Below are 115,343 nucleotides of genomic sequence, written 5' to 3'. Positions count from 1 at the left end.
CGCATTACATCAACAACATGTGCTACTGGGTAGCCTTCTGGGTACACACCGCCAAGACCGGATGTGACCAGTAAATCGCCCTCTTCAATATCAAGGCTAATTGGAATATGATCCAAATTAATCCTGTCAATTGAACCATTGCCTGAGGCAATAACACGAATGTCATTTCGTATCACCTGAACTGGAATTGCGCTCTGGCTATCGGTAAGAAGAAGCACTCGACTATTATGCGCAGACACAAAAGTCACTTGGCCAACAATGCCTTTCTCATTCGCAACGGGTTGCCCCACGTAGACACCATCTATCTTACCTTTATCAATCACGACTTGCTGACGATAAGGCGACGTATCTACCGCCATAACCTCAGTAACAACCTTACGTTCACCACGTACAAATGAAGAACCTAATAACTTACGTAAACGCTGATTTTCTTCACGATACTGATCAAGCAATAACATATCGTTTTTAAGACGCAGAATTTCACGTTTAAGCTTGTAGTTGCTTTCCATAAAGTCTTTGCGGATATTAAACCGCTCGTAAGCATCATCAAACATAATGCGAGGGACATCTGCCAAGTATTGAATTGGCGCCACCATACTATTAAGTAGATAACGCACTTGGGAAAATGCACCTAAACGACTGTCAGCCAGCATAAGGCTGGCTGACATAATGACCGCAAAAAACAACCGTAACTGAAGTGAAGGTCCTCTGCCAAAAATAGGCTTCATTGAATATGAGTTCCTTATATACTCAAAAAGGCCCCAAGTTGAATCAGGCCAATTTGATTATTCTTCACTGAAAAGATCGCCACCATGCATATCAATCATTTCTAAAGCTTTACCGCCACCGCGTGCAACACAGGTCAATGGATCTTCTGCAATCACGACTGGGATACCTGTTTCCTCAGTCAGAAGGCGATCAAGGTCTTTTAATAAAGCACCGCCACCGGTTAGCACCATCCCGTTTTCTGAAATGTCTGACGCAAGTTCAGGTGGACACTGCTCAAGTGCTACCATCACTGCAGAGACAATTCCTGTCAAAGGTTCTTGCAATGCTTCGAGGATTTCATTGGAGTTTAAACTAAAGCTTCGTGGTACACCTTCTGCTAAATTACGACCACGAACTTCAATTTCTTCTACTTCGTCACCTGGGTACGCAGAACCGATCTCATGCTTGATCTTCTCCGCCGTCGCCTCACCAATTAAGCTGCCATAGTTACGACGAACATAATTAATGATGGCTTCATCGAAGCGGTCACCACCAATACGCACAGATGATGAGTAAACCACACCATTTAACGAAATAACCGCTACTTCTGTGGTACCACCACCGATATCTACCACCATTGAACCTGTAGGTTCTGAAACACGCAGGCCTGCACCAATTGCTGCCGCCATAGGTTCATCAATGAGATAAACTTCACGAGCGCCCGCACCAAGTGCAGATTCACGAATAGCGCGGCGTTCAACTTGGGTAGAACCACACGGCACGCAAACAAGAACTCGCGGGCTAGGTTTTAATACACTATTGTCATGCACTTGTTTGATAAAATGCTGCAGCATTTTTTCTGTGACATAAAAGTCAGCTATCACGCCATCTTTCATTGGACGAATCGCCGAAATATTCCCCGGAGTACGACCTAACATTTGTTTCGCTCCGTGTCCCACAGCAGCAACACTTTTACCTGCTCTGTTACGGTCTTGACGGATAGCGACGACTGAAGGCTCATCAAGAACAATACCTTGCCCTTTGACGTAAATAAGTGTGTTGGCAGTACCTAAATCGATAGATAAATCATTAGAAAATATGCCACGAAGTTTTTTGAACATACTCTTCGCTCGTCCTGAAAGAATTAGAAGATAGAAAATTGCTCTAAATGTACCAATGCCTAGCGGTATCAGCAAGGCATTGAGCTATAAACATGGGATGAAACGTGTAATTTCTAACAGATTCCTAACCAAAGTCGAAAAATCAAGCAATGAATGAGGCTTGTTTATCGCTTGCGATGATTTTTTGTTCACGGTAAAACCTTAGTTTTGTTCATTCCACCAAATCACTCGATCGCTACCTCGGTAAATACCAAACTGAACCTGCCCAGAAACCGAATTATCATCATCATCGAGACTGCCGTCATTATTCGCATCTTCTCTTAGCCAGGGCACTCCCCTGATCTTCATATTAAAAGATGAGGTAATCGTCCCCGTATTTCCAGAGCCTGGCGCACTATATTCTAACCAAGACTCACCGTTGCTAGCTGTGGCAGATGTTAGGGAAGCATTGACCTCAGGTGGCGTCTGGCTACCACTGGTGACAACTGTGTAATCACTTGAACTAAAAGAAAAGTCGGTAATGAGACCAAAGTTTGTACAAGAATCGACTGTATTAGTGACAAACTGGTTGCTGTTGTAATATTGCAATTCAAGCCTTTGTCTCAGCGCAGCAAGCTCAGAGCCGTAGGTATCATTGAGCAATAAGCGCCCCCAACGTAACTGCATTGCATTATCACTACTAAAGCTAATACCTAAGCAATCACTAGTGGAGTTCGAATCGTCTGTTTTATAACAAACATTATCTGGATCGGTGATATCGCTTGCACCCAGAGTAAGCTGAAGATTTGCTGCAAAAGAATTTATAGGACTCACACCTTTGGTGTATGTGATCTGTTCATTATTTAGTTGCACTACTGTTGCGTTGTTAGGGTCTGTAAATCTGTCGACATTTGCTACACCTTGTTCAAAGCTAATCGATTCACTGGTATTACTGTCACTGTACGCACGCGCAGGCCAATTACTGTTATAACGCCAAAAGTCGCCAAATTCATAATTCTTAACCGCTGTACCATCCGTTGCTTTTGGGTTTAACGCTAAACGGGGAGCAACGAGATAGTCAAAAGGCTGGCCAATATAGCTAAAGCTGTTACAAGTCGCTTGCAGCGTAGGTGATTGAAAAACAGAGGCTGCAAAGTAAGCGGGGATAAAACGCAGATACACACTCTTAGCTGGTGTAATGGTTTTCGCGCTACTGCCATTGAATATTGCTGGAGGAGTGATGGTAAAATCAAACACTCCAACTTCTGATAAAGACTGGGAAACAATGTTAGTGCTGCCAGCTACAGCAGAATGGTCATAGCTTACTGTGCTTATAGTGCCTTCTTGAGAATTTTCAGTATCAGGAGATACCAACTTGTGAGCAACATCGATGCCGCTATGCGTATAGTTAGGAGTTGGCTGATTGGTTTGACCTAGCGCTGTGACTTCAAGGTTAAAGCTCGCACCCGCTTTGGTAAACCAATCACAGAACGCATCGATGCTGGTACACTCCTCTTCAATTCCAGCAGAATTCTTTGCCACTACAGCAAGAGAAGCAGGAAAACTCACAAAATTACTAGCCCCAGTTAATTCCAAACCACTTTCATCCCCCGTACCAGTAAATTTAGCATTCAGCTGCATCTGCCCTGCATCGTCATAATTAAGATTAAACTTTGTTTGGCCATTGCTATCAAAGGCCAAGTTAAAATTATCCGCTCCTGACTCACTTGTATTAAGTGGAACATATGTTCCAGTTGGATCAACAGACACTTTAGGATCACCGATGATATCAGCAGCTGTGGGGCTCAAATACTGACTCCAGAGGGTCACACTCTTAGTCACATTGCCAAAACCCACATCACATTTGGTATTGCTATCACCTTGCTTAACTGCGCTTATGGTTACCTCTACAACTTCAGCGGCGTATTTATCAGGTACATCAATGTCAAAACCGCTGTCAGAAAAGACTAGATCACAATTTGATGCGCTCCAGCCTCCGCTGCCTATTTGGCATAGATTAGTGGAAAATGGTCGAGCGGGCGGATTAGACCCCATAACATCCAAGGTTATTGTTCCCGGTTGATATTTTCTAATGTAAAAAGTCCCCGAACCACCAGTAAAGCTTTGCAAGTTGCCGCCTTCCCAACCGCCACCGCCAGAGACACTCGACGGATCTAGAGAAACCGTAACGGTATCGGTAAATAGCTCACTACAAGTGGCATTTTTGCAGGCCCGTATAGTTACTTCAGACTTGTTGCAGGTAATGCCTTGCCCTGTGTGGGTAATTCTAAAATGATCGATTTGCTCATCGATTGGACGTGAGCGAAGTGCACACACTTCAAAATTATCGATTTCATGGTTATTGGTACTACCACCCGTCGAACCTGTTACAGATAGTAAAAAGTCAGCAGGTACTGCTGCCTGATTATACTGGCTATCTAACACATTGACTGGACCAACAATAGACTGCCAATTACCATTGCCTATTTTACGCGAAATCTCTACTTGTGATTGATTACTGACTTGCGAATCAACAACAATACGATAACGATGAACTGAACCCGAATTATTATTATCAACGGTAGGAGATAGACAGCTCCCCCCAGTATTAGTCTGACCATTATTACATGCGCCCGCTAAATATCGATAACCTGTTTCATCTAACCCTGAGCCGCGGATTGCAACAGACTGTCGCCTTCTTCCAGGAGCAAAACCCTGGCCTCCCTCTCTAGAAAAGTTACCATATTCATCAATACCAACCCCAAGCCAACCGCCAGCAAAACCCGGTTCATTCGGCTTGAAACCATAACCAAGAGGCCCCCCAAAAGCTCCTGCTCTTGGGGTCACTAGAGCATCGGACAGCACAATCCCTATACCATCAGCTCCATTACCGCCATAAGCAAAATGGTCAAACTCAATTTCAACTAAATTGTCTGCGGCAGGAAATAGGCGCTGATAAGTAGAAGACGTTGCCTGATTTCTTACAGCCTGGGTAAACCTCAGTCTATTGCTTATAATTTGTGGTTGAAAAGAGCCTTTACTGGTTGAGGTCACCCATAAATCAGACAATGACCCCGCATTGAAATCATCACTAAAGCATTGTGGTGATGGATTAGATCCACCATCACACATATCCAATAGGTCAGCATTGGTAATCGCATCAGGGTCTATAATGACATCACTATTACCCCCGATTGTCAGCGCCCCCCCAGCGCCAATCGCTCCTGTTATATCAGCATTACCAGCAACATTGACTGAACCTGCAACATAAATGATCCCATTGACGTTATTTTGCCCAGTGATAGAGAGGCTACCTGCAACATAAATAAATAAATCTTCTGGGTTCCCATTAGGGTTGAGATCAGCATTTATTAACTGTAGGCTGTCAAAATAGAGACGAGTCGTTACCCCATTGGTCGTCAGTTCCGATCTATTAGCAAAACGGCCTTGATAATAGCTATAGTCGCCAGGCATGAAATTGGCCTGTATAGTATTTGCCCCCTCATAACAGATGGTGTTTCCTCGGCTAACAAAGCAGTCCAAGCTTGAGTTGGTACCAGCAATCACATCTGGCGGGGGAACAATACCATTAGGACTCTGATTTCCCGATGGAGGGTCGGTAAAAATATCAGTACACAAGGGTGCTGCATACGCAAAGGCAGAACACAGCAAACTCAGTAAAAAGCAGCCAATAGAAGATAACCATTTCATTGCTTAAGCCCGACTTGTATTACTCTTTGTAATTGCCAATCACCCACATTGCAGGTCCCTGTGGATGTAATCTGGAAAATATTGCGGCTGTCATCAAGCTGGCCAACATTGACACAACTAACGTTCGCTGAGCATTGAAAAAAACCATTGCCTTGTAGGGTTATCGTTTGGACAGAAAGAGACTGGCAACTGCCGTTAGATGGGGTTTGATAGAAACGGCTAAGCTCGATTTGAGCAGCAGAGCGAGCCGCCAGTTCCGCTCTTGTTCCGATTACAGAGGCGATAAATTGATCGCTACTACGCTCTTGGTTTCGGTTAGCCACTGCGGCGACAAAGCCAACCACAACCACAATAATAAATATCACCAGCAGCAGACCACTGCCGGTTTGTTTATGGCGTGTTGTAGATAAGCGCATCATGATCAAACCTTACCTGCTCTCCGTTATCCTCAAATATCAGCTCCATTTTCACTAAACCATTGCGTTGCAACTGTGGCTGTTCAACGATAAAGTTCACATCGCTGAGATTACCCGCCACTCGAACTCCAGTATTTAGGGAAGCTGGCGCCAACGAGGCTCTGTTTAAAGAATAGCCGGAATAGCGCAATAACTCATTACCCACAAGACAAAATGCCACGGGCTCTCGATAGAAATAAAGGCGATCAGCGGGACTAAGTGTCACAAATCCGCTTGATTGCGTCAAAGTCACATCCATCATACTTGTCATTGCTCCACTCACAGCAAAATCAACCGCTGTCTGAACTTGGGCTGTTTGGCCTATAGCGGTTACATCGGATCTAAGCTCAGCGGCACTAGTTGGGTAAACAACCACTCTCTCATTGGCCGGAATACTCTTCTCGATTGGCAAAACTCGAATCGCAGAAGACGCGGTAGATGGTGAGGGAAGATCGAGATAAATAGCACTGTTGGTAATGGGTAAGATTTCAATGCAATCACTGCTAACAATCACACTATTAGGTACTGCTTCACGGATTTCCCTGCGTAACCTTTCGGTAACAAAACGGCCTTGTTGAATCAATGTCTCACGAGTGGCAGAGTCAGAATAAAGCACTAAAGACTGGCGAATCACCTCACCGATAAACAAACCAACAATACCGAGTAACGTAATTGAAATCACCATTTCAATCAAAGTAAACCCATGCATCCTGCCTACTCGCATTAATAGTTCCCTCTAATGGCTGCAAATGGGTAATCATTACCCTGACGGTCAGTAACCACCACTTCAATGCGTTTATAGTGAGTTGAAGTGGCAGATACCGTACCTTGCATCACGCCGCCATTAAAAGCTTCATAAAAAACGTCTATCGCTATGTTGTAGCCTTGGTAACCATTACTGAGGGTATTGCCCAGCACATCACGTGCACTTCCATTAAAGCCATTAAAGTCATCCACATCGTTGTAAAATGTATTATCGCTTTCTCCAGACTCAGCGCCTAAACTGCCCACGGAAGTACAAGAATTACTCTGTCCCGATGGCAGCACGCATTCTGGCAAGCCTCCATTTGGGCCCGAGTTTTGATCAAAGTTTCTGCCCAGCACTTCATCCATCACCGCGCGTCCAAGCTCAGCCGCTTTCACGGCCGCTATTTGATCAGCGCTTTGTTTTCCCCTTGGAAAAAGCGCAGTAGAAACCCCGCCAACGGCTATCGCCAAAATGGTGATGACAATGATCATTTCAATCAGAGTAAAGCCAAACATCTTAGCAATTTGATGTTTTGGCATAGATACCCCCTTGTGAATTAATACAGATATAGCGCTGTGTACCTGATTGCCCTACAAGCGTGACCGTGCATTCCGCTGTTGCACACTGCTGCGGACGACCCAAGCCATCGAAATCAATAAAGTCAACATTACCATCAGCATCAAGACTTAGCTGCACATTGGACTGTTGAGCATTTACATAGCTACTATCGCTGGTATCGCTTGGTAAACTGACACTACAAGACCCAACTGACGCTGTAGGAGAAATTTGCATCACTTGGTTATTGCTTACCATCCAGCGGCCACAAAAGCCATTACGATTCATAGATCTAAGCTGGGTTAAACGTAAAGAAGAAAGTACTTCTTGCTCTAGAAGCTGGGCATCAAAACCACTTTTACCAAAAAAGCGACTGGAGGCATATAAAGAGACAATCCCAAGCAGGATAACAATGGTGATAAGCTCAACGAGTGTAAAGCCTTGGTCTTGCTTGATAGGCATATAAACCTTGAGTGGGTTATTTTTCGCTTTAATTATAGGTGCTAAATATCAAAACTGGCGTCGACTCAATCCCACTTATACGGAAAATTCTCTGGAAGCAGAAAAGATAACTAAGGCCAGCGTCGCTGGCCTCACTCAAGATTGGTTAACAACCACCATTAACCACGACTGACGTAGCGGCAGCTCCAGAGGTTGCCTGGGTATAAGTCACAGCGCAAGTTGCTGATGGGGAGCCTGAAAAACCATAAGAAATAGAGGTGTCAGCTACACTAGCAGCCACAGCCCAATCAGTGGTTAACCCCGTAACTGCAGCGCCAATGCCTGCAGTATTAGCAGTAGGATAGCCAAAAATAGTACTAACCGTTGTACTCCCAGCACTAACATTCGTTGCAGCTGAGGCAGTATCTAGTCCATCTATAGCCGCTTTTCCGTAGACAATACCAGCTGCACCATCCATTGCGCCTTTTAACCCTTGTAAAGATGCCTCACGAGCATCCCCTTGGAGGCTAAGAAAGCGAGGCGCTGCGGTTACTGCCAATATCCCTAAAATCACAATTACCACCACTAATTCAATCAGGGTAAATCCAGCTTGTCTTTTTTTCATCTTATATCTCTCTTATTACTTGGGCCCTTTATTGAAGCGTGACAATAACGCGACCCGTTTTAATCTCATACACAAACTGATTATCAACGCCGCCGACTTTTTGGATATAAGTACAGCGTTCATTACGCTCAGCCTGTGCCGAATATTTAATATTATCGTTACCACTAGCAGTGTCTGCGATCTCCACACCTGGAGAGTTCTGCAACAAGTTCTCCATCAGATCAACACAGATCTGATTAGTCAGGGTCGCCGGGAAGCTAGTATCATCGGTTTTAACTGCCCATGGATAGCCATCACGAAACCCTGTATCCGTATCACTGCTATTTTTTGCCCGCGTGAGCCAAAACTCAACGCCATCATAATTAACACTGTTGTAAATCTCTGTATTAACCGTAACTGAAGGGCGGGATTCAGCCTCCCACTGCGCACGCGCAGACAAGACTCCAGTGGCATAGCCTCCCGCCACTCCCTCTACACTGGCTTTTTTAGCACTGTCTGTCACATCTAAAAAGCGCGGCAAGGCTGCCACTGCTAATAAACCAACAATTACAATCACCACTACCAGCTCAACTAAAGAGAAACCCGACTGCTTACTTAGCATAATTATCAACTCGCCATCTAGCGGCGCGCATTATACTTAACGCACCAATTATAACCAAAACAAATATTACGTTTTTTACTCTAGTCACTGTCAGTATCAACGCTAAACTTACCTTCTACTAACTGAACCTGAATTTGCTTGCCTTGAGCAAAAATATAGTTACAGCGATAATTATCTAACTCAGAATGCTCAACCACACGTACTGGACTTTCATCGAGTACCCTTTGCTCTGGATAAAGTAACGCAAACCAAAACTGGCAGCTCGAAATACTTTTATCACCTATTGGCAGCGCCCAGCCACTGGATGAAAATAGGATTTTTTTCCTATCTACCTCCAGCCGTTCTGGCTGCCCCTTTAACACCCACTGCTGTTTATAAAAACCAGCCCTTTCAATTATTCTCTTACTCGCGAGCAAAAATGCCGTTTCATTCATATCTGCTTGCAGCTTTTCTACCACGCTAAGCAAACTCAAAAGTAAAATACTGATCGTAACCAGCCAAATGACCAGTCGAGACCTGTCCGGAACCATAGCAATATTAGCCCTGAACAGCATCTAACATTCCCCACATAGGGAGGAATATTCCCAAAGCAAGAATCAACACCATACCAGCCACTACTACTAATAATATAGGCTCTATTCGCGCTGTTAGCGTTTTAAGATCATAATCAACTTCTCGATCATAAAAGTCTGCTGCCTCTAATAATAGTTCATCAATCCGCCCTGTTTCTTCTCCCACAGATAGCATCTGCAATACTAACGGCGTGAAAACTTGGCTATTACTTGCAGTTGATGAAATAGTACCACCAGCCTCAATCGACGATTTCATCTCCAGCAAACGGTTTTCTAGAAATTTGTTTTCCAAAGCTTCCGCCGAAAGCGCTAATGATTGGTTAAGCGGAACACCTGCTTTAAGCATTAACGCGAAAGTGCGAGAAAAGCGAGACAGCTGGGCTCGATTGACCAAATCACCAATGATTGGCATGCGCAGACGAAATTTATCCCATTTCTCCTGACCATTAGGCGTGCGTTGCCAAGTTTTAAAGCCAAATAGGGCTCCAAGCATCACACCTAAAATCAAGGCCCAGTAATTAACAAAAAAGTCAGATGTGGTAATGATAATTCTTGTTGGTAGAGGTAAATCAACGCCAAAACGGGAAAACATGCTCGCAAACTGAGGAATCACTTTCACATTAAGAACAAATAGCGCAACGAGAATAAAACTGATCACAAAAGTTGGGTAACGCATTGCGGTTTTAATCCGCTTGCGAGTTTCCACTTCCAGCTCATAATAATTTGCCAGTTGCAGCAAAGCTTGATCCAAACGACCTGTGTTTTCACCTACGTGGATTAAGGAAACAAATAGAGGACTAAAAACCTTAGGATGCATTTGCATCGAAGCTGACAAACCACGACCATTGGTCAGTTCATGAGCAACCTCTTCTAAAGCCTCTTTAAGCTGTTTGTTGGCACTGTTTTGCGTGAGACCTTTCATCGAACGAAGGAGTGGGACTCCAGCTTTAGTTAGGCTGTATAGTTGGCGACAAAAAATCACCAAAACTTCAAGTGGGATAGAAGGTGTTAATAAAGCTTTAAGATCAAAGTTTAAGCTACTACCGCCACCACCCAAAGTAATAGCAGTCGGGATCACACCTTTGTTAATCAAAGACTCAGCCGCAGCTTCTTCACTGGTGGCATCGACCTGCCCTGCAACCGCAGAGCCATCTAGATTTCTTCCCTCATAACGAAACACTGGCATCACTTAACCTACAAATAAATTGCATCAACAGAGCCTGATGCATCACCTTCACCAAGCGTCATCACTTCGTCCAAACTGACTACACCTTGCAGGGCAAGTTCCATAGCCGATGCCAGCAAAGGCTTGTAGCTTTCAGCTTGGCGAGCGACAGAGGCAAAGCCTACCGCATCTCCTGCTCTTAACATGTCCATCATATCGTGCTCAAGCTCCAACATTTCAAATACACCGATCCTGCCCTGATAGCCAGTAAGATTACAGTTTTGGCAACCTCTACCTTTGACAAACGAGGATTGTTCTTGGTTTGGAAAACGCTGTGCAAGCCATTGCTTTTTAGCTTCCTCTAACTTGGCATCAGTTTTACAATCTGGGCAGACTTTACGCACTAATCGCTGAGCAACTACAGCACGCACAGCGCTGGCAACAAGATACCCCGGCGCTCCCATATCCATCATACGCAAAGCGCTATCTACGGCATCATTGGTATGCAGCGTACTCAATACTAAGTGACCTGTTAACGCAGCCCGCAAACCAATTTCAACCGTTTCTTGATCACGCATCTCCCCCACTAAGATAATGTCGGGATCTTGGCGAAGAAAACTGCGTAGAATAGTGGCAAAATCGAGATTTATTTTAGGGTTAACCTGAACCTGATTTACACGAGATAAACGATATTCAACAGGATCTTCAACGGTAATAATTTTTTTACCTGGCTGATTGAGCTCCGTTAATGCACCATATAAAGTCGTGGTTTTTCCTGAGCCAGTTGGCCCAGTAACCAGTATCATGCCGTGTGGCCGCTTTAACTGCCGCCTTAAACGGACCAATATATGCTCAGGAAGACCTGATTCCTCAAGTTTTCGTACCCCGGCAGATTGGTTTAGCAAACGCATTACCACAGATTCACCATGTTGGACTGGCATGGTCGACATACGAATATCAACCGATTGGCCTTTAGCACGAATATTGAAACGCCCATCTTGAGGTAAACGCTTTTCTGAGATATCCAGATTAGCCATGAGTTTGAGCCTCAACACCAAGGCTGGTGCAACATTAACTTCATTCAGTAGCGTTTCATGCAAAACGCCATCAATACGTTGACGTAGGCGTAATACATCAGCATCAGGCTCGATATGGATATCCGATGCCGCAACTTGAATCGCATCTTCAAACAAGGAGTTAATCAACTTAACGACCGTGACTTCATCACTGTCTTCGTCCTCAATATTGAAATCAAATGAGTCAGTAACCTGGTGCTCTGCCTGTAACTGCTCGGCGAATGACGCTATTTCTTTTGTTCGACGATAATAGCGATCAAAGCCGTCCACTAACTGTTGCTCTGGAGTAATGACAAACTCAATCGTGTATTGTGCCAATTGATCAAGTAATGCTTCTTGCGAAGACAAGTCCGCAGGATCGCTCATCGCAACCCTCAATGTATTTTCCTGACGGCCAATCACCATAGCGCGTAATCGGCGCGCATGAACTTCAGGCAAAATCTGCACCGCATCCACATCAACATGTGCTCTGGCTAAATCAATCAGTGGTACATCTAGCTGCTGAGAAAGGAAACTCAGCATCTGATGCTCACTCAAAAAACCAAGCTCAATCAGTGTTGAACCTAGCTTTCTACCTGAGCTCTTTTGGACCGCTAGTGCCTCTTCTACTTGGGATTCACTAATAATCCCTTCTTCCACCAGCAAGTCACCGAGACGTTTTCTGAGTTTAATTTGCATCTGGTTGTTCCTCTAAGTGGCGGATCAAGGCCAAACGATCGCGAATAAACTGTTGAGACTGACTGGACAAACCAAGTTTGTTTAATGCTTGCTGATATGCCTGCTCTGCGCTCGGTAAATCCAATGCTCGCTCTTGTTGTATACCCAAACCAAGCCACCAACGGCCTGAGTCTGGCTCCAAAGAAACCAAACTCTGATAGCTATTAAGCGCAATATCATCATGGTGAGATTTCTGAGCCAGTGCAGCTCGTAATGAGATGTAATCGACAGACGCCTGCTCAGGGACATAAACTAAGGCTGTCAATGCTGCATCATTTTGCTTTTCTTTGATCAGTAACTTAGCGAGCGACAGCCTAAGTACAGCCGACTCTTTATCGATTTGAATGCCTTTACTCAATATCTCAACTGCCTTTCTGACGTCACCTTTGCCATAATACAAAGCCGATAATTTCTTGCGCACTTCAATGTTATTTGGCACATAACGAAGGGCAAGTTGGTATTCATCCAGAGCTTGGTCAAGGTTATTGTTATCAAGCGCTTTACTCGCTCTGTGTTGAGCTTTTTCTGCTAACTGCATTGGTGACAGTTCAACTTGATGAATGATCATCTCACCTACCGATGCCTTGCTAAACGATGTGTGCCTAGCCTTTGGCTGTGCAGCACTCTTACTCACCAACAGTACCGAAGGGACTTTTGAGCTTGGACCTTCAGTTTTTATTACCCGCTGGTTTTTAGCGGCAGGTATCTTAGCTCTTAGCTGGGAAGTATAAATAACTTCTGTACTTACTGAAGATTTTGCTGTCGGGGATAAGGGCGCAGCAGACGATTGTGCTTTAATGATGGGAATTTTTGGGGTGACTTCCAATGGAGCCTGAGTCGATAACGTCCATCCACCAACAGCAAGGCTTAGGGTAAAACTACCAACAATCCAAGGTAACACTTTCAGCTGTTTAATCGGTTGTATTTGCGCTTTTAATACTAGCTCGGGTTGTTGCTTCGAGTTCTGTTTCGATAGCTTTGAAAGCGCATTATTAATCGTACTCATGATATACCCCACCCCCATATAAGTGGTTTTTTAAACCTTGGTTTACAACTATCATAAGTATCGTGAATGGCACTAAATACATGCTGATTATTTACCATCACACTCCCCTGACTGCATGCTAGTACTAAACACTTGTGGCATATTTGATTAATTAACCTCGGTATACCGCGACTCGCTTTCCAGATAGCTTTCTTATTAGCTAGAGTAAAGAAATCTATCTCAGCATTAGATTTTTGAAGCCTATTATCAATATAAGCAACTGCTTCAGAAAGTGTTAATCCTCTCAACTGAGCACTAAAGGTAACCCTCTGTCTCAACTGACGTAGGTGATGCTGCTCTAGACGCTTATCCAATTCGGGTTGACCAAACAGTACTATTTGTAACAGTTTACTGTGCTCAGTTTCCAAATTACCAAATAAACGCAGTACCTCCAGCGCCTCGTCGCTGAGAGCCTGAGCTTCATCAACAAATACCACGACCTGCGAACCAGCTCGGGCCAGTTGTATAAGTTTAGTATGAATATCACCAACCAAAGTTGTTGAGTCAGAAACTGTCACATCGAGCTCAGTGGCAATCGCTCTACGTAACCCATCACCATTGAGAGCAGAGTTAGGTAAGTAAACCAACTGAAATTCTTCATCCAGTTGATTGACTAGAATTCGACACACCATAGTTTTACCTGTGCCGACTTCCCCCGTCACTTTGATTAAGCCCTCTCCCATTTGTATTGCAGAGTAGACCGTTTGGATAGCCTCATAATGAGGCTCCAAACCCAAAAATAATTCAGTATTAGGTGTCAGATGAAAAGGAAATTGCGTTAAACCAAAATACTCAAGATACATAAGCTACTACTGCTCATCAGGGAACCACTCTTCCAACAAATCTCTGGAACGTTCAAGTTCTTTTTGCCAAGTGTTAACGCCAACTATGGTTGGCTTGAGCAAAATTACAAGTTCCGTTTTTTCAGTATACTGAGTCGTGTTACGGAACAAGTAACCAAGACCTGGTATATCGCCGAGAAACGGAACCTTTGAAGTTTGATCAATCGTGTTTGATTTCATCAAGCCACCAATTATAACCACATCACCATCACGAGCTCTTATTACAGAATCAGACTCACGAATAGAGCTTGTCGCGACAGGTAAAGTTACCTTATCAGTACCATTGGTAATATCTTTGGTCTCTTCTTTAACGTCAATCACAGCAGGGTGTACATGCAATAAAACACTGCCATCATTGTCTATTTGCGGCGTAACATCTAAGGAAATACCAGAGAAAAATGGAGTAAGTTCTATGTCTGTCGACGTATTTGAGGCTGTCGTTCCGCTACTAGTATTACTGGAAAAATCTGTCACATAGTAACTGTCGTTTCCTACTTTAATTACTGCTTTTTGGTTATTCGATGCCGTCACTCTCGGACTAGATAGAACATTAAGATCACCTTGTGTGGACATAAAACTAATCACAGCATCAAAGCTACCACTGGATATCACTAGGTTACCAGGCCCTCCAAGCAAAGCGCCAATAGAGTCTAAACCCGGCAAGGCAGGCACAGGGGTCGTTGGACTTCCTTGACCTAAAGTGTAATTAGTTCCACTAGACGTAAAGGCCTTTGACCAATCAATCCCCTGCTGATAACCATCTCTTAAAGTAACTTCCAAAATTTTAGCTTCCAAAATCACCTGCCGGTGCAGTCTTTGCTGAGACATACCAATAAAATTTTGTACCTCGCGAATTTGATCAGGGAAAGCTCGAATTGTGATGATCCCTGCTTGGGGAGTTATCACAACACTTTGACCTTCACCCGAACCAATAAGCTGGCTGACTGCTTGTTCTAACTGTGGCCAAAAGTCACTTTCACTGGTGGTTTCAATTTCCGTTCCCCCTTTAGATGAAGTGTTAGAAGAAGAGCTAGTGGTAGATGAATCCGAGCTACTAGAAGAAGAACTCGAAGAATCACTATTGGTGATAGTCCCAGTAGTTATAACTGTATTGGAACGCCCGCTACGCTTAAATTGTAAGTAATCAACCGGTATTGTGACCGTTCTAAGCCCCGCTGGATATATCTGGATAACCTTACCGCTTTTCTCAACTTGGTAGCCATATAGATCGCGAATAACAGACAAGACTTCATCTAAAGATACATCTAACAAGTTTACCGTTATACTGCCAGACACATCAGGGTGCAAAGCCATACTGTACTCTGTTCCCTTGACTAAGCTTGTGAAAAAAGCTTTCGCGTCAACCTCATTAGCATGAACTCGAAAGCGTTTCACAGTTTTCGATTCTGTTAAACCTGCATGTTCAAGTTCCGGCATTAAATCAGCTTCAACAGAAGGCGGCAGCTGCTGTAAACCGTGACCACCACTTTCATTGATCGCTTCGTTGAGCGTATCTTTTATTTCAACCGGCTCGCGATGCCCCATTGAACAACCAGTTAATGACGCAACAACAACTGCTATAACGAGCTTACGCATATAATCCAAATTACCTTAATGTTTAATATCCAGAGTAAAAAGTTCGAGTTTCCATTGCTTACTCCCTCGTGAAAGTGTAACCATTTGAGGCTCTATGCGGCTGACTTTAAAGCCATTGACCAATTCGCCGACAAGAACAACATTGCCACTCAATACCGCTTGGCATTGATCATTGCTAAGACAAACAATACTTTGTAATTTAGGTAGTGGCTGCTGCACCTTCTTATTACTGAATTCAGTTGTCTCAGGCTTTTGCCAACCCAATGGCGCTGTTGGGTCTTGAGAGGTATTTCCCAAAGATGAATAGACCAAAAATACAGCACACAATACTCTAACCACCAATAAACTCCTGCCTTGTTCCCAAGGTATATACTTCAAGAATCACTCGTGCATTTGGATAGTTCTCTACTTTGTAGCTAAAGCTTCTCCAGTAGTAATGAACTGGCATAGATTCCAACGTTTTCAGATAGCTCAGAATTGAAAAATAACTACCTGTTAGTTCTATCTTCACAGGGTGCACGTAATACTCTGTTTGAGCTTGGTTGTCTACTTCTCCCACAATCGGCTGAGCCTTTAGCGACTCTAATAGAACCAATTTAAGGCCTTGGGTTTCTGCTAAAACACCTTCTAGCAACTCCGCCATCAAACTTGGTGAAATAAAACTCTCTATCATCAGAGCCAACTTTTCAGACAACCGCTGACTCTCAGTAAGTAATTTCTTATACTCTATGTTTAAATTTTCATTAGGATCTTTTTTTAGCTTAGCAGTAACTACCAATATATCTGCTTCTAAGCTTTGAAGATTTTGTGAGGTTAAGCCTACTTGCCGCGTGAGTTCCTGATTCGATTTAACTACAGGCTCGATAAGCCATGCCAACATAGTGAGAGCAATCACGACCAAACCACATATGGCTAAGAGAAGCTTTTCTCTTTGGTTCAGTGTGCTAAATCTATTATCTAGTTGATTCCATATTCGATTCATCACTTATTCTCCCGTTGAGTGATAAGCTCGAAAGTAACTATATCTTGATCATTGCGTCCGATACGCAATTGCTCAAAGGTGCGCCCCACAAGGTTAATATCAGATTGAAACTGGCTAACCCAGTTAGGAATGGCTTTAGGTTCACGTGCCAAACCTTGTAAATCCATAGTGTTCGCATCAATAAAAATGCTGTTAAGAGATATATCCTGCCGGCCTAACTTTGCCAATGCTTTCATCACACCGGAATATCCCATCTGCTGAGATTTATCAAACTCAGCCACGGCTTTTAATGAAGCACGCGTACCTTGAATATCAGCTTTAAGCCTTTCGACGGCAGCTATTTTTGCCGCTGATGGCTTATGCTTTACGAGGCGCTTGTTGAACTCTGCTAGCTTTTGCTCTGCTTGTTGCTGCTGTTTAGCATAGTGTTGCAGTTCATTGTTTAATTGGGTATGTTGAAAATAGAGGTAACCAAACATTGTGAGCAAGAAACCACCTACTGCCGCCCAACCTATTGCAATATTTGCTAGCGTTAAATGCTCTGTTTTCGGTTTAATCGAGTCTGGGTAGAGGTTAATCGCATTTGCACTCAAGTGAGACACAAATTTTATCAGCACCTCTCCTGAATCACATTGCTCCTCTGTTAAGCTTGCCACGCTGACATTAAGGCGCTCGTTTAATGCTTCAACTAACTCTTGCAGCTCTTCTTCATCACAACAAACTTTCATCTTGTGCAGAGAGCTGCCTCTCAATTGTGACGATAGATAATCAATCGAACGTTGCAGCTCAAGAGCAATACCATCAAGCTGTAGGATACTTGTGGCAACACCAGTTAATGGTGACGCAATACCTCGCATGGTTCGTTGAAAAGCACAATGATGCTCAACAAATGCACTAACTCGAAAACTACGTTGCTTGCTGCGCTGCAATAGCAAAAAGCTGCCAAGCTCTGCCGCTGAAACACCCCAAACCTCATCTTCAACCAGCACACGGCCAAGCTGGACATCCAATGTTAAAAGCATTTGCTGTAACTCAATAATGAGGCTCTTTACCACCACATAGACTTGGAGTTTATTTCCACCAGGCAGTTCTGCAGAATCAGCAATAATATCAGTCACTTTTTCACTGATGAGGTCTTTGAGCAGAAAAGGCAAAGCACCACTCAATTCTGTTGGTGGTATATTTGGCTTTTCAATTTGATATGTCTGATAGAGCTTTGAATTAAGGACGACATCAAGTGTCAGATGGGAAAGCTCGATATCATCAAGGCAACGGCGCAGAGTGCCTTGCCATGAGCCATCCTCAACTGATACTTTAGAGGGAATATCAACACCAGTTAACTGAGAAAAATACAGTTCACTAGGTTGGATCACAACCGTCAGGGTATTACGAGCCTGATTGTTGCGTTTAAACTTTCCGATCAAAGACTGAATGTTCATTTACCACTAACTTTTCGCCATCGGTTACGACGTCCAATACGAACTTGACTGGCCGTCATTGCTTTTTTATCTGGTTCTGATTTTGGTAACAACTGCTGCTCAGGTTGAAAATATCGACCTTGAACACCTTGTACCCCCAAATGTATCATGGTTTTGAATTCTTGCTTGTTATCCACCCCAACCGCAATAACTTGTGTTTTTAATCCTTCACTCGCTCCCAATAAGCTTCGAACAAAAAGTTGGTTTTCATCACGCTGATCGATTTGCTTTACTAAGCTTCTATGTAACTTTAGAAAATCAACAGGAAGATCTTTCAAATAGTGAGTACTCACAATGGCTCTCCCAGCCTGTCCAACAGCTATTCGACAACCTAATCCAGCAAGCATTTTTATCACTGGCCTCATATAATCTAAATGCTTAACAAGTCTTGCCTCAGCAAATTCAAACACTAACTGCTTTCTTTGTCCTGATGTTAATTGTAGTAGTTCATACTGAAACCATTTCAGATAACTTCTATCAGCAAATGGAACTACATGAATATTAACAGCGTAACACATTCCCACTGGTGATACTTTTAGGAATTTAATCAACGCAGAAAATACCGCACGATCTAATACCGCTTCATACCCAACAGACTCAATAGCCGAGTTAAATCGCGAAGCTTTAATAAGTCCCTTATCAGGTTCATTTAATCTGACAAAAATTTCATTATGATCAAGTGATCTTTCTTTATGAGAATCAAAGGTATAACAAGGCTGGTAATAAATAACCAATTTATCGGTGTGAATAGTCAGATCAAATAAAGTTCGCCAGCGAACATTACCGCGCTCCTCATCATGGTATTGGTGCTTCTTAAACTTGTTCCATGTATTGACTCTCTGTAACTGGGCACTTTTTAGCGCAGTTTCCGCCTCACCCAGTATGCGCTCCTGAATTTCTCCTTCCCGATACATAGTAATGCCAATATGTATCCAGTTATCTTTTTCTAGTGGAGCAGGAGTTTGCAGTTTAGTTAACTGATTAAGGCTACTTAAGGCTATTTTTGATACATCTGCACCGCTCAAATGAGGAGCAAAAATAGCAAAATCAGACCCATAATACCGTGAAAGAATTACGTCAGGATAACGTTGAATAATATTATTTAGGCTTTCACCCACGCTAATGACAAAATCATCTGCCGCTTGCTTACCTGACTCTTCCCTTAATTGCTCCCAATCGTCAATACGCAACAACAATACACCGCCATGAGATCCTTGTTCAGACAAGGCTGCTTCTAATTTACTGTCAAACAACACACGATTAGCAGTACCTGTGAGCTGATCCAAAAAAGTTTGCGTTCGGATAAACGTATCAAAACGGCTTCGCTCTTGACGAGCATCCTGTAACTCCTCAATTAAGCTGTCTAAAGCCTCACTTGCGGTATATGGCCACTCTTTAATATCCCCTTTTGCATACGCTTCCACTCGGCCTGCTAGAATCATTCTGCCTCGCTCTTCAAGCAGCTCCGACCCCTCTAACTGTTCTTTTAACCATTTCACACCACGCATGAGACAAAATACGATCAGAATTACAGCCAAAGTTATAGACCACAAAGCTTCAAGAGAATACCCATAGCCGATGTATGGAGGAACAGCTCGAAAATGGAGACGATAATCGGGGTTGCGCTTCAATTGATATACAGCATCATAAAGTAAAGCTTGCTCAATAGTTGACGAGGTATCTTTATAGCGGTAAATAATACCGTTAGCAGATAAAAGCTCCATTTCAATAATATTCGAGGCTCGTAGCATTTTAGGCATCCAGCGCTGTAGAGAGTCAGCTGCCTCTGGATCTTCCATTTCCTTATCTAAAACCTCAACAATACCTTGTAATGAATGCTCGAGATACTCTTGCCCCAAACGCTTAAATGAGAGGGTTCCACCTAGAAATAGGATAAACATCGCACTAATGACAATTAGCGTAACAAAAGCAACCAGACGAGTGCTTAGCTTTAAGGTAGGTGTATACCTCATAGGTAATGAATTCCTTTTCATGGAAGTAAAATATCCAAGACTCTAATCATCAATTAAACACAAATAACAGATGGAGTTACTCGCTGGCAAGTTTATTGTTTTAACTATATAAAAAGGCCGCGAAATTCGCGGCTTTTTTCAAGACTCAATGAGTTAGAATGGGATGTCGTCATCAAAATCCATTGGCGGCTCATTATATTGAGGCTGACTTGGATTTTGTTGTTGGGGCTGTGAATAGTTCTGTTGTGCTTGAGGTGGCTGATTTTGCTGCATAGCCGGCTGCTGAGGTTGCCCCCAACTTCCTTGCTGCTGAGGCTGACCCATCGCTTGAGCAGGTGCACCGCCTTGAGCACGACCACCCAGCATTTGCATTACACCATTAAAACCTTGTACAACCACTTCCGTTGAATAACGGTCTTGGCCACTCTGATCTTGCCACTTACGAGTCTGCAATTGCCCTTCAATATAGACTTGAGAGCCTTTACGCAAATACTCACCAGCAACTTCAGCTAATTTACCAAACAAAGATACTCGATGCCATTCTGTTTTTTCACGCTGTTCGCCTGTGGATTTATCGCGCCAACTCTCAGATGTTGCAATCGTAATGTTCGCAACAGCGCCACCACTTGGCATATAACGCACTTCTGGGTCAGAACCCAGATTACCGACTAAAATAACTTTGTTGACTCCACGGCTCGCCATGATTCGCTCCGTCTAAATTCATTCATTAACACAATAGCCCACAAGGATAACACGCTTTAGTCCGTGAACAAATTGCAATCCTCACAATGACTCCCTTCAGTCACTGCCTACACACTATTTTAGAGTAAATACCTGTCATTACGTGACTGATAGATCTAAAACTTACTTATTTGTATGAAACTAAACGCAATATTATAACTAGAGTTGGAACTCTAAGTCTTTCTCCTTCACTCTGCTCATATGTCTCAATTACACATAACATCAAGCCTTATGACAAAAAATATTTACGCTCGGACTATTTATTTTCTAACTGAGAAAAAAAAGCAAAACGACCCTATTATCGAACGCATTCAAAAAAAGATATGCATTGACATTCCCCGCATCGAGCCTAGTGACCTAATGTATGCGATGCAGTTACACAAACATAAAATACTTATGATAGATCATCAGTATTATCAATCACTCCACAACCAAATCCGCGATCTACCTTTGTCGAACAAGATATTTGAAACCATTTTATTTAATGTCGAAAAACGATTAACAACCGAAGAGTTGCTGTGTTTTGGCAATATAAAAGCATTGTTTTATCGCCACGAGTCCATAGAATCGATCGCTCGAGGGTGCGAAGAAGTTATCAATAGTGAAAATTGGCTACCCCGCAAAGTTACCGCACAACTTATTCACTACTATCGCCATGTAGTATTGAGCCAAACATCTCCCGCTACTGTTGATCTGACCTCTCGTGAGATTCAAATTCTAAGGTGCCTAAAAACAGGCGCTTCAAATATGCAAATTGCGGATGATCTGTTTATCAGCGAATTTACGGTTAAATCTCATCTATATCAAATATTTAAAAAGCTATCAGTCAAAAATAGGGTGCAGGCAATTGCTTGGGCAAATCAGCATATGCTGTCCTAATTGTGAGCGAACAAGTAAAAATACGCTCATTACAATTTATCCATTGAGTGAAAAAAATGTTAAAGTTGCGCCAACAATATAATTTATTCATTGATACAGGTATGAACATGATAAAAAAATGCCTCTTTCCTGCGGCTGGCTATGGTACTCGCTTTCTTCCAGCGACTAAGTCAATGCCAAAAGAAATGATGCCAATCGTTAACAAACCCTTAATTGAATATGGAGTTGAAGAGGCAATTCAAGCGGGTATGAATGGTATGTGTATAATTACAGGCCGCGGTAAACACTCAATCATGGATCATTTTGATAAAAATTATGAGTTAGAGCATCAAATTAGTGGCACCAATAAAGAAGATCTCCTAATCGATATTCGCGATATTATAGATAAAGCTAATTTTACTTACATTCGCCAATGTGAGATGAAAGGCTTAGGCCACGCTATATTGACTGGACGTGAATTAGTCGGTGATGAGCCTTTTGCCGTTGTTTTAGCTGATGACTTGTGTGTTAACGAACAAGAAGGCGTATTGGCGCAGATGGTGGCACTATTTAAACAGTTTCGCTGCTCAATTGTCGCGGTCCAAGAAGTTCCCGCTGATGAAACGCACAAATATGGGGTCATCTCTGGAGAAATGATTAAAGACAATATTTATCGTGTGGACGATATGGTTGAAAAACCAGAGCCGGGAACTGCGCCAAGCAACTTAGCGATTATAGGTCGTTATATCCTGACACCTGACATTTTCGAACTGATCGAAAATACACAGCCAGGTAAAGGTGGAGAGATCCAAATCACGGACGCTTTATTAAAACAGGCTCAAGCAGGTTGTGTACTCGCATACAAATTCAAAGGTAAGCGTTTTGACTGTGGCAGTGTTGAAGGTTTCATAGAAGCGACCAATTACTGTTTTGAAAACCTATATCTCAAAGACACAAAAAAGTCTGAGCTCGGTAAACAGTCGACAACAAAAGACGCCTAAGCATAATAACGGTTGTTTGAATTTTTGCGGTTAATTTTTATTTCAGATAAAGTACTTAAATCAATCAGGGAGGTTTCTACCTAGTCATTCTAAGCAAAATACCTCTCAACACTGATGTAATAACCAGCTGTAAAAATTGGCTCAACCGTCCAACAGCCCCTAATTGTCTAAACGCTGGAGTTTCCAATCCATACAGAGATTTTTACTGTTTTTTTATACAGTGCTTCTATGCAGTTCCTTAACTCTATGTAATACTTAGCCCACTTATTTTTACATTGAGCGACAGTAATGGATAAGATCGACATTCGCGGCGCACGCACCCATAATTTAAAAAATGTTAACCTGACAATTCCACGTGACAAGCTTATCGTTATTACTGGCTTATCTGGCTCCGGCAAATCATCACTTGCATTTGATACCCTTTATGCCGAAGGTCAGCGTCGTTATGTAGAGTCTCTTTCAGCCTACGCACGCCAATTTCTATCATTAATGGAAAAACCAGACGTCGATCATATTGAAGGTTTATCTCCAGCTATTTCTATTGAGCAAAAATCAACCTCTCATAACCCTCGCTCGACAGTAGGTACAATTACAGAAGTATACGACTACCTTCGTTTGCTTTATGCACGCGTGGGTGAGCCTCGCTGCCCAGAACATCAGGCGCCATTGAGTGCTCAAACCATTTCACAAATGGTCGACAAGGTTCTCGAACTCCCTGAAGGTTCAAAGATGATGCTGCTCGCTCCCATCATTAAAGAGCGCAAAGGCGAACATGTTAAAACACTTGAAAATTTAGCCGCGCAAGGGTTTATTCGCGCTAGAATAGATGGTGAAACCTGCGACTTATCGGATCCCCCCACGTTAGAGCTCCATAAGAAACATACCATTGACGTTGTCGTGGATCGTTTCAAAGTACGCAACGATGTACAACAAAGACTCGCTGAATCGTTTGAGACGGCTCTCGAATTATCAGGAGGCATTGTAGTTGTATCGCCTATGGACGGCGATGAAAAAGAAATCATTTTCTCCGCTAATTTTGCATGTCCACACTGTGGGTATAGCATGCAAGAACTCGAACCCAGATTATTCTCATTTAATAACCCAGCTGGCGCTTGCCATACATGTGACGGGTTAGGTGTCCAACAATACTTTGATCCTCAAAGAGTCATAATCGATGACAATTTAAGCCTCGCAGAAGGTGCAATACGTGGCTGGGATCAGAAAAACTATTATTACTTTCAGATGCTCTCTTCATTATCTGAGCATTTCAAGTTTGACCTGAAAGTCCCCTTTAAGTCTCTATCAAATAAAATTCGAGATGTGATTCTCAAAGGTTCTGGACGTATAGAAATAGAGTTTAAATACGTCAATGACAGGGGAGATATACGAGTTAAGCGCCATCCGTTTGAAGGTATACTCAATAATCTAGAGCGCAGATACCGTGATACTGAATCTAATTCTGTCCGAGAAGATCTTGCCAAATATATTTCAACACGCACCTGTAATAGTTGTAACGGCAGTCGGCTAAGGCTTGAAGCTCGCAATGTTTTCATTGGAGATACTACTTTACCTGAGATTGTCGAACTCAGCATTGCCGATACCCTCAACTTCTTTGAATCACTACAACTGGAAGGTCAACGCGCACAAATTGCTGATAAAGTGATGAAAGAGATCAATGATCGCCTGCAATTTTTAGTTAATGTCGGCCTCAACTACCTTAACCTATCTCGTAGTGCTGAAACCCTCTCTGGTGGTGAAGCTCAACGTATTAGGCTTGCTAGTCAAATTGGTGCAGGCTTAGTTGGTGTCATGTATGTTCTTGATGAGCCTTCAATTGGGCTTCATCAGCGTGATAACGAACGTCTATTAAAAACATTAACGCACCTTCGCGATTTAGGTAATACAGTATTAGTCGTAGAGCACGATGAAGATGCTATAAAAATGGCAGATCATGTCATTGATATAGGCCCAGGCGCAGGTATTCATGGCGGAGAAGTCGTTGCACAAGGTTCGGTAGAAGACATTATAGCAACGCCAAGGTCTCTAACAGGGCAATACCTAAGTGGTAAAAAAGAAATCACTATACCAATCCATCGTACACCCAAAGATAAAAATAAAGTGGCTAAACTTATTGGTGCAACGGGCAATAACCTAAAAAATGTCACACTAGAAATTCCAGTCGGTTTATTTAGCTGTATTACTGGTGTCTCAGGGTCTGGTAAATCAACTCTTATTAATGATACTTTCTATCAAATTGCTCATACCCAACTTAATGGGGCAACAACCGCCACACCAGCACCGTACCAAAAAATCATTGGTCTAGAACATTTTGATAAGGTTATCGATATTGATCAGAGCCCAATTGGCCGCACTCCACGCTCAAACCCAGCGACTTATACCGGTATTTTTACTCCAATTAGAGAATTATTTGCAGGCACGCAAGAGTCTCGTTCTCGGGGCTATAAACCAGGGCGATTTAGTTTTAACGTTCGCGGAGGCCGATGTGAAGCTTGCCAAGGCGACGGAGTTATAAAGGTTGAAATGCATTTTCTTCCCGATGTGTACGTCCCTTGTGATGTTTGTAAAGGTAAACGCTATAATCGAGAGACATTAGAGGTTCATTATAAAGGCAAGTCGATTGATCAAGTATTAGGAATGACAGTAGAAGATGCGCGTACGTTTTTTGACCCTGTCCCTGTCATCGCCAGAAAGCTGCAAACTCTCATCGATGTAGGGCTCTCTTATATTCGTCTTGGCCAAGCTGCAACAACTTTATCAGGTGGAGAAGCTCAACGAGTAAAACTAGCTAGGGAGCTTTCCAAACGAGACACGGGGAAAACACTGTATATATTGGATGAACCCACAACAGGGTTGCATTTTCATGATATCCAACAATTAATGGTCGTTCTCCATCGCTTAAGAGATCATGGAAATACAGTGGTCGTTATCGAGCATAACCTTGATGTAATCAAGACTTCCGATTGGGTTATCGATTTAGGGCCAGAAGGCGGACAAGGAGGTGGAGAAATTATTGCTCAGGGTACACCAGAAGAGGTATCACAAATAACTGGCTCGCACACAGCAAGATTTCTCAAGCCTATGTTAAAATAAGCAAAAATAGTAAGAACAGCAGGCCAACTATGGTCTGCTACCTTTTAAGGACACAACAACTAATGGCAAGCATTCATCTAACTGGAACAAGCTTAGAACCCCAGAAACCTAAGTTGCCACTGACTAAACCCTTTCTTGCCTCTATTGCTGCTATTCTTCTAATCGGTATGCACGTTTTTACGCCTAACCCAGGAGGCTCAGGGCTAGCACTCTCTTTTAATAGTACAACGTGGATAGCTGTATTTATCTCTATAGCTATCGGTTTTTATCAGATAGGCACCCAAGGGTTCATTAGGTATAACAAGCTCACCGTCGGCCTATTTCTTTGTTGCGTACTATTAACCTTACCCATAATCTACCCCAAGTCAGACTTTTCCCTTTCTCAGGAACGACTCATCGGACTTTGGTCTGGCTTAACGCTGTTCTTTATTCTCCAGCAATTTTGCTTTAGTAATAAGCAGAAGCAGCGCTTACTATGGTTTATCACTATTGCGGTCTTCATTCAGGCCATATTTGGCTGGTTGCAATACCTTGTTCTCGAACCTAATAATTGGTTCGGCTATAATACTATTGAAAACCGTCCCTATGGCATTTTTCAGCAGCCTAATGTAATGGCTAGTTTTCTTGCTACGGGCCTTACTCTATCAGGGTATTTACTCACTAAACATCCGAAGAAATATCATAGTCAATTAAGTGAAGTTATACTTCTTTATTTAATGCCCGTAATTACTGTTCCATTACTGTTATTTCTTGCTTCTCGAACTGGCTGGTTGAGCGCTTTTCTTTCCGTACTCTTCCTATTACCGTATTTATATCGATTTGCAACATCCAAACGATTTTGGGGCTGGGTTATATCAATTTCAATGGGGTTGATTATTGGTAGCAGTGTCATTTTTACAACGGGTGGAAGTGCTATTGTAAATGAGAAGGCACGATTGAGCGATAAGGCTAGATCACTCTTCTTACCACAAGCTATGGATATGTTGATTGAAAAGCCATTTACAGGCTATGGTTATGGTCGATTTGAACCAGAATACATTACTTATACCGCACGCCAACATCAGCTCAATCCAAACTATAAACCAGGTATGGCATCATTAGATCATCCTCATAACGAATTACTTTATTGGGGCGTTGAAGGCGGACTATTACCCGTTTTGGCGATAATAATTGCTGCCCTAATCGTGTTGCTTAGGATCTATAATGCCAAGCAAGGTACCCGGCTTGCTATGCTTGCTTTATTTGTTCCATTAATCTTACATAGCCAGTTAGAGTACCCCTTCTATCATTCCGCAATCCATTGGATAACATTTGTCATTTTGCTGTTTTGGGTTGACCAAAGAGCTCGTTCATACCGCACGACAAATATTACACTAATTACCTCAACGTTACTTAGAGTGATGAGTTTGGTGGTCCCAACCCTAGTTAGTTTTTATATGCTAACCGGCCTACATACCAACTATATACTGACTAAATTCGAGACCTCAGCAACAAAAGATCCACAACTCCTTGAACAAGTGACTAATCCAATAATATGGAAAGATAGATACGACTGGGATATTTATAGCACTTACCTCAATATTGGTCTGAACTTACAAGAAGCTAAGTATATTCAACCTTATATAGATTGGTCGTTGAAAATCATTAGAGAAAAACCAAGACCCGCTTTTTACAATAACTTGATTATTGCCTATCAAGGCTTGGGTGACACCGAGCGAGCAGAGCAAATACGTACTGAGGCACAATATTTATTCCCCGCCCGTGATTTCACAAGCGTACAATATATTGCACCAACCATTGATGCGCTCAAGCCAGACATAAACCAGTTATCAAAATAAATCCGGCGGCAATATATGCCGCCTCAAATCATCAGCTGGAGTTATGACGTTATTGCCTCTTCTAAGGCTCTTAAACACAAGGCGACATTCTCATTCCTCGCACCATAACCCATAATTCCGATCCGCCAAGCTTTACCTGCCAACGTACCTAAGCCCGCTCCTATTTCCAAATTATAATAATTCAACAAATGGCTTCGTATCTTAGCCTCATCAATGCCTTGTGGAATAAAAATAGCATTAAGCTGGGGTAAACGTACATCTGCATTTACTACAAATTCAAAGCCCAACTTATCGAGACCTAGTTTGAGTTTATTATGCATCTCTTTGTGGCGTTGCCATGCATTTTCGAGCCCTTCATTTTGCAGCATAATCAAAGACTCGTGCAAAGCATAGAGGCTATTGACTGGTGCTGTGTGATGATAGCTGCGCTTACCATCCCCACTCCAATAATCTAAGACTAAACTTTGGTCGAGAAACCAGCTTTGTACTGGTGTTCGGCGGGCGTGAATTTTTTCGATTGCAAGGGGTGAAAAAGTAACAGGGGATAATCCTGGAACGCAAGACAAGCACTTCTGACTACCGGAATAAACTGCATCTAATTGCCATTCATCAACTTTGAGAGGTATTCCCGCAAGTGAAGTAACAGCATCAACAATAGTCAAAGCGCCATGTACCTTTGCTAATTTTCCAAGAGCCTCGGCATCACTCTGCGCACCTGTCGATGTTTCAGCATGCACAAAGGCCAGTATCTTAGTATCAGGATGCTCTATCAGCGCTTGCTCTACTTTATCTAAAGAAACAGCATCACCCCAATTATCATCAATAACAACAGCAATACCGCCGACACGTACAACATTTTCGCGCATCCGCTCACCAAACACACCATTACGACACACTATGACTTTATCGCCTGGCTCAATTAAATTTACAAAGCATGCTTCCATCCCTGCACTTCCAGGGGCTGATATTGCAATTGTAAAGTCATTTTGGGTTTGGAACGCGTATTTAAGGAGCTGCTTAACTTCGTCCATCATTTGGATAAAAAGCGGGTCCAGATGACCAATCGTTGGGCGACTCAGGGCTTGTAATACTTGAGGAGAAATATCAGAGGGGCCAGGGCCCATGAGTATACGTCGGGGTGGGGTAAAGCTTTGAATCGTCATCATTCGCTCCTTAAAAGCTGTACACTTCACAAAGTTTAACTCTCACCATAAAACATATTAACCAGTACGGCAATTTCCCTAATATTCAAAACATAAGCTCTCATCACAACTTCCGTTTTTAGCTGGCGAAAGTTTCCATTGACAAACCAGTCATAAACACGTTCAATGCATGAGTGCGGTATGTTTTGTCATCGCATTTATGCATTTTGCAGAAGAGGAGCACTACCCAGGTAGGTGTATTGTGGAGCCACAACTCCAATACATAACACTGAGGGGGAGTAGTGCCGAGGTAGATCAATAGTGTGGTTTTGATCTGTCGGTTGACTTGGGTTGAGTCCCATCAACTGTCACCAGCCCAGTCTGGTGAAGAGCTTCTGAGGTAGCCCTTATTCCATAAGCCCCTCTACTCGCTCATTCTCTTCTTCAAGCAAGGATTATTATTCACTTTCAGGAAGTTTGGGAGAAATACCGTGAGCAATTTTAATGTTGCTAAATTTGGTGGTACTAGTGTCGCTAATTTTGAATCCATGAGCCGCTGTGCAGACATAATAGAACAAAGGCCACAGACTAAACTTGTTGTCATTAGTGCGTGCTCCGGAGTCACCAACTTGTTAGTTGAGTTAGCAAATGGAGTGTCTGATAACGAGCAACGCAACACTATCCTAACCAAACTCGCCACTATTCATGATGGCGTACTTAGTCAGCTCAATAACGCAACAAAAACTGCCAGTGATATTTATGAGATCCTTGATACAGTAACCAGTTTAGCAGAAGCTGCTTCTATTCAACCAAGCAAAAAACTGACTGATCACCTGGTTGCTTGTGGTGAACTAATGTCTACCCATTTGCTGACCAAACTCATGCAAGAGCGCGGAATCAATGCCAAACGATTTGATATACGTAATGCGCTACGCACAGATAGCGCCTTTGGTAAAGCCGAACCAAACCTCGATATTATTCGCAGCCAAGCTCAGTTATCTTTAGTTCCGTTGTGCCAAGAAAATATTGTTATTACTCAGGGTTTTATAGGTGCCGATAAGCAAGGCAATACGACTACATTGGGACGTGGAGGAAGCGATTATAGTGCAGCATTAATTGCAGAAGCGGTCGAAGCTCTAGGATTGGAAATCTGGACAGACGTACCTGGCATTTACACAACCGATCCACGTATTGCCCCTAAGGCCTCCCCTATAGCAGAGATAAGCTTTAGTGAAGCGTCAGAAATGGCAAACTTTGGTGCTAAAATACTCCACCCTTCGACTCTTGTTCCTGCACTTCGCCATGAGATCCCCGTATTTGTCGGCTCATCAAAACAGCCAGAACAAGGGGGGACATGGATTCGCCATCAAGTAGAAGAATCACCTTTATTCAGAGCCTTAGCCCTACGCTGCAATCAAACTATGGTTACTCTGCGTAGCGCTCGTATGTTCCATGCCTACGGTTTTCTGGCCAAAGTGTTTGAGATTCTGGCAAAACATAAAATCTCCGTTGACTTAATTACAACATCGGAAATCAGCATCAGCCTCACTCTTGACCAAACTGACACAGCAGGAGGTTCGCCCCAACTACCTCAAGAGGTTCGCGCCGAGCTTGAAGATTTATGTAGCGTTGAAGTAGAGCAGAATTTATGCCTAGTGGCTCTGATCGGTAATAATATGAGTGAGAGTAAAGGTTACGCAAAACAAGTTTTTGGTACCCTTGAGGAGTTTAATCTAAGAATGATCTGCTACGGAGCAAGTCCTCACAATCTATGTTTTTTGCTCAATGAAGCTGACTCTAAGTTAGCCATTCAAAAGCTACATAACCAATTATTCGAGCAATAATAGTCGAGATACTACCTTAAGGGTTGAATCACACATCAACCCTTAAATACAAAACAATCATTGATTAAAGGAGCTAACAAAACACGTCAGAAAATGACCATTCTTCCTAGTTATCAATGTATTTATCTTTATTCTCCTGCAACCTTCATAGTTTCTAGCAATATAGAACCCGTCTGAATTTGTGAACGAGTCTCCACATCACTACCAACCGCGATTATCTGATCAAGCATTTCTTTTAAGTTACCAGCAATAGTCACTTCAGATACTGGATACTGAATTTGTCCATTCTCAACCCAAAAACCAGCGGCTCCACGAGAATAATCACCTGTTACTATATTAACGCCTTGTCCCATAACTTCAGTAACCAGAAATCCCGTTCCTAATTCTTTAAGCATCTGCTCAAAATCTTGGCCTGTCGATTTCACAAACCAGTTATGGATGCCTCCAGCATGACCTGTCGGCGTCATATCAAGCTTGCGAGCTGCATAACTTGTCACAAGGTAAGTCGCTAATACACCATCAACGATAATGTCACGATCTTGGGTAATAACGCCTTCACTATCGAATGGACTTGATGCTAGCCCTCGCAAAACATGCGGTTTTTCGGAAATGTTAAACCATTTGGGCAATACCTGTTGGTTTAGTTTATCGAGTAAAAAAGACGATTTACGATACAAATTACCGCCACTTATAGCCATAACCAAATGCCCAATAAGCCCAGTGGCAACATCAGCAGCAAACATTATCGGATACTGACCTGTTTTGAGTTTTTGAGCGTCAAGACGGCTCACTGTTTTTTCTGCCGCCTTCAAACCAACAGATTCTGGCGTCCAAAGGTCTTCTTTGCGACGCGCAACAGTGTAGCTATAGTCACGCTCCATCACTCCATTTTGTCCTTCACCAATAACACAACAACTGGTGCTATGACGGCTTGAAGCATAGCTGGCTAACAATCCATGACTGTTACCATAAACTTTTAAGCCATAATGACTGTCATAACTAGCACCATCACTCTGTTTGATTCTATTGCTATACGACAACGCTTGCTGCTCAGCGGCAATCGCAATTTTTGCCGCCTCGTCTGGGTCCGGGGTATCAGGATGAAACAAATCAAGATTGGGCACATCTTTAACCATCAGCTCTTTTGGTGCTGGGCCTGCACATGGATCTTCTGAAGTATAATTGGCAATATCAAGCGCAGCTAAAACCGTCTGTTGAATCGCCGTTTCGCTCAAATCGGACGTAGATGCACTACCTTTACGTTGGCCACGATACACTGTGATCCCAAGCGCACCATCACTATTGAACTCAACATTCTCTACCTCGCACATCCGTGTAGAAACACTCAGTCCAGTGCTCTTGGTTATCGCTACTTCAGCACCATCAGATTTTTCCGCAGCCATTTCTAGTGCTTTCGCTACCGCGGCTTCGAGCTCAACACTTTGCTGAGCAATTTGCTGTTTTACGTCCATATTTTCTTCATACTTAAGGTATATTGCACCTAGGATAACAAGAATTTCGCTTTCTCCCCATGATTCTTGTTAAAATAGAGAAATAGATAGTTAAATTAAGGCAGAATAATGGCACGTAAGAACCAAAAAGCGCCATGGGAAGAAGACGAAGAAATCATTTGGGTTAGTAAATCTGAACTGAAACGTGATATGGAAGAGTTGCAAAAGTTGGGTGAAGAACTTATTAACCTCAAACCTTCTGTATTAGAGAAGTTTCCACTGAGTGATGAACTAGCTGAAGCAATTAAAGATGCTCAGCGATTTAAAAACGAAGCACGTAGACGTCAACTTCAATACATTGGTAAACTGATGCGTTTTGAAGATCCGGAACCTTTGCAAGCGGCTCTAGATAAAGTACGTAACAAACACTCTCAAGCAACTGCTGCTTTGCACAAACTAGAGCAACTTCGTGACCGAATTATCGCAGAAGGCGACGATGCGATTGCTGAGGCAATTGAACTCTACCCACAGGCAGACCGCCAACATTTACGCCAACTAGCTCGTCAAGCAGTCAAAGAAAAGAAAGCGGGTAAGCCAGCTAAAGCTTACCGAGAAATATTTCAGGTCTTAAAGTCTCTCTCTGATGAAGAGTTTTAAAGCTGGTCTATATTAAATACACGCTTCAAATACGTGTGTGGTTTCTATAACGTCACACACGTATTTATAAAAGTCACACTGAGGACAACATAAAGTTGTTTCATCCAATAGAACAGTAGTGACATTCAAATTTTCAAATACCATACCATCAACCCAACAAATTTTTAAGCTTGCCCTGCTTTAACAAACGCACTCACTACTGGGTCTTTATGATGAGGAGTTAAATCATCAATACTCCCTTCAGCCCATACTTTGCCTTGGTCAATGAAAGCAAAATGGGAACCAATGGCCCTTGCATCACTGATATGGTGCGTCACCATCACAAGTGTAATATTGCGCTCAATCGCAAGCTTTTGCACCAAATCGAGCATTTCTTCACGTAGTACAGGATCAAGCGCAGAAAAAGGTTCATCAAGTAACCATATTAAATGAGATTGGACAAAACATCTTGCTAGAGCAACACGCTGACGCTGACCACCTGATAATTGTTCAGGTAGGCGATCCAAGTATTCAAAAATGCCTACTTGCTGGGCTACTTGCTCAACCTGACTACGTTGCTTTAAATTGAGTTTTAAACCAGGGTGCAAACCCAGCCCTATGTTTTCTCTTACACTAAGGTGAGCAAACAGATTATGCTCCTGAAACAAAATAGCAAAGGGCCGCTGGTAAGGCTCAAGCCCGACAACATCCCTCTCATTGGCTAGGATATTGCCACTTTTGGGGTTTATAAATCCAGCAGCAAGTGCCAGCAAGGTTGATTTCCCCGCCCCACTAGGGCCCATAATAGCAACGCGGCTACCTTGTTCTATATGTAAATCAAACTGAAATATATCCTGATAATAATCGTAACAAACGGCATTAAACGTTAGCATAGCTCACCTTTGGGTTGGCTTTAAATAAGATTTCAATCAGAGCAAAGCAACCTAAACTCAACATCAGCAAAGTTACTGATACCACTGCCGCTGCATCAATTTGATAGCTCCCCAAAAGCTGGAACAAATAAAGCGGTAGAGTCCGAAAATCTTGACTACCAAATAAAGCAATCGCGCTAAGATCACCAACCGAAAACATAACGCTTATCGCAAAGGCATGTGCCATGGGTTTACGTAGCGCACGCCACTCAATCAATCGAAAACGCTGCCAACCTCTGATCCCTAAACTGGCACATAAATATTGATATTGTTGCTCAATATGCAACATGGGTTGTGAAAGGGTTTTAATCACATAAGGTAGCCCCATGAGAGCATTAACAATAACAACAACAATTAAGCTCAAACCGAAAGCATCGGTAAAACTTCGAAGTAATAAAAATAGCCCCGTGGCAATAACTAAACTCGGTGTGACAAGAATAATCGTACCGATGAGCTCTATTTGGTCGGCACTATGAACTTTAGAGTTAAGCCTTAAGCGGCGACTCGTTAGCAAGATTGCAATACCGGCTAAAAGAGCTAATCCACTCGCCATTATTGCAACCTTGCACGACGTCCACAACGCTATCCAGAACACTTGATCACTGAGTACATTCAAAGTTTGGGAATTTAATCCACTCCATACCACCATAAGCAATGGAGGAATGACCAGTAAGAGACTAAACACTATCCAAAAACTATCCCAAAAGCGGGACCCTACTGACCTTGAATAAGAGCGAAAATAGGTCACTTGTGTTCCTGATGTCACTGGCATAGTTTTAGCAAAACGATGAACAGCCAGAGCAATCAAACCACACAACAGCATTTGCCATAGCGCTAATATAGCTCCAGCTTGCAAATCAAAGTCAAATTTTATTGCCTGATAAATAGCCAATTCAATAGTCGTGGATTTGGGCCCTCCACCAAGAGCCATGACAGTGGCAAAACTGGTGAAACACAACATAAAAACTAACCCAAACACATGAGGTAACTGCTGGCGAAGCCTAGGCCACTCTACCCATTTAAATTTATTCCAGTGCGTAATACCAAGGTGGTCACAAAGTTTATGTTGTTCACTAGGAATAGACTCTAACGCCAGTAGCAGTAATCGACTGGCATAAGGAAGGTTAAAAAAGACATGGGCAAGTAAAATACCATTCAGGCCATAAATAGAAAATGGCAACTTAAAACCAAACCATTCAAGCAACATCGATATGAGACCACTGTTACCATAGATAGACAGCAACCCAAATACCCCAACCAACACAGGTAAAACTAGCGTAGACGAAAATAGCTTGAGTACCCATTGTTTACCTGGAAATACATTCCTAGATAATGCATGAGCGACTGGAATAGCCAACCCTACGCTTAATAGCGTCGATAATAATGCCTGATAAAAACTGAACTTGGTCACATATAAATAATAGGGATCCGACCACACCTGTGACAGGTCCAATGATGGAGCAACAGATAACAATGCGCCAATTGAAGAAACAACAAAGGTCGCAATAAGCATCGCGACCCACAGTCCTGATTTAGGGATTTTACGCAAAGCGTCTCCTTAGAAAGTTAAAGCGCTTTGCCACTCACGAATCCATACTTTGCGATTTTTAGCAACATCTTCTTCATTAAAACTCAATGCTGTAGTCGGCACTGTTAATGTTTCAAAACCCTTTGGTAAAGCCACATCCATCACCGGATACATCCAATTCCCCGCTGGCATGAGTAACTGAAATTCATCACTTAAAATAAATGTCATGAATTCATCTGCAAGTTTGGTGTTATTAGAGGCTTTCACTTTAGCGGCAACTTCTACTTGGGTATAATGACCTTCACTAAAATCTGCTGCAGCATACTTATCATCATTTTCCACAATTAAGTGATAGGCAGGAGACGTGGTATACGACAGTACCATGTCTGCTTCACCGTCGAGAAACATTGAATAAGCCTCAGACCAGCCTTTGGTGACAGTAACCGTTTTTTGAGCTAGTTTTTTCCATGCTGGAGTGACCGCATCGCCATAAACAGATTTCATCCACAGCATCAAACCTTGACCAGGAGTTGATGTTCGAGGATCTTGATAAATGACTTTCAAATCATCCTGCGATTCAACGAGCTCTTTAAGACTTTGGGGAGGTTTTAAAAGTTTGTTTTTGTTATAAACAAACGCAAAGTAGCCAAAATCATAGGGTAAAAATACTTTATCATTCCATTTGTTAGGCAAATTGACATTTTTCGTGTCAACCTCATGCTCTGTCAACAACCCTGTTTTCTTAGCCTCAGGCATCAAGTTTTGATCAAGCCCAAGAACAATATCTGCTTTGGTATTCGTGCCTTCTAAACGTAAGCGATTAAGAATAGACACCCCATCATCTAAAGCGACAAATTTGAGATCACAATTGCACTTCGCTTCAAATGCTCGTTCCACTTTTGGGCCAGGGCCCCACTCAGCAGCAAAAGAATCATAAGTGTAAACGGTTAACGTATTATCTGCCGAGACCGCAGAAAAAGAGGTAAATAGCGCTAAAGTAATAGAGCTATGAAGGTTTTTCACTGCTCGCTCTCCTTAATTGAGCGGCACAGGCTTGAGAAAACATTAATTAGCAAATGTTTATACTCAATTCCTACGCCAGTATTATCTGGTTCAGGTATACGAGTTCTAGGTATTACCTAATCTCAGCCTCATCATTATTAATGATGAATAGCTCCCCGTTGAGTGTTGGCCGAATTGTAATTCCAATCTTGTCAATTATCTAGGATCATATCCCCAGCGCGGCACAATTTTTTGCTCAATCCCCAAATGATCAAGGATCCTAGCAACCATAAAGTTAACCAGATCGTCTATAGAAGTCGGTTGATGATAAAACCCTGGAGCAGCTGGCATGATAGTCACTCCCATTTGGGAAAGCTTTAACATGTTTTCAAGGTGTAACGTCGAGAAAGGGGTTTCTCGCACAACCAATAATAGTTGGCCGCGCTCTTTTATTACCACATCAGCTGCTCGTTCAATTAGGTTATCAGAAATACCATGGGCAATTGCCGCAAGGCTACCGGAAGAACAAGGGCATACTACCATCTGTTTTGGTGCAGCTGAGCCTGAAGCTACAGGGGAAAACCAGTCATCTTTTCCATACACATGTAACTGCTCAGGGTCACAGCCGAGATGCTCCACCAGCATCTGTTGAGCAGCTTGAGGATTGCCAGATAACTTCATACCATGCTCAGTCGCAAGCACAACTCTCGCTGCGGAAGAAATCAACAAGTGCACCTGATAGTCTGCTGCAAGCAAACATTCTAGTAACCTCAGTCCATAGGGCGCTCCCGAAGCTCCAGTAAAAGCTAATGTAATCGCTTTATTATTTTTTTTACTCATACTACTACATTCAGTTATTCGGTAAGTTTCGCTAACAGCTTTTCTTGTATACCTTCAAATCCGCCATTACTCATTACCAAGATTTGATCGCCAGGCATAATATGCTCTACCACCATCTCTGCTAAAGCATCAACACTATTCGAAGTATAAGCTGGCTGCTTGCACTGCTGGGCGATATCAGCAACAGACCAATCAATATTATCTGGCTGATAGAGAAAAACAGCATCGGCTTGATGAAGAGAGGCTGCTAACATATCATTATGTATACCTCTTTTCATCGTAGCACTGCGCGGCTCAAGTACAGCAAAGATACGCTGACTCCCAACCTTGTTACGTAATCCATCGAGAGTGAGTTCAATTGCTGTTGGATGATGAGCAAAATCATCATAAACACTGATTTGATTAACTTCACCCTTCAGTTCCAATCTACGCCGAGTATTAATGAATTTTGCCAGTGCCTGACAAGCCAATTCAGGAACGACACCAACATGTCGAGCAGCAGCAATCGCCATAAGAGCATTATCAACATTATGATCACCCACGAGATCCCAATTAACGATTCCCGACTCGGTACCTTTGAAGAACACTTTAAATTGCGAACCATCAGCAACCAGCTTTTCAGCTCGCCAATCACCCTGCAGTCCTGTGAGCTCTGTTTCGCTCCAGCAGCCCCGCTCAAGTACATCATTAATATCTGTATTTTTAGGCACAAGAATACGCCCATCACTAGGAACCGTTCTAACTAAATGATGAAATTGGCGCTTAATCGCTTCAAGATCGTCGAAGATGTCAGCATGATCGAATTCAAGGTTATTAATAACTAAAGTTCGAGGGTGATAGTGGACAAACTTTGACCGCTTATCAAAAAAAGCACTATCGTACTCATCTGCCTCAACGACAAAAAACATACTTTCGCCCAATCGAGCAGAAACGCCAAAATTACCCAGCACACCTCCAACTAAAAAACCGGGTTGATAACCACAGTCTTCAATGATCCATGCAAGCATACTCGAAGTAGTAGTTTTACCATGAGTACCCGACACGGCAAGCACCCAGCGATCATGAAGGAGAAATTCCTGTAACCACTGAGGCCCTGATGTATAACGCATATTGGTATTAAGCACATGCTCTACACAAGGATTACCGCGACTCATTGCATTACCAATCACAACAAGATCAGGTTTGGGGTCGAGCTGAGAAGGAGAGAACCCCTCAATGATGTCAATACCTTGAGATTCCAGTAGGGTGCTCATCGGAGGGTAAATATTGGCATCACTACCAGTGACTTTATGACCTAACTGACGAGCCAAAACAGCTGCTCCACCCATAAATGTGCCACAAATCCCCAAGATATGGATATGCATATACAACCTTCTCCGCAGGTTAAAATTGACTAGATATTATGGTGATTATACGCATAAATGCGAGCGTCTTTAGTTAGGTTTTGGTTGAAAGGCACAAATAGGCGCAACTAACGCATCGTTGGTACAAAATACAAGGGTCAATCTTGCTCTGGTTATTAGGTATAAATACAAAAATTTCAAACTCTAGTTAAAATTTTTACTACGTAACAAATAAAACGAGATCTTCGTCAGTTAGTTCATTACCAATAATAAGAAATAGCTTTTAGAATAGGGCTTGGCTAAATAGTGTTCCGTCAGAGAACACCAATGCCAAAACCCTACTATTGAAGCGACTTAAAGGAAAAAACATGTCTGGAATGCGCACCCTTGGTGAGTTCATTGTTGAGAAACAAGCAGACTTCCCTCACGCTAGCGGTGATTTATCATCCCTACTTTCATCTATCCGACTCGCGGCTAAGATTGTGAACCGTGAAATCAATGCCGCAGGGCTTGGTGATATTACCGGAGCCGTTGGGAGTGAAAACATCCAAGGTGAAGACCAGCAAAAACTCGATGTTTACGCCAATGACAAGTTCAAAGCGGCATTAGAAGCCCGAGATCAAGTGTGTGGTGTAGCAAGTGAAGAAGAAGATGAAGCCGTAGCTTTCAGTAAGGAACTTAACAAAAATGCTAAGTATGTAGTGCTAATGGACCCACTCGACGGCTCTTCAAACATTGATGTAAATGTATCAGTGGGTACTATTTTCTCTATCTATCGCCGTGTCTCACCCATTGGTACTCCTCCGACCCAAGAGGATTTCCTTCAACCTGGAAACAAACAGGTGGCAGCAGGTTACGTCATTTATGGTTCATCAACCATGCTGGTATACACAACGGGCAAAGGCGTAAATGGTTTTACTTACGATCCATCACTGGGAACCTTCTGCCTCTCCCACGAAAATATGATGATCCCTGACGACGGCACTATCTACTCGATCAACGAAGGTAACTACATTCGTTTCCCTATGGGTGTCAAAAAGTACATTAAGTACTGTCAAGAAAACGCTCCTAGTGAACATCGCCCCTATACCTCACGTTATATTGGCTCTTTAGTAGCCGATTTCCACCGTAACCTCCTAAAGGGCGGCATCTACCTTTATCCAAGTACTCAAAGTCACCCGAATGGAAAATTGCGCTTACTCTACGAATGCAACCCAATGGCTTATATCATTGAGCAAGCGGGGGGGGTCGCATCAGATGGGAAAACCCGCGTTATGGATATAAAACCTACAGAACTACACCAACGTGTGCCTTTCTTCGTCGGCTCAAAAAACATGGTCAAAAAAGTAGAAGATTTTCTACAGAACTACCAGGAAGATTAAAGTAAAAGGTGCCATGAGGCACCTTTTTAACATTTTTTCGAACCAAATATCGACTTACTCAGTTTACAAAAAACCGAGTTTAGCAGTAAGGTATTGCGATCTTATATAGCCTAAGTACTTCCGAAGGCTGACGTTAAAGTTTCAAGCGACACTTCGCAGAAAAAGAAACGATCCCTAAAAGAAGTCAATACAAACAAGGAACTTTGCTAATGAGTTTAAACAATGTACCTGCGGGTAAATCTCTTCCTGATGATATCTATGTCGTGATTGAAATCCCAGCCAATGCAGATCCAATTAAATATGAAGTGGACAAGGAATCAGGCGCTGTCTTTGTTGACCGATTGATGTCTGCACCTATGTTCTATCCATGTAACTATGGCTATGTCAATCACACTTTATCACTTGATGGTGATCCCGTTGATGTGCTTGTTCCAACGCCACACCCTCTCATGCCAGGATCAGTGATTCGCTGCCGTCCAGTTGGTGTATTAAAAATGACAGATGAATCTGGTGAAGATGCGAAAGTGGTTGCCGTGCCGCATACTAAGCTTTCTAAAGAATATGACCATATTCAAGATATCGACGATCTACCTGAACTTCTTAAAGCGCAAATTACACATTTCTTTGAGCACTACAAGCAACTTGAATCTGATAAATGGGTAAAAGTAGATGGCTGGGAGAATGCAGAGTCGGCAAGAAAAGAAATCCTGGAATCTTACCAACGAGCACAAAAATAATCTTAACAAGAACTTATTTGTGCTCTTCTTAAGCTACCTATACCCTTTGGCTCCAATCGCCTGATGAAATAAGCGTGTCGAGTTTACCGCTATTTTGATAAAGGTAAATCCACGCTTTTCCAAAGGGTGTTTCAATCTGCTCTCGTCGGTATTCAACCGGAACATCTTCTAACTGATCAAGCTGACTAAGCGTCTGCTCATTGATAAGGTAGACTTCACCTAGGATAGAGTCATGCCCTTCAACCACTGCTGGGTATGTGCCAAGATCATGTAAAGCATAGTGAGGTAAGGTTTCAAATTGCCCCAAGCATTGATTTCCCGCGATGTAGTTATGGTTTCTTTCTCCTTGCTTCAGCGTCCCATACACGAAAACTAAATGCTGCATCCTAATACCTCACTTTCTAGTTAATTAAACTCAAACTGATAGAGCAGATCAACGGCACTATCCAACCCAGATATGGCCTCTACATAAAGATCTTGCATTAGGCGATAACGGACCGTGAACTCTCCAACAGAGTCGAAAATACCTACACCATATTTAACTTGTAAGCCCGGTAAAACGTAACCACTAACGGTAACTTGTGAGTCATCACCAGAACCAGCCGTATCAAGTTGTAAATCCTGAACACCAAATGCTTCACCTATTTCACCCACAACTCGGCCACTCTTAGCTAAGCTTAGGCCAATTAAGGTGGAGGTCACGGTATTACCACCCGACTCTCCATCAATATCTTGGCCTCGTAATAAATATGACAGTGCATTTGCTTGAGGTAAACTGGGCTCAGAGAAAATAGTTACTGTCGGCTCATCGACGGGTCCAACAACCTTAATCCCGGCCGTATACCCTTTTTGGGTATTGTCCGGATTACGAATTGCGGTAATTTGCACAAAAGGCTGATCAACAGGTCCGTTCATCAAGATCTTTCCTTGTTGAATTATCAAGTCTTGACCAAAAGACCTATAAGAACCATCAATAATATTAACCTCTCCAGTAACAAATGGTCCTTTGTCTCGCTGCGCTACATTTAAATTTCCTGATAAATCCCCTTCTAAACCAAAAGCCGATAGCTTAAAGTCTTCACCAATACTTATGTTGACGTTAGTTTGAACACTAAAAGGCATTTTAGTATCAGAGTCTTTGGGTTTTAGCCTATTATTTAGAATCACCTGATCTTTCGACACTCCAATCGCACTAGGTGGCAACTCTTCAACCACAATTCTTCCCCAAGGCAAAGATACAGTCCCGTCAATACGTGCTTGTTTGGGAGAAGCCGATATCGTCATATCAGGTATGACCTTCACCTTAACCATAGGCGGAAGATTTACCATAAGTTCATCAGCAAATACTCGCATCTTGGTCTGCCAATTTTTGAGATCTCGCCAATTCGCATCACCAGAGGCTTGCAACTGACCATCCGGTGTATTAATCGCAGCAGATAAACTTGCACCATAACCAAAGAAATTAATCTCGACCTTGCCTGAATTAACCTCAACTGGGGTAATTTCACCTTTAATGAAAATATCATCAAGCAAGAACTGCCCCTTTACCTCAGGTTGCATTACTGGACCAGTAAAGGATAATTTAGTGTTTAATGTCGACTTAAACTGACTATAATCTCCTAAAAAAGCGTCAAGAAAGTCCAATCTGAGATCCTGAAGTTGAATGTTACCATCTAATAATTTGTTGTCGTCGATGACATTGGCAACCTTAGCTGTACCCGAGAAGTTCCCGTTATCACTTAAATCAATTAACCAATCTGCTGAAAGCGTATTGTCTTTCAATCCAGCCTTAACTGAAACCTGCTCCCAGCCTAATTGAATTGGATGAGAATTATGGTCTTTTACCATGCCTTGAGCCATATCTAGATCAAGTGTTATTTGAGGTGGCGTATCAGGAGCCCAATTCGCCATAGCAAAGAGATTCAGATCACCTTCAAGCTCAGTCTTTGAAGGTAGAAAAGTATTCAATTGCTCAAAATCCAAGTTTGTTATGGAAACTTGAGCTTCACCACTTTTACCTGCGATCATGTCTTTATCTAAACAGATTGAAGAACCGGACTGCTCCCAACAATGAGCGGCAACAAAAGCCTGCTGAGACTGAGCAGAAAATTCAACTTGGGTAGGTTGTTCAAGAGTCCACATCCCTTGTTTAGATGCGATAAACATTTCATCTAAAACTCCCTTCCAAACCAATTCGGGAGTACGCTCTATTGCGCCTTGTACAGTAAACTTGGTCGAGGCTATATTCGACTTTAGATCAAGGTTAAGTGTATGTTTTTGCTCGTCACCTTCTGCATTAAGCAAAACATGATCGATATAATAATTCTGATATTTAACGCCCAATACAGATAGCTTTATATCAGCTGAGAGTTTAGAAAGTGGAGATAACTCTCCTTTTAACTCAACATCTTGGGCGTTAGTTTCTTCTCCCCATCCCACATCACTAGCATTAAGTTTAAGATCAATGACAGGCGCTTCTACACTGCCTTTGAGTGCAATGTCACCTTGTACATCTCCATGTAAATTAGGCACTGATAATGACATATCAGGGAATGATACCTTTACTTGCACATCGGCCTTTTGGTCAATGATGCCCTTCGCCTTCACAAAGTTTGGCCCATGAGATAATGCAAGCCCCGAGGTTATTAGCTTTAACTCTCCCGATCCTACTTTATCCGACACTGAAAACTGGCCATCAAGGTTAAGAGGGTAACCACGAACAACACCATCTATATCTAACTTCGGAAGTATAACTTGCCATCCTCCTTGATCGGTCAATGAGCCTGTTGTCATCAAATGACCACTCACTTTTCCTTCAGCTTCTTGCCATTGCAACCCAGGCTGTATATCCCGTAATAAGAGATCAGCAGACCAATTAATTGCAGCCTGCCAGTTCGCCATAACCTTGCCAGAAATTTCCCCATCCAAGGTCTTCACTGACAGTGTTTGTAACTCAACTTGGTTTAAATCGCCTTTACCAAGGATATTGAGCTGCGTATCTGGCACTGCCTTACCTGAGATAGCTGAAGTAAGATCGATATTATACCCATCTAGAGATCCCTTAGCATTTAGCCTACCGACAGAAACAAAGTAATCCCCTTGCCCCAGCAAAGGCCATTGAGCCTCTGTTTTAGTCACTGATACATCAAACGACATATCTGTTGTTAATGGCTGCAAAAAGGCTTTGATATTCCCTTTTACTAATCCGCCTAACTCTGCGTTGAGAGTAAGATCTGCGATACTACCCGATGCTGTGAGCTTAAGGGTTTGACCTTTAGCTACAGGCTGTTTGATGGTAGTTTCTAGATCCAAAATAATAGGATAGCCACCAACTAAAGTTACCGCGCCAGTCAATCTTCCTTCAAGTTCTGGTGTATCAAGTTGCATCATTGGTATAGTGATTTTTGAACCTATAGCTTGTGCTTCTACGCCTAAATGGTTCACAACAACTGGAGTATCTTGGACCAAAACGAAGTCATTAACATCCAGTCGGGCTAATTCAATTTGCAGTGGTAAGACAATCTCTGGCAATTCGATTTCGTGCTGACGACTTGTGGAAGTCTTGTTTGGGGATCCTGCGCTACTTTCTTCTTCTACTAAAGTGAGCTTAGTGCTGTTTAACGACGTTTTATCTATGCTTAAACGTTCCCCCACAAAGGTTAATCCACTAACAAAAGACCCGATTTGAGCCTGATAACCGAGAATATCGAGATCAACATCAGACAAAGCCAAGCGTTTCACGCTAAGAGGTATAGGAGAATGAATATTAGCACCATGACCGGTTTTAGGATCTGAAGGTGCATCAGAGTGTGACGGCACTAGAGGCATCGAAAACTTTACTCCATCAAGAGTAAGCTCATCAACACAAATACTTGGCTCTATTAAGCATGAGGCATCTAGCCCAAGAGTCATAGAACGTGCACTGATATCCAGATTCAGTGTCTCATCTTTAAATCTGAGTTGATTAAGTGTAAAGCGCGAAAAAATAGCACCAGAATAAGACTCAACGCTCAGTTGTGGTAACGACTTTTCTGCCGCCCAAATCACTAGTTTTAACCCAGATGGTGTAAACAAAATCACAGACAAACCAATGGCAACGAGGAGCATCAAGCTCACTAGAACAATTGAAAGCCATTTTGACCACCTTACAACAAACTTGGTCATAACTCTGGACCCAATGTGAAATGGATTTTAAACTCATCACCTGGTACAGCATCTAGTCCCCAAGCAAAGTCCAAGCGTATTGGACCAACGGGAGATTCCCAACGAATTCCAACCCCCGTACCGTGCTTAAAATCTGGCTCATCGTTAAAAGCATCACCATAATCATAAAAGAGAGCCCCCCACCAATTACCATATATCCGATATTGATATTCAAGCGAAGAGGTCGCTATATACTTTGCACCTGTCAGTGCGCCACTGCTATCTTTGGGGGAAATTGATTGATAATCATAACCACGTAAGTTGTTATCACCACCAGCAAAATACCTCAAAGATGGGGACAACATGTCAAAATCTTCTGTTAGGTTCGCCCCCCCATCTAAACGAAAAATACCCCTATGATTTCGACCTGCACTACGAATCCAAGTCATCCCACCCTGAATGCGAACAACCTTAGTCTCAGATAATACTCTGTCATCACCGACCTCAAGCATCAGAGTTTGTCTATCTCCCCAACTCGGCATAGCACCGCCACGAATTCGACTACGACTAAAACTCACACCAGGTAGTAGGAATTGCCCAGAGTCATCCTGCAAACCCTGCTCGTAGTTTTCCAACAAATAACGAATAAAAAGGGTTCGATGCCAGCCATTATCAAGCAGCCAGTGGCGCTCTAGGGCCAAATTCGACTCCAAACTTTGAGTATCTCGATTGTCGCGATTCTTCATACCGTACTTGAGTTGATAATACTCATTGAGAGCATCTTCTAGCGGGATCTTATAACCCGCTGTCACTGTTTGTTCAGGATCTGAAAGCGAAAAACTACTATTGAAACTATGCCCACTACTGTTCACCCAAGGTTTTTTCCATTTGAGCGACCCTTTTACTCCGATATCCGTCGAATACCCGAGACCTGTTTCCAACTGATTTTTTGCTTGAGGGGCTAACGCTACTCTCATTGGTAATTCTCTTCCTTCTCCTAATTGAGAAAGATCAGGCTCAACGAAAACAGAAGAAAACCAATCCGTACTCGATAGATTTTGATTATATTCACCCACAGCAGAAGCTAAATATGGATCGCCTGCTTGATAAGGTGATAATGATTCGACACGCATCAAATCTATCTGACTGCCAATAATAGTATTTTGGCCAAATACATAACGAATGCCACTATCAAAGTGAAGTCGGATAAAGGCTTGATTTAAATCTGGCGCTACCTCAAGTCGACTCAAGGTATAATCACCATCAAAATAGCCCTTCTGGAGAGCAATATTACGAATGCGCGATTTTAGGCCATCATACAGGTTGTGATTAAGCACCTGCCCTTGTTCAAGTCCACTTTTTTCAATCAGCTTTTTGAAAGCTTGATCATCACGCGCCTCACCATTTAACTGTATATCGACCAGTGCGATCAATACTGGCTTTCCGGGCTTAATAGTTATGACTAACTGCTTATCTGCTTCTATCTCAAAGGAAAAATTAGGGTGATAATAGCCAAGAGCATTAAGCGCTTCAGTTAAGCGCTTCTCTATTCGAGCTTGAAACCGTAAGCCAGTACTGTAGTCTTCGGTAGGGATAGCCTGAAGATATGTCTCAACATTCTGCTCCAATTCTCCTGATATTCCGCGAATCGACAACTCCACCTCTTGGGCTAAAGCAGAAAAACTGCTAAAAAGTAGCATCATTGGAAAAATCGGTCTTATCATGGTCTATTAATGGCCTAAATGTATTAACGGAATAATAACGCCACTCAAAAAAGATGTCTGTACGAAAACAGTCAATTAAACGGTCTACTCCCAAGAATATTGCTAATAAGGAGATTCATCATGCTCGACAAACAAACTCAAGTGACAGCCCAGCAAGCTCTTCCCGGTCGTGCCCAGCCACTTAAAGTTGAAGATAAACATTTTGTTAATCAATCAAGCATCACAGCAACTCCTGCAAAAAACTGCCAAGAGATTTTGTTTGCTATGGGGTGTTTCTGGGGAGCTGAGCGCTTGTTCTGGCAACTAGAGGGGGTTGTCTCCACCTCGGTTGGATACGCTGGTGGCTTTACACCAAATCCAACATACGAAGAAGTATGCTCAGGTCGAACAGGCCATACTGAAGTCGTTAGAGTCGTCTTTGACCCAAATATAATTCCTCTTCAACAATTACTGCAAATTTTTTGGGAACAGCACAATCCAACTCAAGGTATGCGCCAAGGTAACGACATGGGAACTCAGTACCGTTCAGCTATTTATGTATACAGCGATCAACAACTCAGTTATGCCATCGAATCCAAAAAAGAATATCAAGAATTACTCGGGCACAATGATGCAAATATCACAACTGAAATCTCAAAGGTAGGTAAATACTATTACGCCGAAACCTATCACCAACAATATTTGGCCAAGAATCCCAATGGATATTGTGGCCTCAATGGTACCGGTGTTTGCTTTCCGCCAAGCGTCTAGTGTATAAGCCAGCTTTGCGGCTGGCTCTAGCACTCAGCAAAACGTTTAAGACACCCCACCTTTGAATGCACAAGGTTTGATTAACAAATACGTGATAGAACCAACAACAGCTTAGCTCACAATTATGCAACAAAGTTTTCTAAGCTGGTTAGTAACTTTCCCACTAAATATTTTTCAGTATATAATTTATGCGCTTATAAGAAGGATAAATTAAATGAAAACAAAAACGCTGATTTCTTTGGCAATGGTATGCACTTTCTCAGCTTCAGCACATAACCTAACCGTAGATGAACCATTGCCTGCTGTTGATGTGGCTAGCTACGGTGAAATCATGGTCAAAGGTGATGATATAACCTATCAAAAATGGTCATCACAAGATATGTTGGGTAAAGTGAGAGTCATACAAGCCATCGCTGGTCGCAGTAGCTCAAAAGCACTCAATCAACCATTAATGACTGCAATTACAGCATCTAAGTTTGCCCAGGATAGTTATCAAACTACATCAATCATTAATCAAGATGACGCTATCTGGGGAACGGGCTCTTTTGTAAAGTCTTCGGCAGAAGATAGTAAAAAAGATTTCCCATGGTCTTCTATGGTGCTAGATGAGGATGGTGAGGTAGCTAAAGCTTGGGATTTGAAGGAGGAATCGTCTGCGATCATAGTGCAGAATAAACAAGGAAAGGTTCTTTTTGTTAAAGAAGGTACCCTCGCTCAAGATGAGATTGAGCAAGTTTTGGCTTTAATTAAAGATAACCTTTAGGGTTAATTTGAGCATAGCACTTCTGTTTGTTTTGTTATAACATAACAAGTTATTTTATGTCGAATTAAGTGCTATGACCCTCACTCATCAATCAAGAATAAGACACTCAAGCACACTCGTCGCTATTGTCATCGTGCTCATGCTATGGATGAGTTTAGCTTACATTACCCACCAGTATCAATTCGACGTATCTCAACACAGTGACCATCAATGTCAACTTTTCTCATGTTTACAGCATGGTTTTAGCCATAGCCAAACCGTCCTAGTTGATAACCCCATAAATGACATTTTTGGTTTTAGCTCAAGCTACCATTTGTACAGACGAACTGTGCTTGGCTATCTGGCTCGCTCACCACCCGTAGACCTAATTAAATGAAGCATAAATCGCTATAAAAACATCACAACATGTTTAAATGACCATTGATTAGGATTCACAATGTATTCAATAACAAAAATCGCAGCAATTATTGGCCTTACTTTAAGTACATCCGCGTTGGCTAATGAAGAATTTCGCCAACATGAAGCCCATCAACATGGCCACGTTAAGCTAAATATCGCCCAAGAAGGTAATAAGTTACTCATGGAAATTAATGCTCCTGGGGCGGATGTATTAGGCTTTGAACACGCCCCTAAAGATGTGCAGCAGCAACAGGCTCTTGAACAAACGATTAAACGCTTAGAAAACGCAATGTCTCTATTTACACTCACATCGGATGCAGGATGTGAGGTCAAGCACCAATCAGTGGAAAACAACCTAAGCGACAATGAACACAATGGTCATGATGGTCACGATGGTCACGATGGTCACGATGGTCACGATGGTCATGCAAACGATCACGAAGAGCATCATCATGACCATAAAGGTGGCCACGGTGAGTTCACCATCGAATATCATTACCAATGTAAGAACTTAGAGGCCCTATCTTCGATCAACACACAGTGGTTCACCCATTTCCCAGCGACAAAATCATTAAGTGTTAATCTAATAATGGACGAGGTTCAGACAGCTTTAAAGCTATCTCCAAGTAATACAAAAATTTCACTTTAAGTTTTCTTTAGCCTGAAGGTTCTAGCTTTCAGGCTTTTTTGTTCAGGTCATGTCGATGATAAAAAATACCAATAATGGTGTTGTCGAGTTGGATCAGGTCACTTTTACTTGGCCAGGCAATAATACACCAACACTAAACCTAGATAGTTTATCTATCCTAAAAGGGGAGCACCTGTTTATCAAAGGTCCTAGCGGTTGTGGAAAATCAACCTTGCTCGGGCTACTAACAGGTATCCATACAATAAATACCGGAAAGCTACAGGTATTAGGTAAAGACCTCTCTCAGATGCTGGGTAGCGAACGGGATAAATTCCGAGCCGATAACATTGGATATATCTTTCAACAATTTAATCTACTTCCTTACCTTAATGTGATTGAAAACGTCACTCTTCCTTGTCAGTTTTCAAAACTGCGCAGATCTAAGCTTGAAAAAACACTTACCGAAGAAGCAAAAGATTTGCTAAACAAACTTCACCTGCCAGAACATCTAATGCACAAACCTGTGGTTGAATTAAGTATCGGTCAACAGCAACGTGTTGCGGCAGCACGAGCATTAATTGGCAAACCTGCATTAATCATTGCAGATGAGCCCACTTCTTCACTTGACTACGACAACCGTAGTGCCTTTATCGAGCTGTTGCTTGGTCAAATAAATCAAGCTCAATCAAGCTTGCTGTTTGTCAGCCACGATCCAACCTTGGAAAGCATGTTCGATCGAACCTTAAACCTTAATCAAATTAACCAAGCAGGAGTAAAGTCATGACCACAACACTTATGCTTGCTTGGAAGAGTGTCCGCAATCGCAGGGTCACTGCGATGTTAACCATCTTGACAGTCGCTATCTCAGTCATTTTGTTACTTGGAGTCGAGCGTGTTCGCACTCAAGCAAAAAACAGCTTTGCTAATACTATTTCAGGGACGGATCTCATCGTTGGCGGTCGCTCGGGACAGGTCAACTTACTGCTTTACTCTGTCTTTCGTATTGGCAATGCCACCAATAATATCGATTGGAAAAGTTTTACAGAGTTCAGCAATCACAACGCGGTAAAATGGGCAATTCCAATTTCTTTAGGCGATTCACATAAAGGGTTCCGCGTTATGGGGACCAACCACAGTTACTTCGAGCACTATCGCTATGGGAAAAAACATCCGTTAGTGATATCCAAGGGCAAAGAGTTCAATGGATTATTTGAAACCGTCATCGGTTCAGATGTGGCCCAAAAATTAGGCTACCACATTGGAAGTGATATCATTATTGCCCACGGGATAGGTGATGTCGGATTCAGTCGTCACGATAACCTGCCCTTCAAAGTCGTTGGTATCCTTGCACCAACCGGTACTCCAGTAGATAAAACAGTGCATGTATCGCTTGAAGCAATTGAAGCGATACATATAGGCTGGGAGTCTGGTGCACACCTCGGCAACACCCCGAGTTCCGAGCAATTAGAGAGTCAGAACTTTCAGCCCAAGCAAATCACTGCAATGCTATTAGGCCTTAACTCTAAAATCCAAGCTTTTTCATTGCAGCGTCAAATCAATACTTACCCCAAGGAACCACTTAGCGCAATTCTCCCAGGCGTTGCATTGCACGAATTATGGGGAATGATGTCAGTTGCAGAGCAAGCATTAATGGTTATTTCGGTATTTGTTGTTATTGCAGGATTACTTGGCATGCTTTCGAGCCTACTAACTAGCTTGCATGAACGCCGCCGTGAAATGGCGATTTTGCGTGCAATGGGAGCAAGGCCAAGACACATATTATCGTTACTTGTACTCGAAGCCAGCACACTCACCTTCCTTGGGCTGATTGTCGGCGTTGCTATCTTATATGCCCTATTAGCTATCATCGCGCCACTTATTCAACAGAACTACGGAATTAACATTGAAATGGTCGCCTTATCTCATTATGAGTGGAAGCTACTTGCGGCGGTACAATTAGCGGGTACAGTGATAGGCTTCATACCAGCACTTCGTGCTTATAAACAGTCACTTAGTGACGGAATGACGATTCGAGTTTAAATATGAAAAAACTATTAATCATGCTCTTTATTACCATTGGCTCATTGGCCACTGGCTTGGTGAGTGCTAAAGAAGATACTGCCAAAAATGCTACACAGAATGCAATAAAGACTACCACCGAAAATACAGTCAAGAATCCGAAAAAAGATGTTCAGGTAAAAACTAAAAAAGATACCCTTAAGCTAGATTGGATAGACTTGATTCCTAAAAGTGAACGTAACCAGTTAGACGCTCAAGGTATGCCTATGGCTAATCACTCAGGCAAAGCTGCCCAACAATCATTGACAGGCAAAGTACGTCAAGATCTTAATGGCAGCAAGGTCAAAATTCCGGGTTTTGTGATTCCCTTAGAAGGCGATGCGAATAAGGTCACTGAATTCTTACTCGTCCCATACTTTGGGGCATGTATCCATGTACCACCACCGCCGCCAAATCAAATTGTCTATGTGAAATTCCCCAAAGGGGCTCCAGTACAGCAACTTTGGGATGTAATTTATGTCGTTGGGAAATTAAAAACAGCGAGCATGAGTCACGATCTCGCTGAGACAGGCTACATGTTGGAGGGCACTAGCATTGAAGAATATGATGACTACTAAAAAGTCTAAAACTTATTAACAAATAAGTAACCTGTCAACTATCCGTTTTCTTTACACATATCTAGACAGATAAACCAATACTGCCAGATAAACAAAGAATAATAAGGTAAGTGACAGGTGCTTTTTCAGTCTATTATCATTTAAAAATCTCATGAACCCTCCAAGCATCTACAACAATTTTAACAAGTTATTATCATTTGGCATAGCGCCAATTTTCAAAGATTGCTCACAGAGTTTCTCTGGCGGCTCAGCCCGTTAAGAGGTAAATTTAAAAGATGTCAATTTCTGCTAGGTATTTACATGTCCGAGAAACAAAAACCTGTGGTTATCGATCATGAGCCAAGCGCTGAGTCGCGACATGAAAAGAAACCTAATTACATCAAGGATAGCTCAAGTCGCATCCTGAGCATTGCTCAATCTCATGGACTAGATGCATTACTGCAAAAAGACTCTCCAGAAAAAACCGCATTGGAGCGAGCCTTAATTCGTGAGCGGCGGCAAAAAGAGTTACAACAGAAAAATCTCGAGCAAATTCTTAAGCTGGCGCATCTATCATGTAAAGATGAAACAGCTAGTGACCCAGATCATGACTGGCTACAACGCTTCTTCAACATGGCTCAGGAAGTACACAGTCCTTCCATGCAACGTCTTTGGGCCCAAGTGCTCAAACGTGAAGTAACCAATCCTGGTTCTACTTCCATGAAAGCCTTAAAAACGCTCAAGGATATGTCACCCAAAGAAGCCCAAGTTCTACAACGAGCCGCTTCCTTAGCCTGTAGTTTTGGTGGAGATAGTAGTCGTAAACTGCTGATAGGATTTCGTGCTCAAGGGGGGATTTTTAGCTTTAGCAAACGCAGTATTACAGGCAACATCAATGTGGGTAGTTTTAAGTTGCCTTATTCAAGTCTATTGGTTTTATTCGAGCTAGGTTTAATGCACGGCACAGAACTAGAATCAGGGGAAATTGAATTAGACTCACCTTTACCACTTGCCTACCAAGGCAAGCAGCTTTCACTTCAAGCACACACTAAAGGGGTTCGTCTGCTTTATTATCGATTTAGCCCAACAGGTAATGAACTATGCAAACTGCTGGGGAACAAACCAAATATGCAATATTACGATCAATTAGTCGCCTTGCTGGGTCAAAAGTTCGCAACCCATACTGACACTCAGGCCAGCATTGACCATACCGTCTAATCAGCTAACAACCTGCACACTATAAAACGCCAGCTAAATAACCGGACGTTTTATAAGCAATTGATTAGGTGGTACTTTTCATTCAGGACATCAAGAATAACTCAAACCTTAAGCTTTAAAGGCTTTGAAAGCATTGATTAAACCATTAGTTGAACTATCGTGAGTGGTGACTTTGGATTCACCTACAAGTTCAGGCAAAATTTGATTAGCAAGTTGCTTACCTAGCTCAACTCCCCACTGGTCAAAACTAAAGATATTCCAAATCACACCTTGAACAAAGATCTTATGTTCATACATTGCGATAAGATTACCTAGCGTACGCGGCGTAATTTCTTTCAGCAAAATAGAATTGGTCGGACGGTTGCCTTCAAATACTCTAAAGGCAACCAAATCTGCCATGTGATTTTCAGTCTTACCAGCTTTGGTAAATTCTTCCTTCACAGCAGATTCACTTTTACCAAACGCTAACGCTTCAGTTTGCGCAAAGAAATTTGACATCAATTTCTGGTGATGATCACCAGCAGGGTTATGACTTTTCGCTGGCGCAATAAAATCACAAGGGATGAGCTTAGTACCTTGGTGGATTAGTTGATAGAAGGCATGCTGACCATTAGTACCCGGTTCACCCCAAATAATAGGACCGGTTTGATATGTCACAGCTTGTCCATCACGATCAACATACTTACCGTTTGATTCCATATTACCTTGCTGGAAATAGGCCGCAAAACGATGCATATATTGATCATAAGGCAGAATTGCTTCTGACTCAGCACCATGAAAGTTGTTGTACCACACGCCAATCAGAGCAAGAATAACTGGGAGGTTATTTTCTAGTTCAGTCGAGGAAAAATGATTGTCCATTTCATGTGCGCCTTCAAGAAGCGCAACGAAATTGTCAAAACCAACGGCAAGCGCAATTGATAGACCAATTGCAGACCATAAAGAATACCGGCCACCTACCCAATCCCAAAACTCAAACATATTGTCAGTATCGATACCAAACTCAGAAACAGCCGTTGCATTGGTAGACAAGGCAGCAAAATGCTTGGCAACATGGGCCTCATCACTTGCTACATTAAGGAACCAATCACGAGCTGTATGCGCATTGGTCATGGTCTCTTGAGTGGTAAAAGTCTTAGAAGCAATCAAAAACAAGGTTGTCTCAGGGTTTAAAGGCTTTAGCGTTTCAACAATATGAGTACCATCTACGTTCGATACAAAATGGAGATTGAGATGGTTTTTATATGGAGCCAAGGCTTCTGTCACCATATAGGGGCCAAGATCTGAGCCACCGATACCAATATTGACAATATCCGTAATCGCTTTCCCTGTGTACCCTTTCCAATCACCTTCAATCACACGCTCAGTGAATGATTTCATTTTGTCTAACACAGCATTGACAGCAGGCATAACGTCTTCACCATCAACCAAAACAGGTTTGTTACTTCTGTTACGCAGCGCTGTGTGTAACACAGCACGCCCTTCCGTTTGGTTGATGGCTTGGCCACCAAACATAGCTTGAATAGAGGACATAAGCTCAGTCTGGTTAGCCAAAGCGAACAAATGCTTGAGAGTTTCGTCATTGATTAAGTTTTTCGAATAATCAACAAGAATGTCAGAACCAAATCGAGCAGAGAATTTTTCAAATCGAGCCTCATCTTGAGCAAATAGCTCCTGTAGGTCCATATCTTGTGCTGACTCAAAGTGCTCTGTAAGTGCTTTCCAGGCTGGTGTTTGCGTTGGATTAATATTTTTCAACATGGTGACGATCCCGATGTTAGAGTAGATATAATTCTACTTGGTTTGGTCAAGATAATGAGGAGAACTGCGACCAGTAGCAGCCCCAATAAAGCAAAATAGTCCTGTTCTTACATCTAAACAAGTGAACAAAACTTGGTAATAAATTTTCAAACGACATTATGACTAGGTCAGAAACTGTATTATTGAGTTAAATCATAATAGTTAATTACTCAACTATAAAACTTGAAATAATTCCTAACACTAACGATACCGACAATGATGTCATTTGCCAAATAGATTTTAGAGGAAGCAACATGTGGAGCCAAAAGAGCATTCAACTCAAAACAAAAACACGTGGTTTTCACCTCATCACCGATGAAATAGAACAACAATTACCCGAAATAGCATCGATTTCTGCCGGAATATTACAGTTATTTATCCAGCATACTTCGGCAAGCCTCAGCATTAATGAGAATGCTGACCCTACAGTGCGTCATGATATGGAAAAGCATTTCAATCATTTTGTACCTGAAAGAGCGAAGTACTATCAACATGTCTACGAAGGAGACGATGATATGCCAGCGCATATAAAAGCATCAATCATTGGAAGTAGTGTCGCTATTCCTATCAAAGGTGGTCAATTGGCATTAGGGACATGGCAGGGGATCTATTTAGGAGAACATAGAAACAGTGCGCAAAGCAGATGTGTTATCGCTACTTTGCAAGGTGACACAGCCCAAAAAATAGCCCCACCTACGTAGGGAAGCCATTGATTAAATGATATTTTTTTTCAAATCATTGTGAGTGGTTGACTTTTAACTTTTGCTGGCTTTAACGTATTCCATTTCAACTCTAGATGTAAGTTTAGTAACTAGCTCATAAGCAATAGTTCCAATGTGGTTAGCAACCTCTTCAGCCGGAAGATCTTTACCCCATAAAATAGCTTCATCGCCGACTTTATCAGCAGCATCAGCCCCTAAGTCAACTGTTAGCATATCCATAGAAACACGCCCAGCGACAGGAACCTTACGCCCATTAACCATTACAGGGGTTCCATTAGGGGCCATTCTCGGATAGCCATCACCATAGCCAATCGCGATTACACCCACTTTAGTATCGCACTGAGAAGTCCATACCCCACCATACCCAACACTCTCACCGGCTTTAACCTCTCGGACAGCAATCAAATGAGATTTTAAAGTCATCACAGGCTTATAACCCATTTGCTCAGCCGTTTTATCATTAAATGGTGAAACGCCGTACATTATGATCCCAGGGCGAATCCAATCCAGTTGGCTCTGAGACCAAGCCAAAACACCTGCTGAAGCAGCTAAAGAGCGCTCACCCTCACACCCTTGGGTTAAAGACATAAATAGCTCTATCTGCTCTGTTGTCGTAGGTTTATCTACCTCATCAGCACATCCAAAATGACTCATATAACGTAAAGGCTTTGCAACATTTGGACAGGCTTTGAGACGAGAAACAAACTCTTGATATTGCTCAGGTCTGACACCAAGCCGATGCATGCCACTGTCTATCTTTAGCCATACAACGACTGGGGCTTCTAACTCCGCCGCTTCTAATGCATTAAGCTGCTCTTTACAATGTACTACTGACTGAATATTGTTAGTCACCAGAACAGCCAAGTCACCTGATGAATAGAAACCCTCCAGTAACAAAATTGGTTTCACAACGCCACTAGCACGTAGTTGTAGCGCTTCCTCTATTCTCGCAACACCAAATGCATCAGCACCTTCTGCATTAGTGGCAATATGCCGCAAGCCATGTCCATAGCCATTAGCTTTTACCACAGCCATAACTTTACTTTTAGGTGCTTGAGACTTTAGCTGTTTGAGATTGTGTTTTAATGCGTCTAAATCAATGCACGCAGTTGCTGCTTTCATATAACTCATGTGTTATTCATCATCCACATCAAATGCAGGACCGGCATAATTATCAAAGCGTGACCATTGTCCTTGGAACGTCAGTCGCACGGAACCTATAGGCCCATTACGTTGTTTACCTAAGATAATTTCAGCCGTTCCTTTCATCGGGCTATCAGGGTTATAAACCTCATCTCGATAGATAAACATTATTAAATCAGCATCCTGCTCAATAGAACCTGATTCACGTAAATCAGAGTTGACTGGGCGCTTGTCTGCACGTTGTTCTAATGAACGATTCAGCTGGGACAGAGCAACCACTGGGACATTAAGTTCTTTCGCTAAGGCTTTTAATGATCGTGAGATTTCGGCAATCTCTAGTGTACGGTTTTCGGTAATAGATGGAACACGCATTAGTTGCAGGTAGTCAACCATAATCATTGACAAACCACCGTTATCACGTGCAACACGACGAGCTCTCGAACGAAGTTCTGTCGGGGTTAGACCAGAGCTATCATCAATAAAGATATTCTTCTTTTCCATTAATAACCCCATGGTCGAAGAAATACGAGCCCAATCTTCGTCGTCCAGTTGACCAGTACGGATTTTAGTCTGATCAACTCGAGAAAGTGACGCTAACATACGCATCATCAACTGCTCTGATGGCATTTCTAAAGAAAAAATTAATACTGGCTTATCTTGTGACATAGCTGCATTTTCACACAAGTTCATCGCAAATGTCGTCTTACCCATCGAAGGACGCGCAGCGACAATGACCAAATCAGAGCCTTGCAAACCCGCTGTTTTTTTATTTAAGTCAGTAAACCCTGTCGTTACACCAGTCACACCATCTTGGGGCGATTTATATAAGATTTCTATCCGTTCAAGCGTTTTTTCAAGTATATTGTCAACATTTTGCGGACCATCACTATCACTGGTCCTTGATTCAGCAATAGCAAATACTTTACTCTCTGCCATATCCAACAGATCTTCCGAAGAACGACCTTGAGGATCGTAACCTGCGTCTGCAATTTCATTTGCAACACCAATTAGGTCACGAGTCAGTGCGCGTTCAGCCACGATATCTGCATAGGCATTAATGTTAGCGGCACTAGGAGTATTTTTCACCAAGTCCGCAAGATAAGCAAAACCACCTACATCATCAAGTTGTTCACGTTGCTCTAGGAACTCTGATAAAGTGATCAAATCGAGCGGATCGCTTTGTTCAAGAATGACTCGAGAGGCTTCAAACATTAAGCGATGAGGCCGGCTGTAAAAGTCCTTAGCGACAACACGCTCAGCGACAGTATCCCAACGCTCGTTATCAAGTAATAAACCACCAATAACGGACTGCTCGGCTTCTATAGAGTGAGGAGGGGCTTTGATTACGTCCACTTGGGCGTCTATTGGCTTTTTACTACGATTATCGGTTTTAGGATCTGCCATGTTAGTGCTCAGCAACTGAATTTTGATCGCTCATTATAGCTAGAATGAACCTGATGTCTGTAATAAACAAGGAGTTTAAATGCTTCTCGTGTAGAATTAACTTAGATATGACTGAAATTATATAAAAACTCCCTACTATTCACCCAATACCATGATTAAAAAGAGGCAGTGAGTGACAAAACTTTGGCTCATAACAACTAGCCTACTGCTTAGCTCCATCGTTTATGCGGATGAAGCAGAACAAAGCCAAGATAAGATTGACATACCCTCCCCTTGGAAAAGCGAAATTGAGTTCGGTTACCAGTCGCACACAGGAAATACTGACTCACGCTCAGTCAATTCACGGCTAAGTGCTGAATACCTCTCTGGGCGCCACCGAACGACAGGGGAATGGAAATATTACCAGCTTTACAAAGATGGTGAAGAAGACAAACGGCAATCAACATATCTAGCACAAAGTGACTATAAACTAGGGCCGAAAACATACCTTTATGGAAACTTCCAAGGTGTCGATTCTCGCTATAGTGCTTATTTTAAAGACTACACGCTATCTGGCGGGTTAGGCTACCAATTTTACAATACCGACACTTTTATTCTTGAACTAGAGCTTGGTCCAGGTTACCGCTACCAAGAGCCAAACACAGATGAGATTGACGACGACGATTTAGCCTTTGATGAACAAGTCGAAGAGGTCATATTCCGAGGCCACGTAAAAACTGGCTGGCATATTACTAAAAACTTAGATTTATCGGCAGGTGTAACACTGGTGGCAGGCGATAGCAATGTGAGAACAGATACGGAACTAAATGCAACCAATAATATCAATGAATATATTGCCCTAAAAATTTCGTATTCTCGGCAATATCATGATCGAGTACCGGAAGGCTTACAAAATTCCGACAGTATTTTCTCAATCAATCTATTGTTTTCGCTATAAAAAAAGCACCTCAACGCAGAGGTGCTTTTTTATTAAGTTTGATACTAATTTACTTAGCAGCAACAACCTGAAGAGTAACAGTAGCGAAAACTTCAGAGTGAAGTTGAACGCTAATCTCGAACTCACCAGTATTACGTAGTGCACCTTCTGGAAGACGAACTTCGCTCTTAACGACTTCAACGCCAGCTGCATTAATTGCGTCAGCGATGTCACGAGTACCGATAGAACCGAACAGTTTACCTTCGTCACCTGCTTTAGAAGCGATAACAACAGCTTCAAGAGCGTTAACTTTTTCAGCACGTGCTTCTGCAGAAGTAAGTTGCTCAGCAACTTTAGCTTCTAGCTCAGCACGACGCGCTTCGAACATTTCAACGTTAGCTTTAGTCGCCATAACTGCCTTAGCTTGAGGGATAAGGAAGTTACGAGCATAACCAGATTTAACGTTTACAGTGTCACCAAGACCACCTAGGTTACCGATTTTATCAAGTAGAATAACTTGCATTGTTTAATCCTCTTTCTTAATAAAACGAACCGATTACTGATGCTTGTCAGTATACGGTAGTAGAGCTAGGTAGCGAGAACGCTTAATAGCGCGAGCTAGTTGACGCTGATATTTAGCACTAGTACCAGTGATACGGCTAGGTACTATCTTACCGGCTTCAGTGATGTAGTTTTTAAGAGTTGCTACGTCTTTGTAATCAATCTCTTGTACGCCTTCTGCAGTAAAACGACAGAATTTACGACGACGGAAGAAACGAGCCATGGGCTATCTCCTGATCTTAAATTTGATTAAAGTTGTCTGCCTAAACTAGAGTACAGAATATATTCTGCTCCTAAATTAGGCTGAGTACTAAATCTGAGTAAAATTACTCAGCAGCAGCTTCTGGCTTAGCTTCAGTACGCTCTTCGCGACGAGGAGCACGCTCTTCTCTCTGCTTAAGCATAATGGATTGCTCAGTGATAGCCGCTTTAGTACGCATGATCATGTTACGTAGAACTGCATCGTTGAAACGGAAAGCTGTTTCTAGCTCATCGATTACAGCTTGGTCAGCTTCAACGTTCATTAGAACGTAATGAGCTTTATGAAGCTTGTTGATTGGGTAAGCCAATTGACGGCGGCCCCAGTCTTCTAGACGGTGGACAGTACCACCAGCTTCAGTGATTGAACCAGTGTAACGCTCGATCATGCCAGCAACTTGCTCGCTTTGATCAGGGTGCACCATGAATACGATTTCGTAATGACGCATTGGTTGCTCCTTACGGATTATTCAGCTTCCACAAATGGCTCAGTCATCCACAGGAAGCAAGGAACTAAAGATAATTGACTGAGATTAAGGAGCACGAATGGTACAGAAACAAAGCAGTTTAAGCAAGAAAAATATAAAGCGGCTAAATAGTAAGCGTCATCATTTACGACCGCTTTTCATTCTTAGGACTGTAATAAGTTAGTATGCCGAATTAATCTTCATCAACATACTGAGCTTGAAGGTAATTTTGAATCCCAGTCATTGCAATCAAACCCAGTTGGGTTTCTAACCAATCAACATGCTCTTCTTCATCTTCCAATATTTCTTGGAATATATCACGCGACACATAGTCATGGCTGTCTTCAGCATAGGCAATAGCTGATTTAAGATCGGGAATCGCCGCCATTTCTAACTTAAGATCGCACTCGATCATTTCTTTGGTATCTTCACCAATCATTAATTTACCAAGATCTTGTAAGTTGGGGATACCTTCCAAGAAAAGGATACGTTCAATTAAATGATCCGCATGTTTCATTTCGTCAATAGACTCATGATACTCCTTATCAGCTAGATGCTTTAATCCCCAATCTTTATACATTCGCGCATGAAGAAAATATTGATTTATCGCCACTAGCTCATTACCGAGAATTTTATTTAGATGTTGAATTATGATGGGATCGCCTTTCATTACACACAACCTCTCTTTTTGGTCCAACTTAAACTGTAGAACCAATTTAGAGAGTGTCAAAATACGTAAAATTATCGCTAGCTAGCTTCAGATAGCTCTAAAATTTCTATTTCGTTTAAGATTTCTTTTGTCATCTTGATACATTTACCACATTGACTACCAAGCGCAGTACATTTCTTGATGTCTTTAATATCTGTTATGCCTTCTTCCAACATCAATTTTTTAATTTCTTTATCAGAAATACCATGACATAGACAAACATACATAGATAAAACCTATAATAAAAACCATAACGGTAATACAAACGATAATAACTATTATTACCAACAATTAAATAAATAATCTAAGAATGATTTGTTATATAAGAAGGACTGAAGTAAAGGCTCAGAATAGTTACCAGTATGGCTATATTTTTTTCTACATTAAATAAAAAAATAAGTTATTGATTAGTTTTCAAAAAAAAGAATAATTATTTAATTATTCCAATCACAATCGTATCATTTTTTTTATAACCAAATAATAAAAAGAGAAGCCGAAGCTTCTCTTTTTCTAGATGTGCTTTTCTTCAAACATGAAGAAGAGGACAAGATTTCAAATAATTGCTATGAATTAGTCGAAGATCTTAGCAACAACACCAGCACCTACTGTACGGCCGCCTTCACGGATCGCGAAACGAAGACCATCATCCATTGCGATTGGGGCGATTAGCTCTACAACCATCTTGATGTTATCGCCTGGCATTACCATCTCTACGCCTTCTGGTAACTCGATGTTACCCGTTACGTCAGTTGTACGGAAGTAGAACTGTGGACGGTAACCTTTGAAGAATGGTGTATGACGACCACCTTCATCTTTAGACAGTACGTATACTTCAGACTCAAACTTAGTGTGTGGAGTGATTGAACCTGGAGCCGCTAGTACTTGACCACGCTCTACTTCATCACGCTTAGTACCACGTAGTAGTGCACCAACGTTCTCTCCCGCACGACCTTCGTCTAGAAGCTTACGGAACATTTCAACGCCTGTACATGTCGTAGTTGTCGTCTCTTTGATACCAACGATTTCTACTTCATTACCTACGTTTAGAATACCACGCTCAATACGACCTGTTACTACTGTACCACGTCCTTGAATTGAGAATACGTCTTCGATTGGCATTAGGAATGGCAAATCAATTGCACGCTCTGGCTCTGGGATGTAAGAATCTAGAGCTTCTGCTAGTTCAACTATCTTCGCTTCCCACTGCTCTTCACCATTTAGGGCACCTAGTGCTGAACCTTGGATTACTGGTAAGTCATCACCTGGGAAGTCGTACTCAGAAAGCAGTTCACGTACTTCCATCTCTACTAGTTCTAGTAGCTCTTCATCGTCTACCATATCACATTTGTTCATGAATACGATGATGTATGGGATACCAACCTGACGGCCTAGTAGAATGTGCTCACGTGTTTGTGGCATTGGGCCATCAGTTGCAGCAACAACTAGGATACCACCGTCCATCTGTGCAGCACCTGTGATCATGTTCTTAACATAATCCGCGTGTCCTGGACAGTCTACGTGTGCGTAGTGACGTGATGGTGTGTCGTACTCTACGTGAGAAGTAGCGATTGTGATACCGCGCTCACGCTCTTCTGGAGCGTTATCGATCGATGCGAAGTCTTTCGCAACACCGCCGTACACTTTGGCAAGAGTTGTACAGATTGCAGCAGTTAGAGTTGTTTTACCGTGGTCAACGTGGCCGATAGTACCAACGTTTACGTGCGGTTTCGTACGTTCAAATTTTTCTTTAGACACGATCGTGTTCCTTCCTAGTTATGATTCGCCGCGAACGTTATTGATCACGACGCGCCAGAATTTGCTATTTTATGCGCCAACGTTCGTCAGCGCAATATTTGGACGTATTGATCTTCAAAAAAGTCTTGCTATTTTTAAAGGTTAATACGTTTTTTTAGTAACCACGCTCTGCAATGATTGTGTTTGCAAAGTTCTTAGGCACTTCAGAATACTCATTAAATTCCATAGAGTATGATGCACGGCCTTGAGTTGCAGAACGCAAATCAGTCGCATAACCAAACATTTCAGATAGAGGTACTTGAGCGCGAATGATTTTAATACCCGCCACGCCTTCATCCATACCTTCGATCATGCCGCGACGGCGATTCAAATCACCAACAACATCACCCATCCAATCTTCAGGGGTAGTTACTTCAACATTCATCATTGGTTCAAGCAGCACAGGGCTCGCTTCTAATGATCCCTTCTTGAATGCCATCGAGCCAGCGATCTTAAACGCTACCTCATTAGAGTCGACATCATGGTATGAACCATCAAACAATGTTGCTTTAACATCTAGCACTGGATAACCAGCTAGAACGCCACTGTTCATTTGCTCTTCGATACCTTTCGATACCGAACTGATGTATTCCTTAGGAACCACACCACCCACAATTTCGTCAACAAAGACAAAACCTTCGCCAGGTCCAGACGGCTCCAGTTTAATCCATACGTGACCATATTGACCACGACCACCAGATTGACGTATAAATTTACCTTCCACTTCCGCACTACCGCGGATAGTTTCTCGATAAGCCACCTGAGGTTTACCAACATTGCAGTCAACACTGAATTCACGCTTCATACGGTCAACAATGATATCTAGATGAAGCTCGCCCATACCAGAAATCAATGTTTGCCCTGTTTCATCATCCGTTTCTACTCGGAAAGAAGGGTCTTCTGCTGCTAGTTTTCCTAGAGCAACACCCATTTTCTCTTGATCAGCAACAGAACGCGGCTCTACAGCAATTTGAATCACTGGTTCAGGGAACTCCATGCGCTCCAAAATCACCTTATGGTGCTGATCGCACAAGGTGTCGCCTGTCGTTACATCTTTCAAACCAATCGCAGCAGCTATATCACCAGCACGGACTTCTTTAATTTCATCACGTTTATTGGAGTGCATTTGCACGATACGACCAAAACGCTCTTTTTTCTGTTTAACCGAGTTGTAAACAGCATCACCAGAGTTAACTACTCCAGAATAAACGCGCATAAAGGTTAACGTACCTACAAACGGGTCAGTCGCGATTTTGAACGCTAGAGCTGAAAACGGCTCATTGTCGTCTGCATGACGTTCAATTTCGTTATCTTTCTCATCAACCCCTTTGATTGCAGGTACATCGACTGGAGATGGAAGGTACTCAACAACAGCATCCAATACCGCCTGTACGCCTTTATTCTTAAATGCACTTCCACAGGTGGCAAGTACAATTTCGTTATTAAGTGTACGTGTACGCAATGCTTGTTTAATTTCAGCTTCTGATAACTCACCTTCTTCAAGGTATTTATCCATCAACTCTTCGCTTACTTCTGCCGCTGATTCAATAAGATTATTTCGCCATTCCTCAGCAAGCTCTATCATATCTGCTGGGATGTCTTCATAAGTGAAGGTGGTACCTTGATCTGCTGCATTCCAGTTGATCATCTTCATCTTGATAAGATCAATAACACCTTGAAAATCTTCTTCTGCTCCTACATTAAGCTGGATGGGAACAGGCGTTGCACCAAGACGGTTTTTAATTTGATCAACAACACGTAAGAAATCAGCACCGGCGCGGTCCATTTTGTTAACAAAGACCATGCGAGGTACGTGGTATTTATCTGCTTGACGCCAGACTGTTTCAGATTGAGGTTCAACACCTGATGAACCACAAAAAACAACAACGGCACCATCCAGCACGCGCAAAGAGCGCTCCACTTCGATAGTAAAGTCTACGTGTCCAGGAGTATCGATGATATTGATGCGGTGATCTTGGAATTGTGCTTCCATACCACGCCAAAAAGTTGTTGTCGCTGCTGAGGTAATTGTGATGCCACGCTCTTGCTCTTGTTCCATCCAGTCCATGGTGGCAGCACCATCGTGAACTTCACCAATTTTATGAGAAAGACCAGTGTAGAACAGAATACGTTCACTTGTGGTTGTCTTACCTGCGTCTACGTGAGCAACAATACCGATATTTCGATAGCGCTCAATAGGTGTTTTACGAGCCACGCTTGAATCCTCTTGAATTAGGGACTATTGCTATTCCTAGTTGCATCATTACTGGCTCTGAGCAGTTTTTCTTTGTTCTAGATATAGCAATAGTTCCTAAGCTTACGCATAGGAACTAGAGTTATACCGCGAGGAATCTCGCGGTAATGAAAGGTATTACCAACGGTAATGAGCGAATGCTTTGTTCGCTTCTGCCATACGGTGAACGTCTTCACGTTTCTTAACAGCAGTACCTTTATTGTCTGCAGCTTCTAGCATTTCAGCAGCTAGGCGAGCAGCCATAGATTTTTCACCACGCTTGCGCGCAGCCTCAACCATCCAACGCATAGCAAGTGCGTTACGACGAACTGGACGCACTTCTACAGGAACTTGGTAAGTTGAACCACCTACACGGCGAGATTTAACCTCTACCGCTGGGCGAACATTTTCAAGAGCTTCTTCAAATACAGCTAAGTGATCTTTACCAGATTTCTCAGCCATAGTTTCTAGTGCAGTGTAAACAATTTTCTCTGCAGTAGATTTTTTACCGTCAACCATAAGGATGTTAACGAATTTTGCCAGCAATTCAGATTTGAATTTAGGATCTGGAAGGATCTTACGCTGACCAATGACGCGACGACGTGGCATGGTATTTCTCCGTTGTCTTATTCTTCAGGTTATCCAAAACTTTACAGTTTCTTCAAAAATTAATAATTTTTGGTGTTTGGCCTTACTTAACGCTTCTTTCTCAAAAGAAGAGCATTAAGACTTAGGACGCTTCACACCGTACTTAGATCGACCTTGTTTACGGTCATTTACGCCAGCACAGTCAAGTGCACCGCGTACAGTGTGGTAACGCACACCTGGAAGGTCTTTAACACGACCACCACGGATTAGAACAACCGAGTGCTCCTGAAGGTTATGACCTTCACCACCAATGTACGAAGTCACTTCGAAACCATTTGTCAAACGTACACGACAAACTTTACGAAGTGCTGAGTTAGGTTTTTTAGGTGTAGTAGTATATACACGAGTACATACACCACGTTTTTGTGGGCACGCTTCTAGTGCTGGCACGTTGCTTTTAACAACCTGCTTTGCACGAGGCTTACGTACCAACTGGTTAATAGTTGCCATTAACTAGCTCCTGAATTACTTGAAAGTAAGCTTTGTGAAAAATCTATTCCCAATCGTCAAAGACAATTAGGGACGCAAAATTCTATTCAGCAGTGAGATGTGTGTCAAGAAATATACGAATCTTTTTTATCCAACTCCGATGTTGATAGATAAAAATAGCTCAATGAACCGAGCAATACTCAGAGTTAATCCCAAGTTAGAGACGTGGCGTGCTCAACGGTGAGGTCAACAAAACCTTCGTAATCAACAACATTAATCGATGGGCTCACTCGATTAAGCATCCCTCTTGCCTCCAAATCACTTTTTAGCACTAGGATATTGAATTTTTTTAGTAAGGGGTAAGTACGATGTAAAGGATTTACAGCATACACAGCATCTTGAATGAGTAGTAAAATATCAGTATCCAAGTAAACTTTATTTACCTCTTCCAGTGCAGTTATCGACTTCAAAATATGTAACATGACAATCCTAAAACGAGAGAATTTTATCTGAGCAATGAATCTGCGATTTTATACCGTCAGCATCTAACCGTTTAGCATCAACAACCAAATCTGCCTGTAACAGTCCTCGTTCAGCCAAAGATTCCACACACACAAACACCTGCTCGATGTCATACAATTCGAATAACTTAAACATGGGTGAATAATTCTTGCTAAGAATGCTGTCAGTTTGCTGACCAGCCATCAACTGATAAACACCATCTCCGATAAAAATAACATCAATATTTTCACAATAAGCAGAGGCAGCGAGTAAAGCATCAATTCCCTCTCGACCCGACGAGCTCCCGTGTGGAGCTGCTCTAAACAAATAAGTTAACTTACTCAAAATTGTACCACTCTATTTTGAGTCAGCATTGCCTCAGCTAAGCTACCTAACCCTGCCTGATGAAATCCCTTGGCAAGATTACTTTTCATCAAATTGTGCTGACTTGCTTCATCTTCACTGATAACACCACGCCGCAGAGCAGCTGCAACACAAGTTTCCAAACGAACATTATGCTTATCTGCTAATGACTGCCAACTTTTTGCAAGATCAAACTCATCATTAGCTGGAACACTAAGGGCTGTTCCGTTGGTAACACCATCTTGGTAGAAGAACACACTCACTAAGTGATGACCTTTATTGATTAGACTACAGGCGAACTGATAGGCTGTACGTGCAGACTGATCCCCATAAACTGCTCCATTGACCACTAAGGTGTATGTTAAGCAACTCAATTTTCTTCATCCTCTGTTTTACGCTGGCGGATATAAAGATAAACCGTGTGTTTTGAGATATTCAGCCTATCTGCCACTCGGTTAATAGCGTCTTTAATATCAAAGATACCTTTATCATATAGTTCCATTACTATCTGACGATTCTTAGTATTATTAGACACCGATTTATCCGTGTTAATTTCTTCAATGGTACGTTCAACCGTCTTGTCTACTAGCTCTTCAACATCACTAGCAAAATTGACAGAAGACGCAGCTTGCTTAGCCTCTTCAGTTGGTATAAAAGACTGCAATACCTGTGAAAATGGCGCATCAAGATTAACATTGATACACAGTAAACCTATCACACGATTTTCACCATTACGGATAGCCACTGTAATTGATTTCATCAATACTCCACCTTTAGCACGGGTGAAGTAGGAACGTGAGAAGTTACGTTCTGAACCTTCAATATCACGCAGCATCTTTAACGCGAGATCAGTAATCGGTGACCCAACTTGACGCCCCGTATTTTCACCATTGGCAATTTTGATTGCCGATGTATTAAGATCTTCTAAAGAGTGCAGCACGATTTCACAAAATGGACCAATCAGACTAGCAATACCATCGACTACTGCCTCATAAGATCTGAGAATAATTTTATCGTGCTCACTAAATGGCATCACATTGACAGATTCCATTTCAAGTAACATATCCGTATTGATTGTTTCTGTAGTTGTCACTTTTTAAGCCTTCGAGCGAAAAATCAACAAATTGGTGTAAGTTTATCAGAAAATTTGAATTGAAGATCTAGCAACAACACTATCTAGTGATATAGAACAGACTATTAACAAAATAAGAATACCCAAAAAATGAAAAGGCCTGACAAAAGTCAGGCCTTTATTAAACTTGGAAGAAGGTGATTATTGGACCACTTGCTCAGCTTCTTCTGCATTATCAATTTTCAGCAGCTCAACTTCAAATACAAGAGTAGAATTAGCAGGGATGCTTGGAGTATCTTGCTCACCATAAGCTAATTCTGGTGGAATAACGAATTTGAACTTTGAACCGACGGGCATGAGTTGAACACCTTCAGTCCAACCTGAAATCACACGGTTAAGTGGGAAGGTTGCTGGCTCACCACGTTCATACGAGCTATCGAATTGCGTACCGTCGATAAGTGTACCTTTATAATGCACTTGAACAGTATCAGTATCTTTTGGCTGATCACCTTTAGTCGAAGTCACAACTTGGTAAAGTAAGCCCGATTCAGTCTTCTTAACACCATTTTGCTTGGCAAATTCAGCACGGAAATCATCACCTGCTTTCTTCGCTTCAGCTGCTTTTTCTACTGATTGCTTCTGCATCGTCTCAGCAACACGCTTATCAAGTGCCTCAAGAGCAGTACGAGTTTCTTCTTCGTTCAACTCTGGCTTACCTTCAAATACATGTTCAATACCCTTAAGTACCATCTCTTTGTCGAGATTAATACCAATCTCATTTGGTTTATCTAAGCTAGTATTTAGATAGTTTGCAAACGAAACACCGATTGCATATGCTGCTTTGTCATCATCTGTCTTAAAATCAACCGTTTTCACAACTTCGGTTGCAGGCGTCGCAGCTGCTTTTGTTTCATCGTCTTTTTGACAGCCAACCGCTAACATTACTGTAGCTGCAAGCAGCGACACCTTAAAAATAGATTTCATTGAATTCTCCAATTGATGGCTAACCATTTGTCTTTGTGCACAAATCGACAATTTTGACTGGTGCATACTAGTATGTTGTACCACTATAACCAATATGCGTTTAAATTAAACGTTAACTAAAGCGGATCTTTGTAGTTAATGCGAATTATTTTTCACACTCTGTTGCTTACGTTTGTCATCACTACGTTAAATGGTTGCTTTTTCTCCACACAAGATGATCAACGCTGGGTCATTGAACCTCTTGGCACTACCAGTTTCGCACTGAGTCGAGATGCCCGGTTTGCCCTATTATACTCCAAAGAGCACCAATTGGTTTTATGGGATCTCAACGAAAACAAACAGCTTGCTTCATTAGGTGAGCAAGACCCTCAGGCAAGTACCGTATCTCGGATACGTATCTCAGATAACGGTCGCTTTGCAGTCACAGCAACACAAATAAACTTTGCTGTATGGGATCTTGCTTGGACACAGGCCCAGGGTCTATGGTCCATATCTGATGGGTTAATCCGCGATATTGACATTGCCAGCAATGGCGAGCAAATTTTGCTTGGCCTATCGAATGGCAAAGCCATCTACGTCAACTTAGTCACCGGAAGACGGCTAGAGTTCCTTGCTCATAAAGAAAAAGTCAACTCCGTCGCTCTATCACCTAACGGACGATTTGCCCTATCAGGAGGCAATGACCATAACGCCTACCTATGGGACACCCGCACTGGTCAGATTATCAAAAGCTTTAAACATGAACAACGTATCAATCGAGTAGCACTACAGAGAGATGGCTTATTTGCTTTTACCTCAGACGGGGGAAACCAGGCTATCATCTGGGATCTACGCACTGGCAAACAGCTCTCAAAATTACGCAGTTTTTCTCGCCAGCTTATTTTTTCAACTGCACGTTTTTCAGATGATGGTCAATATCTTGTTACTGGTACCCCATCAAGTCGAATTATGGTTTGGGGCTCTAAAACAGGTAAGAGAATCGATGGATTTGAAACTGAACCACTAAAAGATACTCGTCCTCCACGTGCGGTAGTGTATGATGCGGCTTTTGATGATAAAAATAGAGTGGTATCGGGGTCATCTGCTGGCATCGCTCAAGCTTGGAACGTAGACTATTAATCATGACAGAAAAGTATATAGAACAACTGGAAAGCCGAGTTAACGATCTAGAGTGCCAACTCGCTTTTCAAGAACAAACATTAGAGTCACTCAATGAAGCCCTGAGCCAACAGCAGTTATTAATCTCAAAAATGAAGGATCAAATGAAGTATGTCGTAGGTAAAATAAAAAACTTCGACACTTCAGATTTGGCAGACCCTTCGGAAGAAACGCCACCTCCTCATTACTAGTTATTAACTAAAGACGTAAGCAATAACAATTCCTGCGACCACTAAACATCCACCAATTCTACGTAACTGGTGGTCTTGTTGCTCACTAAGCTGACGCACCATATTGCGCCAACCATTAGGAGCAATCAAAGGCCCTAAACCTTCGACAATTAAAACTAACCCCATTGCCAACCATAATGAATTTGACATAAGCCTTACCTCAAAAAAGAAAGGCTCCATAGAGGAGCCTTTAAAATACTTACTATACATCTATTTAGTAGCAATACCTGAAGCTGTGTTCATGTACTTAAAGAACTCACTATTTGGATCTAAGACCAAGATATCACTCTTATCACTGAAAGACTGTTCATAAGCACTTAACGAACGCAAGAAGCTATAGAACTCAGAGTCTTTGGTATATGCACCAGAATAAATTTTCGCAGCCTCAGCATCCGCCCCACCTCGAGTTACTCGAGCGGTTTTGTCAGCCTCTGCTAAAATAGTCGCAACTTCTAGCTCAGCCTGAGCGCGAATGACTTCAGCTTGCTCACGACCTTGAGAGCGGAACTGACGAGCTACCGACTCACGTTCAGCACGCATGCGGTTGTAAATTGACTGGTTGATACTATCCGGGAGATTTATTTTCTTCATACGGAAATCCACAATATGAATACCCAAATCTTCCATCGCATCTTTACGTGTTCCATTAAGAACATTTTTCATAATGATGTCACGCTCACCATCTACTTCGAGCGCTTCTTTAGCCGCTTCAGTTGTTACCTCTTCGCTATCTGCACTATCTGGAAGGATATCAGTATTACGTGGACCAGATACGATCTGTTTGATTTCACGCGCACCAATCTCAGAACGAAGTACATCTGTCACTTTACGGCCCAGCAGTGTTTGAGCTGTACCAGCATCACCACTACCTGTCGCTAAGTAAAACTGACCAAAGTCTTCGATACGCCATTTAACATAGGAGTCGATAAGAACGTCTTTTTTCTCAGAAGTCACAAATCGATCTGAACGACCATCCATAGTTTGGATTTTCGCATCTAGCGTTTTGACTTTATCAAACAATGGCATTTTGAAGTGTAAGCCCGGCTCATAAATACGAGCAATTTCATTATTATCTTTCAGTACACGTCCGAAACGAATAACGATACCACGCTCACCTTCAGGGATCACAAACAATGACATTAGCATCAGCACTAAAGCAGATACTAATACAGGAATCATTAATTTACGCATGATTAATATCTCCCTTGACGTGATGTAGAACGCTGTGATGAATCAGTACTCTTATTGTTCAATTGAGGCTCCAATTCAATCTGATCATAGGTCGAAGTCTCTTTGATTGAGCGTTTCTTCGACGTAGATTGTCCATCTCTTAACTTATCGATAGGTAGATACAGAAGATTACCACTCGATTCAGAATCAATTAGTACCTTAGACGTATTTGCATACACCTTTTCCATTGTATCTAGGTAAAGACGATTACGTGTTACATCAGGAGCTGCTTGGTATTCTGGTAAGAGCTTCTCAAACTGAGCAACTTGACCCAAAGCCCCATTAACCACTCGCTCACTATAACCTTGCGCCTCTTTAAGTAAACGCTCCGCACGGCCTTTTGCCTTAGGGATAATATCGTTTTGGTAAGCTTCTGCTTCACGTTTGAATCGCTGAGCATCTTCGCGCGAAGCTGTCGCATCATCAAATGCATCTTTGACTTCTTCTGGCGGACGAGCATCTTCAAAGTTCACAGCAACAACTTCAATACCCATATCATAACCATCCACGATATCTTCTAGCGTAACTTGTGTATTTTGTCTGATTAATAAGCGCCCACGAGTTAGGATACTATCCATCAGAGAGTCACCGATTACAGCACGCAAGGCTGAGTCAGTCGCCTGACGCAAACTATCATCAGCATTAGTCACACGGTATAGATATTTATACGGATCAGCGACTCGATACTGAATATCCATAGCTACAGACACCACGTTTTCATCTTTGGTCAACATAAGACCAGAAGAACGCAAAGAGCGTATCGCTTGAACGTTGACTGCTGTCACTTCGTCAATAAAGCGTGGCCGCCAGTTTAGGCCAGGATCGACAATGCGACCATCATATTTACCGAGGCGTAATACGACACCACGCTCGGCTTCACCAATGGTGTAAAAACCGGAAAAGAACCAAATAGCGATAGCGATAACTGCGATTACACCGAAACCCAGCGCACCGCCACCACCACCGATAGACGACCCATTGCCACCTTTTTTACCACCAAACTTTCCACCCAATTTCTGACTCAGTTTATTAAAGACTTCGTCTAAGTCTGGCGGCCCTTGATCGCGGCCACCTTTATTACCACGATTATTATTCCCCCAAGGGTCATTATCGCGGCCATTGTTGCCGTTGTTATTACCAGGCTCATTCCACGCCATTAGAAAGCTCCATCATTTGATATGACGTTATACTGTAGCAGTCATTTAAGTAACTATAAAGTCACGAAAAACTGCCCCTTCTCTTTTCTCTATTCTAGACCAGTCAACCTGTTGCAATCTAACATTAATCAACAAGTTACCGTCCTTATCATAGTCTTCTCGTTGAATACACTTCATTTGGAAAAATGTACTGCGTATACGCCCTTGATGTAGAGGCGGTATGCGTAAATGATATTGAACCATCTGACTTGCCAATCGTTCGGTCAACGCGTCAAACAGCAGTTCAATACCAACACCTTCCATCGCCGATACCCAAACGGCACGAGGAACCCCTTTTTCGTCACGTTCAATACGAGGACTTTGAGATTCAAGGTTATCAATTTTATTCATCACCAGAAGAGCCGGTACCTCATGAGCATCGATTTCTTCTAGTACTTCGTGAACAGCATCAATATTCTCATGAAAACGTTCATCACTGGCATCAACAACATGTAACAAAATGTCAGCTTCTTGCGTTTCTTGAAGTGTTGCTTTGAAAGCTGCAACCAAATCATGAGGCAAATGCCGGATAAAACCAACTGTATCAGCTAAAATGGCTGGCCCTACATCAACAAGGTCAATTTTCCTCAGTGTCGGATCCAAAGTAGCAAATAACTGATCTGCAGCATACACTCCAGCGTTAGTAATACAGTTAAACATGGTCGACTTACCAGCATTGGTATAGCCTACCAGAGATATTGTTGGGATTTGCGCTCGACTTCGTGCTCGGCGGCCTTGCTCTCGTTGTTTTGCGACTTTATCCAAACGGCGTAAAATAGCTTTGATACGATCACGCAATAAACGTCGGTCAGTTTCTAACTGAGTTTCACCTGGACCACGTAAACCAATTCCACCTTTTTGTCTTTCAAGGTGTGTCCAACCACGTATCAGTCGAGTCGATATATGACGAAGCTGAGCAAGCTCAACCTGCAATTTACCTTCATGAGTTCGCGCTCGCTGGGCAAATATATCTAAAATAAGACCTGTTCGGTCTAGTACTCGACATTTACACAAGGATTCTAGATTACGTTCTTGGGCAGGAGAAAGGGCATGATTAAACATAACAATATTCGCGCCCGACATTTGCACAACTTGCGCAATTTCCTGAGCCTTACCTTCACCAACATAGTATTTAGGGTGTGGTGACTGACGACTCCCAGTCACAACCTGTAGACTAGATACGCCAGCAGAAGAAACCAGCATTTCAAATTCACTGAGATCTTCCCACTCCCCTTCATGCGAGAAGTTGATATGAACAAGTACGGCTCGCTCCCCGGCTTCATAACGGTCAAACAAGCAATCAACTCCTTAAAGTAATATTATTAATTGGGTTCAGAGTACTAATCTTCTGATTTTTCTGGTTGACGCTCACTACCCTGAGGGCGATCAGCACTATGGTGGCTAACCGGACGAGCAGGGACAACGGTAGAAATAGCGTGTTTGTATACCATTTGGTTTACTGTATTTTTTAACAATATAACGAACTGATCGAAAGACTCAATCTGACCTTGTAGCTTAATTCCATTTACTAAATAGATCGATACTGGAATACGTTCACGACGTAATGCGTTTAAGAATGGGTCTTGAAGAGATTGCCCCTTAGCCATTTTATTTTCCTTATTTTGTAATTTTGTTCTAGTTATTTAGCTAGTGGTGCGCGAAAAACTAGGTGCGCCTTTGCATCTGAGCTAAACGAATAAAAAACACCCTGACGTTACTTGTTATGATGGCTTTAAGGTCAAATTTCAAGTAACTAATCTTTTACAAGGTGCATTCACGCAAAAGCGATCACATTATACACAGCTAAAACCATCAGACACTATGGTATTTGATACGGTTTCCAATGCTTGTTCTATGTTTTCGCTATCTAACCAAGTTAGTTCATCCCAGCTGCGTAACCAGGTGATCTGTCGCTTGGCCAACTGGCGGGTAGCACAAACGCCTTTAAAAATAGCTTCGTCGAGTGTACCACTTCCATCCAAATAGTCCCACATCTGCCGATAACCCACACAACGAATAGAAGGAAGATCTGGATGAAGGTCCTTACGAGCATATAAAGCCCTAACTTCATTTTCAAATCCTGCTTTTATCATCTGATCAAATCGCAGCTCGATGCGGCGATGGAGCTCAGATCTTTCCTTGGGAGCGATTGCAAACTGTCTAACTCTATACGGAAGGCTGTCCCCCTTCGTTTCAGTTAGTTCAGTTAATGTTTTACCTGAAATTCTATACACTTCCAATGCCCTAGACAATCTTTGAGGATCATTAGGGTGTATTCGCTCAGCAGAGACAGGGTCAACTTGCTTCAATTGATCGTGCAGTATATCCCAGCCATGCGTCAATGCCTCTTGTTCAATTTGCTGACGGATTTCAGGATTTGCAGCCGGTAGTGGTGACAAACCTTCCAATAACGCTTTGTAATAGAGCATTGTTCCTCCAACCAACAGAGGAATTTTACCTTGCTGCGAAATTTCGTGCATTTCCTTGAGCGCATCGCGACGAAAATCTGCAGCCGAATAAGATTTTCTAGGGTCTAAAATATCAATTAAGCGATGTGGCGCTTGCACCAGTTCATTATTATCAGGTTTAGCCGTTCCTATATCCATACCTTTATAGATAAGAGCGGAATCAACAGAAATAATTTCGACTGGAAATTTCTTTCTCAGCTGAATAGCTAAATCTGTTTTGCCTGATGCAGTTGGCCCCATTAAAAAAAGGGCCAAGGGTAGGTCTTGTTTCATAATTTCATCGCTGCAGTGATTGTAGATAAATCAACAGGACACACAAAAGTACGATCGTCGAGAGGCAAACTGCCTTGCCATAGCTGCTCAATATCCGTAATGATGTGAATAGCTTCCGACAAAGTGTAGACACTTTTAACCTGGGTGATTTGATTAGTTAACCAGTCAGAAAGTTCCTTTAGATGCAAATTTTGCTCTCTCTCTGCCATCAAAGCGGCGTAAGATAAAAGATCTGGCAACAGTTGTTGTAAATTTTGCTGTCGAAGAGGTTGAGGTACCCCCATCACCATCAAGGAAGAAGAATTACGTTGTTTTATATCGATACCGAGATGAATCAGAATGGACATATTCTGCTCTGCAGCCAACATCTGAGATGAACTTAACGTTAATGATAAAGGGACAAGTAAGGGCTGACATTTTAAACTGCCTTCATGGACATTAAGTTGGCCTTTAATACGTATACGCTCCGCTTGAACAAGTGAGACTATTCTCACCCCCTTGTTATCGCCCATTAACACATACTGACCATCAGTCATACAAATAGCCTTTCCTAATGCCTCAATAGTTTCATCAAACACATTAGCAGGCATCGTATCTGCCTGGTGTTCAGTTTCACTGAGCGCATCAAATCGACATACAGTATCTGTTATCGGGTTTCTAAGTAATTGTGCATAGGCATCAACATTTTTTTTACTTGGGGAAGACTCTCCAAATTGCTTCTTAGTCGGGGGCTTACCTCTTATTCCCTCACCATTACTAAGCCAATTATTTACGTGACTAACTTCACGAACCTGGCTTGACTTCCCTGCCAAAGAACTCTCTTTTGGGTAGTTAATTTTATGTGTATAGGTAGGTACTTGTTCAACTGTACCGCAGGTTGAATCACAAACCACAGCAGAGTCATCTCCTTTAGTGCCGACATGCTCATCATCCATATGTGATAGTTTGTTCTCGTTAAAGGCAGCAACATTAATATGTGGCTTTTCGATATGAGCAGTTTGGGCTAAAGCATCACTGAGCGCCTGATAAATAAAATCATGAACTAAGCGAGCTTGATGAAAGCGAACTTCATGCTTAGCTGGATGAACATTGACATCAACTTGCTTAGGTTCTAACTCAATAAACAACACATAAGTTGCAAATTGCTCTGGACGTAAAGTGTTTTGATAACTTTGTCGTATTGCATGGTTAATAAGTTTATCACGCATCATGCGGCCATTTACGTAACAGTATTGAAGATCACTTTGTTGTCGTGCTCCATCTGGAGTCGTTATCCAACCATGCAACTTAAGCCCATTATGCTCAAGTTCAATGTTGAGCATGTTACGAACAAAAGCACTACCACAAACGGCTGCAATACGTTTCTCTTCTTGAACCTTTGTCTGAGCAGCTCGATATTGCTTAACAATTTTACCATTATGTCTAAGATTTATAGTCACCTCAAAGCGACTCAACGCAATACGTTTAAGTAACTCATCAATGTGAGTAAACTCAGTTTTTTCAGTACGAAGGAACTTACGCCGGGCTGGAGTATTAAAAAATAAGTCTAATACTTCAACCGTAGTACCTATGGGGTGAGCTGTAGGTTGAAGTTTAACCTGCATGTCTCGTCCTTCGCTATATGCCGACCAAGCCTGTTCTTGAACAACAGTTCGAGACGTAAGCGTTAAACGTGATACAGAGCTAATACTCGCTAATGCTTCACCTCGAAAACCCAAGCTCATAATCGCTTCAAGATCATCGAGAGAGTCAATTTTGGATGTCGCATGACGACTCAAAGCCAAACTCAACTCTTCTTTAGTAATACCTTTACCATTATCCCGAACACGAATAAGCTTTGAGCCACCTTTTTCTATATCTACATCGATACGAGTAGCGCCAGAATCTAGGCTATTTTCCACTAGCTCTTTAACAACGGATGCAGGTCTTTCAACAACTTCGCCTGCAGCAATCTGGTTAGCCAGTCGCGCTGGCAAAATTTTAATAGTCATATTAGTGTCTATTAGGAATAATGAGTACCTGCCCAACGGCGAGTGTATCAGTACGTAGATTGTTCGCTTGACGAATCACACTCACACCAACACCATATTGACGGGCTATTTTGCCGAGAAACTCTCCCCGTTTGACTTTATGCTTTTTCAAAGGCTGGTCTTTCAGGCTAACAGTAATACGCAATTTCTGACCCAATTTAAGAGTATCTGAGCGTAGGTTATTTTCTCGTTTAATATCAGTAATAGGGACCTTATATCTTGTCGCTATTTTACCTAGATATTCACCTTTTTCGACTTTGTGAGTAATGGTTTTCGTTTCAACTGGATTGCTGAGTCTAGGTACTGGCACTGAACCTTGCGCTCCTGGTATCGTCAGTAACTGCCCAACCGCCAAACTTGAACTTGTTAACTTATTAGACTGCATAAGAACCCGAGTGGTGGTCCCATACTGCTTGGCAATAACAGAAAGCGATTCACCTCGTTGAACTTTGTGTTTGATCGATTTACCTCGATTAGCGAATAAAGTACCTTCTGGGGGACTGGCTTCAAAGTACTGAACAATCGCTTTAGCTAACGCGCGCGCGAGTTTGTCTTGGTGACTACGTTGAAATAGTAACCTTTCTTCTGTTGGATTAGAAATAAACCCCGTTTCTACTAATACTGATGGGATATCGGGAGACTTCAATACAGCCAAACTCGCATTAACCGGATTCTTTTTATGCAGCTTAATACCAGCACTTCCCATTTCTTTGAGGAGGTGAGTCGCAACCTTATATCCCTCCTTTTGAGAATGACTAAATTGCAAATCCAACAATGTCTGACTGATGTTTTTATCGCTATTATTCTTGGCAAGTACTTCACCAGCACCACCAAGTAGTTGAGATTGTTCTTCGTGGTTTTCAACCCAACGGGCAATTTCTGAATTAGCTCGACGAGTATTAAGTACAAATACTGAGCCACCGCGTGGCTGAGGAGAACTAAACGCATCAGCATGTACCGAGACCAATAAATGTGCTTTATTAGTTCGGGCAATTTCAGAACGCTTATTAAGGTTAACAAAATAATCACCGCGGCGAGTTAATACCGCTTTCATTCCCGGGACTGCATTAATCTGATCTGCAATTTTTTTTGAAATTGCGAGAGTTGCATGTTTTTCATACTTGCGTGAAGGGCCTATAGAACCAGGGTCTTCTCCTCCATGCCCGGCATCAATTGCCACAACAATATCAGCCGTTCCATGTAACTGTGATACATCACGACTCACTTGGGGTGTAATAGATTTCGACGTCAGTTTTGCAGAGGATGATATCGCTCCATGAGGCATATCAATAACTAAACGGTGACCATATTGGCCACCCGGAGTTGGTGCAAGCTTAAACAACTGAGGAGCAATACGGTTTTTTAACTCAAGTACCAAACGGTAAGTCCCCTTTTCTGGAGGTGAACTCTGCCGAATTTTCTTTAAAACTGGGCTATCGGTAACATTAATCGGCAGCTTAGTACTTAAACTTGTCTGTTTAAGATCAACGACCAATCTTTGAGGACTGCTGAGTGAGAAATAGCTGAACTCTGCTTCTGAGGCGAGATCGATAACAACTCGCGTTTCATCAGGAGATGGCCAAACACGCACGCCTTCCAAAGCATTTGCCCAAACTAATATAGGAAAAATAAAAAGCCCAAAAGCGCAGACAAACTTAGAAAATTTATTGACTGTCATAACTCCAACTGTTCAACTAAATGAGAACCATAATCACTGTTAGCAACGATCTCCACGTTACGTTGCTCATTGTCATAAATTAACACAATATCTAAATCAGCATTGGGAAGTAACCCTTTACCTTTCTCTGGCCATTCCACCAAACAAATCGCATCAGAAGTAAAATAATCTCGAATCCCCATAAACTCTAACTCCTCAGGATCCGATAGACGATAGAGATCAAAGTGGTAAACCTGCCACAACCCTAATTCATATGGCTCAACTAAGGTGTAAGTTGGACTTTTTACATTGCCAGAATGACCAAGCGCCCTCACAAAACCTCGACTCAAAGTCGTTTTACCAGCTCCTAAGTCTCCATGTAAATAGATCGTTGTTTGCTGAGTACATAAATTTGCCAATAGTGCCCCAAGCTGAATGGTGGCAAGTTCGTCTTTAAGGGCAAACTGTTTCGTGGTCATGAAGATAAATCTCTATTAGGTGGCTATATGAAAATAAAAGAACTAAGAATAGTAAACTGGGTTGGATTTATCAGACAAGCTCTGTTGTGTAAGTAAAAACCAAATTCTTGTTATTTTGGCATGAATTCTTTGTTTTGGCTGCTAGATCCAATAAAAAAGATCCGTTAAGATCCGATGCCCATTTTACTGAGCTGTAAGCATGAACTATCAAGAGCTAGCAAACAAGATCAAAGTCTGGGCAAATGAGCTCGGCTTTCAGCAGGCTGGTATTTGCGATATAGACTTACGAGAGCACGAAACGGCTTTACAAAACTGGCTGAACGCTGGATATCATGGCGATATGGACTGGATGGCTCGCCATGGAATGATGCGAGCAAGACCCGAAGAGCTTGTACCCGGTACTTTAAGAGTAATTAGTGTTCGCATGGATTACCTTCCTCCAGAAGCTCAGTTTGCAACCAACCTTTCAGAACCAAATCATGCCTACATTAGTCGTTACGCACTCGGTCGAGATTATCATAAATTAGTCCGTAAGCAGCTAAAAAAGCTCGGACAAAAAATAGAACAAGAGGTAGGGCAATATGGCTACAGGCCTTTTGTTGACTCTGCCCCAATACTAGAGCGCCCACTGGCACAAAAAGCAGGTTTAGGCTGGACTGGTAAGCACTCACTTATTCTCGATAAAGACTGTGGTTCTTGGTTCTTCTTAGGCGAATTACTCGTCGACTTACCATTGCCTATTGATCCACCTCACCAGGGAGACTGTGGAAAATGCTCATCTTGTAAAACCTCTTGCCCAACTCAGGCCATTATTTCAGACGGTGTAGTAGACGCACGGCGCTGTATTTCTTATTTGACGATAGAGTTCGATGGCGTTATTCCTGAAGAATTTCGTAAGGCCATTGGCAATCGTATTTACGGCTGTGATGACTGTCAACTCGTCTGCCCTTGGAATCGTTTCGCTGAATTGACTCAAGAGGAAGATTTTCATCGCAAAACAGCTTTATTATCACCCGATCTTATTACTCTTTTTTCTTGGAATGAAGAGGCCTTTCTCAAAAACATGCAAGGATCAGCGATTCGTCGAATAGGTCATCTCCAGTGGCTAAGAAATTTATCGATCGCGATGGGCAATGCACCATATTCAGCTAATATTATCGATGCACTCAAACAGCGATACGGTATAAATGATATACTAGATGAGCATCTTGATTGGGCAATTGAGCAACAAATCACACAAATCCCTACTTCATCAACTAAGCTAGATAGGCTAATAAGAATAGTGCAAAAAGGACTTCCAAGAGACGCGTAAATTTTTCATAGCCTCAAAGGTAAAAACTTGACATAGGTCTAAAGACATAAAATGTGGAAAAAGCAAAATTTGATTGTTTTTTTTCTTTCAGATACAGAAGTTAATCACATTTACTGCCAATGACCAAGATCAAAGAACAATCACTTAATGATCAAGTAAGTAGTTTAAAAAAACATGTAAAAACAAAGAAAAAACCTCTGTATACATGTACTTAGGATACTTTTCAGAATTAAACTGAAAGCTCAATAAAACTGAAGATCATATTATATTCATCTGAAAATAACAAAATAATCAGGTTACCCACCACTTTATCCACAATTAAAAATATGTGGATAAGTCTGTTAACACTTTTTTAAAATCCAATTAATCCGTGGCCTTCACTATGTTAAAGCGCACAATAGTGATCTCTTTGCAAAGTCTAAACAGAGGACTTCTAAGTTTGATGGGTTTAAGCTTTACAGCATTAAACAAAGAGCTGTGACTTGCGCCATTTAGCATCCAGTCAAAGGGAAGTTTAGTTCGACACACGAGATTTACTAACTATAAATAGAAAGGTGTAATCTCAAGCTGATAAGGCTGAGCTCAATTAACTGAGTAGGTATCGTAAGTTCTCAAAAGAAAATTGTTGCGGGGGCCGGATTTTAACCAACGACCTTCGCTAGCTTTATGAATGGCTGAGCCAGACAAGCTAGCAAATCATAATACCTTTAAATTGGTTGCTAGGGCCAGATATTAATCAATGACCTTCGCGGGCTTTATGAATGGCTGAGCCCGACGAGCTAGCAAATCATAACACCTTTAAATTGGTTGCGGGGGCCGGATTTGAACCGACGACCTTCGGGTTATGAGCCCGACGAGCTACCAAACTGCTCCACCCCGCGTCCGTATTCACCATTTAAAGCATGATGACTGCTTGTATATCTGGAGCGACAATTTATAAATAAAAAGGCGTGACCTCAACCTTGGCAAGGTTGCGCTTTACCAACTGAGCTAGTGTCGCATTTACTCAAAAGAGACTTGGTTGCTAAGGCCAGATATTAATCAATGACCTTCGCGGGCTTTATGTATGGCTGAGCCCGACGAGCCAGCAAATCATAACACCTTTAAATTGGTTGCGGGGGCCGGATTTGAACCGACGACCTTCGGGTTATGAGCCCGACGAGCTACCAAACTGCTCCACCCCGCGTCCGTATTCATCATTTAAAGCATGATGACTGCTTGTATATCTGGAGCGACACACGAGGCTCCCTATTTATAAATAAAAAGGCGTGACCTCAACCTTGGCAAGGTTGCGCTCAGCTAACTGAGCTAGTGTTGAACTCCCCATCATTAAGTACGATGGTAACTATAAATTGGAGCGACACACGAGGCTCGAACTCGTGACCTCAACCTTGGCAAGGTTGCGCTCTACCAACTGAGCTAGTGTCGCATATTCTCAAAAGAGAATTGGCTGCTAGGGCCAGATATGAATCAATAACCTTCGCGGGCTTTATGAATGGCTGAGCCCGACGAGCCAGCAAATCATAACACCTTTAAATTGGTTGCGGGGGCCGGATTTGAACCGACGACCTTCGGGTTATGAGCCCGACGAGCTACCAAACTGCTCCACCCCGCGTCCGTATTCATCATTTAAAGCATGATGACTGCTTGTATATCTGGAGCGACACACGAGGCTCCCTATTTATAAATAAAAAGGCGTGACCTCAACCTTGGCAAGGTTGCGCTCAGCTAACTGAGCTAGTGTTGAACTCCCCATCATTAAGTACGATGGTAACTATAAATTGGAGCGACACACGAGGCTCGAACTCGTGACCTCAACCTTGGCAAGGTTGCGCTCTACCAACTGAGCTAGTGTCGCATATTCTCAAAAGAGAATTGGCTGCTAGGGCCAGATATGAATCAATAACCTTCGCGGGCTTTATGAATGGCTGAGCCCGACGAGCCAGCAAATCATAACACCTTTAAATTGGTTGCGGGGGCCGGATTTGAACCGACGACCTTCGGGTTATGAGCCCGACGAGCTACCAAACTGCTCCACCCCGCGTCCGTATTCATCATTTAAAGCATGATGACTGCTTGTATATCTGGAGCGACACACGAGGCTCCCTATTTATAAATAAAAAGGCGTGACCTCAACCTTGGTAAGGTTGCGCTCAGCTAACTGAGCTAGTGTTGAACTCACCATCATTAAGTACGATGGTAACTATAAATTGGAGCGACACACGAGGCTCGAACTCGTGACCTCAACCTTGGCAAGGTTGCGCTCTACCAACTGAGCTAGTGTCGCATATTCTCAAAAGAGAATTGGTTGCGGGGGCCGGATTTGAACCGACGACCTTCGGGTTATGAGCCCGACGAGCTACCAAACTGCTCCACCCCGCGTCCGTATTCATCATTTAAAGCTTGATGACCGCTTGTATACCCAGAGCGACACTCGAGGTTCACTATTCACAATAGAAGTGTGTAACCTCAACCTTAGCAAGGTTGTGCTCTACCATCTGAGCTAGTGTCGCATTCACAACGTTTACGTCGTGTAGGGCTGCGAATTATAAGAGCATTTTTTTGTGATGCAAGTCCTTACAGTAAAAAAAACAGTTTTTTTTTCCGTTTGATGAAAAAGAACACAAAACAAAGTGTTTCTGTCTTTAGTAGGCCTCTAAAATGCCACATCGTGCATGAAGAACTATGCTAGTTATATTTTAAAAACAGTTTGACGATAATACTTCAACTCAGCAATAGACTCTTGTATATCATCTAACGCCAAATGACTTCCAGACTTAGAAAAGCCATTCAACACTTGATGATCCCAGCGACGTGTCAACTCCTTTATTGTACTGACATCTACGTATCGGTAATGAAAATACTCTTCAAGTTCAGGCATGTGTTTATAAAGAAAACGCCTATCTTGACCAACACTATTGCCACATATAGGTGAAGCACCTTTAGGAAGCCATTTCTCTAAAAACTCGATGGTCTGATCTATCGCCTCTTTTTCAGTCACTTTACTTGCTCGAACTCGTGCGACTAAGCCACTACCTGTATGTGTTCTGGTACACCATTCATCCATCTTCACCAATTCTTGTTCGGACTGATGAATGGCAAGCACTGGCCCTTGAGCTAGAATGTTCAATTCACTATCAGTGACGATAGTAGCAATTTCAATGACTTTATGGGTTTCGGGGTCTAAACCTGTCATTTCCAGATCAATCCAAATTAAATTTTGATCGCTAAAGGACATAAATCGTTGCCTATTGGTTTTATGCTAAAAAAGGTACTATACCCAAATTCTGATCCTCAGGATAGAAAACCTAAGGATCACCTAGATGAATATAGTTAAGTAGAGAATTGTGGCAAAAAAGAAAAAACTAACCAAAGGTCAAGTTCGACGAGTACGAAGTAATCAAAAGAGAAAATTGTCGAAAGAAGATACCTTCCAGTGGGAGGAATCTATGCTGGGCGTCACTCACAAAGGCTTAGTAATTACTCGCTTCGGTCAACACGCGGATATTGAAGATATTGAAAATGGCAAAGTGCATCGTTGTAACTTGCGCCGCGGTATTGAGACTCTAGTATCTGGCGATAAAGTTATCTGGAGACCAGGATTAGAGTCGATGGAAGGTATTAACGGAGTGGTCGAAGCGGTCGAACCTCGTAGCTCAGTTCTAATTCGTCCAGACTACTATGACGGTTTAAAACCTGTTGCTGCTAATGTTGAGCAAATGGTAATCGTGTCTTCTGTGCTCCCAGAACTTTCTCTCAATATTATCGATCGCTATTTAGTCGCAGCAGAAACGCTTAATATTGCTCCACTACTTGTTCTCAATAAAGTTGACCTCCTAGAAGATGAGAAACGAGTCCTGTACCATCAGTGGTTAGAAAAATACCAACATATTGGCTATCAAGTTCTATTTGTAAGTAAGCAAAATGGTGAAGGTATAGCAGCTCTTGAAGCCAAGCTTAAAAATCGTGTCAACATCTTTGTGGGCCAATCAGGGGTTGGTAAATCAAGCTTAGTCAACGCTTTAATGCCAGAATTCAATGTCGAAGAAGGAGAGGTTTCCGAAAACTCTGGATTGGGTCAGCACACCACTACTGCCTCTCGCCTCTACCACATTCCAACTGGAGGTGATTTGATTGATTCTCCTGGAGTTCGAGAGTTCGGTTTGTGGCACTTGGTGGCCGAAGAGGTGACTAAAGCATTTATTGAATTTCGCCCCTACCTAGGCAATTGCAAGTTTCGTGACTGCAAACACAAAGATGACCCAGGATGCGCACTGCGTGAAGCAGTCGATAAAAATGAAATAAGTAAAACAAGATTCGAAAACTACCACCGTATTCTCGAGAGCATGAGTGAGGTTAAAGCCAACCGTCAATATTCTCGTAACAAAAAAGCTGATCTTTAAGGCGAAATTCAGTAACGGGAATGCTGACTTTATTGGCAAAATTAAGTAACATCTCACGCCCCAAAGTAAGCAAACATTTAGTTAGCATTGGAATATATGACAATGGATAAAATCAAAGTTGGACTACAGTATTGGATCCCTCAACACGGTTTGACACGTTTCATCGGAAAATTGGCGTCAGCCAGAGCTGGTGGTCTAACAACAAACGTCATCCGCTGGTTTATCAAACAATACAATGTCAATATGGATGAGGCAAAGCACTCAGATCCTAAGCATTTTAAAACCTTTAACGAATTTTTTGTTCGCGAGCTAAAAGAAGGTTCACGACCAATTTCCTCTCAGGAAAATACTCTCACTCACCCTGCAGATGCCTGCGTTAGCCAATTTGGGCCGATCCAAGATGGAAAACTCATTCAAGCCAAGGGACATAAATACACTGCTCAAGAGCTACTTGGAGGAGATGCTAAATTAGCGGCGGAATTTTCTAGTGGTGACTTTGCAACTCTTTATCTTTCACCACGTGATTATCACAGAGTTCATATGCCATGTGACGGTACGTTGCGTCAGATGATATACGTACCAGGTGATCTATTTTCAGTGAACCCACTCACTGCAGAAAATGTCCCTAACTTATTTGCCCGTAACGAGCGTGTCGTAAGCATTTTTGATACCGATTTTGGCCCCATTGCACAAGTACTAGTCGGAGCTACAATTGTTGGCAGTATAGAGCAGATCTGGGCTGGTACTATCACTCCGCCGCGTGGCAATAGCGTATATAGATGGGATTACCCAAACCAGGGGGACAAAGCGGTAGTACTTAAAAAAGGGCAGGAAATGGGACGATTTAAGTTAGGCTCAACTGTAATAAATTTATTTACGAAAGACTCTATTAAGTTCGATGATTCGATGGCTACTGGACACTCAACAGTAATGGGAACACCATTCGCTTCTAGTCTTAGAGCGGATTAGAAGGTATTAATCTCATATTACAGCCCTGATTTTCAGGGCCTTTTTTGACCCAAAGCAAACTCAGATTCAAAGAGCATCACTTAGTGGTCAAATTCCTATCCAAGTCTAAAATCCCAACGCTGAGATGTTTTATGCTAAGGCCATGTTGACCTTTAGGGTTAAATTTTTATGCCCCCAAAAAAACGAATCCTCACAGCTAAACTTATTTTTTGCCTTGTATTACCAATAACCGTTTTACTTATTCCTTCAGATAAAATACCGATAGAAGGTCTAACTCTAATACAACATCGACTGCTGGCTATTTTTTTACTTGCTGCACTATTGTGGATACTTGAACCTGTTCCTGTTTTTGCTACTTCAGTTCTGATAATTACACTAGAACTCATCATGCTGTCAGATAAAGGTTTACACCTCTTTCGCATCAACGAATCCGACCAAAAGTTAGGCGACCTTATCCATTATATCGATATTTTGAATACTTTCTCGTCGCCAATTATTATTCTTTTTATGGGCGGCTTCACTCTTGCCATAGCGGCCTCAAAATACGAGCTGGATAAGAACTTAGCGCGTGTTTTACTCCAACCTTTTGGCAAACAATCCAAATTTATTATGCTGGGCTTGATGTTAATTACAGCTGTGTTTTCGATGTTTATGTCAAATACAGCGACAACTGTCATGATGCTTGCTCTTGTTGGACCTATTATTGCTTTTGCGCAAAAAGAACAAGTAAGTATTAAAGCACTCGTATTATGCATACCAATTGCAGCAAACACTGGTGGTATAGCAACCCCAATAGGATCCCCGCCAAATGCCATAGCACTACAATATCTAACCGAGAAAAATAGTATCGACTTCCTTAGTTGGATGATGATTGGATTGCCATTTGTTATATTTCAACTTGTTGTGGCTTGGTTTCTACTGCAAAAGCTGTATCCATCTAATGTACAGTCATTAGCACTCAAACTTGATGGGCAATTTCAGCGCAGTTGGCAGGCAATCACAGTATACGTCACATTTTCCATCACGATTCTGTTATGGATGACAACTCAACTGCATGGTATGAATACTTATGTAGTTGCTATGATTCCCCTTGTGGTATTCACCCTAACAGGCATCATAGGTAAAATTGAACTCCAGCAGATTAATTGGGATGTACTTTGGTTAGTCGCAGGAGGAATTGCCATTGGTATGGGTCTCGAAAAAACAGGATTAGCTTTGGCGCTGGCAAATACAATAGATTATCACTCTCTCTCACCAATGAATCTTGTCATAACTATATCTATAATCTGCTGGCTTATGGCTAATTTTATGTCCAATACTGCCACAGCCAATTTACTAATGCCGATTGCGGCTGCCATTGGCAGTTCAATGAACAACCTATCATCGGTTGGGGGTATACAAGGACTTATGGTTGTTGTGGCTTTCTCTGCATCCCTTGGAATGATTCTTCCTGTATCGACTCCACCAAATTCACTAGCTTATTCAACCGGCCTGATTGAAAGTAAAGACATGGCAAAAACGGGGGCTTTACTCGGTATCTTAGGTTTATTTGTTATTTACATGGCAGTCATTATTTTAGGAACCCATTAACAAAATTATACCAACATCATGTGATTACATTACCAGAGCTATCATAACCGTACTTGGTAAAGGTATGCTCATTAACTACTGGCTATCAGAATAATCGCTAATAACAATTTTATATTTACTCATAATTGACGACAATAAGCTTACAAACAGGAAACCATGACTTACTAAAACCCAAATAGATAAAGAATTGAAAGATAACAACACAAATTCCCCTAAGATCTTTGATCTTTACCTACAGTTTTGGTTTAAAAGTGTAGTAAAATTACGCTAATTTTGTTTCCTAAGTTACTATGAATTGGATGAGGACATCACTATGTCAGCGAAGAAACCATTGGCTCTTGTTATTCTGGACGGCTATGGTCATCGAGAAGATACCGCACACAACGCCATTGCTAACGCTCAAACACCAGTCATCGACAATCTACTAGCCAATTGTCCAAATACACTCATCTCAGCCTCAGGTCTTGATGTAGGCTTACCTGATGGACAAATGGGCAATTCAGAAGTCGGCCACACCAATATTGGGGCAGGTCGAGTAGTTTACCAAGATCTGACTAGAATTACTAAGTCCATCGCCGATGGTGAGTTTTCACAAACACCAGCTCTAGTTGAAGCGATTGACACAGCAGTAAAATCTGAGAAAGCTGTCCACATCATGGGGTTAATGTCTCCGGGCGGCGTTCATTCCCATGAAAATCATATCTACTCTGCGGTAGAAATGGCAGCAAGTAGAGGCGCAGAAAAAATCTACCTGCACTGTTTCTTAGACGGACGTGACACGCCACCACGTAGCGCGGAAAATACTCTAAAGCGTTTCGATGAACTATTTCAGAAACTAGGTAAAGGCCGTATTGCTTCACTTATCGGCCGCTACTATGCCATGGATCGTGATAATAACTGGGAACGCGTCCAAGCAGCCTATGATCTTTTAACTCAAGCGAAAGCAGGATTCCAATCTAATTCAGCAGTTTCAGGTTTACAAGCTGCTTATGAACGTGGGGAAAATGATGAGTTTGTTAAAGCCACTGCGATAAAAACTGATACCCAAGAAGATGCTATTATCCAAGATGGTGATACTGTTATCTTTATGAACTACCGAGCTGACAGAGCACGACAAATAACACGGGCATTTGTTCCAGGGTTTGACAGTTTTGAACGCACCATATTGCCTAACATTCACTTTGTGATGCTCACACAGTATGCAGCGGATATACCTCTTGCAATTGCTTTCCCTCCTGCATCTCTAGAAAACACATATGGTGAGTGGCTATCGAAGCAAGGTAATACTCAATTGCGTATTTCTGAAACTGAAAAATATGCCCATGTAACCTTTTTCTTTAATGGCGGTGTAGAAACAGAATTTGAGGGTGAGGAACGCCAATTAGTCGCTTCCCCTAAAGTTGCTACCTACGATCTTCAACCAGAAATGAGCTCTGAGGAGTTAACTGAAAAGATGGTTACAGCGATTAAATCAGGTCAATATGATACTATCATTTGTAACTATCCAAATGCTGACATGGTTGGTCATACTGGTGTTTATGACGCAGCTAAATCTGCCATTGAAGCACTAGATGCAAGTATTGGTAAGGTTGTAGAAGCCATTCAAGAAGTCGGTGGGCAAATGCTGATTACCGCAGATCACGGCAATGCAGAAATGATGGTTAATCCCGAGACAGGAGGTACTCATACTGCACATACAAACCTCCCTGTCCCACTTATTTATGTGGGCGAAAAACAACTTGGATTCAAAGAGGGTGGTAAACTATCTGATCTGGCTCCAACAATGTTATCTCTATCAGGTTTGAATATCCCAGATGAAATGACAGGTGAAGTGTTGGTGAAATAACTTTCATCACCTGTAGCGTAAAGTTCTACTGGCTAATTAAATGATATAGCTCGTGGTAGGACTTTACGCTTTTATAAACAAGGCTTCATATGGCACAACTCACAACCTACCAGCTTATGAATGTCACAGAAAAAATTCTCTTATTGACTGACAAGTTGCTAGTTTTTATTTCTTCCTCAACAAGTTTTAACATTACTCTTTCTTCAAAGGAATGTGTTTGGTTATACTGACTGTCAAACAAGGATTTAGGACTGACCCTTCACATGGCAATACAGCAATCGAGACGAACATTAGCTTTACCTAAACTTGCTGGATTGGTATGCATTATTTTGACTACTTTAGCATTCCCATGTCGGTCCTCATCACCGACTGAACTAAAAGGTGTCAGCAATGAAATTTCCAGACAGAAGCAAGCATTAAGTTCACGACAAAAACAACTCGATTCGCTCCAACAATCATTAAAAAAACAAGAACTCAGTATTGCTCGATTGGAAAAAGACATTAAGCAAGCAAAGGCGTCTTTATATAAAACCAACCAAAGTATTTCTGCGTTAGAAAAACGTCTGGCTTCATTACAGAAACAAAAAAAACAACAAACTGAAGTCCTAGCTGAGCTTTTGCAAACTTATTACGCGACACAGAGAGCAAATTCTTCAACCAACCTCCTTAACCAAGGAGTCGAAGAAGACAGAATAAGCCAATACTTCCAGCATTTAGCTAAGCAGCGAACAAGAACAATTGAACAGCTAGAAAAAACTGTAACTGAATTAACTAAAAGTGAAACGCAACTTCAATTAGAAAAACAACAAATTACTAATTTGCTTACTAAACAAAAACAAGCACGTAAACGTTTAACTAAAGAACAATCTAAACGAAAAGGTACGGTCGGCAACATCAGAAAAAACATCTCCAATGACAAAGTTTATCTGACAGAGCTTCAACGTAATGAAACACGGCTAAAAGCTGAAATCGCTAAAGCAGCGAAGCGCAATAATACTATTCCCATGGATGGACTAGCCAGGCGCAAGGGTCAACTTCCTTGGCCACTGAAAGGGACCATACTACATAATTATGGTTCTAGACAAACAGGACAGCTTAACTGGAAAGGAATGGTTATTGGTGCCAAATATGGCCAGACCGTCAAAGCAGTTTATTCTGGAACCGTAGTCTTTTCTGACTATTTGAGAGGTTATGGACTCGTCATTCTACTTGATCACGGTAAAGGCGATATGACTTTATACGGCTTTAATCAAAGTCTACTAAAAAACGAGGGGGATAAAGTCTCCGCAGGTGAAACAATCGCTCTAGCAGGTGATACTGGCGGCCAACCAAAAGCCTCGCTGTATTTTGAGATAAGGCGCAATAGCAAGGCCCAGAACCCAAAAAGCTGGTTAACTCGGTAGTTCACTTGCTTACTGAAATTAATTGGCAGTAATAGCTTTCGACTTTGGATATAAAGTCAGGCAGCTTATATTTATCTAACGCATTAATTCCTCCAGAAGCAGCACGTCCTCCTCCTGTTAAAAATTGAGCGCACAATTCTCCAGCTCCACACCTATAGTTAAGAGGAGCACGTAACGACACTTTATAGCTACCATCTTGATTCTCTGTTAACACAACATGTGCAGAGTTAGGGGATTGATTTGCAAGCCAATTACCATAAGCTCCACTGATACGCCTTGAGGCTGCTTGATCTGGCAACTCAAATACCGCGATATAATGACTGCGATGCAAGGACTCTATCGAGAGTACTTGAGACATATCTCGCTCATACGAATCGCGTAATATAGGATATGGTGATTTGGGGTCACTAAGAACAGAAAAGGGGTCACTATAGGCTAGCAACTTTTGATAAAGTTCATCGGGCGCAAAGTTCAAATCAGCTAGAGTGTCACCGTAGCCATTGTAGTTAATCAGGCTTCCTAACTCTCTTAGCTCCATTTTCTGCTGCATATTCAGACCAGCAGCTGAAGAAAGTTTATCCGCCTTAGAAACTAAATTGTCTCCGTAAGCTGCTGCTATTGCCCAGTAGTGAAATTGCCCGCCAAGTAATTTATCTACAATCAATGCTGTACACACATCGGCATTAAGATCAATATGAGCCTCTAGCCCAGTCGCATGAGGAATCTCTCCAGACTGGTGGTGGTCTGCATAGAACACCGAAGCGCCACAACTAAGTATTTTATTGAGCGCTGTCATGTTACTTAACATCGAAATGTCCAACACTGTCAGAGTATCCCCTGACTGACAATGTAAAGAATTTAAAAGTTGAATATCTCGCTTCAAGCCAGTAACTAACACCGCCGACTTGGGTTCGGCTAACCTAAGTTGAAGCAATGAAATGATACCGTCAGCATCACCATTGAACACATCATAATGCATAAAAAAACCCTAAAAGACCATTATGGTACTTTAAGGGGTTAATATGATTCAAACAATCGCATTTAGTTATGCTTAAGCATGAATTGCTTTAACGCCGTCTTCAAGTAGCTGTAATTGTTCTAATCCTTGCAACGTTGCCTTTGGCTTTACCACTGCGATCATCTGCAACATACCTTGGTGAATGATCTGCTCTGTGATCTGGGTCTTTTGTGACATCGCAGACCGGTAACCAAGCCAGCTAGAAGCAATCAAATGCAACGTTGTTACCAAAGATTTCATCTCATTTTCTTCAACAGCTAGTAATTCCAGCTCAACAAACGAGCGCATAATATTGACTAGATTTGTCTGCAATTTTTCTTGAATCTGAATATAATCATCATGTAACTCCTCATCTCTTTGAAGAATTTCTGGAAGGTTGGCGTAAAAAAAACGGTACTTCCACATCAAGTTAAAAGTAGAGTCTAGATAATGCTTGAGCAAGACCAAGCTTTCTTGCTGCCCATAAATTGGAGAAAATCTTTCTAACAATTCACTGGAATATAGTGAAAAAATTTCACGTACAATTTCCTGTTTATTACGGAAATGGTAGTAAAGGTTACCAGGGCTAATATCAATATGTGCAGCGATGTGGTTAGTGGTGATATTACGCTCACCGTGTTCATTAAAGAGATGCAATGCGGCAAGCACTATTTTGTCGCGTGTCTTCATTCGTTTCCCGTATCCTCTGCAATTAAAAATGTCAGTATAATTTGGGTTTATATACCTTTAGAGCTAATTTGTCGTCCAGTTATGAATTTTTTATGCAAAGCTGAAATGACCTTGCATTACCACTCTACATTATTAAATCATGATTCAATAGCAAGATACCACAAACATCAAACTATAAAATAGTGATAAAAATCATAATAATAAGCCGTCATATTTAAAACATACTAACAAAAAAAGCGTCTAGTTAAGCCAGACGCTTTAGCGAATGTATGTTTATTTGTGGTAAGGCTTAGATAATTCGTGCACGGCATCAACAAAAACACCAGCATTTTCCGGTGGCACATCAAGATGGATACCATGACCTAAATTAAATACATGGCCAGTTCCTCCTTCCCCAAACCCTTTTAAGATATCTGCAACTTCTTGACGAATTCTCTCTGGTGAAGCGTACAGCATCGAAGGATCCATATTTCCTTGTAGTGCCACTTTATCTCCGACACGCTTAACTGCCTCTTCAATATTAATCGTCCAATCTAAACCAACAGCATCACAGCCTGTCGCTGCGATTTTTTCTAACCACATACCACCATTTTTGGTAAACAAGGTCACAGGAACTCGACGACCATCATTTTCTCGAATCAATCCATCAACAATTTTTTCCATATACTGCAATGAAAACAGATGATAATCACGCGGAGTCAAAACTCCACCCCAAGTATCAAAAACCATCACAGACTGAACTCCAGCCTTAATTTGGGCATTAAGGTATTGGATAACACTATCTGCCAGCTTATCCAATAAGGCATGAAGTACTTGTGGTTCTGCATACATCATCTTCTTGATCTTAGTAAACGCCTTTGAGCTTGCCCCCTCAACCATGTAAGTTGCCAATGTCCAAGGGCTACCAGAGAAACCAATTAATGGAACCTCTCCATTTAAGTCCTTGCGTATTTGGCGCACCGCATTCATCACATATTGCAATTCACCTTCAGGATCTGGAATACCAATTTTTTCCACATCAGCCTTACAGGTAATCGGTTTATCAAACACAGGACCTTCGCCTGCTGCAAAACGTAACTCTAAACCCATAGCATCGGGGATAGTTAAAATATCAGAAAATAAAATAGCAGCATCAAGAGGGAAACGACGTAATGGCTGAAGAGTGACTTCTGATGCTAACTCAGCATTTTTGCACAGAGACATAAAATCACCCGCTTCAGCACGAGTTGCTTTATATTCCGGTAAATAGCGTCCCGCTTGGCGCATCATCCATACTGGGGTGTAATCTACTGGTTTCTTTAAAAGTGCACGCAGATAACAATCATTTTTAAGTTCAGTCATTCCGTATTTCCAACTATTGATCTTCGATTTATCGCGGCTATTCTAACACTGTTTGACGACTAAAAGCGGCGTGCTTTGTAACCTAGGTCAAGTTATTAACGTTTAAATCAGTGCTTAATTTGCACCCAATCTATAACAGTGATAAAAATCTCCCCGCTAGCAAAAATAATAATTATAACCTGAGTACCTGTTACTCAGCATCTCATAACGACATCTTACTTACCCCCTCCCTCTCGGAGGGTTTTTTTCTTTAAACAACCATCACATTACCAATAAAGGTCAAGTCCTTTAGAAGATCACAATCACCGACAGAACATGATCCTCTCTAACCACAATCCTCCAACGTCTGCTCGATTAATGCCCTAGCTATCGTTCCATGTGGAGCAATCAATGGGAGTTCATGGGCACAATACCACTTAGCATTATCAAGCTCAGTATGATCCGGTTTAAGCTCACCAGATTGATAGTCAGCCAAAAAACCAACCATTAAACTCGATGGAAACGCCCAAGGCTGACTCGAAAAATAGCGAATATTGGTAATATCGATACCGGTTTCTTCTTTAACTTCACGAACCACACATTGCTCAAGAGTCTCACCCACTTCAACGAAACCAGCAATAACCGTATGTATACCATTGCGATGACGAGCGTGCTGGGCTAATAATATTTGTTTCCCTTTACGGACTGCAACTATGATACAAGGAAATATTCGCGGGTAATGTAAGGTTCGACAATCGCTACACTGCATCGCTAGCTGGGTATTATTAAGATGATTCCTACCGCCACAAATATTGCAAAATCTTAATGTTTGAGTCATATGACCATATTGAATTGCCTTACTAATGAGTAAGAACAGTGATTCAGAAAAAGCCAAGCATTCACGTAACTCGGTCATTGGTAACTCTTGATCAATTTCATATGTATTTAGCCACATCACCGGTAAGTTTTGATAGTCACCAATTTTTATCCCTGCATTTTGTGGTAGTGATAGCTCCTGAGCGGAACCACAAGGTAATGCGTTGTCGACCAACCAAACCTCACTTCCAGATACGACACACCAATAAGCATTGTCCATTCGCTTTCTATCATTCTTGTTTAACATTACCGTCCCTCTTTGCTTGCAGTTCATTCATTTTACTGGCAATCTTAATTCATACCAGAGTTTGTAGCAGAGCGAGTTTCTAGCTATAAATTCTAGTAAGAACGAGAAGTTTTGCTCTGCATGTGCTTTGGGAGTCAAAGCGTAACTGTCACTGCAAAAGTGGCTCGATCATGAGGATATGGTCATGCTGAATAAATTCAAACAAACACAAGAACAATGGGGTGGCTCAAGTGAGCTTATTGACCACTGGCTTGAAACCAGACAGTCACTTATTGTTGAGTATTGTAAACTCGCAGCTCTCCAACCCACCTCGGTAAAAACGACACTTTCTTCGCTTCCGACAAAAAACGAACTCCAAATATTTTGCCAACACCTAGTCGATTATATATCTGAAGGGCATTTTAAGATCTATGACATGGTGATGGATAAATGGCGTTCAACGGGATTCGAAGCGACTGAAGAAATAAACACAACCTATGGGCGGATCGTTCTTACTACAGATCCAGTACTTAATTTTACCGATAAGTATGCAGCCGTTACAGATGATGAGCCTCTTGAATCTTTTGATAGTGACCTATCATTAATTGGGGAAATACTAGAAGTACGATTTGAAGTAGAAGATCAATTAATCCAATTAATTGCGGATAGCTTAGCGGTACCGCCTGGCGCTTGATAACTTTGTAGTAACCGCTTTCTTTACTAAAGCAGTCTTGTAAAGATTAGAAAACAAAAAAGGCACCCGAAGGTGCCTTTAAACGCGATTTATTCGCTATTACTCTTCAACTGAGAAACCTGCATTAAGCAAGGCAGCTAAATTATCTGTTGCTTGTTCAACAGATGGGCCTTCTTGCTCTTCAACACGCTTAGCTTGACGATCTTGGTGGTAAGCGAAACCTGTACCTGCTGGTATTAGACGACCAACAATAACGTTTTCTTTCAGACCACGTAACTCGTCACGCTTACCAGAAACTGCTGCTTCTGTTAACACGCGAGTTGTCTCCTGGAACGATGCCGCAGAGATGAAAGATTCAGTTGCTAACGACGCCTTCGTGATACCTAATAGCTCACGTTCGAAGCGAGCTGGCTCTTTGCCTTCTGCTTCTAATTGACGGTTAGCAATCTTAACATTTGCATACTCCACTTGCTCACCAGCTAGGAACTCTGAGTCACCTGCGAAAGTAATGGTACACTTACGAAGCATTTGACGAACGATAGTCTCAATGTGCTTATCGTTAATCTTAACGCCCTGTAGACGATATACTTCTTGAACTTCGTTGGCAATGTACTGAGTCACAGCATGGATGCCACGTAGACGTAGAATATCATGTGGAGACTCTGGACCATCAGCGATCACATCACCACGTTCAATCTTCTCACCTTCGAATACGTTAAGCTGGCGATGCTTCGGAATCATCTCTTCGTAAGCGTCACCGCCGTCACGAGTGATAACTAAACGACGCTTACCTTTAGTTTCTTTACCAAAGCTCACAGTACCTGTGTGCTCAGCAAGAATTGCAGGCTCTTTCGGCTTACGAGCTTCGAACAAATCAGCAACTCGTGGTAGACCACCAGTGATGTCTTTGTTTCCGCCAGATTTCTGAGGAATACGAGAAAGCGTGTCACCTACACCTACTTCTGCACCATCCTCGATGTTCACAATCGCTTTACCAGGTAAGAAGTAATGAGCTGGCATATCTGTTCCAGGAATCATTACATCTTTGCCTGCAGCATCAATAAGCTTGATAGCTGGGCGCATGTCCTTACCAGCTACTGGTCTAGCGGCAGCTTCTGTTACTTCACTAGAAGATAAGCCTGTTAGATCATCAGTTTGGCGAGAAACTGTCACACCATCGATCATATCTACAAACTGGATACGACCTGCCACTTCAGTGATGATTGGCATGGTATGCGCTTCCCAGTTTGCTACTGTTTCGCCAGCATCAACAGCTTGGTTGTCACCTTTGCTCAACAGAGAACCATATGGAAGTTTGTGTTTCTCTTTAGTGCGGCCAAATTCATCAATAATGGTTAGCTCAGATGCACGTGAAGTGATAACGAGCTTACCTTTTTTATTAGTAACAAATTTAGCATTGTGCAGTTTTACAGTACCTGTCGTTTTAACTTGGATGCTGTTTTCTGCCGCGGCAGTCGATGCCGCACCACCAATGTGGAAAGTACGCATCGTAAGCTGTGTACCTGGCTCACCGATAGACTGAGCAGCAATAACGCCTACTGCTTCACCTTGGTTTACTAGGTGACCACGTGCTAGATCACGACCATAACACTGTGCACAACAACCGAAGTCAGCATCACAAGTAACGACTGAACGTACTTGGATTTTGTCTACGGAGTTGTCTTCCATGATCTGACACCACTTCTCATCAATGAGAGTATTACGTGAGATCAGAACATCGCCAGTACCAGGTTTAAGTACATCTTCTGCAACAACACGACCTAGAGCAAGCTCAGAAAGCGCAACTTTAACATCACCACCTTCAATATGAGGCATCATGTCGATACCTTGACGAGTGCCACAATCATGTTCATGAACAACAACATCTTGAGCAACGTCTACTAGACGACGAGTTAGGTAACCTGAGTTAGCTGTTTTCAGTGCCGTATCCGCAAGACCCTTACGAGCACCGTGCGTTGAGATAAAGTACTGAAGTACGTTTAGGCCTTCCTTAAAGTTCGCTGTGATAGGCGTTTCAATGATAGACCCATCTGGACGAGCCATTAGACCACGCATACCTGCAAGCTGACGAATCTGAGCAGCAGAACCACGAGCGCCCGAGTCAGCCATCATATAGATGCTATTGAAAGACTCTTGTTGCTCATCTTCACCTTCACGGTTAGCCACTGTTTCAAATGAAAGGTTTTCCATCATCAGTTTCGCAACACGATCATTGGTTGATGCCCAAATATCGATTACTTTATTGTAACGCTCACCGGCAGTCACGAGACCAGACTGATACTGTTCTTGTATTTCACGAACTTCAGCTTCAGCAGCTTCGATTTCAGTGTACTTCGCATCAGGTACAACCATATCGTCGATACCAACAGAAACACCAGACAATGCTGCATAAGCAAAACCTGTGTACATGATTTGGTCAGCGAAAATAACTGTATCTTTCAAACCTAGCTTACGATAAGCCTCATTAAGTAGATGAGAGATTTGCTTCTTACCTAACTTTTGGTTGACGATGCTAAATGGAAGACCAGATGGAACGATTTGCCATAGCATTGCACGACCAATAGTTGTATCAACTAATTTAGTCTCTGTGGTGCTATTGCCGTCTTCATCTTTTACTGTCTCAGTGATTCGAACTTTAACGCGAGCATGCAGCTCTGCAGACTTAGTACGGTATGCTTTCTCAGCTTCAGCTGAACTAGCAAGGTACATACCTTCGCCTTTGACGTTGATCTTTTCACGAGTCATGTAGTAAAGACCCAATACAACGTCCTGAGAAGGTACGATGATAGGATCACCTGACGCTGGCGACAGAATGTTGTTTGTCGACATCATCAAAGTACGCGCTTCAAGCTGTGCCTCTAGAGTTAGAGGTACGTGAACCGCCATTTGGTCACCATCGAAGTCGGCGTTATACGCTGCACACACTAGTGGGTGTAACTGAATCGCTTTGCCTTCAATAAGTACAGGTTCAAACGCCTGAATACCTAGACGGTGAAGTGTAGGTGCACGGTTGAGTAATACAGGGTGCTCACGAATAACTTCGTCTAGAATATCCCAAACTACCGCTTCTTCACGCTCTACCATCTTCTTAGCCGCTTTGATTGTCGTGGCTAAACCGCGCGTCTCAAGTTTGCTGTAGATAAATGGTTTGAATAGCTCAAGTGCCATCTTTTTAGGAAGACCACACTGATGTAGACGAAGGTATGGACCTACTGTAATTACAGAACGGCCAGAATAGTCTACGCGCTTACCGAGAAGGTTCTGACGGAAGCGACCTTGTTTACCCTTGATCATATCAGCAAGAGATTTCAGAGGACGCTTGTTAGATCCTGTGATCGCACGACCACGACGACCATTATCTAGCAGTGCATCGACAGACTCTTGTAACATACGTTTTTCATTACGTACGATAATGTCCGGCGCCGCAAGCTCTAATAAGCGCTTCAAACGGTTGTTACGGTTAATAACGCGACGATAAAGATCGTTCAGATCTGAAGTCGCAAAACGACCACCATCTAGCGGCACTAAAGGACGTAGGTCTGGCGGAAGTACCGGAAGAACAGTTAAGATCATCCACTCTGGATTGTTTCCAGATTGAACGAAAGCTTCAACTAGCTTCAAACGCTTAGTGATTTTCTTACGCTTAGTTTCAGAATTAGTAGACTGAAGCTCTTCACGCATTTCTTCAATTTCAGCAGGCAAATCCATAGACGCAAGAAGGTCTTTGATCGCTTCTGCACCCATCTTAGCTGTGAATTCATCACCCCACTCTTCTAGACGATCCAGATACTCTTCTTCAGTTAGCATCTGAGACTTTTCTAGATCAGTCATACCTGGTTCAGTTACTACGTACATTTCGAAGTAAAGAACACGCTCGATATCACGTAGAGGGATATCCATCAGTAGACCGATACGAGACGGTAATGATTTTAGGAACCAGATGTGAGCAACTGGTGAAGCAAGTTCGATGTGGCCCATACGGTCACGACGAACTTTAGTTTGTGTAACTTCAACGCCACACTTCTCACAGATAACACCACGGTGTTTCAGACGCTTATATTTGCCACAAAGACATTCATAGTCTTTTACTGGACCAAAAATACGCGCACAGAACAGACCATCACGTTCAGGTTTGAACGTACGATAGTTGATCGTTTCAGGTTTTTTAACTTCACCAAAAGACCATGAACGAATCATATCCGGTGAAGATAGACCGATTTTGATTGCATCAAATTCTTCGGTCTTATGCTGTGCTTTTAGAAAGTTTAATAAGTCTTTCACAATCAGCTCCTGTAAGGAGTTAGAAGGAGCTCACCCGCAAAAGTGAGCACCTTCAACCAAATAACCCCGCGGGGATTACTCTTCGTCTTCTAGCTCGATATTGATACCTAGCGAGCGGATCTCTTTCAACAATACGTTGAACGATTCTGGCATGCCAGGTTCCATGCTATGGTTACCATCGACGATGTTTTTATACATCTTGGTACGGCCGTTAACGTCATCAGACTTAACCGTTAGCATTTCTTGCAGAGTGTAAGCTGCACCATATGCCTCCAGTGCCCATACTTCCATCTCACCGAAACGCTGGCCACCAAATTGAGCTTTACCACCAAGTGGTTGCTGAGTAACTAGACTGTACGAACCCGTTGAACGAGCGTGCATCTTGTCATCAACAAGGTGGTTCAGCTTGAGCATATACATGTAACCAACCGTTACAGGACGCTCAAATGCATCACCAGTGCGACCATCAAACAGAGCCAACTGACCAGATTCTGGTAGTTCACCCAGTTTTAGTAAATCTTTGATCGATTGCTCAGAAGCACCATCAAAGACCGGTGTTGCTATTGGTAAACCACCACGTAGGTTATTAACCAAGGTACGCACTTCATCATCAGTCAAAGATGCGACATCGACTATCTGACGAGTATCACCAAGATCGTAAACCTTCTGCAGGAAGTCACGGAATTTAGCCAGTTCCTGCTGCTCTTTGAGCATTTGGTTGATCTTGTCACCAATACCTTTGGCTGCCAGACCCAAGTGTACTTCTAGAATCTGACCTATGTTCATACGAGAAGGTACACCCAGAGGGTTAAGTACGATGTCAACAGGCTGACCTTTTTCATCGTAAGGCATGTCTTCAACAGGGTTAATCTTTGAGATTACACCTTTGTTACCATGACGACCTGCCATTTTATCACCAGGCTGAATACGACGTTTAACCGCGAGGTAAACTTTAACGATCTTCAATACACCTGGAGCTAAGTCATCACCTTGAGTGATCTTACGACGTTTAGTTTCAAACTTCTTATCAAAGTCTGCTCTTAACTCATCGTACTGCTCAGCCAATTGCTCAAGTTGAGTCTGTTGAGCATCATCTTCAAGCGTCAGCTCTAACCACTTCTTACGATCGATAGCGTCAAGTTTAGCTTCAGTGTAACTACCGTCAATCAGAACAGCTTTAACACGGTTTAGAAGACCACCTTCAAGAATCTGGAACTCTTCAGTAAGGTCTTTCTTCGCCTCTTTAAGCTGCATCTGTTCAATTTCAAGTGCACGTTTGTCTTTTTCAACACCGTCACGAGTAAATACTTGAACATCGATGATAGTACCCGAAACTGAATTTGGTACACGCAGGGACGTATCTTTAACGTCTGACGCTTTTTCACCAAAAATAGCACGCAGTAGCTTTTCTTCAGGAGTTAACTGAGTTTCACCTTTAGGCGTTACTTTACCGACTAGGATGTCACCACCCTTCACTTCTGCACCAATATAAACGATACCTGACTCATCTAATTTAGACAGAGCAGACTCACCTACGTTTGGAATATCAGCAGTGATCTCTTCAGATCCAAGCTTGGTATCACGTGCCACACAAGATAGCTCTTGAATGTGGATAGTCGTGAAACGATCTTCTTGAACAACACGTTCAGAAACTAGGATAGAGTCCTCAAAGTTGTAACCATTCCAAGGCATAAATGCGATGCGCATGTTCTGACCAAGCGCAAGCTCACCAAGGTCTGTTGAAGGACCATCAGCTAGAACGTCACCACGTGCAACAGGTTCGCCAGGCATAACAGCTGGACGCTGGTTGATACACGTATTTTGGTTCGAACGAGTATATTTGGTTAAGTTGTAGATATCGATGCCAGCTTCACCAGGAATCAGCTCGTCTTCATTAACTTTAACAACAATACGAGATGCATCAACAGATTGAATCATACCACCACGTTTAGCAACGACTGTAACACCTGAATCTACTGCGATATTACGTTCGATACCTGTACCGACCAAAGGCTTATCAGCTTTCAGTGTCGGAACAGCTTGACGTTGCATGTTCGCACCCATCAGTGCACGGTTCGCATCATCGTGTTCTAGGAACGGGATAAGTGAAGCAGCGATAGACACAACTTGGTTAGTCGCAACATCCATGTAATCTACATGGTCACGCGGGTGTAAACCAGATTCGCCTTTCTGGCGAGCTGTGATTAGCTCTTCAGCAAACGTACCTTCTTCGCTCAACACTGTGTTCGCCTGAGCGATAACGTATTGACCTTCCTGAATAGCAGATAGGTAATCTACCTCGCCAGTAACAACACCATCAACGACACGGCGGTATGGCGTCTCAAGGAAACCGAACTCATTACAACGTGCAAATGCAGATAGAGAGTTGATCAGGCCGATATTTGGACCTTCTGGTGTTTCGATAGGACACAAGCGACCATAGTGAGTCACATGTACGTCTCGAACTTCAAAACCTGCACGCTCACGAGTCAAACCACCTGGACCCAAAGCAGAGATACGACGTTTGTGCGTCACTTCTGATAATGGGTTGTTTTGATCCATAAACTGTGAAAGCTGAGAGGAGCCAAAGAATTCTTTAACTGCAGCAGAAATTGGCTTAGCGTTAATGAGATCCTGAGGCAGGATTGCATCAAGATCACCTAGACTTAGGCGTTCTTTAACCGCACGCTCAACGCGCACTAGACCAACACGGAACTGGTTCTCAGCCATTTCGCCAACACTACGGATACGACGGTTACCTAAGTGGTCAATATCGTCAACTTCTCCGATGCCGTTACGAATAGCGATAAGCTTCTTCATCACCTCGATGATGTCTAGCTCATCTAGCGTGCCTTGCTCTTGAGCATCGTCACGCTCAATCGAGCTATTGAACTTCATGCGGCCAACAGTAGACAGATCGTAACGTTCTTCTGAGAAGAATAAGCTGTCAAATAATGATTCAGCGGCTTCTTTCGTTGGTGGCTCACCAGGGCGCATCATGCGGTAGATCTCTACCAAAGCAGAAATACGATCGACAGTACTGTCAACGCGTAATGTATCTGACATGAATGGGCCATGATCTAGATCGTTGGTAAATAGAACTTCTAATGCTCTATGACCAGCCTGAGATAGGTTTGCTAGTGCTTCAAGATTAATTTCTTGGTTAGCAGCAACGATAATTTCGCCAGTTGCTTCATTGATATAATCTTTTGATGAAACTCTACCTACAATGTACTCAACTGGTACTTCAATATGTTCTACGCCATCTTTTTCAAGTTGACGGATATGACGTGCAGTAACACGACGACCCGTTTCAACGTAGACTTTGCCCTTCGCTTCAATATCAAATGATGCCGTTTCACCACGTAGGCGATCTGGGACCAGCTCCATAAGTAGAGTCTGATCTTTCACCTCGAAGTTCACCTTCTCAAAGAAGATGTCTAGGATCTCTTCTGTGGTTTTACCCAATGCACGAAGGATAATAGAAGCAGGAAGTTTACGACGACGGTCAATACGTACGTATAGGTTATCCTTAGGATCAAACTCGAAATCAAGCCATGAACCACGGTAAGGAATAATACGCGCATTATATAGAACTTTACCTGAAGAGTGAGTCTTACCCTTATCGCTGTCGAAGAATACACCTGGACTTCTATGTAGCTGGGATACGATAACCCTCTCGGTACCATTAATAACGAAGGTACCATTGTCTGTCATAAGCGGTATTTCGCCCATGTAGACTTCTTGTTCTTTAATGTCTTTTACAGTACCTGCTGGCGCGTCTTTATCAAAAATAACTAAGCGTAATTTTACACGTAGTGGTTTTGAATAAGTTACGCCACGAATTTGACATTCTTTAACATCAAAAACTGGCTCACCAAGACGGTAGCTAACGTATTGCAGCTCGGAATTGCCGTTGTAGCTCTGAATTGGAAATACAGAACGGAAAGCAGCTTCAAGACCGTATTGACCCTCAGGATCCTGTTCGATAAATTTTTCGAACGAATCAAGCTGGATCGATAGCAGATATGGAATGTCCAACACTTGTGGACGAGTACCAAAGTCCTTACGGATGCGCTTTTTCTCGGTATAAGAGTAAACCATGGGGTTCCTCAGCTCGCTGATAAGTGACCCAAACTGTCTAGGATTATTCATAGACAGTGACTAACAACTGTTTGACTGTAGTGACATTTCATAAAGCTGTCATGAAATGTTTTTTGCTAGGAACTTGGGTGCCCAAACAGCGGAAAAATCACCCAACCCCTACAGCGCAAAAAGGCTGGTGGTTATAAAACCACCAGCCATTAGCCGTTAGGCTAAGAAACTATGCAATAATTACTTAACAGTAACACTTGCACCAGCTTCTTCTAGCTGAGCTTTAAGAGCTTCAGCTTCATCTTTCTCTATAGCTTCTTTAAGAGCTGTAGGAGCGCCGTCTACTAGAGCCTTAGCTTCTTTAAGACCTAGGCCAGTCGCGCCACGTACCGCTTTGATTACAGCAACTTTGTTGCCGCCAGCAGATTCTAGGATTACGTCAAACTCAGTTTGCTCAGCAGCAGCTTCGCCACCAGCAGCTCCGCCAGCTACAACAGCAGCAGCAGCAGAAACGCCGAATTTCTCTTCCATCGCTTCGATTAGTTCAACAACTTGCATTACAGACATTTCTGCAACTGCATCTAGGATTTGCTCGTTAGTAATAGACATAACAATTCTCTTTTAAATCAACAATAAGTTTATTAAGCAACCAGAAAAAAGCAAGGCTTATGCCGCAGCTTCTTCTTTTTGATCACGTAGTGCTGCGATAGTACGTACCAGCTTGCCAGCAGAAGCTTCTTTCATGCACATCATTAAGCGTGCAATTGCTTCGTCGTAAGTTGGTAGTGTCGCTAGTACTTCAGCGTCAGCTAGCGCACCTTCAAATGCAGCAGCTTTGATCTCGAAGTTTGAATTCTCTTTAGCGAAGTCTTTAAAAAGACGCGCTGCAGCACCTGGGTGCTCATTAGAGAACGCGATTAGAGTAGGACCAGTGAAAGTGTCTGTTAGACACTCGTAGTCTGTACCTTCAACCGCACGACGTATTAGCGTGTTGCGAACAACTCTTACATAAACACCCGCTTCACGAGCTTGTTTACGTAGAGAAGTCATCGCGCCCACTTCAACGCCACGAGAATCAGCTACAACTGCAGAAAGTGCACCACTGGCAGCTTCGTTGACTTCAGCAACAATTGCTTTTTTGTCTTGAAGGTTTAAAGCCATCTTGGATTTACTCCTGGTTGTCGTTACACCACTCACTATTATCACAACAGTGAGAGTTATTGAGGTGCTTCCCAGAAGAAAGGTAACTATTTACATAGAGCTTTCTGTCAGTTCGGGCACCATCTACGTAGGAAAATTAAGTTTTATTGAAAAAACACCTACGGTCTTGGACGGAGACTGGGTCATAATTCACAGTAAATTCGGAAAGAATTTAATGAACCAAAGTTCAGCCCCAACCACAAATATTAAGCGCGAAATTATACATAAATTTCACGCCTAAGCAAATATATTATGCTTGCTGAGTGTTCAGGCTAGCCTGATCAACAGAAACACCAGCACCCATAGTAGTAGAGATGCTTATTTTCTGCAGGAATGTACCCTTAGCAGAAGATGGCTTAGCTTTCTTCAAAGCAACTAGAAGTGCTTCTAAGTTTTCTTTGATCTGCTCACCAGAGAAGTTAGCTTTACCAATAGTTGTATGGATGATGCCATTCTTGTCGTTACGGTAACGAACCTGGCCTGCTTTAGCATTCTTAACTGCTTCAGCAACATTAGGAGTTACAGTACCAACTTTAGGGTTTGGCATTAGACCGCGAGGACCAAGAATAGTACCTAGCTGACCTACAACGCGCATTGCATCTGGAGAAGCAACAACTACGTCAAAGTTCATTTCGCCTTTCTTGACTTGCTCAGCAAGGTCTTCCATACCGACGATATCTGCGCCCGCTTCTTTAGCAGCTTCAGCATTAGCACCCTGAGTGAATACTGCAACGCGAATATCACGACCAGTACCGTGAGGTAGTACAGTTGCACCACGAACGTTCTGATCAGATTTACGAGCATCAATGCCAAGGTTAACAGCAACGTCTATAGATTCAACAAACTTAGCAGTAGCTAGTTCTTGAAGAAGAGCAACTGCTTCGTTGATTTCGTATTCTTTAGTTACGTCAACTTTTTCGCGAATTACGCGCATGCGCTTAGTTAGTTTTGCCATGATCTTAACCCTCTACCACTAGGCCCATTGAGCGAGCAGTACCAGCGATTGAACGCTTCATTGCTTCGATGTCAGCACCAGTCATATCAGAAGCTTTCGTTTCTGCGATTTCTTGGATTTGAGCGTCAGTTACCGTACCCACTTTTTCAGTGTTTGGACGGCCAGAACCAGACTTAACGCCAGCCGCTTTCTTTAGAAGAACTGCTGCCGGTGGAGTCTTAGTTACAAAAGTGAAAGAACGGTCACTGTATACAGTGATAACAACTGGTGTTGGAAGACCTTTCTCCATAGATTCTGTTTTTGCGTTAAACGCTTTACAGAATTCCATGATGTTAACACCGTGTTGACCTAGAGCAGGACCAACTGGTGGACTCGGGTTTGCCATACCAGCAGCAACTTGTAGCTTGATATAAGCTTCAACTTTCTTAGCCATGATTTTTCCTAATTTTGGGTACTAACGCTAATCGACCGACCAGCTCCCCGTTTATATGAATAGCTTTCCACTTTCATCGAAGTAAAAAGGCGCGAAATTATAATCATAATTCGCGCCTTATACAAGCCTTAAAAGGTGTTTTTTTGTACTATTGCGGCTCGATATTTAGTCCTGTTTTTCAACCTGACCAAATTCAAGTTCAACAGGTGTAGCTCGACCAAAGATCGATACAGACACCTTCATACGGCTTTTCTCATAATCCACTTCTTCAACAGTACCGTTAAAGTCAGCAAATGGACCATCTGTAACACGCACAACCTCACCCGCTTCGTACATAGTACGTGGACGAGGTGATTCACTTGCTTTCTCAAGACGATTAAGAATAGCGTCAGCTTCCTTATCTGTGATCGGTGCAGGACGGTCAGAGGTACCACCAATGAAGCCCATGACACGAGGCACGCTGCGTACTAGGTGCCAGGATTCATCGTCCATAATCATTTGAACAAGAACGTAACCTGGAAAAAACTTACGCTCAGATTTACGACGTTGACCCGCACGCATTTCTACTACTTCTTCAGTAGGAACAAGAACTTCACCAAACAGCTCTTCCATGCTATGCATTTTGATATGCTCACGAAGAGACTGAGCGACACGACCTTCGAATCCAGAGAATGCCTGAACTACATACCAGCGTTTTTTAGGAGCTTCACTCATGAATTAAAACCCTCTATACCCCAGTCACAAAGTTGACAAGACGAACCATAATTCCGTCAATGCCCCAAAGCACTAGAGCCATTACAATACTTACAGCTAAAACGATCAAGGTAGTTTGTATAGTCTCTTGCCTTGTAGGCCAAACCACTTTACGAACTTCCATACGAGATTCTTTAGCGAACTCAATCGCAGCTTTACCCTTTACTGTCGTAGCTGCCACACCTAGTGCTGATGCAATTAATACAACAACACCAGCGACGCGAATCACTACAGACATCTCACCATACAGGTAATTACCCACAACAGCGGCAGCTAGCAGAACAAAAGTGATAACCCACTTAAAGATATCTGTGCCATTTGAGCTATCAGGAGTTTCAGCATTATTTGCTTTCATAAAACCAACCTGTCAAAAGTCTTAATATAGACGACAACAACCCCGCTGCTGCAGGGCAAATCCATGAAACGACAACCTATTAGATTGGCGTGCTCTTCTTCTTATTCAATAACTTACTATTAAAAGTAAGGTCTTATTTAACGTCTGCTTGTAGAAGAAATTAGCAAACATTATATTGAGTGCAGAAAAAGGGCATCAAATGATGCCCTTTTTGCTACTGGTTCGTCAAATCTTATTCAAAGATTTTCAGAAACCTTCGGCAATTCCTATGAATTAGTCGAAGATCTTAGCAACAACACCAGCACCTACTGTACGGCCGCCTTCACGGATCGCGAAACGAAGACCATCATCCATTGCGATTGGGGCGATTAGCTCTACAACCATCTTGATGTTATCGCCTGGCATTACCATCTCTACGCCTTCTGGTAACTCGATGTTACCCGTTACGTCAGTTGTACGGAAGTAGAACTGTGGACGGTAACCTTTGAAGAATGGTGTATGACGACCACCTTCATCTTTAGACAGTACGTATACTTCAGACTCAAACTTAGTGTGTGGAGTGATTGAACCTGGAGCCGCTAGTACTTGACCACGCTCTACTTCATCACGCTTAGTACCACGTAGTAGTGCACCAACGTTCTCTCCCGCACGACCTTCGTCTAGAAGCTTACGGAACATTTCAACGCCTGTACATGTCGTAGTTGTCGTCTCTTTGATACCAACGATTTCTACTTCATTACCTACGTTTAGAATACCACGCTCAATACGACCTGTTACTACTGTACCACGTCCTTGAATTGAGAATACGTCTTCGATTGGCATTAGGAATGGCAAATCAATTGCACGCTCTGGCTCTGGGATGTAAGAATCTAGAGCTTCTGCTAGTTCAACTATCTTCGCTTCCCACTGCTCTTCACCATTTAGGGCACCTAGTGCTGAACCTTGGATTACTGGTAAGTCATCACCTGGGAAGTCGTACTCAGAAAGCAGTTCACGTACTTCCATCTCTACTAGTTCTAGTAGCTCTTCATCGTCTACCATATCACATTTGTTCATGAATACGATGATGTATGGGATACCAACCTGACGGCCTAGTAGAATGTGCTCACGTGTTTGTGGCATTGGGCCATCAGTTGCAGCAACAACTAGGATACCACCGTCCATCTGTGCAGCACCTGTGATCATGTTCTTAACATAATCCGCGTGTCCTGGACAGTCTACGTGTGCGTAGTGACGTGATGGTGTGTCGTACTCTACGTGAGAAGTAGCGATTGTGATACCGCGCTCACGCTCTTCTGGAGCGTTATCGATCGATGCGAAGTCTTTCGCAACACCGCCGTACACTTTAGCAAGAGTTGTACAGATTGCAGCAGTTAGAGTGGTTTTACCGTGGTCAACGTGGCCGATAGTACCAACGTTTACGTGCGGTTTCGTACGTTCAAATTTTTCTTTAGACATGGGTTGTCCCTCTAGGTACGGATTTAGGTGGCTTTGATGACCACGCAACCAAAAAGTATTGGTGATAAAGTATATATCAAAAGGAAAAGTTTGCTTTTAGAGCTGGTGCTGATAGGCAGACTCGAACTGCCGACCTCATCCTTACCAAGGATGCGCTCTACCACCTGAGCTATATCAGCACTCATAATAGAGTGGAGCGGGCAGCGGGAGTCGAACCCGCATCATCAGCTTGGAAGGCTGAGGTAATAGCCATTATACGATGCCCGCAACGCGTAACTCTGTGAGCTATTCCTAAATAATATGGTGGGGGGGGACGGATTCGAACCATCGAAGGCAGTGCCGGCAGATTTACAGTCTGCTCCCTTTGGCCACTCGGGAACCCCCCCAAATTTTCAAACCATTATAATCAATAAAGTTATAATGGTGCCGACTACCGGAATCGAACTGGTGACCTACTGATTACAAGTCAGTTGCTCTACCTACTGAGCTAAGTCGGCATAAGTGGAGCGCATTCTAGTGAAGGATGCGCTCCCTTGCAATAGGTAAATCAAAAAAAAACGTTTTTTTACTGGGATTACGGTTGTTTGTTGAAAAATCGAGCAAACAAGCCTCTAAAATAACCTATTTTCGTCCCTTGTGTTTGGCAATTCGCTTAGGTTATTGTATTTTCGCAGCTCTTACCGCGAATCTCAGTTAGGAAGACTATGACTCCATATCTCTCTTTTACTCGCCAGCATTGGGCAGAATTACGTAATTCTGTACCCATGACACTTTCTGAGAAAGATCTCATTGAACTACAAGGTGTAAATGAAAGCCTGACAATGAAAGAAGCTGTTGAAATATATCTGCCGCTATCTCGTCTACTTAACTTATATGTAGCAGCAAGGCAGAGCCGTAATTCGGTACTCAATAACTTTCTTGATAACGCGGAGAAGGCTCCTCCTTTTATCATTGGAGTTGCAGGAAGTGTCGCGGTAGGGAAAAGCACCACAGCGCGTCTACTTAAAGAGCTACTCTCTCGCTGGGATAATCATCCCAAAGTAGAGCTCGTGACAACAGATGGATTTCTGTATCCAACTAAAGAATTAGAAGATAGCGGAATTCTACACCGAAAAGGTTTTCCTGAATCTTATGATATTAAACGCCTTATCGAGTTTGTGTCAGATGTCAAAGCGGGTAAGCCTAACCTAAAAGTACCTGTGTATTCACATATCACATACGATATTACTGACGATGTTAAAGTCGTCGATCGCCCTGACGTACTTATTATTGAGGGACTTAATGTATTACAAAGTGGAATGGACTACCAACATGATCCACATAGAGTGTTTGTCTCAGATTTTCTTGATTTCTCGCTGTATGTAGATGCTGAGAGTAATGTTATTGAGCAGTGGTATGTTGAACGTTTCCTCAATTTCCGCTTAGGGGCCTTTACCGAACCCGGATCTTTCTTTAGTCATTATACAAAACTCAGCGAGCAAGAAGCGACAGAAGAAGCGCATCATGTCTGGCGATCCATTAATGGCATCAATCTTAGAGAAAACATATTCCCCACTAAAGGACGAGCTCAACTCATCTTGAAAAAGGGGCAAGACCACACAGTAGAAGAAATCTTGTTAAGAAAATAGCTAATCAAAAAGTACTAGGGTTGCCATTTTTGCCACCCTAGTTTAAAAGTCATATAGTCAGCCATCGCTGAATTAACCCCATTCTCAATAAAGCTAGTTGAGTACTTTTTGAAAACATTCCCGATCCATATCTCGAATATTAATTGTTAAACTATGTACTTCTACAGCCTGCGCTTGAAGAGTTTCCATTAACTGACACGATAACTGCTGTTTCTGTTCTTTCGTTCTACCATCAAGCAAATCAAAACTAACGTGAATAAAATCCACATTATTGCCTGCATCCCCTATTAGCCAATCCTGGCAACTGAAAGAGCGAGATTTTACCGATTCAGCATCAAACAAACCGCAGCTAAGTGCCACCTGATGCAAAGATTTAAGGAGATTGTTTACATCCACCAGTTTCTCTACAGTATGAGCGTATTCCATGACTAAATTAGGCATAGTATTCCTTAGTAAGTTTTAAATATACACAAGCCATATAACTACGGCGGTTGCGATTTATTGTTACAAAAACCAATAAACACTATCAGCTTCGATTTCTAATGCCGAGCTTACTACACATAAACTACTGCATGGATCACTTACGCCAAGCCAATAAGACATGATGCTAATCATGATCTCGCTAGTTTTATCTGTTATATTCTTACGAAGATTTTTTACATTAATTTATTAATTACGGAGATATTCCTATGCGTCGTCCTGTAGTCATGGGTAACTGGAAGCTTAATGGTAACAAAGCAATGGTGAAGGAGCTAATAACTGGCCTTAACACCGAACTTCAAGGTGTTGACGGTGTTGACGTAGCGATAGCCCCACCAGCACTTTACATCGATCTGGCAGAAAAACTGATCGCACAAGGGGCTAACAACATCATCCTAGGTGCACAAAACACCGACCTTAATAATAGCGGTGCATTTACTGGTGATATGTCTCCTGAAATGCTCAAAGATTTTGGTGCCACTCATGTCATTATCGGTCACTCAGAACGACGTGAATACCATAATGAATCTGACCAATTCATTGCCAAGAAATTTAACTTCTTAAAAGAAAATGGCCTCAAACCAGTTTTTTGTATCGGCGAATCTGAAACTCAGAATGAAGCGGGTGAAACAGAAGCAGTTTGCGCTCGTCAAATCAATGCCGTAATCGATACTTATGGCGTTGAAGCATTGAACGGGGCAATTATCGCATACGAACCAATCTGGGCTATCGGCACAGGTAAAGCGGCAACGGCTGAAGATGCACAACGCATCCACGCATCCATTCGTGCCCTTATTGCAGAGAAAAGTTCTGCTATTGCTGAACAAGTCATCATCCAATACGGTGGTAGTGTCAAGCCAGAGAATGCACAAGCTTATTTCTCTCAACCAGATATCGACGGTGCTCTTGTCGGTGGAGCATCACTTGATGCTAAAAGCTTCGCTGCCATTGCTAAAGCCGCTGCAACTGCTAAAGCATAATACTTTAACTTATAAGATAAAGGTCAGTATCAGCTGACCTTTTTTGTGTCTTGCTCCTCAATCAAGTATCCTACCCTTTTCTTCGTCCATTAGAGCTGTTGTTCGAGATGCAAGATAAATATGGCCTGCTAACTGGTCCCATCCCACAAGTACTCAGACAGATGACCATTCCGATGATATTCGGCATGATTTCTATTCTAATGTTTAATTTAGTAGACACATTTTTTATTTCTTTATTAGGCACTAAAGCGCTAGCTTCAATTAGCTATACCTTCCCTGTTACCTTCGCTCTAAATTGTATTACCATGGGAATAGGTGTCGGTCTGTCAACAATCATTGCGCATTTGCTTGGTCAAGATAAAACAGTAGGCGCTGCCCGCTTTGCAACTCATGGGGTGTTACTCGCCGTAGTATTAATTACCATCACATCTGGGTTAGGCCTCGCAACTATCCACTCCTTATTCACTATGTTGGGGGCTCCCAAAGAGCTACTACCTTTAATTGATCAGTATATGCATGTCTGGTACCTCAGCATTCCACTATTGGTTATTCCTATGGCTGGTAACAGTGTGATACGAGCAACTGGAGATACCAAAACGCCAGCCAAGATCATGATACTCGCTGGTATCATTAATGGTGTACTCGATCCTCTGTTCATATTCGGCTGGGGGCCTTTTCCTGAACTTGGTATTCAAGGTGCTGCAATTGCCAGTGCATTAAGCTGGTTGGGTGCATGTATTTGGTCATTGTATATTCTCATCCGGCGTGAGCATATGCTGGCCCCACCTTGCGCACGTTATCTTATTGGCGACTGGAAAAAGATTCTTAAGATTGGTACTCCTGCCGCACTCTCCAATGCAATGATCCCATTATCTTGTGCATTATTGATGATTTTAATTTCTAATCACGGCACCGCTGCAGTCGCCGCATATGGCGCAGCCCAAAGGGTAGAGTCTATTTTGATTCTAGTCTTAATGGCATTGACGTCAGCCCTTACCCCCTTCATCGCACAAAATGTCGGGGCTGATAACCATCAACGCAGCTTTGATGGCTTATTTCTCAGTATGCGCTTTGCCCTTATTTTTCAAATGGGGGTTTTTATCACCATTATCCCACTTAGTATTCCTCTAGCGTCACTCTTCTCTCAAGAACCATCGGTTAAAAGTTTACTTTGGCACTATCTGTTAGTTGTACCATTTAGTTATGGTTTTCAGGGAATAGTCATGTTGCTTGTGTCTGGACTCAATGCGTTGCACAAACCTTTTAAAGCTTTTCAGTGGAGCTTTATGAGGCCGTTTTTATTTATATTGCCAGGGGCATGGTTGGGTAGTTATTGGTTTGGGATTGAAGGGCTATTTATCGGTATCGCCCTTGGTAATATGCTCGGTGGGATACTAGGTTACCTGTACGCCTTGCAGTTAAGGCGGCGTTATTTGCTGCAAACCATATAATGTGGTCGAGCAATACTAGCCCACTTACTCAGCTAGTAAATCATCTTCTTCAACTTCAAGGTCAACATCTAGTCTCTCTTGAGAAAGGATAACACCTGTGTTGTCTGCATATAAGAAGTCTTCTGGAAGAAAGGTTACACCTCCAAAATTAACCGCAACATCAACTTCACCTAGCCGTTGCGATGTTGCTCCAACGGGAATTGAGGCTAACGCTTGAATACCAACACTCATATCTTCAAGTTCATCCACTTCACGTACACAGCCGTATACCACAATACCTTCCCATTCGTTCTCTTCTGCTATCGAGGCCAGTTCAGCATCCACTAACGCACGACGCAATGAGCCACCACCATCAATAAGCAACACTCGATCTCGGCCATCCTGCTCAAGAGCTTCCCGAACCAAACCGTTATCTTCAAAACACTTAATAGTAGTAATCTGTCCTGCAAACGAGGCACGGCCACCGAAGTTGCTAAACATTGGCTCCAGCACATCCACTTGTTCTGAGTATATGTCACATAAAGCCGACGTATTGTATTCCATAGTGTTCCTTCCCATACGGTTCGTCATCTCAATCGAGTATATAGGCACATTAAGTCATTGCAATGACAAGTCTCAATTAACTGACCAGAGTTTGAGCTATAACCACTCCTGCAAACAATAAATTAGTCACTAGCGAACATTTAACGATAACAGGCATCATAGGAGCAATTTGTATAGGCCGCTGTGTATACCACACTGACTTACCATGCTTATATATCATAAAAGGACTCAACAAGAAGGGGAAACTAAGCCATAAAGGCACTGGCTGAAGTATTAAATAACTAATAAATGCTAGTAGAGACCCTACTAGTAATAATACGTGATAATGCTTAGCGTTATGAGAACCTAACCTGACAGCAACAGTTCGCTTACCACACTCTTCATCATTTTCGATATCACGCATATTATTGATATTAAGAACAGCGACAGCCAGTAACCCACAGCCTACAGCTGGCAGTACAAGGAGAGGCATAACCATACCTGTATGAAGAAAAAAGGTACCTATTACACCAAGCAAACCAAAAAAGAGAAATACAGAAATATCCCCCAGACCTACATATCCATAAGGTTTGTTACCAACGGTGTATGCTACGGCAGCAATAATTGCCAATATTCCCAACCCAACAAATGCCAAAATATTATT

The 115,343-nt window shown here is 42.4% G+C and carries 103 protein-coding genes, 12 tRNA genes and 2 riboswitches (2 of these 117 cut by a window edge); of the genes, 30 read left to right on the top strand and 85 right to left on the bottom strand.

Translation table 11 applies throughout. The features are described from left to right. The 20 genes from mreC to OCV27_RS01825 all read right to left on the bottom strand — a co-directional run. On the bottom strand, window positions 1-728 hold the 5' portion of the coding sequence (mreC, locus tag OCV27_RS01920; RefSeq protein WP_125319618.1) for a rod shape-determining protein MreC. Its footprint begins 160 nt before the window's first position; only the first 728 of its 888 coding nucleotides appear in the window; it begins with the start codon at window positions 726-728; its stop codon lies beyond the left edge, outside the window. 57 nt (window positions 729-785) lie between these two features. Beyond that, window positions 786-1,829, bottom strand: coding sequence for a rod shape-determining protein (locus tag OCV27_RS01915; protein WP_114787462.1), 1,044 nt, complete (start codon window positions 1,827-1,829; stop codon window positions 786-788). Window positions 1,830-2,030: 201 nt separating this feature from the next. After that, window positions 2,031-5,519, bottom strand: a complete 3,489-nt coding sequence (locus tag OCV27_RS01910; RefSeq protein WP_125319619.1) for a DUF6701 domain-containing protein — start codon at window positions 5,517-5,519, stop codon at window positions 2,031-2,033. Beyond that, window positions 5,516-5,938 carry an MSHA biogenesis protein MshP gene (locus OCV27_RS01905; protein WP_125319620.1) on the bottom strand — a complete coding sequence of 141 codons (423 nt, stop codon included), beginning with the start codon at window positions 5,936-5,938 and terminating at the stop codon, window positions 5,516-5,518. The genes OCV27_RS01910 and OCV27_RS01905 overlap by 4 nt, the downstream gene beginning before the upstream one ends. Next, window positions 5,910-6,683: a PilW family protein gene (locus OCV27_RS01900; RefSeq protein ID WP_125319669.1), complete on the bottom strand. Its 774-nt coding sequence runs from the start codon at window positions 6,681-6,683 to the stop codon at window positions 5,910-5,912. Before OCV27_RS01900 ends, OCV27_RS01905 begins: the two co-directional genes overlap by 29 nt. A gap of 14 nt (window positions 6,684-6,697) precedes the next feature. Continuing rightward, window positions 6,698-7,261, bottom strand: a complete 564-nt coding sequence (locus OCV27_RS01895; protein WP_125319621.1) for a prepilin-type N-terminal cleavage/methylation domain-containing protein — start codon at window positions 7,259-7,261, stop codon at window positions 6,698-6,700. After that, window positions 7,239-7,739: a pilus assembly FimT family protein gene (locus OCV27_RS01890; RefSeq protein WP_125319622.1), complete on the bottom strand. Its 501-nt coding sequence runs from the start codon at window positions 7,737-7,739 to the stop codon at window positions 7,239-7,241. The genes OCV27_RS01895 and OCV27_RS01890 overlap by 23 nt, the downstream gene beginning before the upstream one ends. Before the next feature lie 145 nt (window positions 7,740-7,884). Further along, window positions 7,885-8,343, bottom strand: a complete 459-nt coding sequence (locus OCV27_RS01885) for a prepilin-type N-terminal cleavage/methylation domain-containing protein (protein WP_125319623.1) — start codon at window positions 8,341-8,343, stop codon at window positions 7,885-7,887. A 28-nt stretch (window positions 8,344-8,371) separates the two neighbouring features. Then, window positions 8,372-8,944 carry a prepilin-type N-terminal cleavage/methylation domain-containing protein gene (locus OCV27_RS01880; RefSeq protein ID WP_125319624.1) on the bottom strand — a complete coding sequence of 191 codons (573 nt, stop codon included), beginning with the start codon at window positions 8,942-8,944 and terminating at the stop codon, window positions 8,372-8,374. A gap of 80 nt (window positions 8,945-9,024) precedes the next feature. Next, entirely contained in the window at window positions 9,025-9,498 is a 474-nt protein-coding gene (locus OCV27_RS01875; protein WP_245986633.1) for an MSHA biogenesis protein MshF, read from the bottom strand. Continuing rightward, window positions 9,482-10,702: a type II secretion system F family protein gene (locus tag OCV27_RS01870; RefSeq protein WP_125319625.1), complete on the bottom strand. Its 1,221-nt coding sequence runs from the start codon at window positions 10,700-10,702 to the stop codon at window positions 9,482-9,484. Before OCV27_RS01870 ends, OCV27_RS01875 begins: the two co-directional genes overlap by 17 nt. A gap of 8 nt (window positions 10,703-10,710) precedes the next feature. Further along, window positions 10,711-12,435 (bottom strand): GspE/PulE family protein, encoded by a 1,725-nt coding sequence (locus OCV27_RS01865; RefSeq protein ID WP_125319626.1) that lies wholly within the window; start codon window positions 12,433-12,435, stop codon window positions 10,711-10,713. After that, entirely contained in the window at window positions 12,425-13,480 is a 1,056-nt protein-coding gene (locus OCV27_RS01860) for a tetratricopeptide repeat protein (protein ID WP_125319627.1), read from the bottom strand. Before OCV27_RS01860 ends, OCV27_RS01865 begins: the two co-directional genes overlap by 11 nt. Further along, window positions 13,477-14,322 carry an ExeA family protein gene (locus OCV27_RS01855; protein WP_125319628.1) on the bottom strand — a complete coding sequence of 282 codons (846 nt, stop codon included), beginning with the start codon at window positions 14,320-14,322 and terminating at the stop codon, window positions 13,477-13,479. The genes OCV27_RS01860 and OCV27_RS01855 overlap by 4 nt, the downstream gene beginning before the upstream one ends. A 6-nt stretch (window positions 14,323-14,328) precedes the next feature. Continuing rightward, window positions 14,329-15,957: a pilus (MSHA type) biogenesis protein MshL gene (gene mshL, locus OCV27_RS01850; protein ID WP_125319629.1), complete on the bottom strand. Its 1,629-nt coding sequence runs from the start codon at window positions 15,955-15,957 to the stop codon at window positions 14,329-14,331. A gap of 15 nt (window positions 15,958-15,972) precedes the next feature. After that, entirely contained in the window at window positions 15,973-16,296 is a 324-nt protein-coding gene (locus OCV27_RS01845; protein ID WP_125319630.1) for an MSHA biogenesis protein MshK, read from the bottom strand. Further along, on the bottom strand, window positions 16,289-16,939 hold the full coding sequence (locus OCV27_RS01840) for a type II secretion system protein M (RefSeq protein WP_125319631.1): 651 nt from the start codon (window positions 16,937-16,939) through the stop codon (window positions 16,289-16,291). Before OCV27_RS01840 ends, OCV27_RS01845 begins: the two co-directional genes overlap by 8 nt. After that, window positions 16,939-18,378 carry an MSHA biogenesis protein MshI gene (locus OCV27_RS01835; protein WP_125319632.1) on the bottom strand — a complete coding sequence of 480 codons (1,440 nt, stop codon included), beginning with the start codon at window positions 18,376-18,378 and terminating at the stop codon, window positions 16,939-16,941. The genes OCV27_RS01840 and OCV27_RS01835 overlap by 1 nt, the downstream gene beginning before the upstream one ends. After that, the gene (gene csrD / locus OCV27_RS01830) at window positions 18,375-20,390 is read right to left on the bottom strand and encodes an RNase E specificity factor CsrD (protein WP_125319633.1); all 2,016 of its coding nucleotides are present in this window, start codon (window positions 20,388-20,390) and stop codon (window positions 18,375-18,377) included. Before csrD ends, OCV27_RS01835 begins: the two co-directional genes overlap by 4 nt. A gap of 153 nt (window positions 20,391-20,543) precedes the next feature. Then, complete coding sequence (locus tag OCV27_RS01825) at window positions 20,544-21,092, bottom strand: single-stranded DNA-binding protein (RefSeq protein WP_125319634.1); 549 nt, start codon at window positions 21,090-21,092, stop codon at window positions 20,544-20,546. Window positions 21,093-21,362: 270 nt separating this feature from the next. On the opposite strand from OCV27_RS01825, the gene OCV27_RS01820 reads away from it, so the two are divergent. The 4 genes from OCV27_RS01820 (at window position 21,363) to OCV27_RS01805 (ending at window position 27,939) form a co-directional block, all read left to right on the top strand. After that, complete coding sequence (locus OCV27_RS01820; RefSeq protein ID WP_125319635.1) at window positions 21,363-22,010, top strand: LuxR C-terminal-related transcriptional regulator; 648 nt, start codon at window positions 21,363-21,365, stop codon at window positions 22,008-22,010. A 107-nt stretch (window positions 22,011-22,117) separates the two neighbouring features. After that, complete coding sequence (gene galU, locus OCV27_RS01815; RefSeq protein ID WP_125319636.1) at window positions 22,118-22,990, top strand: UTP--glucose-1-phosphate uridylyltransferase GalU; 873 nt, start codon at window positions 22,118-22,120, stop codon at window positions 22,988-22,990. A 288-nt stretch (window positions 22,991-23,278) separates the two neighbouring features. Beyond that, window positions 23,279-26,101 carry an excinuclease ABC subunit UvrA gene (gene uvrA / locus OCV27_RS01810; RefSeq protein WP_125319637.1) on the top strand — a complete coding sequence of 941 codons (2,823 nt, stop codon included), beginning with the start codon at window positions 23,279-23,281 and terminating at the stop codon, window positions 26,099-26,101. A 62-nt stretch (window positions 26,102-26,163) separates the two neighbouring features. Next, on the top strand, window positions 26,164-27,939 hold the full coding sequence (locus tag OCV27_RS01805) for a PglL family O-oligosaccharyltransferase (RefSeq protein WP_125319638.1): 1,776 nt from the start codon (window positions 26,164-26,166) through the stop codon (window positions 27,937-27,939). A gap of 41 nt (window positions 27,940-27,980) precedes the next feature. On the opposite strand, the gene OCV27_RS01800 is transcribed toward OCV27_RS01805, so the two are convergent. Further along, on the bottom strand, window positions 27,981-29,102 hold the full coding sequence (locus OCV27_RS01800; RefSeq protein ID WP_125319671.1) for a pyridoxal-phosphate-dependent aminotransferase family protein: 1,122 nt from the start codon (window positions 29,100-29,102) through the stop codon (window positions 27,981-27,983). A gap of 204 nt (window positions 29,103-29,306) precedes the next feature. Then, window positions 29,307-29,484, top strand: a riboswitch (Lysine riboswitch). 88 nt (window positions 29,485-29,572) lie between these two features. Between OCV27_RS01800 and lysC the strand changes: the two genes are divergently transcribed. Beyond that, window positions 29,573-30,925, top strand: coding sequence for a lysine-sensitive aspartokinase 3 (gene lysC, locus OCV27_RS01795; RefSeq protein ID WP_125319639.1), 1,353 nt, complete (start codon window positions 29,573-29,575; stop codon window positions 30,923-30,925). Between the two features lie 128 nt (window positions 30,926-31,053). Here lysC and pmbA read toward each other — a convergent pair whose 3' ends face one another. Beyond that, on the bottom strand, window positions 31,054-32,397 hold the full coding sequence (gene pmbA, locus OCV27_RS01790) for a metalloprotease PmbA (RefSeq protein ID WP_125319640.1): 1,344 nt from the start codon (window positions 32,395-32,397) through the stop codon (window positions 31,054-31,056). 108 nt (window positions 32,398-32,505) lie between these two features. On the opposite strand from pmbA, the gene yjgA reads away from it, so the two are divergent. Continuing rightward, window positions 32,506-33,033, top strand: coding sequence for a ribosome biogenesis factor YjgA (gene yjgA / locus OCV27_RS01785; protein WP_125319641.1), 528 nt, complete (start codon window positions 32,506-32,508; stop codon window positions 33,031-33,033). 164 nt (window positions 33,034-33,197) lie between these two features. Here yjgA and thiQ read toward each other — a convergent pair whose 3' ends face one another. From thiQ to mpl, 5 genes are all read right to left on the bottom strand, one after another. Next, window positions 33,198-33,905: a thiamine ABC transporter ATP-binding protein gene (gene thiQ / locus OCV27_RS01780; RefSeq protein ID WP_125319642.1), complete on the bottom strand. Its 708-nt coding sequence runs from the start codon at window positions 33,903-33,905 to the stop codon at window positions 33,198-33,200. After that, window positions 33,892-35,493: a thiamine/thiamine pyrophosphate ABC transporter permease ThiP gene (gene thiP / locus OCV27_RS01775; protein WP_125319643.1), complete on the bottom strand. Its 1,602-nt coding sequence runs from the start codon at window positions 35,491-35,493 to the stop codon at window positions 33,892-33,894. Before thiP ends, thiQ begins: the two co-directional genes overlap by 14 nt. A 9-nt stretch (window positions 35,494-35,502) precedes the next feature. After that, on the bottom strand, window positions 35,503-36,495 hold the full coding sequence (thiB, locus tag OCV27_RS01770; RefSeq protein WP_125319644.1) for a thiamine ABC transporter substrate binding subunit: 993 nt from the start codon (window positions 36,493-36,495) through the stop codon (window positions 35,503-35,505). A gap of 50 nt (window positions 36,496-36,545) precedes the next feature. Next, a riboswitch (TPP riboswitch) is annotated at window positions 36,546-36,663 on the bottom strand. Window positions 36,664-36,690: 27 nt separating this feature from the next. After that, complete coding sequence (locus OCV27_RS01765; protein WP_125319645.1) at window positions 36,691-37,314, bottom strand: flavin prenyltransferase UbiX; 624 nt, start codon at window positions 37,312-37,314, stop codon at window positions 36,691-36,693. Between the two features lie 14 nt (window positions 37,315-37,328). Further along, window positions 37,329-38,678: a UDP-N-acetylmuramate:L-alanyl-gamma-D-glutamyl-meso-diaminopimelate ligase gene (mpl, locus tag OCV27_RS01760; RefSeq protein WP_125319646.1), complete on the bottom strand. Its 1,350-nt coding sequence runs from the start codon at window positions 38,676-38,678 to the stop codon at window positions 37,329-37,331. A 347-nt stretch (window positions 38,679-39,025) separates the two neighbouring features. Here mpl and fbp point away from each other — a divergent pair, with 347 nt between their 5' ends. Continuing rightward, a complete protein-coding gene (gene fbp / locus OCV27_RS01755; RefSeq protein WP_125319647.1) occupies window positions 39,026-40,039 on the top strand; it encodes a class 1 fructose-bisphosphatase in 1,014 nt (337 codons plus the stop codon). Window positions 40,040-40,248: 209 nt separating this feature from the next. Then, complete coding sequence (gene ppa / locus OCV27_RS01750; RefSeq protein ID WP_125319648.1) at window positions 40,249-40,776, top strand: inorganic diphosphatase; 528 nt, start codon at window positions 40,249-40,251, stop codon at window positions 40,774-40,776. A 37-nt stretch (window positions 40,777-40,813) separates the two neighbouring features. Here the strand turns inward: ppa and OCV27_RS01745 are convergent, their stop codons facing one another. The 3 genes from OCV27_RS01745 to tamA are packed head-to-tail and all read right to left on the bottom strand — an operon-like array spanning window position 40,814 to window position 46,643. Further along, entirely contained in the window at window positions 40,814-41,161 is a 348-nt protein-coding gene (locus OCV27_RS01745; protein WP_125319649.1) for a gamma-glutamylcyclotransferase family protein, read from the bottom strand. Window positions 41,162-41,181: 20 nt separating this feature from the next. Beyond that, the gene (gene tamB / locus OCV27_RS01740) at window positions 41,182-44,940 is read right to left on the bottom strand and encodes an autotransporter assembly complex protein TamB (RefSeq protein ID WP_125319650.1); all 3,759 of its coding nucleotides are present in this window, start codon (window positions 44,938-44,940) and stop codon (window positions 41,182-41,184) included. Next, on the bottom strand, window positions 44,937-46,643 hold the full coding sequence (tamA, locus tag OCV27_RS01735) for an autotransporter assembly complex protein TamA (protein ID WP_125319651.1): 1,707 nt from the start codon (window positions 46,641-46,643) through the stop codon (window positions 44,937-44,939). The genes tamB and tamA overlap by 4 nt, the downstream gene beginning before the upstream one ends. 120 nt (window positions 46,644-46,763) lie before the next feature. On the opposite strand from tamA, the gene msrA reads away from it, so the two are divergent. The 8 genes from msrA to OCV27_RS01695 all read left to right on the top strand — a co-directional run bounded on the left by msrA (window position 46,764) and on the right by OCV27_RS01695 (window position 53,016). Next, on the top strand, window positions 46,764-47,393 hold the full coding sequence (gene msrA, locus OCV27_RS01730; protein ID WP_125319652.1) for a peptide-methionine (S)-S-oxide reductase MsrA: 630 nt from the start codon (window positions 46,764-46,766) through the stop codon (window positions 47,391-47,393). Between the two features lie 214 nt (window positions 47,394-47,607). After that, a complete protein-coding gene (locus OCV27_RS01725) occupies window positions 47,608-48,156 on the top strand; it encodes a YtfJ family protein (RefSeq protein ID WP_125319653.1) in 549 nt (182 codons plus the stop codon). A 73-nt stretch (window positions 48,157-48,229) separates the two neighbouring features. Continuing rightward, entirely contained in the window at window positions 48,230-48,532 is a 303-nt protein-coding gene (locus tag OCV27_RS01720) for a DUF2607 family protein (protein WP_125319654.1), read from the top strand. A 60-nt stretch (window positions 48,533-48,592) separates the two neighbouring features. Beyond that, window positions 48,593-49,204 carry a zinc uptake protein ZrgA gene (gene zrgA / locus OCV27_RS01715; RefSeq protein ID WP_125319655.1) on the top strand — a complete coding sequence of 204 codons (612 nt, stop codon included), beginning with the start codon at window positions 48,593-48,595 and terminating at the stop codon, window positions 49,202-49,204. A 55-nt stretch (window positions 49,205-49,259) separates the two neighbouring features. Continuing rightward, window positions 49,260-49,967, top strand: coding sequence for an ABC transporter ATP-binding protein (locus OCV27_RS01710; RefSeq protein ID WP_125319656.1), 708 nt, complete (start codon window positions 49,260-49,262; stop codon window positions 49,965-49,967). Continuing rightward, window positions 49,964-51,223: an ABC transporter permease gene (locus tag OCV27_RS01705; protein ID WP_125319657.1), complete on the top strand. Its 1,260-nt coding sequence runs from the start codon at window positions 49,964-49,966 to the stop codon at window positions 51,221-51,223. Before OCV27_RS01710 ends, OCV27_RS01705 begins: the two co-directional genes overlap by 4 nt. Window positions 51,224-51,225: 2 nt before the next feature. Continuing rightward, entirely contained in the window at window positions 51,226-51,819 is a 594-nt protein-coding gene (locus OCV27_RS01700) for a DUF3299 domain-containing protein (RefSeq protein WP_245986636.1), read from the top strand. Between the two features lie 300 nt (window positions 51,820-52,119). Further along, window positions 52,120-53,016: a TIGR03899 family protein gene (locus tag OCV27_RS01695; protein WP_125319658.1), complete on the top strand. Its 897-nt coding sequence runs from the start codon at window positions 52,120-52,122 to the stop codon at window positions 53,014-53,016. A gap of 108 nt (window positions 53,017-53,124) precedes the next feature. Here the strand turns inward: OCV27_RS01695 and pgi are convergent, their stop codons facing one another. After that, a complete protein-coding gene (gene pgi, locus OCV27_RS01690) occupies window positions 53,125-54,777 on the bottom strand; it encodes a glucose-6-phosphate isomerase (RefSeq protein ID WP_125319659.1) in 1,653 nt (550 codons plus the stop codon). A gap of 293 nt (window positions 54,778-55,070) precedes the next feature. On the opposite strand from pgi, the gene OCV27_RS01685 reads away from it, so the two are divergent. Further along, window positions 55,071-55,517, top strand: coding sequence for a secondary thiamine-phosphate synthase enzyme YjbQ (locus tag OCV27_RS01685; RefSeq protein ID WP_125319660.1), 447 nt, complete (start codon window positions 55,071-55,073; stop codon window positions 55,515-55,517). A gap of 54 nt (window positions 55,518-55,571) precedes the next feature. Here OCV27_RS01685 and alr read toward each other — a convergent pair whose 3' ends face one another. Both alr and OCV27_RS01675 read right to left on the bottom strand, forming a co-directional pair. Next, window positions 55,572-56,660, bottom strand: a complete 1,089-nt coding sequence (gene alr / locus OCV27_RS01680) for an alanine racemase (RefSeq protein ID WP_125319673.1) — start codon at window positions 56,658-56,660, stop codon at window positions 55,572-55,574. 12 nt (window positions 56,661-56,672) lie between these two features. After that, on the bottom strand, window positions 56,673-58,085 hold the full coding sequence (locus tag OCV27_RS01675; RefSeq protein WP_125319661.1) for a replicative DNA helicase: 1,413 nt from the start codon (window positions 58,083-58,085) through the stop codon (window positions 56,673-56,675). 172 nt (window positions 58,086-58,257) lie between these two features. Between OCV27_RS01675 and OCV27_RS01670 the strand changes: the two genes are divergently transcribed. After that, window positions 58,258-59,022, top strand: a complete 765-nt coding sequence (locus OCV27_RS01670) for a DUF481 domain-containing protein (RefSeq protein WP_125319662.1) — start codon at window positions 58,258-58,260, stop codon at window positions 59,020-59,022. Window positions 59,023-59,071: 49 nt separating this feature from the next. On the opposite strand, the gene rplI is transcribed toward OCV27_RS01670, so the two are convergent. The 14 genes from rplI to fkpA form a co-directional block, all read right to left on the bottom strand. Then, window positions 59,072-59,524 (bottom strand): 50S ribosomal protein L9, encoded by a 453-nt coding sequence (gene rplI / locus OCV27_RS01665; RefSeq protein WP_125319663.1) that lies wholly within the window; start codon window positions 59,522-59,524, stop codon window positions 59,072-59,074. A 33-nt stretch (window positions 59,525-59,557) separates the two neighbouring features. After that, window positions 59,558-59,785, bottom strand: a complete 228-nt coding sequence (gene rpsR, locus OCV27_RS01660) for a 30S ribosomal protein S18 (RefSeq protein ID WP_000090472.1) — start codon at window positions 59,783-59,785, stop codon at window positions 59,558-59,560. A 103-nt stretch (window positions 59,786-59,888) separates the two neighbouring features. After that, window positions 59,889-60,269, bottom strand: coding sequence for a 30S ribosomal protein S6 (rpsF, locus tag OCV27_RS01655; RefSeq protein WP_125319664.1), 381 nt, complete (start codon window positions 60,267-60,269; stop codon window positions 59,889-59,891). Between the two features lie 211 nt (window positions 60,270-60,480). Then, a complete protein-coding gene (gene bfr, locus OCV27_RS01650) occupies window positions 60,481-60,957 on the bottom strand; it encodes a bacterioferritin (RefSeq protein ID WP_125319665.1) in 477 nt (158 codons plus the stop codon). Between the two features lie 77 nt (window positions 60,958-61,034). Continuing rightward, entirely contained in the window at window positions 61,035-61,223 is a 189-nt protein-coding gene (locus tag OCV27_RS01645) for a (2Fe-2S)-binding protein (protein ID WP_125319666.1), read from the bottom strand. 343 nt (window positions 61,224-61,566) lie between these two features. After that, window positions 61,567-62,751 (bottom strand): elongation factor Tu, encoded by a 1,185-nt coding sequence (tuf, locus tag OCV27_RS01640; protein ID WP_125319293.1) that lies wholly within the window; start codon window positions 62,749-62,751, stop codon window positions 61,567-61,569. Window positions 62,752-62,905: 154 nt separating this feature from the next. Then, window positions 62,906-65,005 carry an elongation factor G gene (gene fusA / locus OCV27_RS01635; protein ID WP_125319292.1) on the bottom strand — a complete coding sequence of 700 codons (2,100 nt, stop codon included), beginning with the start codon at window positions 65,003-65,005 and terminating at the stop codon, window positions 62,906-62,908. 156 nt (window positions 65,006-65,161) lie between these two features. Further along, window positions 65,162-65,632 carry a 30S ribosomal protein S7 gene (gene rpsG, locus OCV27_RS01630; RefSeq protein ID WP_125319291.1) on the bottom strand — a complete coding sequence of 157 codons (471 nt, stop codon included), beginning with the start codon at window positions 65,630-65,632 and terminating at the stop codon, window positions 65,162-65,164. Between the two features lie 114 nt (window positions 65,633-65,746). After that, on the bottom strand, window positions 65,747-66,121 hold the full coding sequence (gene rpsL, locus OCV27_RS01625; protein ID WP_004399892.1) for a 30S ribosomal protein S12: 375 nt from the start codon (window positions 66,119-66,121) through the stop codon (window positions 65,747-65,749). A 185-nt stretch (window positions 66,122-66,306) separates the two neighbouring features. Further along, window positions 66,307-66,582 (bottom strand): sulfurtransferase complex subunit TusB, encoded by a 276-nt coding sequence (gene tusB, locus OCV27_RS01620; RefSeq protein WP_125319290.1) that lies wholly within the window; start codon window positions 66,580-66,582, stop codon window positions 66,307-66,309. Window positions 66,583-66,589: 7 nt separating this feature from the next. Beyond that, a complete protein-coding gene (tusC, locus tag OCV27_RS01615) occupies window positions 66,590-66,946 on the bottom strand; it encodes a sulfurtransferase complex subunit TusC (RefSeq protein ID WP_125319289.1) in 357 nt (118 codons plus the stop codon). Next, window positions 66,943-67,338: a sulfurtransferase complex subunit TusD gene (gene tusD / locus OCV27_RS01610; protein WP_125319288.1), complete on the bottom strand. Its 396-nt coding sequence runs from the start codon at window positions 67,336-67,338 to the stop codon at window positions 66,943-66,945. The genes tusC and tusD overlap by 4 nt, the downstream gene beginning before the upstream one ends. Continuing rightward, window positions 67,335-68,057 carry a helix-turn-helix transcriptional regulator gene (locus tag OCV27_RS01605; RefSeq protein WP_125319287.1) on the bottom strand — a complete coding sequence of 241 codons (723 nt, stop codon included), beginning with the start codon at window positions 68,055-68,057 and terminating at the stop codon, window positions 67,335-67,337. Before OCV27_RS01605 ends, tusD begins: the two co-directional genes overlap by 4 nt. 180 nt (window positions 68,058-68,237) lie before the next feature. Continuing rightward, a complete protein-coding gene (gene fkpA, locus OCV27_RS01600) occupies window positions 68,238-69,020 on the bottom strand; it encodes an FKBP-type peptidyl-prolyl cis-trans isomerase (RefSeq protein ID WP_125319286.1) in 783 nt (260 codons plus the stop codon). Window positions 69,021-69,158: 138 nt separating this feature from the next. Between fkpA and OCV27_RS01595 the strand changes: the two genes are divergently transcribed. Continuing rightward, a complete protein-coding gene (locus OCV27_RS01595; protein WP_125319285.1) occupies window positions 69,159-70,139 on the top strand; it encodes a WD40 repeat domain-containing protein in 981 nt (326 codons plus the stop codon). Window positions 70,140-70,141: 2 nt separating this feature from the next. Beyond that, entirely contained in the window at window positions 70,142-70,369 is a 228-nt protein-coding gene (locus OCV27_RS01590; protein ID WP_125319284.1) for a SlyX family protein, read from the top strand. 3 nt (window positions 70,370-70,372) lie between these two features. On the opposite strand, the gene OCV27_RS01585 is transcribed toward OCV27_RS01590, so the two are convergent. The 9 genes from OCV27_RS01585 to tsaE all read right to left on the bottom strand — a co-directional run bounded on the left by OCV27_RS01585 (window position 70,373) and on the right by tsaE (window position 79,741). Continuing rightward, complete coding sequence (locus tag OCV27_RS01585; RefSeq protein ID WP_125319283.1) at window positions 70,373-70,558, bottom strand: DUF2065 domain-containing protein; 186 nt, start codon at window positions 70,556-70,558, stop codon at window positions 70,373-70,375. 60 nt (window positions 70,559-70,618) lie between these two features. Further along, entirely contained in the window at window positions 70,619-71,599 is a 981-nt protein-coding gene (hflC, locus tag OCV27_RS01580; RefSeq protein ID WP_125319282.1) for a protease modulator HflC, read from the bottom strand. Window positions 71,600-71,601: 2 nt separating this feature from the next. Further along, window positions 71,602-72,795 carry an FtsH protease activity modulator HflK gene (hflK, locus tag OCV27_RS01575; protein WP_125319281.1) on the bottom strand — a complete coding sequence of 398 codons (1,194 nt, stop codon included), beginning with the start codon at window positions 72,793-72,795 and terminating at the stop codon, window positions 71,602-71,604. Window positions 72,796-72,840: 45 nt separating this feature from the next. Further along, a complete protein-coding gene (gene hflX / locus OCV27_RS01570) occupies window positions 72,841-74,130 on the bottom strand; it encodes a ribosome rescue GTPase HflX (RefSeq protein ID WP_125319280.1) in 1,290 nt (429 codons plus the stop codon). A 44-nt stretch (window positions 74,131-74,174) separates the two neighbouring features. Further along, on the bottom strand, window positions 74,175-74,441 hold the full coding sequence (gene hfq, locus OCV27_RS01565; protein WP_125319279.1) for an RNA chaperone Hfq: 267 nt from the start codon (window positions 74,439-74,441) through the stop codon (window positions 74,175-74,177). Between the two features lie 186 nt (window positions 74,442-74,627). Further along, window positions 74,628-75,575 (bottom strand): tRNA (adenosine(37)-N6)-dimethylallyltransferase MiaA, encoded by a 948-nt coding sequence (gene miaA / locus OCV27_RS01560; protein WP_125319278.1) that lies wholly within the window; start codon window positions 75,573-75,575, stop codon window positions 74,628-74,630. Beyond that, on the bottom strand, window positions 75,572-77,566 hold the full coding sequence (mutL, locus tag OCV27_RS01555; RefSeq protein ID WP_125319277.1) for a DNA mismatch repair endonuclease MutL: 1,995 nt from the start codon (window positions 77,564-77,566) through the stop codon (window positions 75,572-75,574). Before mutL ends, miaA begins: the two co-directional genes overlap by 4 nt. 1 nt (window position 77,567) lies before the next feature. Further along, window positions 77,568-79,283, bottom strand: a complete 1,716-nt coding sequence (locus OCV27_RS01550; protein ID WP_125319276.1) for an N-acetylmuramoyl-L-alanine amidase — start codon at window positions 79,281-79,283, stop codon at window positions 77,568-77,570. Further along, window positions 79,280-79,741, bottom strand: coding sequence for a tRNA (adenosine(37)-N6)-threonylcarbamoyltransferase complex ATPase subunit type 1 TsaE (gene tsaE, locus OCV27_RS01545; protein WP_125319275.1), 462 nt, complete (start codon window positions 79,739-79,741; stop codon window positions 79,280-79,282). The genes OCV27_RS01550 and tsaE overlap by 4 nt, the downstream gene beginning before the upstream one ends. 199 nt (window positions 79,742-79,940) lie before the next feature. Here tsaE and queG point away from each other — a divergent pair, with 199 nt between their 5' ends. After that, a complete protein-coding gene (gene queG, locus OCV27_RS01540) occupies window positions 79,941-81,053 on the top strand; it encodes a tRNA epoxyqueuosine(34) reductase QueG (RefSeq protein WP_125319274.1) in 1,113 nt (370 codons plus the stop codon). Window positions 81,054-81,857: 804 nt separating this feature from the next. Here the strand turns inward: queG and OCV27_RS01535 are convergent. The 9 genes from OCV27_RS01535 to orn form a co-directional block, all read right to left on the bottom strand. Next, a tRNA-Met gene (locus OCV27_RS01535) sits at window positions 81,858-81,934 on the bottom strand. A 228-nt stretch (window positions 81,935-82,162) separates the two neighbouring features. Continuing rightward, window positions 82,163-82,239 (bottom strand) — tRNA-Met (locus OCV27_RS01530). Between the two features lie 167 nt (window positions 82,240-82,406). Further along, window positions 82,407-82,482: transfer RNA gene (locus OCV27_RS01525), tRNA-Gly, on the bottom strand. Between the two features lie 109 nt (window positions 82,483-82,591). Further along, a tRNA-Met gene (locus OCV27_RS01520) sits at window positions 82,592-82,668 on the bottom strand. A 167-nt stretch (window positions 82,669-82,835) separates the two neighbouring features. Then, window positions 82,836-82,911: transfer RNA gene (locus tag OCV27_RS01515), tRNA-Gly, on the bottom strand. 109 nt (window positions 82,912-83,020) lie between these two features. Further along, window positions 83,021-83,097, bottom strand: a tRNA-Met gene (locus OCV27_RS01510). A 167-nt stretch (window positions 83,098-83,264) separates the two neighbouring features. Beyond that, a tRNA-Gly gene (locus tag OCV27_RS01505) sits at window positions 83,265-83,340 on the bottom strand. A gap of 18 nt (window positions 83,341-83,358) precedes the next feature. Beyond that, a tRNA-Met gene (locus OCV27_RS01500) sits at window positions 83,359-83,435 on the bottom strand. Window positions 83,436-83,745: 310 nt separating this feature from the next. Beyond that, window positions 83,746-84,291 (bottom strand): oligoribonuclease, encoded by a 546-nt coding sequence (orn, locus tag OCV27_RS01495; RefSeq protein WP_125319312.1) that lies wholly within the window; start codon window positions 84,289-84,291, stop codon window positions 83,746-83,748. Between the two features lie 109 nt (window positions 84,292-84,400). Here orn and rsgA point away from each other — a divergent pair, with 109 nt between their 5' ends. From rsgA to OCV27_RS01470, 5 genes are all read left to right on the top strand, one after another. Next, on the top strand, window positions 84,401-85,456 hold the full coding sequence (gene rsgA, locus OCV27_RS01490; protein ID WP_125319311.1) for a small ribosomal subunit biogenesis GTPase RsgA: 1,056 nt from the start codon (window positions 84,401-84,403) through the stop codon (window positions 85,454-85,456). A gap of 102 nt (window positions 85,457-85,558) precedes the next feature. After that, complete coding sequence (asd, locus tag OCV27_RS01485; protein ID WP_125319310.1) at window positions 85,559-86,425, top strand: archaetidylserine decarboxylase; 867 nt, start codon at window positions 85,559-85,561, stop codon at window positions 86,423-86,425. A gap of 168 nt (window positions 86,426-86,593) precedes the next feature. Continuing rightward, on the top strand, window positions 86,594-88,015 hold the full coding sequence (locus OCV27_RS01480) for an SLC13 family permease (protein WP_125319309.1): 1,422 nt from the start codon (window positions 86,594-86,596) through the stop codon (window positions 88,013-88,015). A gap of 313 nt (window positions 88,016-88,328) precedes the next feature. Then, window positions 88,329-89,861, top strand: a complete 1,533-nt coding sequence (gpmM, locus tag OCV27_RS01475; RefSeq protein WP_125319308.1) for a 2,3-bisphosphoglycerate-independent phosphoglycerate mutase — start codon at window positions 88,329-88,331, stop codon at window positions 89,859-89,861. Between the two features lie 263 nt (window positions 89,862-90,124). Next, complete coding sequence (locus OCV27_RS01470; protein WP_125319307.1) at window positions 90,125-91,264, top strand: murein hydrolase activator EnvC family protein; 1,140 nt, start codon at window positions 90,125-90,127, stop codon at window positions 91,262-91,264. Between the two features lies 1 nt (window position 91,265). On the opposite strand, the gene OCV27_RS01465 is transcribed toward OCV27_RS01470, so the two are convergent. The 4 genes from OCV27_RS01465 to nudC all read right to left on the bottom strand — a co-directional run bounded on the left by OCV27_RS01465 (window position 91,266) and on the right by nudC (window position 95,394). Then, window positions 91,266-92,243, bottom strand: a complete 978-nt coding sequence (locus OCV27_RS01465) for a DHH family phosphoesterase (RefSeq protein ID WP_125319306.1) — start codon at window positions 92,241-92,243, stop codon at window positions 91,266-91,268. A 72-nt stretch (window positions 92,244-92,315) separates the two neighbouring features. Further along, window positions 92,316-92,951, bottom strand: a complete 636-nt coding sequence (locus OCV27_RS01460) for a TetR/AcrR family transcriptional regulator (RefSeq protein ID WP_125319305.1) — start codon at window positions 92,949-92,951, stop codon at window positions 92,316-92,318. Between the two features lie 273 nt (window positions 92,952-93,224). Continuing rightward, on the bottom strand, window positions 93,225-94,292 hold the full coding sequence (hemE, locus tag OCV27_RS01455; protein ID WP_125319304.1) for a uroporphyrinogen decarboxylase: 1,068 nt from the start codon (window positions 94,290-94,292) through the stop codon (window positions 93,225-93,227). A gap of 325 nt (window positions 94,293-94,617) precedes the next feature. Continuing rightward, window positions 94,618-95,394, bottom strand: a complete 777-nt coding sequence (gene nudC, locus OCV27_RS01450; RefSeq protein WP_125319303.1) for an NAD(+) diphosphatase — start codon at window positions 95,392-95,394, stop codon at window positions 94,618-94,620. Window positions 95,395-95,572: 178 nt separating this feature from the next. Here nudC and rsd point away from each other — a divergent pair, with 178 nt between their 5' ends. After that, window positions 95,573-96,067 (top strand): sigma D regulator, encoded by a 495-nt coding sequence (gene rsd, locus OCV27_RS01445; RefSeq protein WP_125319302.1) that lies wholly within the window; start codon window positions 95,573-95,575, stop codon window positions 96,065-96,067. Window positions 96,068-96,166: 99 nt separating this feature from the next. On the opposite strand, the gene rpoC is transcribed toward rsd, so the two are convergent. The 13 genes from rpoC to OCV27_RS01380 all read right to left on the bottom strand — a co-directional run bounded on the left by rpoC (window position 96,167) and on the right by OCV27_RS01380 (window position 110,115). Beyond that, window positions 96,167-100,369, bottom strand: a complete 4,203-nt coding sequence (gene rpoC, locus OCV27_RS01440; protein WP_125319301.1) for a DNA-directed RNA polymerase subunit beta' — start codon at window positions 100,367-100,369, stop codon at window positions 96,167-96,169. 75 nt (window positions 100,370-100,444) lie between these two features. Beyond that, window positions 100,445-104,473 carry a DNA-directed RNA polymerase subunit beta gene (gene rpoB, locus OCV27_RS01435; RefSeq protein ID WP_125319300.1) on the bottom strand — a complete coding sequence of 1,343 codons (4,029 nt, stop codon included), beginning with the start codon at window positions 104,471-104,473 and terminating at the stop codon, window positions 100,445-100,447. A 231-nt stretch (window positions 104,474-104,704) separates the two neighbouring features. Beyond that, window positions 104,705-105,073, bottom strand: coding sequence for a 50S ribosomal protein L7/L12 (gene rplL / locus OCV27_RS01430; protein WP_125319299.1), 369 nt, complete (start codon window positions 105,071-105,073; stop codon window positions 104,705-104,707). A gap of 57 nt (window positions 105,074-105,130) precedes the next feature. After that, complete coding sequence (gene rplJ, locus OCV27_RS01425; protein WP_125319298.1) at window positions 105,131-105,625, bottom strand: 50S ribosomal protein L10; 495 nt, start codon at window positions 105,623-105,625, stop codon at window positions 105,131-105,133. Between the two features lie 289 nt (window positions 105,626-105,914). Beyond that, window positions 105,915-106,619 (bottom strand): 50S ribosomal protein L1, encoded by a 705-nt coding sequence (rplA, locus tag OCV27_RS01420; RefSeq protein WP_125319297.1) that lies wholly within the window; start codon window positions 106,617-106,619, stop codon window positions 105,915-105,917. Window positions 106,620-106,623: 4 nt separating this feature from the next. Then, window positions 106,624-107,052, bottom strand: a complete 429-nt coding sequence (gene rplK / locus OCV27_RS01415; protein WP_125319296.1) for a 50S ribosomal protein L11 — start codon at window positions 107,050-107,052, stop codon at window positions 106,624-106,626. Between the two features lie 165 nt (window positions 107,053-107,217). Beyond that, the gene (gene nusG, locus OCV27_RS01410) at window positions 107,218-107,766 is read right to left on the bottom strand and encodes a transcription termination/antitermination protein NusG (RefSeq protein WP_125319295.1); all 549 of its coding nucleotides are present in this window, start codon (window positions 107,764-107,766) and stop codon (window positions 107,218-107,220) included. A 13-nt stretch (window positions 107,767-107,779) separates the two neighbouring features. Further along, complete coding sequence (gene secE / locus OCV27_RS01405) at window positions 107,780-108,160, bottom strand: preprotein translocase subunit SecE (protein WP_125319294.1); 381 nt, start codon at window positions 108,158-108,160, stop codon at window positions 107,780-107,782. A gap of 273 nt (window positions 108,161-108,433) precedes the next feature. After that, window positions 108,434-109,618 carry an elongation factor Tu gene (gene tuf, locus OCV27_RS01400; RefSeq protein WP_125319293.1) on the bottom strand — a complete coding sequence of 395 codons (1,185 nt, stop codon included), beginning with the start codon at window positions 109,616-109,618 and terminating at the stop codon, window positions 108,434-108,436. 103 nt (window positions 109,619-109,721) lie between these two features. After that, window positions 109,722-109,797 (bottom strand) — tRNA-Thr (locus OCV27_RS01395). Window positions 109,798-109,810: 13 nt separating this feature from the next. Continuing rightward, window positions 109,811-109,885: transfer RNA gene (locus OCV27_RS01390), tRNA-Gly, on the bottom strand. A gap of 34 nt (window positions 109,886-109,919) precedes the next feature. Beyond that, window positions 109,920-110,004 (bottom strand) — tRNA-Tyr (locus OCV27_RS01385). 35 nt (window positions 110,005-110,039) lie between these two features. After that, window positions 110,040-110,115 (bottom strand) — tRNA-Thr (locus OCV27_RS01380). A 207-nt stretch (window positions 110,116-110,322) separates the two neighbouring features. Here OCV27_RS01380 and coaA point away from each other — a divergent pair. After that, window positions 110,323-111,246 (top strand): type I pantothenate kinase, encoded by a 924-nt coding sequence (gene coaA / locus OCV27_RS01375; RefSeq protein WP_125319375.1) that lies wholly within the window; start codon window positions 110,323-110,325, stop codon window positions 111,244-111,246. A gap of 93 nt (window positions 111,247-111,339) precedes the next feature. On the opposite strand, the gene OCV27_RS01370 is transcribed toward coaA, so the two are convergent. Continuing rightward, a complete protein-coding gene (locus OCV27_RS01370; protein ID WP_125319374.1) occupies window positions 111,340-111,687 on the bottom strand; it encodes a 5-carboxymethyl-2-hydroxymuconate Delta-isomerase in 348 nt (115 codons plus the stop codon). A gap of 248 nt (window positions 111,688-111,935) precedes the next feature. On the opposite strand from OCV27_RS01370, the gene tpiA reads away from it, so the two are divergent. Further along, window positions 111,936-112,706, top strand: a complete 771-nt coding sequence (gene tpiA / locus OCV27_RS01365; protein WP_125319373.1) for a triose-phosphate isomerase — start codon at window positions 111,936-111,938, stop codon at window positions 112,704-112,706. Between the two features lie 107 nt (window positions 112,707-112,813). Continuing rightward, window positions 112,814-114,157, top strand: coding sequence for an MATE family efflux transporter (locus OCV27_RS01360; RefSeq protein WP_185759719.1), 1,344 nt, complete (start codon window positions 112,814-112,816; stop codon window positions 114,155-114,157). A 24-nt stretch (window positions 114,158-114,181) separates the two neighbouring features. Here the strand turns inward: OCV27_RS01360 and rraA are convergent, their stop codons facing one another. Then, complete coding sequence (gene rraA / locus OCV27_RS01355; protein WP_125319371.1) at window positions 114,182-114,700, bottom strand: ribonuclease E activity regulator RraA; 519 nt, start codon at window positions 114,698-114,700, stop codon at window positions 114,182-114,184. Between the two features lie 76 nt (window positions 114,701-114,776). Further along, window positions 114,777-115,343, bottom strand: the 3' portion of a protein-coding gene (locus OCV27_RS01350) for a 1,4-dihydroxy-2-naphthoate polyprenyltransferase (RefSeq protein ID WP_125319370.1). It continues 351 nt past the right edge of the window; the window shows 567 of its 918 coding nt (coding positions 352-918); its start codon lies off the right edge, out of view; the stop codon is at window positions 114,777-114,779.

The sequence above is a fragment of the Vibrio pectenicida genome (assembly GCA_024347015.1).
Taxonomy (GTDB): Bacteria; Pseudomonadota; Gammaproteobacteria; order Enterobacterales; family Vibrionaceae; genus Vibrio; species Vibrio pectenicida.
The sequence above is the reverse complement of the archived record's forward strand: the minus strand, read 5'-3'. Positions and strand labels throughout refer to the sequence as shown.

What these genes read in the sequence shown, in the direction of transcription:
- bfr (WP_125319665.1), bottom strand. Translation starts at nt 60,957, where the DNA reads ATGAAAGGCGATCCCATCATAATTCAACATCTAAATAAAATTCTCGGT.
- ppa (WP_125319648.1), top strand. Translation starts at nt 40,249, where the DNA reads ATGAGTTTAAACAATGTACCTGCGGGTAAATCTCTTCCTGATGATATC.
- OCV27_RS01855 (WP_125319628.1), bottom strand. Translation starts at nt 14,322, where the DNA reads ATGTATCTTGAGTATTTTGGTTTAACGCAATTTCCTTTTCATCTGACA.
- asd (WP_125319310.1), top strand. Translation starts at nt 85,559, where the DNA reads ATGGATAAAATCAAAGTTGGACTACAGTATTGGATCCCTCAACACGGT.
- tusB (WP_125319290.1), bottom strand. Translation starts at nt 66,582, where the DNA reads ATGTTACATATTTTGAAGTCGATAACTGCACTGGAAGAGGTAAATAAA.
- OCV27_RS01800 (WP_125319671.1), bottom strand. Translation starts at nt 29,102, where the DNA reads ATGACGATTCAAAGCTTTACCCCACCCCGACGTATACTCATGGGCCCT.
- gpmM (WP_125319308.1), top strand. Translation starts at nt 88,329, where the DNA reads ATGTCAGCGAAGAAACCATTGGCTCTTGTTATTCTGGACGGCTATGGT.
- OCV27_RS01900 (WP_125319669.1), bottom strand. Translation starts at nt 6,683, where the DNA reads ATGCATGGGTTTACTTTGATTGAAATGGTGATTTCAATTACGTTACTC.
- rpsG (WP_125319291.1), bottom strand. Translation starts at nt 65,632, where the DNA reads ATGCCACGTCGTCGCGTCATTGGTCAGCGTAAGATCCTTCCAGATCCT.
- mutL (WP_125319277.1), bottom strand. Translation starts at nt 77,566, where the DNA reads ATGACTATTAAAATTTTGCCAGCGCGACTGGCTAACCAGATTGCTGCA.
- rplK (WP_125319296.1), bottom strand. Translation starts at nt 107,052, where the DNA reads ATGGCTAAGAAAGTTGAAGCTTATATCAAGCTACAAGTTGCTGCTGGT.
- OCV27_RS01835 (WP_125319632.1), bottom strand. Translation starts at nt 18,378, where the DNA reads ATGAACATTCAGTCTTTGATCGGAAAGTTTAAACGCAACAATCAGGCT.
- OCV27_RS01870 (WP_125319625.1), bottom strand. Translation starts at nt 10,702, where the DNA reads ATGCCAGTGTTTCGTTATGAGGGAAGAAATCTAGATGGCTCTGCGGTT.
- coaA (WP_125319375.1), top strand. Translation starts at nt 110,323, where the DNA reads ATGACTCCATATCTCTCTTTTACTCGCCAGCATTGGGCAGAATTACGT.
- thiQ (WP_125319642.1), bottom strand. Translation starts at nt 33,905, where the DNA reads ATGCTAACGTTTAATGCCGTTTGTTACGATTATTATCAGGATATATTT.
- OCV27_RS01915 (WP_114787462.1), bottom strand. Translation starts at nt 1,829, where the DNA reads ATGTTCAAAAAACTTCGTGGCATATTTTCTAATGATTTATCTATCGAT.
- rpsF (WP_125319664.1), bottom strand. Translation starts at nt 60,269, where the DNA reads ATGCGTCATTACGAAATCGTATTCATGGTGCACCCTGATCAAAGCGAG.
- secE (WP_125319294.1), bottom strand. Translation starts at nt 108,160, where the DNA reads ATGAAAGCAAATAATGCTGAAACTCCTGATAGCTCAAATGGCACAGAT.
- OCV27_RS01645 (WP_125319666.1), bottom strand. Translation starts at nt 61,223, where the DNA reads ATGTATGTTTGTCTATGTCATGGTATTTCTGATAAAGAAATTAAAAAA.
- orn (WP_125319312.1), bottom strand. Translation starts at nt 84,291, where the DNA reads ATGTCCTTTAGCGATCAAAATTTAATTTGGATTGATCTGGAAATGACA.
- OCV27_RS01765 (WP_125319645.1), bottom strand. Translation starts at nt 37,314, where the DNA reads ATGAGTAAAAAAAATAATAAAGCGATTACATTAGCTTTTACTGGAGCT.
- galU (WP_125319636.1), top strand. Translation starts at nt 22,118, where the DNA reads ATGATAAAAAAATGCCTCTTTCCTGCGGCTGGCTATGGTACTCGCTTT.
- tsaE (WP_125319275.1), bottom strand. Translation starts at nt 79,741, where the DNA reads ATGACCACGAAACAGTTTGCCCTTAAAGACGAACTTGCCACCATTCAG.
- OCV27_RS01825 (WP_125319634.1), bottom strand. Translation starts at nt 21,092, where the DNA reads ATGGCGAGCCGTGGAGTCAACAAAGTTATTTTAGTCGGTAATCTGGGT.
- tamA (WP_125319651.1), bottom strand. Translation starts at nt 46,643, where the DNA reads ATGATAAGACCGATTTTTCCAATGATGCTACTTTTTAGCAGTTTTTCT.
- rpsR (WP_000090472.1), bottom strand. Translation starts at nt 59,785, where the DNA reads ATGGCTCGTTTCTTCCGTCGTCGTAAATTCTGTCGTTTTACTGCAGAA.
- rraA (WP_125319371.1), bottom strand. Translation starts at nt 114,700, where the DNA reads ATGGAATACAATACGTCGGCTTTATGTGACATATACTCAGAACAAGTG.
- queG (WP_125319274.1), top strand. Translation starts at nt 79,941, where the DNA reads ATGAACTATCAAGAGCTAGCAAACAAGATCAAAGTCTGGGCAAATGAG.
- zrgA (WP_125319655.1), top strand. Translation starts at nt 48,593, where the DNA reads ATGTATTCAATAACAAAAATCGCAGCAATTATTGGCCTTACTTTAAGT.
- hflK (WP_125319281.1), bottom strand. Translation starts at nt 72,795, where the DNA reads ATGGCGTGGAATGAGCCTGGTAATAACAACGGCAACAATGGCCGCGAT.
- OCV27_RS01675 (WP_125319661.1), bottom strand. Translation starts at nt 58,085, where the DNA reads ATGGCAGATCCTAAAACCGATAATCGTAGTAAAAAGCCAATAGACGCC.
- OCV27_RS01585 (WP_125319283.1), bottom strand. Translation starts at nt 70,558, where the DNA reads ATGTCAAATTCATTATGGTTGGCAATGGGGTTAGTTTTAATTGTCGAA.
- OCV27_RS01745 (WP_125319649.1), bottom strand. Translation starts at nt 41,161, where the DNA reads ATGCAGCATTTAGTTTTCGTGTATGGGACGCTGAAGCAAGGAGAAAGA.
- fbp (WP_125319647.1), top strand. Translation starts at nt 39,026, where the DNA reads ATGTCTGGAATGCGCACCCTTGGTGAGTTCATTGTTGAGAAACAAGCA.
- tpiA (WP_125319373.1), top strand. Translation starts at nt 111,936, where the DNA reads ATGCGTCGTCCTGTAGTCATGGGTAACTGGAAGCTTAATGGTAACAAA.
- OCV27_RS01875 (WP_245986633.1), bottom strand. Translation starts at nt 9,498, where the DNA reads ATGCTGTTCAGGGCTAATATTGCTATGGTTCCGGACAGGTCTCGACTG.
- OCV27_RS01865 (WP_125319626.1), bottom strand. Translation starts at nt 12,435, where the DNA reads ATGCAAATTAAACTCAGAAAACGTCTCGGTGACTTGCTGGTGGAAGAA.
- OCV27_RS01695 (WP_125319658.1), top strand. Translation starts at nt 52,120, where the DNA reads ATGTCCGAGAAACAAAAACCTGTGGTTATCGATCATGAGCCAAGCGCT.
- yjgA (WP_125319641.1), top strand. Translation starts at nt 32,506, where the DNA reads ATGGCACGTAAGAACCAAAAAGCGCCATGGGAAGAAGACGAAGAAATC.
- rpsL (WP_004399892.1), bottom strand. Translation starts at nt 66,121, where the DNA reads ATGGCAACTATTAACCAGTTGGTACGTAAGCCTCGTGCAAAGCAGGTT.
- hflC (WP_125319282.1), bottom strand. Translation starts at nt 71,599, where the DNA reads ATGCGTAAATTAATGATTCCTGTATTAGTATCTGCTTTAGTGCTGATG.
- rplA (WP_125319297.1), bottom strand. Translation starts at nt 106,619, where the DNA reads ATGGCAAAACTAACTAAGCGCATGCGCGTAATTCGCGAAAAAGTTGAC.
- OCV27_RS01550 (WP_125319276.1), bottom strand. Translation starts at nt 79,283, where the DNA reads ATGACAGTCAATAAATTTTCTAAGTTTGTCTGCGCTTTTGGGCTTTTT.
- OCV27_RS01895 (WP_125319621.1), bottom strand. Translation starts at nt 7,261, where the DNA reads ATGCCAAAACATCAAATTGCTAAGATGTTTGGCTTTACTCTGATTGAA.
- OCV27_RS01860 (WP_125319627.1), bottom strand. Translation starts at nt 13,480, where the DNA reads ATGAGTACGATTAATAATGCGCTTTCAAAGCTATCGAAACAGAACTCG.
- msrA (WP_125319652.1), top strand. Translation starts at nt 46,764, where the DNA reads ATGCTCGACAAACAAACTCAAGTGACAGCCCAGCAAGCTCTTCCCGGT.
- OCV27_RS01820 (WP_125319635.1), top strand. Translation starts at nt 21,363, where the DNA reads ATGACAAAAAATATTTACGCTCGGACTATTTATTTTCTAACTGAGAAA.
- hemE (WP_125319304.1), bottom strand. Translation starts at nt 94,292, where the DNA reads ATGACTGAACTTAAAAATGATTGTTATCTGCGTGCACTTTTAAAGAAA.
- mpl (WP_125319646.1), bottom strand. Translation starts at nt 38,678, where the DNA reads ATGCATATCCATATCTTGGGGATTTGTGGCACATTTATGGGTGGAGCA.
- tuf (WP_125319293.1), bottom strand. Translation starts at nt 109,618, where the DNA reads ATGTCTAAAGAAAAATTTGAACGTACGAAACCGCACGTAAACGTTGGT.
- fkpA (WP_125319286.1), bottom strand. Translation starts at nt 69,020, where the DNA reads ATGAAATCTATTTTTAAGGTGTCGCTGCTTGCAGCTACAGTAATGTTA.
- OCV27_RS01360 (WP_185759719.1), top strand. Translation starts at nt 112,814, where the DNA reads ATGCAAGATAAATATGGCCTGCTAACTGGTCCCATCCCACAAGTACTC.
- OCV27_RS01480 (WP_125319309.1), top strand. Translation starts at nt 86,594, where the DNA reads ATGCCCCCAAAAAAACGAATCCTCACAGCTAAACTTATTTTTTGCCTT.
- OCV27_RS01885 (WP_125319623.1), bottom strand. Translation starts at nt 8,343, where the DNA reads ATGAAAAAAAGACAAGCTGGATTTACCCTGATTGAATTAGTGGTGGTA.
- pgi (WP_125319659.1), bottom strand. Translation starts at nt 54,777, where the DNA reads ATGTTGAAAAATATTAATCCAACGCAAACACCAGCCTGGAAAGCACTT.
- OCV27_RS01685 (WP_125319660.1), top strand. Translation starts at nt 55,071, where the DNA reads ATGTGGAGCCAAAAGAGCATTCAACTCAAAACAAAAACACGTGGTTTT.
- mshL (WP_125319629.1), bottom strand. Translation starts at nt 15,957, where the DNA reads ATGCGTAAGCTCGTTATAGCAGTTGTTGTTGCGTCATTAACTGGTTGT.
- csrD (WP_125319633.1), bottom strand. Translation starts at nt 20,390, where the DNA reads ATGAGGTATACACCTACCTTAAAGCTAAGCACTCGTCTGGTTGCTTTT.
- OCV27_RS01470 (WP_125319307.1), top strand. Translation starts at nt 90,125, where the DNA reads ATGGCAATACAGCAATCGAGACGAACATTAGCTTTACCTAAACTTGCT.
- miaA (WP_125319278.1), bottom strand. Translation starts at nt 75,575, where the DNA reads ATGAAACAAGACCTACCCTTGGCCCTTTTTTTAATGGGGCCAACTGCA.
- rplL (WP_125319299.1), bottom strand. Translation starts at nt 105,073, where the DNA reads ATGTCTATTACTAACGAGCAAATCCTAGATGCAGTTGCAGAAATGTCT.
- rplI (WP_125319663.1), bottom strand. Translation starts at nt 59,524, where the DNA reads ATGCAAGTTATTCTACTTGATAAAATCGGTAACCTAGGTGGTCTTGGT.
- OCV27_RS01805 (WP_125319638.1), top strand. Translation starts at nt 26,164, where the DNA reads ATGGCAAGCATTCATCTAACTGGAACAAGCTTAGAACCCCAGAAACCT.
- alr (WP_125319673.1), bottom strand. Translation starts at nt 56,660, where the DNA reads ATGAAAGCAGCAACTGCGTGCATTGATTTAGACGCATTAAAACACAAT.
- OCV27_RS01705 (WP_125319657.1), top strand. Translation starts at nt 49,964, where the DNA reads ATGACCACAACACTTATGCTTGCTTGGAAGAGTGTCCGCAATCGCAGG.
- rplJ (WP_125319298.1), bottom strand. Translation starts at nt 105,625, where the DNA reads ATGGCTTTAAACCTTCAAGACAAAAAAGCAATTGTTGCTGAAGTCAAC.
- OCV27_RS01465 (WP_125319306.1), bottom strand. Translation starts at nt 92,243, where the DNA reads ATGCATTATGATGTGTTCAATGGTGATGCTGACGGTATCATTTCATTG.
- hfq (WP_125319279.1), bottom strand. Translation starts at nt 74,441, where the DNA reads ATGGCTAAGGGGCAATCTCTTCAAGACCCATTCTTAAACGCATTACGT.
- OCV27_RS01590 (WP_125319284.1), top strand. Translation starts at nt 70,142, where the DNA reads ATGACAGAAAAGTATATAGAACAACTGGAAAGCCGAGTTAACGATCTA.
- nusG (WP_125319295.1), bottom strand. Translation starts at nt 107,766, where the DNA reads ATGAGTGAAGCTCCTAAAAAACGCTGGTATGTAGTTCAGGCATTCTCT.
- OCV27_RS01880 (WP_125319624.1), bottom strand. Translation starts at nt 8,944, where the DNA reads ATGCTAAGTAAGCAGTCGGGTTTCTCTTTAGTTGAGCTGGTAGTGGTG.
- OCV27_RS01710 (WP_125319656.1), top strand. Translation starts at nt 49,260, where the DNA reads ATGATAAAAAATACCAATAATGGTGTTGTCGAGTTGGATCAGGTCACT.
- OCV27_RS01595 (WP_125319285.1), top strand. Translation starts at nt 69,159, where the DNA reads ATGCGAATTATTTTTCACACTCTGTTGCTTACGTTTGTCATCACTACG.
- OCV27_RS01370 (WP_125319374.1), bottom strand. Translation starts at nt 111,687, where the DNA reads ATGCCTAATTTAGTCATGGAATACGCTCATACTGTAGAGAAACTGGTG.
- pmbA (WP_125319640.1), bottom strand. Translation starts at nt 32,397, where the DNA reads ATGGACGTAAAACAGCAAATTGCTCAGCAAAGTGTTGAGCTCGAAGCC.
- OCV27_RS01720 (WP_125319654.1), top strand. Translation starts at nt 48,230, where the DNA reads ATGACCCTCACTCATCAATCAAGAATAAGACACTCAAGCACACTCGTC.
- OCV27_RS01840 (WP_125319631.1), bottom strand. Translation starts at nt 16,939, where the DNA reads ATGAATCGAATATGGAATCAACTAGATAATAGATTTAGCACACTGAAC.
- OCV27_RS01905 (WP_125319620.1), bottom strand. Translation starts at nt 5,938, where the DNA reads ATGATGCGCTTATCTACAACACGCCATAAACAAACCGGCAGTGGTCTG.
- rpoB (WP_125319300.1), bottom strand. Translation starts at nt 104,473, where the DNA reads ATGGTTTACTCTTATACCGAGAAAAAGCGCATCCGTAAGGACTTTGGT.
- rsd (WP_125319302.1), top strand. Translation starts at nt 95,573, where the DNA reads ATGGTCATGCTGAATAAATTCAAACAAACACAAGAACAATGGGGTGGC.
- OCV27_RS01725 (WP_125319653.1), top strand. Translation starts at nt 47,608, where the DNA reads ATGAAAACAAAAACGCTGATTTCTTTGGCAATGGTATGCACTTTCTCA.
- nudC (WP_125319303.1), bottom strand. Translation starts at nt 95,394, where the DNA reads ATGTTAAACAAGAATGATAGAAAGCGAATGGACAATGCTTATTGGTGT.
- OCV27_RS01890 (WP_125319622.1), bottom strand. Translation starts at nt 7,739, where the DNA reads ATGCCTATCAAGCAAGACCAAGGCTTTACACTCGTTGAGCTTATCACC.
- tamB (WP_125319650.1), bottom strand. Translation starts at nt 44,940, where the DNA reads ATGACCAAGTTTGTTGTAAGGTGGTCAAAATGGCTTTCAATTGTTCTA.
- OCV27_RS01910 (WP_125319619.1), bottom strand. Translation starts at nt 5,519, where the DNA reads ATGAAATGGTTATCTTCTATTGGCTGCTTTTTACTGAGTTTGCTGTGT.
- uvrA (WP_125319637.1), top strand. Translation starts at nt 23,279, where the DNA reads ATGGATAAGATCGACATTCGCGGCGCACGCACCCATAATTTAAAAAAT.
- OCV27_RS01700 (WP_245986636.1), top strand. Translation starts at nt 51,226, where the DNA reads ATGAAAAAACTATTAATCATGCTCTTTATTACCATTGGCTCATTGGCC.
- OCV27_RS01460 (WP_125319305.1), bottom strand. Translation starts at nt 92,951, where the DNA reads ATGAAGACACGCGACAAAATAGTGCTTGCCGCATTGCATCTCTTTAAT.